The following is a 111997-nucleotide window of genomic DNA, read 5'->3' as shown; positions in this document are numbered from 1 at the left end:
GAAAAGGGCGCGGGAGTTACCTCCCACGCCCTTTTCATGTCCCGAGCGGCGATCAGAATTCGTACGACACGCCGATCTTCAGGCGCCACACCGACGACGACACGTTGATCTGGTTATCGTCGTTATAAGCATCGACGCCGTTGAAGCCGCTGATGATATACTGACCCGTCGCCGTATCGACACCGCCGGTTGCGATATCCTGCAGCCCCGCGAAGTTGCGGCGCTTCTGGACGTTCCAGTCGCTGTCGAGGAAGTTCAGGAAATTGTCCATCGTAGCATAGAGCTTGACCTTGTCGTTGCGACCGAACAGGCGGCCCGGCCCCGGCAGCTCCTGCGAGAAGCTGAGGTCGACGTCGAAATACCAGTCGTTCGAGCAGGTATTGCGCGGAATCGTGCGGCCAAGATATTTCTTGGCGCAGCCAAGGCCGCTGGTGAAGGCGACCAGGTCACGCACTGCGTCCATGTTCGACGAAGCCGAAAGATTGGGATCGTCGATGCCCGTGGGCAGATAGAGCAGCGCATTCTCGAAGCCCGAGGCGCTGTCGTTAAACACGCCGCCCCCGGTGAAGGTCAGGCTGTACGGACGGCCCGACCGCGCGACGAAGGTAACCGCAAGGCGCGTCGACAGCTCGTTGAAAAACTCCTCGCGGAACGCGAGGCGCGTCGAGATATTGTGTTTGCTGCTGTAGAAACCGCGCGCGGCGCCCGGATTCTGGCGGTCGAACGCCGCGACGAGGTCGTAGTTCGAACCCGCCGTCGAGTTGTACATGCTCCGGCGGTCCTGCGCGTCGGTATAGGCATAGCCGATATTGAAATCGACATTGCCATTTTCGGTGAACAGCCCGCCGTCGAAGGTCTTCGACAGGATGATCGACGCGTTGTGGCTGCGATAGCCCGCGCTGTTGGTCAGCTGCAGTTCGTCGTCGCGGCTGGTGTTGAAGCAGACGGCGTTGACATTCTGCCAGACCGGCGCGGGGTTAAGCCCGACCAGTTCGGCCGTGCAGCCGGCGTTATTGGCATCGATCGCACGATAGATCGGACGACCATCGACGGTATATCCGTTGATCCCGAGCGCCGGGTTCACGGTCTGCGACAGGTCGACCAGCGTGAACGGGTTGCGATATTTGCTGTAGATATAGTCGAGGTTGAGGTTCCAGCCGCTGAAGAAGCCCGACGGGGCGAAATTCAGTTCCGACGTGAAGCCGATGTTGGCGCGCAGCACCGACGGCATCTTGATGTTCGGGCTGATCGACTGCGTATCGCCGCGGCCCGCAGCCGCGTTGTTCGACGCCGACTGCTGGAAGCATCCCGGAACGCCATTAAACTGGCCCCCGGTGACGACGTCGATCTGCCCATTGGCATCCTTCAGCGGCGTGCACAGCGCGTCGTTGGTCGTTCCCGTCGCGAAGCCGCGGCCGTCGTTCTGGAAGGCGTTGCCGAACCAGACGAGCGGATCGCCGCCCGAGAAGATGCCGACGCCGGCGGTCAGTTTCGGCCGGCCGAACACGGCGAAATCGTCCATGTCATAGGTCAGCGCGAGGCGCGGCATGACGATCGGGTCGAGGTTGCTAAAGGCGGTGGTGTTCGAGAAGCCGTAACGCTGGAGGAACAACGGATTGGCGTTGGGCTGACCGCCCGAATACCAGTCCGCGCGTACGCCGACCACCGCCTTCAGGCGATCGGTGACTTCCCAGTCGTCCTGCGCGAAGATCGAATAGGTCGTGCGCTTGAACGCCGCCGCCGCGTCGCGGACATTGCCCGTCGCGGTGAAATTGCCCTCGGCGCCCACCGCGTCGCCGGCCGCGATCTGCGATGCGGTCGGGTTGGTCGTGCTACCGCCCGAGAGCAGCCCCTCGCGCAGATCGTCGATGTTCTCGAAATAGAGCGTGCCGGTGGCGTTCTGGACGAACAGGTTGAACAGGTCGGCCTGATTCATTTCGAAGCCGACCTTCAGCGAATGCGCACCCTGCTCGAGCTTGGCAACGGCGCGATAAGCATTGACCGTCGTCCGCAAGTCGTTTGCGGCACGCGAGAAGCCCGGTCCGGCAAGGATCTGGCCGAAGCTGCTGCCGTCGGCGCTTTCGACCCCGACGATGATGCGCGGGATCGGGTTGTCCGACTGCGCTTCGCCGCCGCCGATCGGATCCTGACGGTCGGTGATCTTCGAACGCGAATAGCGCAGTTCGGTCGAGAAATTATCGGTCCACTGCGAATAGAGACGTCCCGAATAATAATCCGACTTGGTGCCGCTGAGATAGAAGGTGTTGAGGCCCGTGACGCGCGGGTTGCTCGACGAGGTGCTGAAATCGTCGGGGCGGGTCGTCGCTTCTTCGAGCCGCTGATAGGTCAGCTCGAGACGGTGATCGTCGTTGATCTGCCAGTCGAGGCGGCCGAAATAACGGTCATTCTCGAACGGGCGGCTGCGGACCAGCGGACCGGTGTCGATGCCGTAGACGCTGCTCAGGATATCCGAGACTTCGTTGAAGGCCTCGACCGGCACGCCTTCCAGTTCGTTGGCATAGCCCGCGCCGGCCGGACCGTCGTCCTGCGACTGGCCGGCTTCCTGATGTTCATAGGCGCCGAAGAAGAAGAGACGGTCCTTGATGATCGGGCCGCTCAGCCACGCGCCCCAGCGCTTTTCGGTTTCGATCGGCGCGACCGGCTGGCCCTTGACCTTGTCGCCGCGCATGCCGTTGTCGCCATATTCGAAGAAGCCACCGAAATGATAGTCATTGGTGCCCGACTTGGTCACGACGTTGATCGCGCAGCCGGTGAACGAACCATAGTCGACGTCGAAGGGCGCGAACTGCACCTGCGTTTCGCGGACCGCGTCATAGGGAATCGGGGTCGAGCTGCGCGACGAGAAACCCGTGTCGTTCAGACCGTAAATATCGCCTTGGCTGATGCCGTCGACGGTGAAGGCGTTGCCGCGGTCGTTGCCCCCGAGGCACGAGATGCGGTCCTGGCCCGAACCGCCATCATCGCGGTCGAGGCTGACGCGCGGGTCGAGGCGGATGATGTCGCGGACGTCGCGGTTGAACGAGGGCGCGCTGGCGAGGACTTCGCTGGTGAAGCTGGTGCCGGGGCCGACTTCGAGCTGCGTCACGCGGACGCGGCTGCCGGTGACGACGATTTCGCCGCCGCCCGAAGTGAGCGCGAAGGTCAGGTCGGTGCTGCCCTGCAGCGTGGTGTAGATATCCTGGAGCGACTGGCCTTCATAGCTGTCGGCGTTGACGCTGACCGTGTAAGGGCCGCCGGTCGTAAGGCCGGTGGTCGAGAAGCGGCCATCGGCGCCCGTGGTGATCGTGCGCGCGGCGCCGGTGCGGGTGTCGGTGATGACGACCGTCGCGCCGCCGATCGCGGCGCCGCTGTCGTCGTTGACCTGGCCCTGGATGCCGGTCGTGATTTGCTGCGCTTGGGCGGGCGCCGCGACAACGGTCGCGACGCTGATAGCCATCAGGCTAGCCGCGATCGAATAACGAAGTTTCATGTCAGGATGTCCCCTATTGGTGCGTTCGGCAGGCACGCGAGCGGGGCGCGCCAAGACCTGCGAGCGCCCCTGAAGCCCGCATGTGGCACGATTGTGACAGCAATTGTGACAGTGCAAGCGGCGAGCCGTGCGCCGTTCAAAGAGGACTCGAAAAAGCCTGAATTTGCGTGACGCGCCCGATTTTATCCACAGGCGCGGTTTCGTTTTTCCGAGCTACTGTTGCTGCAATGCAACATAAAAGTCGCGCGCCGAACGCGCGCGACTCGGGTCAGGCGGCGTCGCCGGCCGCTTCCTTCGTTTTGTCGGCGTAGACGCGCACGGGATCCTTGCGGCCTTCGACGACATCCTTGTCGACGACGATCTCGACCACATCGGTGAGGTCGGGCAGGTCGAACATCGTGTCGAGCAGGATCGCCTCGACGATCGAGCGCAGTCCGCGCGCTCCGGTCTTGCGTTCGATCGCCTTCTTGGCGACCGCGACCAGCGCGTCGTCGGTGAAGGTCAGCGCGACCTCCTCCAGATCGAACAGCTTCTTATACTGCTTGACCAGCGCATTCTTGGGTTCGCCCAGAATCTTGACCAGCGCCTCGACGTCGAGGTCCTCGAGCGTCGCAATCACGGGCAGGCGGCCGACGAATTCGGGAATCAGGCCGAACTTCAGAAGATCCTCGGGTTCGATCTGCTTCAGCACTTCGCCGCTGCGCCGCTCGTCGGGGCCCGCTACATGCGCGCCGAAACCGATCGACTTGCCCTGCAGGCGGTCACCGATGATCTTTTCGAGCCCGCTGAACGCGCCACCCGCGATGAACAGGATGTTCGTCGTGTCGACCTGCAGGAATTCCTGCTGCGGATGCTTGCGCCCGCCCTGCGGCGGAACGCTCGCGGTCGTGCCTTCCATCAGCTTCAGGAGCGCCTGCTGCACGCCCTCGCCCGACACGTCGCGCGTGATCGACGGATTTTCGGCCTTGCGCGAAATTTTATCGATCTCGTCGATATAGACGATACCGCGCTGTGCCTTTTCGACATTATAGTCGCTGGCCTGGAGCAGCTTCAGGATGATGTTCTCGACATCCTCGCCGACGTAGCCCGCCTCGGTCAGCGTCGTCGCGTCGGCCATGGTGAAGGGAACGTCGAGGAAGCGCGCGAGCGTCTGTGCGAGCAACGTCTTGCCGCTGCCGGTCGGACCGACGAGCAGGATGTTCGACTTCGCCAGTTCGACGTCGTCGCCGCGGCCGCTGTTCGCAAGGCGCTTGTAATGATTGTGCACCGCGACCGACAGCACGCGCTTGGCGGTGTTCTGGCCGATGACATAGGCGTCGAGATGCTGGCAGATTTCGAGCGGCGTGGGCACCGCGCCATCCTTGCGCGCGGCGATGCCGCCCTTGATCTCTTCGCGGATGATGTCGTTGCACAGCTCGACGCATTCGTCGCAGATGAACACGGTCGGCCCGGCAATCAGCTTGCGGACTTCGTGCTGCGACTTTCCGCAGAAGGAGCAATAGAGGGTGCTCTTGCTGTCCGAGCCACTCAATTTCGTCATAAATCTTCCTATGGCGGGCCCAAAGGGGCGGCGCCGTCCTTATCCTAGCCCCCGGTCACCCAATTACAATATGGCAATTGGGTGACATGGGTTCAATGTTCCGCCTAGCGCCAAGGCGCCAAGCGGACGTCAACAAATGCGGTTACCGGCGAGCATGCGTCCGTTAACGGCGCCGGCCCGCTCCCCCTCCCAGCCCCCCATAGGATAGCATGTCGGGAGGTTGGGAGGGGGAGCGGGCCGGTGCCGGTCGAATCAAGCCATCAGGGCGTCGGACCCTCGCTCACATCCTTCGGTGTGTCATCGCCGGGCAGACCCGGGCGGCGGTCGTAGACATGATCGACGATGCCGAATTCCTTCGCTTCGTCGGCCTCGAGGAAGGTGTCGCGGTCCATCGCCTTTTCGATCTCTTTCAGCGACTTGCCGGTATATTTGACGTACAGGTCGTTCATCCGCTTGCGGATGCGCAGGATTTCCTTGGCCTGGATCTCGATGTCCGACGCCATGCCGCGCGCGCCGCCTGACGGCTGGTGAACCATCACGCGCGCATTGTTCAGCGCAACACGCATCCCGGGCTCGCCTGCCGCCAGCAGGAAGCTGCCCATCGACGCGGCCTGGCCGATGCAGACGGTGCCGACGCGCGGGCGGATATATTGCATCGTGTCGTGGATCGCCATGCCCGCCGTGACGACGCCGCCCGGCGAGTTGATGTACATATAGATGTCCTTCTTCGGATTTTCCGATTCGAGGAACAGCAGCTGGGCGACGATCAGCGAGGCCATATTGTCCTCGACCTCGCCGGTGACGAAGACGATCCGTTCGCGCAGCAGGCGCGAGAAAATGTCGAAGCTGCGTTCGCCGCGGCTCGTCTGCTCGACGACGACGGGAACAAGGGCGGCGAGCGGGTCGATCATTGGGAATTCGTCCTTCACTATCGGGAGCGCCCTGCCGAGAACCGGCGGGCTGGTCCCTCCGGCTTTTACATCGTCGCCAAACGGGCCTGTTTCAAGAGGGCAAAAAGAAGGGGCGGGAAAGTCCCGCCCCGCTGTCTCGTATCGAAGCGATCAGTCGCCCTCGCCCGGTTCGGGCGAGAAATATTTGTCGAACTTGTCCTCGACGCCCTTGAACTCGTCGGCGTCGGGCGGCGTTTCCTTCTTGACCGTGATGTTCGGCCATTCGGCGCTGAACTTGCTGTTCACTTCGAGCCATTTTTCGAGGCCGCTCTCGGTGTCGGGCAGGATCGCCTCCGCGGGGCATTCGGGTTCGCACACGCCGCAGTCGATGCACTCGTTCGGGTTGATGACGAGCATATTCTCGCCCTCATAGAAACAGTCGACGGGGCACACCTCGACGCAGTCCATATATTTGCACCGGACGCAGGCATCGGTGACGACATAGGTCATGGGTATTTGCTCCCTTGGTCGGCGGCACCCTTGCCGTCCGGACAATGAATGCCCCCGCCTCTAAGCCGCGCGAATGTTACGCGTCAACGCAAAGCGACAGTTGCGAATCACTCTCACTTGATAGGCAAAATCACGCGGTTCCGGGCGACAGCTTTTCCTCGCCCGCCGATAGCTCAGCTGGAGGGGGCGGGGTCCGGCGAATCCAGCCGGACATAGCAGGATTGCGCCTCGGGCGCCGGGCCGCGGCGCAAGGGCAGGGTCAGGAGGCGGATCACCTCGATGCGCTCGCCGACCGGCAGCACCAATGTCGCCCCGGCGTGCACCGCGCAGGACGAGCGCGTGACGCGGCGCCCATCGAGCCGGATATGCCCCGTCTCGACCATCGCCTGCGCGATGCTGCGCGAGCGCGCGAAACGCAGGAACCACAGCAGCTTGTCGAGCCGGATGCTTCCTGCCGCGCCGGGACTCGCCATTCGCGCGTCAATCCTTGCGTGCGTCGGCGAGCAGCGCGGCAAGGCCCGCGAACGGACTGTTCGGCGAGGGGCCGCGGCGCGGTGATCGGTCGGGGCGATCCGGGCGCGGCGGTCGTCCGGAATCGGCGCGGGGTTTGCCCGGCTTGCCGCGCTTGCCCTTTGCCTGATCGGCGGGCGGGCGGCGCGCGGCGCCATTGGCGCGCGCGCGCGGCGCGTTGTCGCTCCCCTTGCGATCCTTCTTGCGGCGCGGGCGCTTGTCGGCCGCCTTGCGCAGCCCCGACCAGCGCCAGCGGTGCAGCGCCGCTTCGCCGACGCTGCGGAAGCCGAAGCTGCCGAGCAGCGCGCGGCGCGTTTCCTCGTCGAGCCCGAGCGAGGTCGCGAGCGCGGGGTCGATCACGAAGCCCGGCGGCGCGGCGCTGTGCACTTCCTCGCCCTGATCGTCGTGGTGATCCTCGGCGCCGCCCGCGACTGGCGAGGTTGGCGGCGCGGCCGCCTGCATGCGCGCGGCATGGGCTTGCCGCGCCAGCTTTTCGGCCATGTCGATGCGCAGCCAACCCGATGCGCAGCGGCGGAAGCCCGCGATCGCGAGGCCCGCCTGACTGCCCGTCTTTTGCAGCACCGCTCCGTGCGGGGGCAGCGCGGGCACGGGCGACCCTTGCTGCGCGGCGGTCAGCGCGGCGCGCCAGCGCACCGCCTCGGGCTTGAGCAGAAGCGGATGGAAGATGTCGAGCGAGCCGATGGTGAAACCCAGCTTGCGCAACTGCGGGCGCTCGTCGGGCGTCAGCGCGCCCAGCTGTTCCTCGACCGCGGCGCGCGCGATCGTCCCGCTATTGTCGGTGAGCGCAGCGAGCAAGGCGCGGACGCGCGGCGGGGTGAAGAGGTCGCCCGCGGCCTCGCCCATCGCGGCGAGCGGGCCCGCGTGGCGCGCGAGCTGCGCGGCGATGAAGCGCTGGAGCCGCTCGATGATCGCTTGCACCTGCGCGGGCTCGATGCGGCGGAGCGACGGATCGATCTGGATCGCCGGCTGCACCAGCGTCGGGCCGCGCGCCAATGTCGCGACGATATGCCCGTGCCAGGCGAGGCGCGGCGCGGTGCCGGGTTCGGCGATCAGCGAAAGCGCGGCGTCGTCGCCCTCGGCGAGCGCGGTCGCGCGGCGCGCCAGTTCGGCGCGCAGATGCTTTTCGGCGGCCGCGAGCAGCAACCGGTGGTCGCTCGCCTTGGCGACCGGGTCGACCTTGAACTGAAAACCTTTGAGCGTGCCGATCGCCTCGCCATCGACCGCGACGGTGCCGTCGGCGCCGACCGCCACTGGTAGCGCGGTGCCGCGCTGCCCCGCGTCGCGTAGGAGCAGCGCGAGCCGCCGGTCGACGAAGCGCTGCGCGAGCGCCGCGTGGAGCGCGTCGGACAATCGCGATTCGAGCGCCTGCGCCTGCTCGGTCCAGCCTGCCGCGCCGGCGATCCAGTCGCCGCGCTGCGCGATGAAACAGAGCGTGCGGACGGCGGCGATGCGGCTCGCGAGCTGGTCGATGTCGCCCTCGACGTCGTTCAGCCGCGCGAGGCGCCGAGCGAACCAGTCGGGATCGATCATCCCGTCGCCGCTCGTGCGCCACTGCCACAGCTTGAACACGGTGCGGCTGTGATGCTCGGCGCCCAATTGCTCGAAATCGGGCAGGCCGCACACGTCCCAAAGCCGTTCGACGGCATCGAAATCGCCGCCGCGCGCGCGAACTTCCATGTCGCCCGCCAGATGCTTGAGCACCGCGATGTCGACCGCCTCGGGCGCGGCGCGCAGCATCGGCTGGCTCGGCGGCTGCGCCAGATCGGCCAGAAGCTGGTCGAGCGACCCGAAACGCGGCGTCGGATTGCGCCAGAACAGGCTGGCGAGCGGCGGGAAATGATGGCCCTCGATCGCGTGGATTTCCTCGGGCGTGAAGCCGCCTTGCGGCAGGCCGACGGTGCCGAAGCTGCCATCCTGCTGGTGGCGCCCGGCGCGCCCGGCGATCTGCGCCATTTCCGCGATCGTCAGGCGGCGAAGGCGCCGTCCGTCGAACTTCTGCAGACTCGCGAAGGCGACATGCTGGACGTCGAGGTTGAGCCCCATGCCGATCGCGTCGGTGGCGACCAGATAATCGACCTCGCCCGCTTCGAACATCGCGACCTGTGCGTTGCGCGTCTTGGGGCTCAATGCGCCCATCACCACCGCGGCGCCCCCCGAAAAGCGGCGCAGCATTTCGGCGATCGCGTAGACCTCATCAGCGGAGAAGGCGACGACCGCCGAGCGTTTGGGCAGGCGTGACAGCTTCGACGATCCGGCATAGCTCAGCGTCGAGAAGCGCGGACGCGTGATGATCTCGGCGTCGGGGACGAGGCCGCGGACGAGGCCCTTGATGCTCGCCGAGCCGAGGATCATCGTTTCCTCGCGTCCGCGCGCGCGCAGCAGCCGGTCGGTGAAGACATGGCCGCGTTCGGGATCGGCGCCGAGCTGCGCTTCGTCGATCCCGACGAAGGCGACGTCGCGGGTCACCGGAAGCGCCTCCATCGTGCCGAGCAGATAGCGCGCGTCGGGCGGCAATATGCGCTCCTCGCCGGTGATCAGCCCGACCTGCGCCGCACCCTTGATCGCCACGACGCGGTCGTAAACCTCGCGCGCGAGCAGGCGCAGCGGAAAGCCGATCATGCCGCTCGAATGGGCGGTCAGGCGCTCGACCGCCAAATGGGTTTTGCCGGTGTTGGTGGGGCCAAGGACAGCCTTGACCGGCTGGGAAGAGGAAGAGGTCATTTTCTTGGAAGCCAAGCTGGCATGGGCGCGGGTCGCGCGCAACAGCCGATCGTCGAAGCGGCATCTTTTCCCTCCCCCTCGATGGGGGAGGCAGCGAGACTTGCGAACTTGTTGGCTCGTCGCAGCGGTGGGGGTGCCGTCGATAGTGGTGCACGGTCGCGACCTTACCCCATCCAGCTTCGCCCAGCCGCGTCGCGACAAGGCTGCCTATCCTTCGCCCATCAAGGGGGAAGGGTGGGGCCGCGCATCTTGCAAAATATCCCGACCCCGCCACACCTCGCCGCAATGCGCCGGCGCAAATCCGCCATTAAATTGACTTTAACGGTCTTTCTTTACAGACAGGTCCTCGAAAACATCATTCGGCGGCCGGCTATGGGGAGGTCCGCCGAGCGGGGGTTGCATTTTGTTTCAGCGTCACGAACCCATCGCGGGGATGTCCGGCAACGCAGCCGCGCTCACGATGTCGCAAGCGATCCCGCTGCGGCGCGGCGATTCCGGCGTCGAACAGCCGCTCGGCTGGCGCGACCGGCTGGCGCAGCTCGACCTGGTCCCCGATCTTGGCAGCAATATCGGCTCGACCGAATGGTGGCGCGGCCTCGCGACATTAACCCTGCTTTGCGGCTCCGCGATCGCGACCTTCCCGGGTGTCCAGCCGCTCGCGGTCGGCGCCCCCGCGCTCGACGCCGCCGATTTCAACGAAGCGCGCGGCCAGATGATCGTGCCGCTGGCTTTCGGCGGCGACACCGGCCGCCACATGGCGGCGACCGACGCCGTCCGCCCGCTCACCCAGACCCCCGAACGGCCGCAGATCGAACTCACCGCCACATTGGGGCGCGGCGACAGCTTCGCGCGCCTGCTCGAACGCTCGGGCGTCGGCAGCAGCGAGGCGCAGGCGCTGGCAAGCCGCGTATCGGACGCGGTTCCGCTCGCCGATATCGCGCCGGGCACGCGCATTGATCTGATTCTCGGCCGCCGCGCCGCGCGCACCATGCCGCGCCCGGTCGAGGCGCTCGCGATGCGCGCGCGCTTCGACCTGCGCATCGAAATGGAGCGCGTGGGCGGCCAACTCGTGATGCGGCGCATCCCGATCGCGGTCGACGCGACCCCGCTGCGCATTCGCGGGCGAGTCGGCGACAGCCTTTATCGCTCGGCGCGCGCCGCGGGCGCGCCGCCCGAGGCGATTCAGTCCTATCTGCGCGTCATCGGCCGCCAGATTTCGGTCAGCCGCGATATTCGCAGCAGCGACGAATTCGACATCATCGTCGACTATCGCCGCGCCGAAACGGGCGAGAGCGAGACGGGCAAGCTGCTCTACGCCGGGCTGATCCGTGGCGGAAAACCCAAGCTTTCGATGCTCGAATGGAATGCTGACGGCCGCGCCCAATGGTTCGAGGCGTCGGGTGTCGGCGAACAGCGCGGCGGCATGACGCGGCCGACGCGCGGGCGCGTCACCTCGACCTTCGGCATGCGCCGCCACCCGATCCTCGGGTACAAACGCATGCACCGCGGCATCGATTTCGGCGGCGGCTATGGCGCGCCGATCTATGCGGTGAGCGACGGGGTGGTGACGATCGCCGGGCGCCACGGCGGTTTCGGCAATTATGTGAAGCTCAATCACGGCAAGGGCCTCGGCACCGGCTACGGGCATATGAGCCGGATCGCGGTGCGGTCGGGCCAGCGCGTCAATCGCGGGCAGGTGATCGGCTATATCGGCTCGACCGGCCTCTCGAAGGGCCCGCACCTCCATTACGAACTCTATCGCAACGGCCGCGCCGTCAATCCGTCGTCGGTGAGCTTCGTCACCCGCGCGCTGCTCGAGGGCAAGGCGCTCGCCGCGTTCCGCGCGCGCATCCGCGAACTGACCTCGGTCGCCCCGGGCGCCGCGCTGACCCCGATCGCGCCGAAGCAGGTCGAAGGGCCGAAACTCGGCAGTCTCGCCGATGTGGCGTCGAAGCGGGCCGGGGGTGGGGTTTAGGCCGCTTACGCCCTCCCCTGAAGGGGAGGGGCTATAGAAGAACCATTTGCCCCGCAGCGCGGCGCCGCTATGCACGCCGCATGACCCAAGCCGCTTTCCCCGACCTGCGCCTGCGCCGCACCCGCCGCACCGGCTGGAGCCGCGCGATGGTGCGCGAAACGCATCTTTCGCCCGCGAACCTCATCTGGCCGCTCTTCGTCTGCGACGGCGCGGGCAGCGAGGAACCGGTTGCGAGCCTGCCCGGCGTGTCGCGCTGGTCGGTCGACCTGCTCGTCGAACGCGCGAAAGACGCGGTCGCCGCGGGCATCCCGTGCCTCGCGCTCTTTCCCTATACGCAGGCGGAGCGGCGCCGCGCGGATGGCGGCGAGGCGCTCAATCCCGATAACCTCATGTGCTGCGCCACCGCCGCGATCAAGCAGGCGCTCGGCGACGAGATCGGCATACTCACCGACGTCGCGCTCGACCCCTACACCAGCCACGGGCAGGACGGGCTGATCGACGATAAGGGCTATGTCCTCAACGACGAGACGGTCGAAGTGCTGGTCGGGCAGGCGCTCAACCAGGCGCGCGCGGGCGCCGACATCATCGCGCCCAGCGACATGATGGACGGCCGCATCGGCAGGGTCCGGCAGGCGCTCGAGGCCGAAGGCTTCGGCCATGTCCAGATCATGAGCTATGCCGCCAAATATGCCTCGGCCTTCTATGGCCCGTTCCGCGATGCGGTCGGCTCGCGCGGGCTCTTGAAGGGCGACAAGAAGACGTACCAGATGGACCCCGCGAACAGCGAGGAAGCCTTGCGCGAAGTCGCGCAGGACCTCGCCGAAGGCGCCGACAGCGTGATGGTGAAACCGGGGCTGCCCTATCTCGACATCGTCCGCGCGGTGAAGGACAATTTCGCGGTGCCGGTCTACGCCTATCAGGTGTCGGGCGAATATGCGATGATCGAGGCTTCGGCGGCTGCCGGCGCGGGCGACCGCGACGCGCTCGTCCTCGAAACCCTGCTCGCCTTCCGCCGTGCCGGCGCCTCGGGCGTGCTCAGCTATCACGCGCTCCATGCCGCGAGACTGCTCGGCGCATGATCGAGACCGAACGGCTCGTGCTGCGTGCTCCGGGCGCGGAGGACCTGCCGTGGATACGCGCCGAGATGAATAGCGAAGCGGTGATGCGCCACCTCGGCGTAACGCGTAGCGACGAACAGGCGGGGGGGCAGGGCTATGCGACCGAGGCGGCGCGCGCGGCGCTGGGCTATGGCTTCGCGGCGTCTCATTGTGCGGCCATCTTCGGTCAAACCAGCGATTCGAATATCGGATCGACCCGTATGATGCCGCGGCTTGGCTTCGAGCGCCTCCCCGCGCTCGATTATTTCGATCCCGATTATCCGGTCGAGGACAATCCGACCACCGTGTGGCGCATTGCGCGCAAGGCGTGGGGTGGGCGTGCATGACGGGGCTCGCGATCGATACCGACCGGCTGCGGATGCGCGGTTGGCGCGATGAAGACATCGTGCCTTTCCAGCGGATATGCAGCGATCCCGAGGTCATGGCGACGCTCGGCCCGCCGCTCGATATCGATGCCACCGCGGCGCGGATCGCATGGATGCGCGAGCATGAAGCCGTATATGGTCATTGCTTCTGGGCGCTCGAACGCCGCGAGGATGCGCGGCTGATCGGCTGGTGCGGCGTGATCCGCGGCAACATGGGTCCGGTGGCGGACAAGGTCGAGATCGGCTGGCGGCTCGCGCGCGATTGCTGGGGCGCGGGTTTCGCGAGCGAGGCGGCCTGCGGCGCGGCGGCGTGGAGCTTCGCCAATCTGCCCGACGATGAAATCCGGGCGATCACATGGCAGGGCAATGTCCGCAGCCGCGCGGTGATGGAACGGCTCGGCATGCGATATCGCGCCGACCTCGACTTCGATCATCCCAAACTGGCCGAAGGCGACCGCTTGCGCCCGCATGTCACCTATTCGCTGCCGCGTTCGAACTGGAAAACCGCATGACCGTCGCCCCATCGCCGCGCCGCTGGCTGTTCGTGCTGACGATCCTTGTCGGCAGCTTCCTCCTCTTCCTCGTCCAGCCGATGGTCGCGCGGATGGTGCTGCCCAAGCTCGGCGGCGCCCCGGCGGTGTGGAACAGCGCGATGCTCGTCTATCAGGCGCTGCTGCTGGGCGGCTACGCTTATGCGCACTGGCTCGGCCGCTTTACCGTGCGGCGACAGGCGATCATCCATCTCGCGCTTTTCCTCGTCGCCGCGCTGTGGCTTCCGATCGGTATCGCGCAAATCGCACCGCCCGGACCGGGGCAAGAGGCGCTTTGGGTGCCCTTGCTCCTGCTTGCGTCGATCGGACCCGTCTTCTTCGTCGTCTCGGCGCAGGCGCCGCTGATGCAGCGCTGGTTCGCTGCCGATTCCCAGGCGGGCGACCCCTATTATCTTTACGCCGCATCGAACCTCGGCAGCTTTGCGGGCCTGATCAGCTACCCCGCGCTGGTCGAGCCGGCGATGCCGCTCGCGGTGCAAAGCTGGGGCTGGACCGCGGGATATGCGCTGCTTGTCCTGCTCGTCTTGGGCGCGGCGGCGGCGCGCTGGCACGGCGGCGCCGAAGCGCAGGTCGATGGCGCAGACGAGCCCGTACCGACCTGGCGCCGCCAGCTCCACTGGTTGCTGATCGCCGCGGTGCCGTCGGGGCTGATGCTGTCGACGACGACGCATCTCACCACCGACATCGTCGCGATGCCCTTGCTCTGGGTGCTACCGCTCGGCCTCTATCTCTTGAGCTTCGTCATCGCCTTTTCGAGCCTGCAGCGCGTAACGCAGATCATCACTTTGCTCGCCCCGGTCGTGCTGCTCGCGGTCGGCGGGCTCGGGCTCTTGAGCTCGGGCGGCGGGTCGATGATGGTCGCGCTCGCCAGCCTCGCGATGCTCTTCGCCGTCGCGGTCGCGCTCCACGGCTATCTCTATCATCTCCGGCCGGACGCGCGGCATCTGACGCTGTTCTATCTGATCATGTCGGCGGGCGGGGTGCTCGGCGGGCTGTTCGCGGCGCTGTTCGCGCCGCTGATCTTCGACTGGGTTTATGAACATCCGCTCCTGATCCTCGCCGCCGCGATGCTGCTGCCGCTGCCCGCGCTTCTCCCGTGGGACAAATGGCTGGGACTCGAGGACAAGACCGCGCGCGCCCTCGCAGTGCTGCTCGTCGCGATCGCCGCCTTTGCGGCGTGGCACATGGTCGAGGACTGGACCGGGCGGCTCGACGAGGCGGTGACCGTCTGGGGCATCGCGATCTTCGTCATCGGCATGCTCGTGATCGGCTGGCGCTGGGCCTACGTCTCCGTGCTCGCGCTGTTGATGATCGGCGTCGGGGGCTGGGACACGATCCAGGAAAGCTTCACCGGCGCGCGCGTGCGCAGCTATTTCGGCGTCTATACCGTCACCGACTATCCCCAATCGAACCAGCGGCGCCTCGCACACGGGACGACGCTCCACGGGCTCCAGCGCACCGACGCCGCGCACCGGCGCGACCCGACGACCTATTATGGGCCGCAATCGGGGGTCGGCCTGACTTTGGGCAAGGCAGAGGCGCTCGCGGGCCCCGGCGCGTCGGTCGGCATCGTCGGACTGGGGGCGGGGACGCTCGCTTGCTACCGGAAGCCCGGGCAGGACTGGACGATCTTCGAGATCGACCCGGTGATGGTCGACATCGCGCGCGATCCCGCCAAATTCACCTTCCTTTCGGACTGCGCGCCCGACACACCGATCGTCATCGGCGACGCGCGGCTCCGGATCGCCGAGCAGCCCGCGGGCCACTTCGACATCATCGTCATCGACGCCTTTTCGTCGGATGCGATCCCGCTCCATCTGCTGACGAAGGAAGCGATCGGCATCTATGCGCGCGCGCTGAAACCCGACGGCATCCTGCTCATCCATATCTCGAACCGCTTCTTCGGGCTCGAACCGGTGCTCGCGGCGGAGGCGAAGGCGCGCGGCTGGATCGCGGCGATCCGTATGGATCCCGGGCCGATCGGTGACGAATATGGCGACCTCACCGGATCGAACTGGGTCGCGCTGACCGCGACACCGGATCGGATGCGGCAATTGACCGGCGGCATCCGCCCGCGCAAGGATAGCTACGACGACGGGGCTTGGGTTACGCTCGAGGCGCGCAACGGTTTCACCCGCTGGACCGACGATTATGCCTCGACGCTGCCGGTCCTGATCTGGAAGAATCTTATCGGAGGCCGCGACGAATGACATATCGGGACGTCAGCATCATCACGGTGAACGGCAAGACGCCGAAGATCGACCCCAGCGCCTTCATCGCGCCCGGCTGCCGGATCATCGGCGACGTGACGATCGGCGCGGACGTCAGCATCTGGTATAATTGCGTGCTGCGCGCCGACGTCAGCCGCATCGTCGTCGGCGCGCGATCGAATATCCAGGACGGCAGCGTCGTCCATTGCGACGGCCCGATGCCGCATCACCCCGAAGGCTTTCCGACGATCATCGGCGAGGATGTGCTGATCGGCCATCTCGCGATGGTGCACGGCTGCACGCTGGCGGATCGGGCTTTCGTCGGCCTGAAAGCGACGGTGATGAACGGGTGCCGGATCGGCAGCGACGCGATGCTCGCCGCGGGCGCGCTGCTCACCGAGAACAAGGAAATTCCGGATCGCGAACTCTGGGCCGGATCGCCCGCGCGCCGCGTGCGCGAAATCGGCGATGCCCAGGCCGCGGGCATGCAGCTCGGCGTCGCGCATTATGTGATGAACGGCCGCATGCACAAGGCGGCGGTGGAGGGGTAAGCTGATATCCCCTCCCGCAGGCGGGAGGGGAGAAAACTCAGCTGAAATTCACCATTGCATAGAGCATCGGGATCGACAGCAAGGTGTTGGTCCGCGAAAAGATCATCGCGGTCCGCGCCGCCTTCGCCTTGGCCGCGTCGTCGGCCTCGACGATCCCCAGCGCCTTTTTCTGGTTCGGCCAGATCAGGAACCAGACGTTGAACGCCATGATCAGCCCCAGCCACATGCCGACCCCGATCAGCCGGTAAGGTTCCTGCAGCCCCAGCGCGGGCGCCAGATATTTGGCGTGTCCCGCGATGCCGACCCCCAGCAAGACGGTCAGCAGCGCTGCCCAGCGGAACCAGAAGAGCGCGGCGGGCGCGATATGCTTGCCGACGGCGGGTTTCAATTCGGCCGGAATCTTGGGCATCGTCGGCATCTGGACGAAGTTGAAATAGTAAAGCAGGCCGATCCACAGCACGCCGAAGAAAGTGTGCAGCCAGCGCATGATCGCGTTGCCTGCGGCGACCCCATCCTCGAAATTCTGGCCGTTGAGGCACAGCATCAGGATGATCGCAAGCACCAGCCCGGTGCCCAGTACAGCGTGCAGATTTCCGAAAAATTTGTCCATGGCAGTTCCCCCTCCTCATATCGGCGCCGTGCGACCCGGTGCCTGTGCGCCGATATGCCAGCGACGGGGGACGCGCTCAAGCTTGTTGGAAGCGGGGCCTAGATCAACCCCGCCAGCGGGCTCGACGGATCGGCATATTTGCGAAGCCCCATGCGCCCCGCCAGATAAGCGTCGCGTCCTGCCTCGACCGCGCGCTTCATCGCGCGCGCCATCAGAATCGGGTCTTTCGCCTCGGCGATCGCGGTGTTCATCAGCACCCCGTCGCAGCCGAGCTCCATCGCGACCGCGGCATCGCTCGCGGTGCCGACGCCGGCATCGACGAGCACGGGCACCGACGCGCCCTCGACGATCAGGCGGATCGTCACGCGGTTCTGGATGCCGAGCCCCGACCCGATCGGCGCGCCAAGCGGCATGATCGCGACCGCGCCCGCATCTTCGAGCTGTTTCGCGGCGATCGGATCGTCGACGCAGTAAACCATGGGCAGGAAGCCCTCCTTCGCGAGCACCTCGGTCGCCTCGAGCGTTTCGCGCATGTTGGGATAGAGCGTCTTCGCTTCGCCGAGCACCTCGAGCTTGACGAGATTCCATCCCCCCGCCTCGCGTGCAAGGCGCAGCGTGCGGATCGCATCGTCGGCGTTGAAGCACCCCGCGGTGTTGGGGAGATAAGTGACCTTCTTGGGATCGATATAGTCGGTGAGCATCGGCGCGGCCGGATCGGACACATTGACGCGGCGCACCGCGACGGTGACAATCTCGGCCCCCGACGCTTCGACCGCCGCGGCATTTTGCTCGAAATCCTTGTATTTGCCGGTGCCGACGATCAGCCGCGACGTGAAGGTTCGGCCGGCAACGGTCCACTTGTCGGTTTTGGTCACGCTCAATCCTTGTTTTGTACGATGTTCGCGATGTCGCCGAGCGGATCGCGTACGAAAAATCGACGGACACCCCATGGTTCGTCGCGCAGGGCGTAGACGATCTCATGGCCCGCCGCGACCGCACGCGCATACACGGCGTCGACATCGTCGACGCCGACCGAATAGGCGGGGCGCAGTCCCGACGGGTCTTCCGCAATGACGCTGATCTGCGCCATCGGCTGTATGGCCGAGCGATAGGTGGTGATGAAGTCCATCGTCATCGCCGTTTCCAGCCCGAGCACATCGTTAAAGAAGCCGTGCCCTGTCTGCGGATCGTCCGCGTAGCGATTGGCGACTATCCGCGCGACCGGCATCAACCGCCTCCCACGAAATGAACGATTTCGAGCGCATCGCCCTCGGCCAGCGCGACGTCGGCGAGCGTCGAGCGCGGCACGATGTCGCGATTGCGCTCCACCGCCACTTTCTTCACATCGAGTCCCAGCGACGCGACGAGGTCGGCGATGCTGCCTTCGCGCACCTGCCGGGGTTCGCCGTTGAGGATGACCGAAATCACGTCAATTCGCCTCGCTTTGCCTTTTGCCGAGCAGCCCATATAGGGGGAGCCCGCAACGCCGCAACCGAAAGGCCGTGCCTTGGCTGAACTTCCGACCGTCTTTGTCCTCTCCGGCCCCAATCTCAACCTGCTCGGCACGCGCGAGCCCGAAATCTATGGCCACGATACGCTCAACGACATTCACGCGCGGCTGGAGGCGCAGGCGGAGGGGTTGGGGATCAGGCTGGAATGCCGGCAGACGAACCATGAGGGCGTGCTGATCGACTGGCTGCACGAAGCCTATGTGGCGGGTGCCAAGGCCATTTTGCTCAACGCGGGGGGCTATACGCATACCTCGATCGCGATCCACGACGCGATAAAGTCGATCAAGGTGCCCGTGATCGAGGTCCATTTGTCGGACCCGATGCAGCGCGAGGCCTTTCGTCACATCAGCTATGTCGGCATGGCGGCGGCCCAGCATTTTGCGGGGCATGGCGCGAACAGCTATACGCTGGCGCTGGACGCCGCCGCGCGTCTCTGACAATAGGGCGCATCAAAAATCGGGGTCCGGGCGTTGCGATAGCGACGCTGCAACAACAGGAAAATTCTCATGGGTGACCATAAAGACAATGGCATCAACATCGATCCGGCGTTCGTTCGCGCGCTCGCCGAGCTGCTCGACGACACGCAGCTCAGCGAAATCGAGGTCGAGGACGGCGACCGCAAGGTGCGCGTTGCGCGCACGCTGACCGCCGCCGCGGCACCTGTGGCCTTCGCCCCCGCCCCGGTGGCCGCGCCCGCCGCAGCCCCCGCCGCTCCGGCGGCCGCCGCTGCGGCAGCGGCGCCCGCCGCCGACAATTTCGCCGACGCGGTGAAATCGCCGATGGTCGGCACCGTCTATCTCGCGCCCGAACCCGGCGCCCCCAATTTCGCGGCCGTCGGTTCGGCGGTGAAGCCCGGCGACACGATCCTGATCATCGAAGCGATGAAGGTCATGAACCCGATCACCGCGACCGCGTCGGGCACGCTCAAGGCCGTGCATGTCGAGAACAGCCAGCCGGTCGAGTTCGACCAGCCGCTGTTCACCATCGGATAAAATCAGCCCATGGCTATCGAGAAACTGCTGATCGCCAACCGCGGCGAGATCGCGCTGCGCATCCACCGCGCGTGCCACGAAATGGGCATCAAGACGGTCGCGGTCCATTCGACCGCCGACACCGATGCGATGCACGTCCGCCTCGCCGACGAAGCCGTCTGCATCGGCCCGCCCGCCGCGAAGGACAGCTATCTCAACATTCCCGCGATCATCGCGGCCGCCGAAATCACCGGCGCCGACGCGATCCATCCGGGTTATGGCTTCCTGTCGGAAAACGAGCGTTTCGCCGAGATTATCGAAGCGCATAATATGGTCTTCGTCGGGCCGAAGCCCGAGCATATCCGCACGATGGGCGACAAGGTCGAGGCCAAGCGCACCGCGGTCGCACTGGGGCTTCCTGTGGTTCCGGGTTCGCCGGGTGCGGTGACCTTTGGCGAGGAGACCAAGAAGCTCGCCAAGGAGATCGGTTATCCGGTGCTGATCAAGGCCGCCTCGGGCGGCGGCGGGCGCGGCATGAAGGTCGTCCCCGATGAGGACAGCCTCGAAAGCCTGATGGGTCAGGCTTCGTCCGAAGCGGCCGCTGCCTTCGGCGATCCGACCGTTTACATGGAAAAATATCTCGGCAACCCGCGCCACATCGAATTTCAGGTGTTCGGCGACGGCAAGGGCAATGCGATCCATTTGGGCGAACGCGACTGCTCGCTCCAGCGGCGGCACCAGAAGGTGCTCGAAGAAGCGCCTTCGCCGATCATCTCGGCCGACGAGCGCGCGCGCATGGGCAAGGTCTGCGCCGACGCGATGGCGGCGATGGGCTATCGCGGCGCCGGCACGATCGAGTTCCTGTGGGAAAATGGCGAATTCTTCTTCATCGAGATGAACACGCGCATCCAGGTCGAACATCCGGTGACCGAGATGATCACCGGCTTCGACCTCGTGCGCGAACAGATCCGCATCGCGGGCGGCGCGGGACTGTCGGTCAAACAGGAAGATCTCGAATTTCGCGGCCATTCGATCGAATGCCGCATCAATGCCGAAGATCCGCGCACCTTCCTGCCCTCGCCGGGCAAGGTGACGAGCTATCACGCCGCGGGCGGCATGCATGTGCGCGTCGATAGCGGGCTTTACGCCGGCTATTCGATCCCCCCCTATTACGACAGCATGATCGGCAAGCTGATCGTCTATGGCCGCAGCCGCGAAAGCTGCATGATGCGGATGCGCCGCGCGCTCGAGGAAATGGTGATCGGCGGGGTCAAGACGAACATCCCGCTCCATCAGGCCTTGCTCGCCGACCCCGACGTCATCCACGGCGACTATACGATCAAGTGGCTCGAGGAATGGCTGGCGCGGCAGGATGAGGAGGCCGGGACCTGAACGCCCTCGCTGCTCATCTTTCGTCATGCCGGACTTGATCCGGCATCCATTCTGCACTGTGGCCATGGGCCCCGGATGAAGACCGGGGTGACGAAGCGGGCGATGCGCCAAGCTGTGCTGCGGCTCACTTTCGCTGGCTGCGCTTTTTGGCTATGGGCTTTGACTATGGCCAAAAACGCTCCCTTTTCCGCGCATCCCGCTGCGCTTCTCCTCCTCCCGCTGACCCTGTTTGCGGCTCCTGCCTTCGCGCAAACGGAGGTGAAGGAGGATTCGGTGATCCTCCAGCCCGACAAGGTGAAGGACGACGCGCCCGTCGTCGCGGTGCGGATCGACATGCCGAACTGGACCGAGGAAAACGCCACCGCGCTGCTGAGCTTCATCGAAAAGGTCGGCGACGAGGGCCTGTTCGCCAAGGATTATTATCCCGACGGCCTCGCCGCCGCGATCCTCGCCGATGATCAGGCGGCGCTCGACAAGGCCGCGACCGATCGCTTCCTGCTGCTCGCCACGCACCTTCGCGACGGCCGGACGCCCAATGCCGCGCGCAAGCAGTGGTTCATGACCGACAGCGACGGCGACAGCGAGCCCCTGCTGTCGCTGCTGACCGCCGCGCTCGGCGCCGGAACGGTGCACGAAACGCTCGCCAGCCTCGACCCTGTCCATCCCGATTTCGCGGTGCTCAAGGCGTCACTCAAGACGGCGAAGACGCCCGCCGAAGCCAATGCGATCCGCGTCAATATGGAACGCTGGCGCTGGATGCCGCGCAGCCTCGGCGAGCGCTATGTCGTCAGCAACGTCCCCGAATATGTGACGCGCGTCGTCCACGGCGGCACGACCATCGCGACGCACAAGGCCGTCGTCGGCAAGAGTTCGACCCCGACGCCGCAGCTAAATCCGATGGCGACCGGCATCATCGTCAACCCGACCTGGACGCTGCCGCGCAGCATCATCAACGAAGGTATCGGCGCCACGATTGCGCGCAACCCGGCTTCGGCACGCGCGCAGGGCTATACCTGGACGGGCAGCGGCAAGACGCTGTCGGTGGTGCAGCAGCCGGGCGCGAACAATGCGCTGGGCGTGATGAAGATGGAAATGCTCAACGAGCATGCGATCTACCTCCACGACACCCCCTCGAAGGGCGCGTTCAACGCCGCCGCGCGCGCGTTCAGCCACGGGTGCATCCGCACCGAGCGCGCGCTGCACTTCTCGGGCCTGATGGCCGTGATGTTTGCGGGCAAGAGCCCCGAGGAATTCGGCGAGGCGATCGCGAGCGGCAAGACGACGCGCTTCGGCTTCGACCAGCCCTTTCCCGTCTATGTCGCTTATTGGACGATGGTTCCCGACGGCAAGGGCGGCGTGAAGAAGCTCGCCGATATCTATGGCCGCGACGCGCCCGTGGTGGCGAGCTTCGCCAAGCCCGGCCGCCCGACCGCGACGATCATCGAGCCCGAACCGCCGCCGGTCGTCCCGACGATCCCCACCGCCGCGCGCGTCACGACGCCGGCGACGAGCGGGATTTATTGAGCGGGGTCAGCTAGCGACCGGGAGCAGCCCCTCTTACATCGTCACCCCGGACTTGATCCGGGGTCCAAGACGTCAGCGCTGCGATGGATCCCGGATCAAGTCCGGGATGACGAAGGAGAGGAAGCGGAGGTCCCCTTCCACCCCTAAGCCGGCATTCGCCGCTTAATCCGCCGTCGTCGGCAGCGTCCCGCTGAACGTGCTCGCACGCCGCAAATTCTCGGTTCCCGGTAACGGGTCGGTGGGCGGCAACTGGAACGGCGTCGGCATCGGCGGATGCGCGCTCAGCCGGTCGGCGAAGAGTAGCCGCCCGGGGCCGAGCTTGTAGAGGATCATCGGCAGCAGCTCCTCGCCGAAGACGAAGCAGCCTTCGCTGCGCCCGAGCTTGCCCTGCGTCGCGATCAGCGCCGGTTCGGCGTACCAGGCGCCGTGCACGACGATCGCGCGCTGGTCGGCGGTATAATTGTCGGGCTCCAGCCCCGCGAGGCGCATCGACGATCCGTTCGCGCCCCAATAATAGTCGCTGGTGCGATAGGCGCCGCGCGACGTCGCAAGGCTGCCGACGCGGCTCGAAAAGCTCTTGAGCCAGCCGTCGTGCTGCGGATCCGATCCGCGCCCGTGCGTCACCGGGAACATGTCGATCTTGCCCGCGACCATGTCGACGAGCGCGAAACGCGGGCGCGAGGAGGGCAGGCCGAAATCGACGACCCCGACGCGGTCGGTCTGCGGGATATTGCGCGCCTGCATCGCAAGCTGCTTCTTTGCGACAGCGAGATAGTCGACTGGCGGCGGCAGGGGCGCCACCGGCTGCTGGACCCAGTTCGGAAGCTGCGCGCGCGTCGGAACGGCGGCCAGCGCCCCCGCTCCCGCGAGCCCGGCGAGCAGCCTTCTGCGATCGATCAATTCATTCACTTGCAACCCAACCCCGCATTGGCCGCCTTTGGCGGTCCCTCGACTTCGCATAAGTCGTGTGTCGGCCGCGAAAGGCAAGCTGGTGGTTCCCCTTCATGCGGGAAGATGTGCCATATATGCCATGAATAGCGCGTTTACGCCGCGGTAAGGCTGCGTTAGGACGCCATCGCATGAAAGCAACCATCTGGCACAACCCCGCATGCGGCACCTCGCGCAAGACGCTGGCGATTCTCGAAGAGACGCCGGGCGTCGAAGTCACCGTCGTCGAATATCTCAAAAATCCCTATAGCGCCGACAAGCTGCGCCAGCTCTTCGCCGACGCCGGCCTCGCCGCGCGCGACGCGCTGCGTCTGCGCGGCACCGACGCCGAGGAGCGCGGGCTGAAGGATGCGGGCGAGGACGACCTCATCGCCGCGATGGCCGCGAACCCCGCCTATGTCGAACGCCCGATCGTCGAGACCGGCAAGGGCGTCCGCCTGTGCCGCCCGCAGGATGTGGTGCACGACATTCTATAAAGAAAGCGCCGGCAAGCTCAGGGGCATTGTATGCCGGTGCTGCCGGCGGGCACGCAGACAAGATACACCCCGTCGTCGCCGCGCCGTAAGGTCAGGCGCGTTTTTCTATCCTGAAGAAAAGCGTGTCCAAAATACCGCACGGTGATGACGCGCGGAAGCCGTGGGCCGCGCAGGACTCGCGTAACATGGAACCTCGCGGTCATCCAGCCGTGGCCGAGCAGGTCGTCCGGGTCGTTCGTCGACTCATAATCGAACAGATTCTCGAGCCGCCCCGACACTTCGATATAGGGCGAATCGGCCGCCGGCTCCTTGGCGGCGGCGGCGCCGAAAAACAGTGTTCCCATCAATATTACCGAATGGCTCGCCCGCATTTCGCCTCCCGCGCTTTGCGACTGGCCGCATCCTATTGCACGGCCACGCGTCTGCCTAGCCCGCCGCGATCCGCCCGCCCGCGACGCGAAAGCGTGTAGCGGGGCCGGGCATATCGTCGAACAACGCCGCCTCGGTCCCGGTGAGCCACGCCTGGCCACCTTGCCCCGCGAGCCGATCGTAAAGCGCGGCGCGGCGCAGGGGGTCGAGATGTGCGGCCACCTCGTCGAGCAACAGGATCGGACGCCTCTCTCTGGCGCGCGCGACGCAGTCGCTGTGCGCGAGGACGAGCGAGAGCAGCATCGCCTTTTGCTCGCCGGTCGAGCAGCGCGCCGCCGCGCGGCCGGTCGCGGCATGGACGGCGTCGAGATCGTCGCGGTGCGGCCCGGCGGTCGCGCGCCCCGCCGCGGCGTCGATCCGCCTGCGCGACGCGAACAGCGCCTTCAGCGCATCGGGCTCGTACGGCGCGGCGCGCGCCTTGCCGTCGCTGTCGACGAGCGTCAGCAGCGGGCGGGCGAAGGGCGCGTCGGGCTGGCCCGCGAGTTCGGCCGAAAGCCCCGCGAGCATCGCCTGCCGCGCGGCATCGATCGCCGCGCCATGCTCGGCGAGCTGCGCCTCGAGGCTGGCGAGCCATTGCCCGTCGGCGCCGGCAGGGTCGGCGAGCAGCTTGCCGCGCGCGCGCAGCGCGGCTTCATAGCGATTGCCGTGCTGCGCGTGGCGCGGGTCGAGCGCGAGTACGAGCCGGTCGAGGAAGCGCCGCCGGTTCCCCGCGGTCTCGACGAACAGCCGGTCCATCGCGGGGGTCAGCCACAGCACCGCCAGCCATTCGCCGAGCGCGGTCGCCGCGGCGGGCGCGCTGTTGATGCGCACGATCCGCCGCCCCGGCTGCGCAGGCTCCATTCCCGTCCCCAGCGCGACGGGGGGCAGGTCGGCGCCCGCCTGGACCTCGGCAAAGACGGCAAAGCCGCCGCCCGCTCCGTCACGCACCATGTCCGCCAGCGGCGCGCGGCGCAGCCCGCGTCCCGGCGCGAGCAGCGAGACCGCTTCCAATATATTGGTCTTGCCCGCGCCATTGTCGCCGTGCAGGGCGACGAGCCCCGGCCAAGCCGCCATGTCCGCGGCGGCATGATTGCGAAAATCGGTCAGCGATAGGCGGGTCAGCGTCATCCTTTTCCGCGCCTACCGCAGCGCTTCGGGCGACGCCAGCCCGTCGCGCCTCGGGCGTCCTCTAAAATTTTTCCGACGAACGGGAATTTTTGCCACCTTGGCGCATTTTTCGCGCTGAAATAAAATTTCTGGAACCGAAAAACCGCGCTTAACCGCCAATGAATGAAATTGGCACGGTCCCTGCAACACTTCCGGCATCCACCGGACGGTCCGGATGGAAGGTTCAAGGAAGGAAAATGTCATGGCCCATTTCAACGTCGAATCGTTCAAGAGCTACGCGATCGCTGGTGTTGCCTCGCTCTACTGCTCGCTGATGTTCCTCGCCGCTGTCGGCCCGAACGCTGCGCAATTCGGCGGGCTGGTCGCCTGACCAGTCGCCCCACCCCCAAAACGCCGGCCCAAAGGCCGGGATCGAAAGGAAAGAAATGAACCAGGGTTTTCGCAAGAATCGCCGTAACGGGATGATCTTCGGCGTCTGCGCCGGGATGGCGGACCAGTTCGGCTTCGATGTCTTGTGGACGCGCATCGCCTTTGTCGCCCTGACGCTCTTGGGCTTCGGCCTGCCTCTGCTGCTGTACCTCGCCGTCGCGATCCTCGCGCCATAGGGCAGCCCGGGCCGGACGCTTTCGAAGCGCACAGTCGCACCGGCCCGCACATTCCCAAAAAGACCAAGGGCTCACCGGCCGGACCGGTGGGCCCTTTTCATTTGGAGCCTGTCCCTTCAGGACTGACTCTAGGCCGCCCAATCCTCGAGCAGATAGCGCGCGATCGCCAGCGACGGCGGCGCCATGAAGGGCGCGCCCATGTCTCCGCCAAGCGCCGCGCGCACCTCGGCGCGGTCGACCCACATCGCCGCCTCGATCTCGGTCGTGTCGAGCGTCAGCGCCGGATCCTTCGCCACCGCGCGGCATCCGATCATCAGCGACGAGGGGAAGGGCCAGGGCTGGCTCGCCACATAAGAGACGTCCGAAACATGGATGCCCGCCTCCTCGAACAATTCGCGCGCGACCGCCTCTTCCAGCGATTCGCCGGGTTCTACGAAGCCCGCGAGCGCCGAGAAAAAGCCCGGCGGAAAGCCGCCCTGCCGCCCGATGAGGACGCGGTCCTCAAATTCGGCGAGCATGATCACCACCGGGTCGACGCGCGGGAAATGCTCGGCGTTGCAGCCGCCGCAGCGCCGCCCCCAGCCGCCGCGGAACAGGTCGGTCGGCGATCCGCACACCGCGCAGAAACGGTGCCGCGCGTGCCAGTCGACAAGGCTGCGCGCGCCGCCATAGAGCGCGGCCTCTTCGGTCGACAGCAATGGCAGCAAACGCATCACCGTGCGCGAACGCGCATCGATACGTCCGCCCGCCGCTTCGCGCACGAAGCGCGGCGCGCCGGTATCGTCGATCCCGAGCAGCATCAGCGCGCGGTCATCTGCGGGGTCGAGCGGCTCCCACAACAGTCCGCCGCTCGCCCCCGGGACGAAATCGATCCCGTCGAGCGTCAGGCAGGTCGCGCGCGGATCTGCCGTCGCGGCGGCGAAGGCCTCGGCGTTGGTACGGAGCTGGTCGGCGCGGTCGAGCCGCGCGCCGGTAAAACCGAGCGGCAAGGGCATCAGGCCGCCACATCCTTGAAGAAGGTTTCGCCGAACTTCCCCTGGAACGACACCGCGTCGGGCGGCATGATCTGCGTATAGCCCGCGGCGCGATAGCCGAGCCCGCGGTGGACGAAACCGATCGTTCCCGCGGCGCCCGCCCAGCCGAAAATGCCTTCGCCGCCGGGCGAGGTCGGCAGCGACACGCGCCCGCCGGCGCCGAACCCCTCGCCGTCGATGAAGGTCCCTTTGCGGTCGACGCTGTCGTCGATCAGGTTCGACATCGCCAGCCGCGCGGTTTCCGCCTTCATTACGCGCACCCCGCCCGTCGCGCCTTCGCCCAGCAGCATCGCGAGGAAGCGGTCGTAGTCGCGCGCGCTCGACACGAGCCCGCCGCCGCCGAACGGATAGGGCGGGGGATCGAGATAGATCGAACTCGCGGCGGGGTCGAAGGGGATGAGCGCACCGCCGAACGGCGCATAATTGCTCGTGAAACGCCCGACGTCCTCGGCCTTCACCATGAACCCCGTGCTCGACATGCCGAGCGGGCCGAACAGCCGCGCTTTCAGAAAAGCGTCGAACGCCTGTCCCGACACGACCTCGATCAGCCGCCCCATCAGGTCGAGGCCGATCGAATAGCTCCATTTCGTCCCCGGTTCATAGACCAGCGGCAGCTCGGCGAGCCGGTCGGCCATGACGGCGAGGCTCGGCGCCGGCGTCACCTCGGCGAAACCGGGGATCGGCAGGCGGCTCGCCTGGCCGCCGACGATGCCCGCGCGGTCATAGGCCGCCTTGATCGGCCCCTTCTGGATGATGTTGTAGCCGAGCCCCGCGGTATGGGTGAGCAATTGCCGCACCGTGATCGGGCCCCTCGCCGGGCGCACGTCGGTGATCGAACCGTCGGGGGTGTTCTGGACCTTCATATTGGCGAAGGCGGGCAGGAAATCGGCGATCGGCTGGTCGAGCGTCATCTTGCCGTCCTCGATCAGCAGCATCGCCGCGATCCCGGTGACCGGCTTGGTCATCGAATAGAGCCGCCACAACGTGTCGGGACCGACCGGCGTCGGCAACCCGTTCGACTGCACCCCCGCGCCGATGAACACCGGCGCCTCCTGTCCCTTGCCGATCGCGGCGAGCGTGCCGGCGAGTTCGCGGCGGTCGACGAAGCCGTGGATGAACGCGCTGGTCCCGGGATAAAGCGCCGCGCCGTCGGCGCGCCACGCGAGCGCGACGCGCGGCAGCAGCGCGCCCGCGCCCGCCAGCGCCATTCCGCCCATCAACGCGCGGCGCGAAACCATCATGTTCATACATCCCTCTCCAGCATCTTGTCGGTCAGCTTGCGATAGAGCGTCGGCAGTCCGGCGGCGTCAAGCTCCGCGATCGGCCACCATATGCCTTCCGCTGCGGCATCCGGCGCTTCGGCGGAGGCTTTGGGCGGCGCGTCGCGGCGCACCAGCGCCAGCGTCAGGTCGAAATGGGTGAAACCATGGTCGACGCGGACGATTCCCGACTCGGGTGGCGGTTCGTCCGACCAGTCGCCGCCGGGCAGCGCGCGCATTCCGCCCAGCATTCCCTTGTCGGGCCGCCGAACGAGCCAGATCGCGCCGTCGCGCTCGATCCACCAGGCCAGCCCGTGGCGATGCGGCTTCGCCTTCTTCGGCGGCTTGACCGGCAGGAGCTCGATGTCGAGCCGACCGCGCGCGCGGCAATCGGCCATCACCGGGCAGATCGCGCAGGCAGGCGAGCGCGGTGTACAGACGGTCGCGCCAAGATCCATCAGCGCCTGCGCAAAATCGCCCGGGCGGCTTGGGGGAACCAGCGGCGTCAGCGCGACGCGAATCTCGCGCTTCGCCGTCGGCAGCGGGGTTGTGATCAGCCGGTGGCGCGCGATCACGCGCTCGATATTGGCATCGACGACGACCGCCGGTCGCCCAAAGGCGATCGCCGCGACCGCCGCGGCGGTATAGTCGCCGACCCCCGGCAGCGCGCGCAACCCCGCCTCGCTATCGGGAAAAATCCCGCCATGATCGGCGACGACGGCGCGCGCGCAAGCGAGCAAATTGCGCGCGCGGGCATAATAACCGAGCCCCGCCCACGCCGCCATGACGTCGGCGTCGTCGGCGGCGGCGAGGTCGGCGACCGTCGGCCAGCGCGCCGTGAAGCGCGCGAAATAGCCCGCGACCGCGGCGACGGTCGTCTGCTGCAGCATCACCTCGGCGAGCCAGACGCGATAAGGATCGGGGCTCTCCGCACTTCCCGGTGCGATCCGCCACGGCAGGATGCGCGCCGACCGGTCGTACCAGCCGAGCAGGCGGCTCGAAAAGTTCATCGGCTCTATTGCGGCGGTCATACTGAGCCCCTCCCCTTCAGGAGTGTCGGGCCGGTCGGTCCCCCGGACCGACCTGAAACGTCCGGGGGACGTTTCACCCGGCACTGGGTTGGGGTGGGGGCCATCGGCCTTGCGTGGGGCCCACGGCCCCCACCCGCTACAACTAGGCAGCAAGCTGCCAAGTCTCGCTGCCCTCCCCTGAAGGGGAGGGGTGATTCCGTGTTGGAAGTCTGGACGCTCACCCCCCGCCTATGGCATGGCCTCCGGCATGACGAAAGAGACGGGAGACGGCACGCCCGCCAAAAAGGCGAAGGGGAAGGGCGGAGCGAAAGGCGGTGTGAAAACCGCCAAGGCCTCTGCGCGTCCCTACGAACGCCCGCGCGGCGGCGAGGCACGCGCGATTTCCGACCTCGTCCCCGAAATCGGCCGCACCGCCTTTCGCAAATTCGGCTTCGTCCAGTCGTCGGTGGTCAGCCGCTGGCGCGAGATCGTCGGCGACCGGCTCGCCGACGTCACCCAGCCCGCGATGATCCGCTTTTCCGCCGGGCAGAAAGCGGGCGGCACGCTCCACCTGACGATCAGCGGCGCGCACGCGCCGATGCTCCAGCATGTCGCGCCCGACATCATCGCAGCGGTCAACCGCTTCTTCGGCTATGCCGCGATCGCCGCCGTCCGCATGACGCACGGCCAGGTCACCCCCGCCGCGTCCGTTCAGCCGCCGGCAATGCTCAAACCCGTACCCGCCGAACTGGGGGACAGCCTCCGCGACATCGGCGATCCGGAACTCAGGACCGTGCTCGAACGCATGGCCGCCGGTCTCGCGGCGCCGCCCAGGCTTCCGAAAATCAGTTAGGGCCACGATCATGTCCGTTTTTGACGACCCGCTTCTCGATCGCCGCACGGCGGTACTCGCGCTCTCGGGTGCGGCGCTCGGCCTGATTGCGGCGGCGCCCGCCAAATCCGCTACATGGGCGCAGAGCGTCACGACCAGCCCGATCGGCGCCTTCGTCGTCGGCAACCCTGCGGCCAAGGTCCGGCTCGTCGAATATTTCAGCTACACCTGCCACATCTGCGCCGATTTCGCGAAGGCGGGCTCGCTGCCGCTCAAGACGGGCTATATCGACAGCGGGCTCGTGCTGTTCGAATATCGCAATCTCGTCCGCGACCCGGTCGACATGACCGCGGCGCTGCTGGCGCGCGTCGGCGGCGCGAACGCTTTCGCCGGCAATCATCAGGCGATCTTCGCCGCCTTCCCGGCGACGATCGCCAAGGTCCAGAACGCCACCGAAGCGCAGAAAAAGAGCTGGTTCGAAGGCACCACGGCCGAACGCGCGCGGAAGATCGCGGCCGGCACCGGCCTTTTCGCCTTGATGCGCGCGCGCGGCTATACGCAGGCGCAGCTCGAAGCCGCACTCGATAGCGGGGTTGCGCAGGCAGAGCTCACCGGCATGACCAACATCGGGCTCAATGCCGACCGGGTCGAGGGCACGCCCAGCTTCTTCGTCAACGGCCGCAACGCCGAAGTCACCGCTTGGCCCGCGCTCAAATCGAAACTCGACCTCGCGCTCAAGGCCTCTTAAAAGCCCTGAATTCGCCCCTTTGTGGAGAAAGAAAGATCATGACCCTGCTGCGTACCGTCCTCCTGACCTCGATGGGCGCGCTCGCCCTTGCCGCGTGCGGCGAAAGCAAGACCGATCCCGCCAAGGAGCAGGAGGTGGTCGCAAAGGTCGCGCCGCCCGCCGGCAAAACTTGGTCGCAGGTCGTGCGCGTCGATGGCGACGGCGTCGTGATGGGCAACCCCGACGCGCCGATCAAGCTGGAGGAATTCGGCGCCTTTACCTGCGGCCACTGCGCGAAATTCACGCAGGATGCACATGAAGAGCTGAAGCGCGACTTCGTCGACACCGGCCGGGTATCGTACAAGCTGACGCCGTTCATGCTCCACCCGGTCGACGCGATCGCCGGTGCGATCGTCAAATGCACCGGACCCGAGCGTTTCTTCCCGCTCGCCGATGCGACTTTCATCGAGCATGAAGCCTTCATCGCGGGCGCGTCGAAGCCGCAACCGGGGATCGAGGAAGCGATGAAGCTGCCGCCGGCGCAGCGCTTCACCGCGCTGGCGAAGGGCTGGGGAATCGACCAATTCTACCAGCAGCGCGGCGTCCCCGCCGCGACGATCCAGCAGTGCCTCGGCAAGGTCGAAAATGTCGAGGCGATCGAAAAGGGCACCAACGCCGGGGTCGAAAAATATCAGATCACCGGCACGCCGACCTTCGTCATCAACGGCCAGGTCGCCGAAGGCATCGCATCATGGGGGCCGCTCCGCGACCGCTTGCGCACGATGGGCGCGCGCTGACGCTGAAATGAGCGAGGGGCAGGCAAATCCTGCCCCTTGCGACTCCCCCCGCCACGCGGCATGACGGCTTCATGGGGGATCTGTGACACCAAGGTTGCAACAGCTCCGATTCGATGAGCTGCCCGGGGACATCCCGTGCAGATAAAACGGCTGCGCCTTACCGGTTTCAAATCTTTCGTCGAACCCACCGAACTCCGCATCGAACCCGGGCTGACCGGCGTCGTTGGCCCCAACGGCTGTGGCAAATCGAACCTGCTCGAGGCGATTCGCTGGGTGATGGGCGAATCTTCGCCCAAATCGATGCGCGGCGGGGGAATGGAGGATGTCATCTTCGCCGGCACCTCGTCGCGGCCGGCGCGCGACTTTGCCGAGGTCGCGCTCCATTGCGATACCGAGGGGGCGCTCGTCGCGGGCCTGTCGGATGGCGCCGATGGCGACGATCTCGAGGTCATCCGCCGTATCGAGCGCGGCGCGGGGTCGGCCTATCGCGCCAACGGCCGCGACGTGCGCGCAAAGGACGTCGCGCTGATCTTCGCCGACGCCGCGACCGGCGCGCACAGCCCCGCGCTCGTCAGTCAGGGCAAGATTGCCAACGTCATCGCCGCAAAGCCGACCGACCGCCGCGCGATGCTCGAGGAAGCGGCCGGCATCGCGGGGCTCCACGTGCGCCGCAAGGACGCCGAGCAGAAATTGCGCGCGACCGAGACCAATCTCACGCGCCTCTCCGAAATCGTCGCCGATATGGAAGTGCGCGCGAACGCGCTTCGGCGGCAAGCGCGCGCGGCGGAGAAATACAAGAAGCTCTCCGACGACATTCGCATCGCCGAGGGACGGCTGATTTACGCGCGCTGGCGCGACGCCGCCGAAGCCGCCGATCAGGCGCGCCGCGACGCCGACGCCGCCGAGGCGGCGGTGAAGGCGGCGCAGGACGAACTCGAAACCATATCGAAAGCACAGACCGAGGTCGCGACCCGCGTCGCCGCGGCGCGCGGCGATGCGCAGACGCAGCGCGACGCGCTCGCCGAGGCGACCGCGACGCAAGTGCGGCTTCAGGGCGAGGAGCGCGCCGCGCTCCAGCGGCTCGAGGATCTCGCGGCGCAGCAGCGGCGCATCGCCGACGACCGCGCGCACGAAGGCGAACTCGCGCGCGAAGCGCATGCTGCGCTGACCGCGCTCGACGCCGAAACCAAAAAGCTTGCACAGGAGATCGCCGGACACGACGCGGGCAAGGCCGCGCTCGCCGACGCCAGCCTCGCGGCGCAGGCGCGCCTCCGCGATGCCGAGGTCGCGCTCGCGCAGGCGCGCGCAAAGGCCGCGAGCGAGGCCGCCGACCGGCGCATTGCCCTGTCCGCGCGCGATAGCGCCGAAGCTGCCGTGCGCCGCGTCGCGCAGGACAAGGCGCGTGTCGACGCCGAGGTCGCGGCGCTCGGCGACAGCGCTGCGCTCGCCGCGACGCATGCCGACAGCGTCAAGGCCGCCGAAGCCGCCGAAGCCGCGATCACTGCTGCCGAAACCTCCTTGCAAAACGCCGAAGCCGACCGCGAAGCGACCGCCGCCGATCTCGCGGGCGTCGAGGCAGGGCTCGCCGAGGCGCGCGCCGCGCTCGCCGCACTCGAAGGCGAGGCGACGACGCTCGAACGCGCGCTCGCCGCCGCGCGCAGCGACGAAGATCGCATCCTCGACAAATTGCGCGTCGCGCCGGGGTATGAAGCCGCGCTCGCCGCCGCGCTCGGCGACGATCTCGACGCCGGAACCGACCGCGGCGCCGCGCGCAGCTGGGGCGACGCCGATGCGGCGAAGGACGATCCCGCGCTGCCCGCCGGCACCACGCCGCTCGCCCAATATGTAAAAGCGCCCGCCGCGCTCGCGCGCCGCCTCGCACAAGTCGCGGTGGCCGATGCCGACGGCGGCCAACCGCTCGCGGTCGGCCAGCGGCTCGTCACCCTCGATGGCATGATGCGCCGCTGGGACGGCTTCGTCACGCGCGGCGACGGCGCGACCGCGACCGAGCGGTTGCAACGCCAGAACCGCCTCGACGCGCTCGCGGCGCAGCGGCCGCAGGTCGAGCTCGGGGTGCAGGAATTGCGCGACCGCCGCGACGCCGCCGCCGCCAAGGCCGCCACCCTCGCCGAAGCCGCCGCCACCGCGCGCAAGAGCCTCGCGCAGGCTGACGAGGCGCGCCGCACCGCGCTGCGCGCCGCCGACCAGGCGCAGGCCGCGCTCGATCGTCATCGCGACGCCGCCGCGCTGTTCGATCGCCGGCTTGCCGAGATCGCGGAAGCGGGACAGGAAGCCGCCGAGACGCTCGCCACGCAAGAGGCCGCGCTTGCCGCGCTCCCCGACGAGCGGCTGGCCCGCGCCGCGCTCGACGCCGAGGAGGCGGCGACCGAGCGCGCGCGCGCCGACGCGGGCACGGCGCGCGATGCGCTCGCGGCGCACGAACGCACGCTCGCGAGCCTCAGCGAACGCCAGGCGGTCGTCAGCGCCGAGATCAAGAGCTGGAAGGCGCGCGCGGGCGAGGCCGCGCGCCGCGTCACCGAAATGGACAAGCGCGCCGAGGCCCTCGCCGCCGAAGCCGCCAAGCTAGCCGACGCGCCTGCGAAGCTCGCCGAACAGCGCGCCGAAGCCGAAGCCCGGCAAACCGCGCTGCGCGACAAGGTCGCCGCCGCCGAGGCCCAGGAACGCGCCGCCGAAGCCGCGCTGCGCGAAGCCGAAACCGCGCTGAACGCGATCCGCGAGCGCGTCGCCGCCGCGCGCGAAACGCGCGCGGGCGCCGTCGCGCGCTCCGAAAATGCCGAACTCCGCCGGATCGAGATGGGCCGTCTCTCGGGCGAGCGTTTCGAATGCCCGCCGCCGCTCCTCCCGCAAAAGGCGGGGTTCGAGAGCGCGAGCGTCGGCGACGCCAATGCCGAATCGGCGCAGCACGACCGGCTCGTTGCCGATCGCGAGCGATTGGGGCCGGTCAACCTCGTCGCCGCCGACGAACTGGTCGAACTCGACACCGAACGCGAAAAGAGCGCCGCCGAGATCGAGGAGCTGACGCAGGCGGTGAACCGGCTACGCGGCTCGATCGGCAGCCTCAACCGCGAGGGCCGCGCGCGGCTGCTCGCGGCGTTCGAGGCGGTGAACAGCCATTTCCAGCGCCTTTTCACCACTCTGTTCAACGGCGGGCAGGCGCATCTCGAACTCGTCGATTCGGACGATCCCTTGGAGGCCGGGCTCGAAATCATGGCGCAGCCGCCGGGCAAGCGGCTCGGCACGCTGACCCTGCTCTCGGGCGGCGAACAGGCGCTCACCGCCGTCGCGCTGATCTTCGGCCTCTTCCTCACCAACCCAGCGCCGATCTGCGTCCTCGACGAAGTCGACGCGCCGCTCGACGACGCGAATATCGAACGCTTCTGCGATCTCCTCGACCGCATGGCGCGCGAAACCAACACGCGCTACCTGATCGTCACCCATAACGCGGTGACGATGGCGCGCATGCACCGCCTGTTCGGGGTGACGATGGTCGAGCGCGGCGTCTCGCGCCTCGTCTCGGTCGACCTCGGCGGCGCCGAGGAACTGCTCGCGGCGGAGTAGCTAAGGGATCATCCTTGATTGAATCGTCATCCCGGCGAAAGCCGGGATCTCACCGGTGCGTCAGGCCGAGAGGACGAGATCCCGCCCTTCGCCGGGATGACGAGGTAAAGGAAGGCGAAGCTTTACTCTAGGCGCTCTGCCTCACGGCGCCATCCCCACCACCAGCATCGCGGCGAACACCAGCAGCCCGGCAAAGCGATTGCTCCGGAATTTCGCCAGCGCGTCCTCGCCGTTCGCGGGGTCGAGCGTCACCACCTGTCCGGTCAGATGCAGCCCTGCGGGCAGCAGCGCGGCGAGCGCCAGCGGATCGGGGCGCACCGCCCAAAGCGCGCCGCCCCAGCACGCGAGCGCCGCAGCATAGCACATCGCGACCCCGCCCTTCACATGATCGCCCATCGCGCGCGCGCTCGACTTCACGCCCACCAGCATATCGTCCTCGATATCCTGCAGCGCATAAATGGTATCATAGCCGATCACCCACGCGATGCAGCCGGCATAGAGGAGGGGGAGCGCGAGCCCCTGCTGCCCGCCGACCGCGACCCACGCGACGAGCGCGCCCCAGCTGAACACCAGTCCGAGCCACGCCTGCGGCCACCAGGTAATGCGTTTCATGAAGGGATAGCCCGCGACGAGGATCAGGCTCGCGAGCGCGACGATCTGCGCCGGGCGCGGCAGCTGGAGCAGCACGAGCAGGCCGACCAGCGACAGGGCGATCGTCCACAGCGACGCGCCCCGCACTGAAACCGCGCCGCTCGCGACCGGCCGCGACGCGGTGCGCGCGACTCTGGCGTCGAGATCGCGGTCGACGATGTCATTATAGACGCAGCCCGCACCGCGCATCGCGATCGCGCCGAGCAACAACCAGAGGAAAAGCGGCCAGTGGCTGACCGCACCGCCGCCGAGTGCGATGGCCCAGGCGCATGGCCAGTAAAGCAGCCACCAGCCGATCGGCCGGTCAAAGCGCGCGAGAAGCGCATAGGGCCGCGCCGCGGCGGGGAGCAGCGCAATGAAACCGCGAAGCTGGCTGTCGGGAGGATGGGTGGCCGTCATCGATGCCCGGGCGATAGCAGGCCCGATGCAGGGAATAAATGCCCGATCGATGTCGTCTGCGGCCGCGCTCTCAGGTGCAGGTGGCCGGAGTGCCGGGTGCCTTGACCCCCGACAGGTCGCGCGCTTCGCGGATATTATAGGCCGCGGTCGACCGGATGGTCTGTGGCCCCAGCCAGGCACCGAACAGCAGCGGCCTATATTCGTATGTGACTTCGACGAACATGATCGCGGTGCCCGCCGCCGCGGTCACCTCGCGGCCCACCGGACCCATGCCCGGGAAATCGGTCCCCGTCGCGCCGGTGCCTTCGACGCCATAGGCCGATGCGACCTCCATATTGCCGAAACAGCGCTGCCATTTGATCGTCTGCCCGCCGTCGTTGTTGCGCTGCAGGCTCGACAGGATGATGCGGCCGTTATTCTCGAAATTCAGCCCCGCGACCTGCCGTTCGGCGCCTTCGAACACCTCGTTGATGTCGACCTCGCGCACCTGCGGCTGGGTCAGATTGCTGCCCGCCGCGATTCGCGCGGCATTGTCGGCGGTGTTAAGCCCGAGCTGGCTGACGCGCGTATGCGCAAGCGTCAGATTGGCGATCTCGAGGCCGCCGAAGCCGACGAGCACGAGGAAAGGTATGGCAAAGGCCATTTCGAGCATCACGGCGCCGCGAACATTTCCCGCGAAACGGCGCGCGGCGATCCGCGTCTGGCGGCAAAGGCGCGAAAGCCGGGTCATCCGCATGTCTCCGCCAGTACCTCGCCATCGGCGGCGAAGGGCTGGTTGCGCAGCAGCGTCGTCGAGGTGAGCGTCTTGGATTGCGGCTGCCCCAGCATCTGCCACACCGGCAGCACGCGGTCGAAACGCATCGACACCGTATATTGGACGACATCGTCGGCGCCGCCATTGCCCTGCCGGCCGCCATCCTCCCAGCAATCGTCGGGCGAGGGGTCCTGGACGCCGTTGCCGTTGGTGTCGACCCAGCGTAGCGGCCTGATATCGCTGTAATCGTCGAAAACGCGGCGGTTGAAATTGACCGTGGCGTTCTTGAACACCTTCTTCACTTCCGCTTCGACCTTGTCGTCGAGTGCTTGCTGGTCGGCGGCAAAGCCTTCGAGCGTCGCGTCGCGGCCCGCCTTGGCGACCACGCCCTGCAACACCTGCTGCGCATACATCTGCCAGCAATAATCGAAGATGCCGAGCAGGATCAGCAGGAAGACCGGCGCGGTCAGCGCGAATTCGACGAACGCGGTGCCGCGCTCGCTTCGCCGCAGCCGGCGGAGCAGGGTGCGGGCGCCGGTCATTGCGACAGCCTCAGCTTGGAAATCTGTCGCGCGATCGCCTGGAACTGCTCGTTGAGCTCGGCAGCGTTGTCGGCCTCGAACGCCTCGCCGGACGAAGCGCAGCTGTTGAGGTTGGCGTTGCTGCCCACACCGAAGGACACGACCCAGATCGTGATGCCGCGCTGGCGAGCGGCGCGGCACAATTGCACGAAGCGGTTATTGTGACGGCTGGTGAGCAGCGCATTATCGGTTGTGGCTGATCCGCTGATGCGCTGCATCAAATATTCATAACCCTGGGAGGTTAGATTCTGCCAGTTCGGCGCCATGTCACCGTCGGTCATGAAGATGATGTGGCGGCTGATCGGGCGCTCGTTCGGCGCGGTCGCATTTTCGTCGGCGAACAGGCCAGTCGGTGAAATCAGGCGGGCTCCCCATACCATGCCGGCGTCGTGATAGGTGCCGCCGACCGGCTCGAGATCGTCGATCATGCTCTTGAAGGTGGCGCGATCATCCTTGTCCATCTCGGTCAGCTTCATCGCCTCGACCGGGCAGGCGCCCCAGCCGCTCGACACGTGATAATCATAGTTCTGCCAGTTGCCGCCCGATACGTTCGAGCTGGCGACGGTTCGGACGCCCGTGCCCGAAGGCACGGTATTCAGGTTGGTGGCGCGATGATAGGAAAGTTCCGGAAGTAGAATCCGCCAGCGGCTGTTTTCATCATCTGGAACGAGATCGATGTCCATGTCGAGCGCAGAGCTGGGCACCGAGGACGACGCCCCGAAAGGCGATGTGCGGCGTTCGATGATGCACCCGCTCCAGCTTACGGTCCTGTTGCCGCCCGAATTGCCGGTATTGACAGTGATCGTCCCGCCGGTCTTCAGGTTCGATACGTCAAAGACCCGGTCCTCGTACCTGTACTGGCTAAAGAAGGACGGCGAACCCGAAGTCGGCGACGGCGAAGCTGCGTGGTCGAAAGTCACCACGCGGCGCTGCAGCCAGCAGGTGCTGTTCGACGAATTATACTGGTAGCGATAATTATAATAACGATGCTTGGTGCCGGCGACGGTGACGTAGATGCGGTTACCGTTGCTTCTGACGGCCCAGCCCGTCCTGTTCATGTCCTGATCTGTGCTCAGCGCCGGCATGGTGTCGCCAGGCGCGACCACGGCCGAACAGGCTGCGCTGCTGGTGAAGCCGCTGATCGGCAGGAAATCTTCCCATGCGCCGTTGGTCGTCGTCCCGCTCGTGACCGACGACGGTGGGTTGGTCCCGCTCCAGTCATAGCGCATGACGGGCGAACGCGACGGCAGGATTGTATAGTCCGAAATCCAGTCCGGATTCTTCTCGCTCAGGATCGCGCCTACATTCGCGGTCGAACTATAGGGCACCACGCCAAAGCGCAGCCGCCCGTCGCCGATGTCAGCGGTCGTCAGCGTGTCGAAAAAGTCCATCGTCGCGTCTTTGAGCGCGGTGATCCGGTTAACCGAGTCGCCCGAATTCGTGTTCGCCATGGACCCCGTGACGTCGAGCACGAGCATCACGTCGACGTTCGAGATTTCGAGCTTCGCCGTGCAATTGGCCGACAGGCGGAACTGGTCCTTGCCGAACAGGAACATCAGCTCGGTCGGAATGATCGCCGACGCCTGCCCGACAACGTCCGACGCCCCGTCGGCTTCGGAAGAAAAGAGGATGCCCGACGCGCCATATTTGCCTTCGGGAAAGTTGAAGTTGAACATCTTGTCCGCTTCGGCCTCGGCGTCGTCGGTATAGGTGCCGCCGGCCATCGCGCGCCGTCCGGCGAGCACGCCCGAGTCGCACGCCTGCTGCAGGCGCAACTGCGTCATATAGGCGCGGCCGATGTCGACCGCCGACCCGACGATGCCGATCACCGGTATGATCGCCGCCGCGGTCAGCATGAATGCGTTGCCGCGCTGGTCGCGGAGAAGCGCTTTGGCACCGGCGCGCAGCCGGCTGATCCAGGTCCCTCGCATGGTCAAACCCCTCTTCGGCCCGCGGCGCCCCCACCAGATGGGCCGCTGGTATTCTCGCACCTAGGGGGGAACTGCTTACCAAAAGGCTAATCGGGGTGGCGCGGCCGGGCCCGGATCGTCGCTTTTGACCCGGATCGGGACAGGCTGTCCCATCGTGCGGCAAAAGATGCACGACAGACAGCCATCTGCTATCGCGCGCGCCATGCCCGCGACTCCCGCCTGGCCGCCCGCCAGCACGCCCCGCCTCTTCGTCGACCAGCCGCTCGCCCTCGATGTCGCGCCCGCGATCGACGGGGCCGCCGCGCACTATCTGCTCGGCGTCATGCGTCTGAAGGCCGGCGATCCGGTGCTGCTGTTCGACAACCGGAGCGGCGAGTGGCTGGCGGTCGTCGCCGACGCCGCGAAACGTTCGCTGATGCTGCGTATCGAGCGCCAGACGCGCCCGATCGAGCGCGTGCCCGACCTCTGGCTCTGTTTCGCGCCGGTGAAGAAGGCGCGGCTCGACTGGATCATCGAAAAGGCGACCGAGCTCGGCGTCGCGCGCTTGCAGCCGGTGATCACCGAGCGCACGATCGTCGAGCGCGTCAAAAGCGAGCGGATCGAAGCGCAGATTATCGAGGCGTGCGAACAATGCGGCCGCACCGCGCTCCCCGAGCTCGCGCCGCCGGTCAAGCTCCCGCAGCTATTGAAGGCTTGGCCTTCGGAGCGCGCGTTGCTCTTCGCCGACGAAGCCGGGGGCGTCCCGCTTGCCGACGTCGCCGCGCCGGCCCCCGCCGCGATCCTCACCGGCCCCGAGGGCGGCTTCACCGACCGCGAGCGCGAGCTGCTGACCGCTCATGCCGCGGTGCGCCGCATCGCACTCGGCCCGCGCATCCTGCGCGCCGAAACCGCCGCGATGGCCGCCGTCAGCCTGTGGATGGCGCAGCACGGCGACTGGGCGGGCGGATAGGCGGCCCCTATCCCTCGACCGGCCCCTCGAACTGCTCGATGACCCAATCCTCGGCTTGCGCGCCGCCGATCCACTCCTGCATGCACGGATGACTGATCACCGCCTGCGCATAAGCCGCCGCGAAGCGCGGCAGCGGGATCGAATAGGTGACGAAGCGCGTCACCACCGGCGCGAACATGATGTCCGCCGCCGACCAGTCGCCGAAGAGAAAATCGCCTTCGCCGCCGAACCGCGCGCGCGCCTCGGCCCAGATCTGGAAGATGCGCACGACATCGGCCTGCACTTCGGGCAGCAGCTCGGCGGCCGGATAGATGCGCCGGATATTCATGCTGTGGTTGCGGCGGAGCGCGGCAAAGCTCGAGTGCATTTCGGCGGCCATCGACCGCGCCATCGCGCGCGCCGCCATATCCTCGGGCCAGAAATGCTTGGTGCCGCCGGTCTTTTCGTTGAGATAATCGACGATCGCGAGGCTGTCCCACACGACGATGTCGTCGCCGTCCCACAATATCGGCACCTTGCCGCCCGACGGTGCGAACTCGTCGCCCTCGCGCCGGTTCGACCAATCCTCGTCATAGAGCGGGACGGTCACTTCCTCGAACGGCAGCCCGCTATGCTTGACCGCGAGCCAGCCGCGCAGGCTCCAGCTTGAATAGGCCTTGTTGCCGATGAACAGTTTCATGCCATTTCTCCTCCCTCCCCCTTGACGGGGGAGGGTTGTGTAGACTTGCCAGCTTGCTGGCTAGTCGAAGCTGGGAGAGGGTGACGCGAGCCGCGGGCTCTCGCGCGGCCCCGTCGGGCCGCAACCCCTCACCAGGTTACGGTAGCGGACAGGTCCGCAACCTGCACCATCCTCTCCCGCAAGGGGAGAGGAGCGTTTATGACTCCACCGCCTCCAGCACCGCGGTGCGCAGCTCGGCGATGCCCATGCCCTTTTCGCTGCTCGTCGCGATCACCTCGGGGTGCGCGGCGGGATGCTTGCGCGCTTCGGCCTCGGTCGCGGCGTGGACTTCGGCGAGCGCGCTCGCCTTCACCTTGTCGGCCTTGGTGAGCACCAGCCGGTAACTCACCGCCGCGACGTCGAGCATCTCGAGCACCTCGCGGTCGACGTCCTTGATCCCGTGGCGGCTGTCGATCAGCACCAGTGTCCGTTTCAAGACCTGCCGTCCGCGAAGGTAATCATTGACGAGGAAGCGCCATTTCTTGACGACATCCTTCGGCGCCTTGGCAAAGCCATAGCCCGGCATGTCGACCAGCCGGAACACCAGCGGGGCGCCGATGTCGAAATAGTTGAGCTCCTGCGTCCGCCCCGGCGTCACCGACGTGCGCGCCAGCCCGTTGCGGTTCGTCAGCGCATTGAGCAGCGACGATTTGCCGACGTTCGACCGCCCCGCGAACGCGATCTCGGGCACGCTCGGGCTCGGCAGATGCTGGAGGGCGGGCGCCGATTTCAGGAAGGCGATCGGGCCCGCGAACAGCTTGCGCGCCCGTTCGGCCCTGTCCTCCGCGCCCGGATCGATCTCGCTCACTTCGCCGGCGCCGCCCGCAGCGCCGGGAACTTGCGGTACATCCACTGCTGCTGCCCGATCGACAGGATATTGTTGGTGATCCAGTAAAGCAGCAGGCCCGCCGCGAACGGCGCCATGATGAACATGAACAGCCACGGCATGATCTTGAACACCTGCTGCTGCACGGGGTCGGTCGCCTGCGGGTTGAGGCGGAACTGCAGCCACATGGTGATGCCCAGGATCACCGCGAGCACGCCGATCGACAGGATCGACGGCGGGGTAAAGGGCAAGAGGCCGAACAGGTTCAGGATATGCAGCGGATCGGGCGCCGACAGATCCTTGATCCACAGGATGAACGGCTGGTGCCGCATTTCGATCGTCAGCATCAGCACCTTGTACAATGCATAGAAGATCGGGATCTGGATGACGATCGGCAAACAGCCCGCGAGCGGATTGATCTTCTCGTCCTTATAGAGCTTCATCAGCTCCTGCTGCATCTTCGGCTTGTCGTCCTTATACCGCTCCTGCAGCGCCTTCATCTTCGGCTGGACGAGGCGCATCTGCGCCATCGACGAAAATTGCCGGTTGGCGATCGGGAACATCAGCAGGCGGATGATCAAGGTCAGCGCCATGATCGCGACGCCGAAATTGCCGACCATGCGGAACAGCCAGTCGAGCAGCTTGAAGATCGGTTTTTCGAAGAACTCAAACCAGCCCCAGTCGATCGCGTTCGACAGGCGCGTGATGCCTTGGTCATCCTCGTAGCGCTGGAGCGTGTAGACTTCCTTGGCGCCAGCAAAGATGCGGCTGGTGGTCGTCACCTGCTTGCCGGGCGCAACCTGCGTAAAGTCGCGCGCGAACAAAGTCTGGTAATTGTTCGCGGCGGGCGAGCTGATCGCGGCGGTGATGCGCTCGCCCTTGGCGGGGACGATCGCCGCGAGCCAATATTTGTCGCTGAAACCGAGCCATGCGCCCGAACTGTAACGCACACTACGGTTCGGCGCTTCCTCCACATCTTCATAGTCCTCGTCGAACACCGACTTACCATCGAGGTATCCCGTCGGGCCGACGTGTATCGTGACGCTGTCCTGCTCGTGCGGATCGGTCGGCTTGCCGAGCCGGTCGATCAACGCAAAGCTGCTCGCATTGACCGGCGCGGTGCCCGTGTTGGCGATCGTCTGCTTCGCGGTGATCAGATAATCGGCGTCGATGCTATATTCGATGCGGAACGTCTGGCCGGTGGCGTTCGCCCAGCTCAAGGTCACCGGCGTCGCCGGGGTCAGCTTCGCACCGCTCGCGGTCCACACGGTGTTCGCGTTCGGCACCTCGATGCCCTGGGCCGCCCAGCCGAGGCTCGCGAAATAGGCGGCCTCGGTCCCGCCCGGCGCGAACAGGCGCACCGCGGGCGAATCCTTCTTGATCGTCTGGCGATATTTGCTGAGCGTGATGTCGTCTACACGCGCGCCGACAAGATTGATCGACCCCTTGATCGCGGGGGTCTCGATCGGAATGCGCTGGCCTTCGGCAAGCACCGCGTCGACCGGACGGATCGCTTTCGCGGCGGGCGCGGCAGGGGCGCCCGGCGTCGGCAGCGCGCTCGGCTGGCCCTGCGTCGCGGGCGCCGCGCCGTTCGCGCCCGCGACCGTCTCGGTCACGTCGGGCGTGTCGGGGGTCGGAAAATATTTCTCCGAAACGAAATTCCAGCCGATCAGGATGGCCACCGACAGCAAAATTGCCGCGATCATGTTCCGCTTGTCGTCCACGCTCTTCGGTCTCTCTTCGTTTCAAAAATGTCGGGATGGGCCGTCTAGGCTGTGTCGTCATTTCGCTCGTGGTGAACCGAAAATGGTGGATTCTCGGGACCCGGAGCGCAGCGTACGATCAGTACGTGAGCACCGGAAGCCCGGGAATCCGCCATTTGCAGGCCGCCATGGGCGGAATGGCGATACAGCCTAAGGGACGGGGTCGTAGCCGTGCCCCCCCCAAGGATGGCAGCGCAATAGCCGCTTTGTCGCCAGCCAGCCACCCTTGATCGCACCATATTTCTGAAGCGCGGTGATCGCGTAGGCGCTGCACGACGGCGCATAGCGGCAGGTCGGGGGCAGGATGCGCGACGGGCCGAGCTGCCAGCCGCGCGCGATCAGGATCAACAGGCGGGCGATCATGCGGGAAGCCCGGAAAACGGCGGAAGTTTATTCGCTATTGGCCCCACTTCGTCACCCCGGACTTGATCCGGGGTCCATGCGGCGCCGGTGGTAATGAACCCCGGATCAAGTCCGGGGTGACGATAAGAGGCAGTGAGCGTAATCACGACGCTTTCGCCGCGAGCTTCTTCGCCGCGCGCTTCAGCGCCGAATCGAGATGCTCGCCCAATTCGGCAAATTCCATGTCATTGGCGCCCGGGCGGCCGATCAGCACATGGTCGGCGCCGGCGATTCCCGCCTCCGGCAGTGCGGCGCGCGCGAGTTCGCGAAAGCGCCGCTTCATCCGGTTGCGCGTGACCGCGTTGCCGACCTTCTTGCTGACCGTATAGCCGATGCCCAGCGCATCCTCATCGTCGCCGCGCGGACGGACGAGCAGGACGAAGCCGGGCATGGGAAAGCGAAGGCCGCGGTTCGCGGCCAGAAATTCGCTACGTTTTGAAAGCGTTCGCACCAGACGCGCTGGCGGCGAAGCGTGGGCGATCAGGCCGACAGCTTCGCGCGGCCACGGGCGCGGCGGGCGGCCAGGACCTTGCGGCCACCGACGGTGGCCTTGCGGGCGCGGAAGCCGTGACGGCGCTTGCGCACGAGGCGGCTCGGTTGATAAGTGCGCTTCATCGCGGTTTTCCCTAGATCTCGTCAAATGCTGCAACAGAAAAGGGCCGCCAAGCGTGGGCGGCCACTGTTGGAGGCGCGGATAAGCAAGAGTCGGTGGAAAGTCAATCGCCATCTAGCTTGTCCAGCGCGGCGCGCGCCCGACGCCGCGCGGCGCTGACGCGGCGCATGATCCGGTCGGCCCAGTCGCCATAGCGGGGGTGTCGCCACTTGAAGCGCACATAGGCGCGCTTGGCCCACGCACTGTTCTGCAGGCATAGCATGAGGCCGAGCGGAAAGACGATCAGGAATCCGGGCCCCGGCAACGGCCCGATCGCGATGCCCGTGATCATCAGCAATATGCCGAGCGCGAACAAGGCGGTGCGCATCTGCGCATTCGACCGCATTCGCTGATAAAGGCTGCGTTTCGCCATAGGGGCGATGTGGGGGATACGGCGGCGTGTTACAAGGCTAAAGCAGCTCGGCGCGAGGCCGCGACGACAGCGAACGGCGGTCTCGGGGCGGAGAGCTGCCGTTTCCCGATATTCGTCAACCGGGACTTGATCCGAAATCCATTCGTTCAACGCTGCGAGAATGAATCCCGGATCAAGTCCCGGATGACGATGCAAGGGGCCGCAGTTTTCGGCCGATAACGGCGATCCGCGAACGCCGGTTCACGCCGGTTTGTTAACGCAACCTAGCAGTTACCCTTGACTCCATCGGCGCAGTCTCCAACGGACTCAACGTCTTTTCCGGCGCCTTCGACTGTGTTGCAGGCCGACAGAAGCAGCATCGAGCTGCCAATTGCGAAAATTGTCAGAAGCTTTTTCATTGTCTCTCTCCGACGACGAGGGCGAACCACCCTCCATCGAGCCGAAACGGATGTTCGCAGCCGATCGTTCCGCTGCACCGGCGTCACGCTGGCCGAAGCGTTCCAAATGATCGTCAGGCTGGGAAAAGGGGATGCGACGCTATTCAGTCGAGCGCGACGAACCGCGCCATATCGGCGCGCGTCAGGTAACGGACGTCGTCGAACGGCGTCGCGTTGGTCAGCGCGTAAAAGGCACGCGCCTTCGCGGCGTCCATCCCCATTTCGCGGTAATAGCCCAGATATTCGGCGTGAACCGGGTCGTTCGCGGGATAGTGGTTCGCCTCGCGGCCATATTCGTCGGCCCAGCTATGCACGCCGAATTCGGCGTCGGGCGCGGCGCGGCGCGTGACGCCCGCCAGCCACAGCTCGACCGCGCCCGATCGGATCGATCCGCCTGCGGGCACGACCGTCTCCATCCCTTGGCGCCGGATCGCGCGCGCGAGGATCAGATTGGCCTCCTCGTCTAGGCTGCCGGGGCAGTCGATCATTTCGAGCCGCCTGAGCCCCGGAAAGGCCGCGAGCATCGCCGCGAACTGGCGCGGGCTGGCCGAGGTGACGTCGCCCGCCATGCGAACCGTCGATGCGTCGATGACCGAAAACGGCCCGAACCGCGCCTTCGCATGGCCCAGCGTCGTAAGCGTGGCGGCGGGGGCATAGCGCCGCGTCGCCGCGAACTCGGCATCGTCGGCCAGCGCCTCGTCACCCAGCAACGCGGCGTCCTCGTCGATATAGTCCGCGCCCGCGTCGTCGCCCTCGTCATAGGTCCACGTGGTCACCGTCGTCGTGATCGTCATGACCTGCTGCGCGTGCGCCGGCGCGAACGCCAGCACCGCCGCCAAGGCGGCGACGATCAACGTGCGAAGGAAGGCGGACGGCGAACCCATGGCCCCGCTTTCGCGCGGGCGCGATGATCAATTGGCAAACGGGCAGCGTCAGCGCGCCGTTAACCCCGTTTCGGGACGTTCAATCGCGGTCGGGCGCCCCAAGCGGGAAATAGGCGCGATAGGGCCGCGCCTCCTCGACGCAGCGCGACACCGTCGGATGCGCGAGCAGCCGCGCGCGATAGCCGCGGAGATTTTCGTATTTCTCCGGGATCGGGTGCACCCAGTCGGCATAGAAGAGCGACGGTGCCGCCGCGCAATCGGCCAGCGTGAAGCCGTGGGGCGTCGCCCAGCCACCCCCCGCCAGCTCCTTGTCGAGCCAGCCATAGACGGTCTCGAGCGCCGCCTTCGACTGCTCGACGATCAGCGGCACGTGGTTTTCGGGCCCGCGGATCGCGTCGGCGACCACCGCCTGCGCCCGGCCCATGACATGATTGTCGAAGACGCGGTCGAAGAAGCGCACCTTCAGCGCCGCTTCGAAGTCCTGCGGGATCATCCGCGGTTCGGGCGCCAGATGGTCAAGATATTCGATGATGATCGACGATTCGAAATATGGGGTCCCGTCATGGACCAGCAACGGGAACTGCCCGACCGGCCAATGCGCCCTCAGCTCGGGCATATGGTCGGGGAAGGCGGGATCGACCGAACGATAGTCGAAATCGACCCCCTTCTCGTAAAGCGCGATCAGCGCCTTCCAGGTGTAGGACGAGAAGGGGTGGCCATAAAAAATCAGCATCGATTGCCTTTCTTGTGCGTAGCCGCGCGTTACGCCGCCCCGACGGTTTCGCCCTTCAGCGCCGCCTCGATCGCCGCGATGTCGATCTTCTTCATCGTCATCATCGCGTCCATCGCGCGCTTCGCCGCCGTGCGGTCGGGGTGGGTCATCGCGCGCGTCAGCGCGCGCGGGGTGATCTGCCAATTGACCCCCCATTTGTCCTTGCACCATCCGCACATGCTTTCGGCGCCGCCGTTGCCGACGATCGCGTTCCAGTAACGGTCGGTCTCCTCCTGCGTGTCGGTGTTGATCACGATCGAAAAGGCCTCGTCCTGTTTGAACGCCGGCCCGCCGTTGATCGCGATGAAAGGCACGCCCATCACGGTGAATTCGACCGTCAGCACATCGCCTTCCTTACCGTCGGGAAAGTCGCTCGGCGAGCGGTTCGCCGCGACGAACTCGCTGTCCGGAAAGGTCGCGGCATAGAATTTCGCCGCCGCTTCGGCATCCTTGTCATACCACAGGCACATCGTGACAGGTTCGGTTCCGTTGCTCATGATCCTTCTCCCTTGTCCGCGGCGTCAGGCGACCGCTTCGCCGCGCACCGCGGCCTCGATCTTCGCGATGTCGATCTTCTTCATCGTCATCATCGCCTCGAACGCGCGCTTCGCCGCCGCGCGGTCGCTGCCGGTCGTCGCGTCGGTGAGGGCGCGCGGGCAAATCTGCCACGAGACGCCCCATTTGTCCTTGCACCAGCCGCACACGCTTTCCTGACCGCCATTATCGACGATCGCGTTCCACAACCGGTCGGTCTCTTCCTGCGTGTCGGTGTGGACCTGGAACGAGAAGGCCTCATTATGCTTGAAGATCGGCGGGCCGTTCAAACCGACGCACGGCGTACCGAGCAGCGTGAACTCCACCGTCTGCACATCGCCTTCCTTGCCGCCCGGCGAATCCGCCGGCGCGCGGTTCACCGCGCCGACTTTGCTGTCGGCAAAGGTCTTCGCATAAAAGGCCGCGGCCTCTTCGGCATCGCCTTCGTACCAGAGACAGAGCGTCATCGGGGTCTTCGTCATTTTCCTTCTCCTGTCTTTCGTGGGGGGGTATTATTTGCGCGGGCCGATGAGGCCGAAGGGCGCGCCCTGCGGGTCGATGCCGTTCATCGCATATTCGCCGCCGGGGATTTCCATCGGTTCGCTGGTGACGGTGCCGTCGTTCGCGGTCACCGCAGCGTGCGCGCGGTCGATGTCGTCGACCCCGATGTAGAAATTCCACACCGGCATCGGATAGCCTTCCATCAGCGGCATCACCGCGCCGATCATCACCTCGCCGCGCTGGAGGAAGCGATAGGAACCGAGCGGCCCCATATCTATCGCGCCCTCCTGCCCCCAGCCGAAATGCTTGCGGTAAAAGGCGATCGCCGCGTCGGAGTCGCTCGTCGCCAGCTCGTTCCAGCGCATATGCTGCGCCTCGGTCACCGAAAACACGTCGCTCTCTTGTGTCTCCATCCCTTCGGGGGGGATCGGATCCATGACATAGAAATGCGCGCCCTGCGGGTCCGACACCATCGCAATGCGCCCGACGGGCAGGTCGGTTGCGGGCATGTGGATCGCGCCGCCGTCGGCCTTGATCGCCGCGAGCGTGGCGTCGACGTCGTCGACCTCGAGATAGCCCATCCAGCCGGGCCGCGCGCCGCCCGCGAGCATCTCGGCATTCAGCGCGAGCGCCCCGCCGGCGTTGCCGCCGTCGCCGCGCACGATCATGCGATAGTCGACGTCGCCCGCCGCGGGATCGCGTGTCGCGGCGATCGTCCAGCCGACCACCGCGCCGTAAAAGCGCGCCGCGCCGGCGGGGTCGGAGGTCATCAATTCGTACCAGATGAAGTTCGAAGCCTTGCTCATCGTCTCTCTCCTCGATGTCGGGGCCATGGGTCAGCGGGAAACCAGTCGCCGCGCCTGTCCTGCACCTCCTGCTTTCCTATGGCCGGTACAGCCGCAGCGGCTTCGTATTTTCGCGCGCGAGCGCCCCGCGCGCCTCGAGGTCGAGCTGGACGCCCTTCAGCCACCAGCCCGCCTTAGCGCCGCAGGGGAACAGCGCATCGGGCAGCAGCGGCAGCACGCGTTCCTTGACCTCGGCGACAGTCAGCCCGGGCTGGCCCTTCGGCATCGCCGCGAGCAGCGTCTCCTTCATCGCGTCATATTTCGCCTTGTCGACATTCAGCGCGAAGCCGGGGCTCGTTATGCTGCGCATCTCGACGCGTTCGACGGTTTTGGCGATAGTCCTGCTCATTGCGCAAATCCCTTCGTCGCTTCGATCGGCGGAGCGCGAAAGCCCATCGCCGCCCAGGCTTTCAGCAGCCGCCACATGAACTTGCCCGACGGCGTCCGGTAATTGGGGATGTTGTCGGGCAGGTCGACGCCCTCGGGCCGGTCGCCCACGATCGTCCGCATTTCGGCCGCGGGCCGCTCTTCTGCGGCGATGCGGTCCGAATAGACGCTGAGCCAGTGTCCCTTGGTGAATTCGAGCGCGATCGGCGTATTGCAACAACGCGCGACGAAACGCCGCGTCGGCGACTCGGGCTTCAGCCGGTGCTCGTCGAGCCGGTCCGACCCGGACAGCCATATGAGCCGGTCCTTGCGCATCAGCACATAGGGGGTGCCGCCATCGGCGCCGACGACGGCGGGGGCGCCCGGTACCGCCGCGAAACGCCGCCCCGCCTGCTGGCAGCTATGGCAATAGCATGTCGCCGCGACGATCGGCTTGCCGGTCATCTCCAGCGTCACCGCGCCGCATGTACAGGCGGCGATGCGCTTCATATCGCTCGCATCGCGGATCATGCGTCGAGCTCGGCCATCGCCGCGGCGATCGTTGCCGGTGCCTTTGCGCGCGCGTACATCGCGTCCAAATAGGCGCGGAGCGCGGGAGCTTTGTCGAGCAGCCCTTCTTCGTTCGCCCAATCGAGCGTGAAGGCGGCGTTGAAATCGGCCACGGTGACCGCGTCGCCGACGATGAAGTCGCGCCCTTGCATATGCTGCTCGAGCACCGCGATCATCCGTCGGCCGTCGCGCTTCGCCAGCGCGATTTCGTCTTCCGATTTCTCGTCCTCGGCATAGAGGAAACTGTGCAAGGCGACCCGCCACAGCGGCGCCTCGATCTCGGTCATCAGAAAGAACAGCCAGTGGTGCATCCTGGCGCGATCTTCGGGTGTGTCGGGGATCAGCCCCCCGCCGGGAAAGCGGTCGCCATATTTGTCGGCGAGATAGAGCTGGATCGCCGCCGATTCGCTGATCACCAGATCGCCGTCGACCAGCACCGGCAGCTTCGCGGCGGGATTGAGCGCGAGGAATTCGGGGGTCCGGTTTTCACCGGCGCCGATGTCGACGGGGACGATCTCGTGCGCGAGGTCGAGTTCATTGAGCAGCCACATCGCGCGCAGCGCACGGGTGGGGGGAGTGCCATAGAGTGTGATCATCTTTTGGCCTTTCAAATCCTTGATCAGGGATTCTTGTGCTGGCCGGGCGCCGCATCATGGGGGATCGACCAGCCGAAATAGACTTCGACCGCATGGATACGCCCATCCCGGATCGTGAAGATTTCGGTGTTTCGGCTGGCGCGCCCGTCCTTCATCCGGCCGACATAGGTCAGCAGGGCTTCGTTCCCGGACTCGATCGCGCGGACGATATCGACTCCGGCCATTCTTTCGTGATTGGGCCAGCAAAGCGTGAAATATGTCTCGCGGCCGATCCCATTGTCATAGGGGCTGGTAAAGACCAGATCGTCGGCGATCAGCGCCTCGATGGCGGCGCGATCGTCGTCGACATAGGCCTGAAATGCAGCCTTGGCGACCTCGGTGGGGGATTTGGCCATGGTTCGTTCCTTCGGGGGGCGGGCGCGACGGGCCTGCCGCCGCGCCCTCGTTTCACGCCTCGATGATCGGCGCGAAGCCGCCATAGATCATGCGCGCGCCGTCGAACGGATTGGTCGCGGGATCATTCTTCATCCGCTCGTCGGTCATCATCTTTTCCCAGCCGGCGACCCGCGTTTCCTTGTCGGGCCATTCGACCCAGCTGTAGACGACGCTCTCGCCGTCCTTCTTGTGCGCGGCGCGGGCATAGTCGGTGACCTTGCCGTCGGGAACGTCGTCGCTCCACGCCTCGACGACGCGCGTCGCGCCATAATCGCGGAACACTTCGGACGCCTTTTGCGCCATCGTGCGATAGGCTTCCTTGTTGCCGTCGGGGACGGGCACCAGATAACCGTCGACATAACCCATTGTGCCGTCGGCGGCGTCGTCGACGATCGACGCGAAGCCGCCGATGATCATGCGTTTCGCGTCGAACGGCATCGCTTCGCCCATGCTCTGCATCCGGGGGTCGCTCATCATCTTTTCGTTCGCCGCGTCGCGCGTCGCGCGGTCGGGATATTCGAACCAGCTGAACACGACGGTCTCGTCGGGCTTGGCCTGCACCGCGCCCTTGAAGTCGTTGACCTTGCCGTCGGGCACGTCGTCGCCCCAGCATTCGACCATGCGGCTGACGCCGAATTCCTTGAACAAGGGCGCCGCTTCGGCGGCATGTTTGCGATAGGCTTCCTTGTTGGCGGTCGGCACCGCGACCACAAATCCTTCTACATAGGTCATCTTGTCTCTCCTTGGGGGGGCGGGAGGGGGTTTCAGGCGGCGGGCGGTCCCGCTTCTTCGCTGAAGGCAGCCAGCTGCGCGTCCATCGCGCGCTGGAAGGCGGGGCGGGCGAGGCAGCGGTCCAAATAGGCCTGCAACCGCGGCTGCTCGGCGATCAGCCCGGCTTCGACGGCTTCGCGCAGCACGGTCGCCATCGCGATGTCGGCGACGGTGAATTCGCCCGTCAGATAGTCTTTGTCGCCGATCGCATCGTTCAGGCGGCCGAGTCGGCCCTGGATGAATTCGATCAGGCTCGGCCGGCGCAGCTTTGCCCATTCCTCTTCGGTCGAGAAAATATCGACATTGCCCAGTTCGAACAGCATCGGCTCGACGCTGTTATAGGCGGCGAACAGCCAGGCGAGCGTGTTGGCGCGCGCCTGCGCGTCGCGGGGCATCAGCCGTTCGTCCTTCTCGGCGAGGTGGAGCAGGATCGCGCCGCTTTCGAACAGGCGGATGCCGCCGTCGTTGAGCACGGGGACCTGTCCCCACGGCTGAAACAGGAAATGGTCGGCGGGGCGGTTGACGGCGCTGATCAGATGTTCGGCGTAGTCGAGACCGATTTCCTCGCACGCCCAGCGCGGGCGCAGGTCGCGGACATAGCCGCGCGCGAAATCGGGAACCCAGTCGAAGGCGGTGACTTCAAGGCTGCTGTCGGGATTGACGGGCATGGGGAACTCCTCTCATTTTTCTTGTTGGGGGGATTCAGAAGGAGGGCGGCGGCGGCGCCTTGTCGTCTAGGAAGGGCACGACCATCGCCGTGATCGCCGGGATTTCGCCCATGATCCCGATGTGCGAGGTCGCGGGCAGGATCGCGAGCCGCGCCTTGGGTGCCGTGGTCAGGAAACCCTGCGTCGCGGCCGCCACGTCGCCGCCGCCGCGCAGTTTGAACAGGTGGATCGCATGGTCGAGCGTGACGCCGTCGGCGTCGCCGATGATCACCATCGTCTTGCCGGGGATCGCCTGCACCGCGGCGTCGGACCAGCCAAAGGGCGTCGCGTCGAGCGCCTTGATATTGGCGACCAGCTTCGGGAACTTGTCGGGCGCGGGCGACAGGCGCTTATATTCGGTGTCGATCGGGCTGCCCGCGAAGATGTCGGGGGTCAGCTTGGAAATGCCCGCCAGCACTTCGGGATACCAGCCATCGAGCTGCGAAGTCGCCGACAATATCACCTGCTTGCCGACCTTGTCGGGATGTCCGACTGCCAGCGCGACCGCGGTCGAACCGCCCATCGAGTAACCGAGGACATCGGCCTTTTCGACGCCGAGCTTGTCGAGCACCGCCGCCGTATCGTCGGCCATGCGGTCATAGCTCAGCGGTCCGTCAACACCGCCCGAACGGCCATGGCCGCGCGCATCGACCGCGATCACCGGCCGCGACGCGGCGAGCGGATCGATCAGCGGCTTCATCGCGTCGGCCGACATGAAGGCGCCGTGGAGGACGAGCAGCGGGGTGCGGCCCGATGCGAGGTCGCCGTGCACCTGATAATGGATCGCGGCGCCGGCGACATCGACATGGCCGTTCTGGACGGCGCCGGCGGACGGGGCGGCGGGCCGCTCGCCGGCGCCGGGCGCTTCTGCTGCCGCCGGCTGCGGCAGCGCGGCGAGCGTGGCCATGGCCGCGATCATCGCAAAGGCCGAGGCAAGTGTGGGGAGGGGAGAGCGTCGTATCATCGAACCATCCTCTTTGCGTGTAAGACGGAGACCAGGCATGTTTGCCTTTATGGCGATCAGGACCGTCGGGGGGTGATCAGCAAGCGCAATGCGGGCGAACGTAGCCACAGGCCTGCCCAGAGCATCACGCCCAGATAGACGCCGAACAATGTGTGGCTGAACAGCGGGCTGTCGATGCGCAGGTGCGTCGCGATCGCGCCACCGAGATAGCCGGTGATCAGGATCGCGCCGAGCACGGCGGTGCGCGGCCAGATATAAAGCAAGGTCGGGATCAGCAGCAGGATGCCGAGCATATACATCGTGCCGACCTCGAGCGGCCATCCGAGGCCGGGCGGGCTGTATTTGATCGCCGTTTCGGGCGACACCAGCTTGAGCCCGGCGTCGAAGAGGAGGAAGATGATCACGACGCCGCTCAGAACGCGGCCGGCGATCAATTGACCCTTTCCGGGCCCATTTCCGGGCGGTGTATCGGTCATTCTCTTCCTCCTCCCTGTGCCTTGCTTATGCGGCGGCTTCGGCGGGTTCGCCGGTCGGGATCGCGGTGGGGTCCATCCACATCACTTCCCAGATATGGCCGTCGGGGTCCTCGAAGCTGCGGCCGTACATGAAGTCGCCATATTCCTGTGTCGGGGTCGGGTCGGCCTTGCCGCCCGCCTTCACCGCCTTGTCGACCTGGCCGTCTACCTCTTCGCGGCTGTCGGCCGAAACGCAGAGCAGGACCTGCGCGGTCGTGCGCGCGTCGGGGATCGTCTTCGAAGTGAAGGTCGCCCATTTTTCATGCGTCAGCAGCATGACGTGGATCGACCCTTCGGTGACGACCATGCAGGCGGCGGTCTCGTCGGTGAAGGCGGGGTTGTTCACCGCGCCGACTGCTTCGTAAAAGGCCTTCGACTTGTCGAGGTCGGTGACCGGCAGGTTCACGAAAATCATCTGTGGCATTTACTCTCTCCTTCGGGGGGTGTTGGAAATCAGCGTGCGCGGTGCGCGGGGGCAATTACCTGTCGCATCATGCCGCGCCTCCGCTGCCGAACAGCATCCGCACATAACGCTTCAGATGGGTGACGCTCTCGCGCGCAATCGCCGGGTCGTTCGTCGTTTTCGCCAGGACGAAGCTGCCCTGCAGTACCGACTGGATATGCTGCGCGAGGCCGATCGCGGTGACGTCCCCGGGCGCGCCATAAAGATCGATCGTCGCCTGGATGTCGGGGGCGAGCGCTTCGCAATAGGCATTGATGCTTGCCTCGCACGCGGCGCGGATCCGGTCGCTCGTCGCATAGGCTTCCTGCACCATCGTGCCGACGAAGCAGGTGTAATCCTCGGTCGGGCCGTCGAGCATCGCGAGGCGGAAATCGATATGGCCGAGCAGCCGGGCCAGCGGATCGTCGAGGTGGACGTGCGGCGGCATCTCGAACATCGGGCGCGCGCGGTCGGTCCAGCCCTCCGCCGCGGCGACCGCCAGATCCTCCTTCGACGCGAAATGATGGAAAAAGGCGCCCTTGGTCACCCCCGCTTCGGCGCAGATCTGGTCGACCGTCGTCGCCGAGTAGCCTTGCTTGCGCACCATAGCATGCGCCGCCGCGATCAGCTTCGCGCGGGCGCTGCCGCGCGGCGCGCGCTTGCCCGGGGTGCCGCCGCCCGCCGAGGGGACGCGGGCGGCGGCTGCGGGGCTCGCTGCGGAGGGGGAGGAAGGGCGATTCGTCGTCGTCATGCGAATCAACATACCGACTAGTTGGTATGTTGTCAAACCCCGATCGGCACCAAGCTCCGCGGCACCTTCGGCACCTTCCGAAAAAGACTCGACCTTCCCGCCACTTCGCATAAAAAGGCCTTTGGAACAAAGGGGGCACATTGTGCTGTTCCGGGGGAAATATGGTCGCGATCGTCTCAACCACCGCCTATCTCGGCATCGAAGCCCGCGGGGTCGAGGTGCAGTGCCAGATCACACCGGGCGTCCCGCGCTTCGTTGTCGTCGGCCTGCCCGACAAGGCGGTCGGCGAAAGCCGCGAGCGCGTCCGCGCCGCGATCGCCGCGATCGGCCTGTCGCTCCCGCCCAAGGTCATCACCGTCAACCTCTCGCCCGCCGACCTGCCGAAGGAAGGCTCGCACTACGACCTTCCCATCGCGCTCGCGCTGCTCGGCGCGATGGGGGTAATCGATCCCGAGACGCTCGCTTCCTATGTGGTCGTCGGCGAACTCGGCCTCGACGGCCGTGTCGCGCCGTCGCCCGGCGTGCTGCTCGCCGCGATCCACGCGGGCAGCGTCGAGCGCGGGCTGATCTGCCCCGCGGCGCAAGGTCCCGAAGCGGCGTGGGCGGGCAATGTCGAGGTGATCGGCGCGCCCGACCTCCTGTCGCTGCTCAATCATTTCAAGGGCAATGCGCCGCTGTCACCGCCGGTCCCGGGCGAAGTCGAAGTGCCCGTTCGCGTCGCTGACCTGTCGCAGGTCAAGGGGCAGGAGACGGCCAAGCGCGCTCTCGAGATCGCCGCCGCGGGCGCGCACAATCTGATCCTGTTGCGAACGTAAAGACCCCGAGATTTTGATGAGGAAAAAATCCTCATGATTTCCTTGTGACTTGAGGCGACTTGCCATAGAATAGGGATTGCGCGCCCCGCTGACGGGAGCGCAATCGCGAAACTCGTGCCGCGTTTGGATGCACGAGAGCGGGCTCTGCATATGCTCACTGCAGAGTGCTCCCGCTTATTCCTGTGAGCGAAAGGAGAAGCTTATGGCCAGCAAACAGATATTCGCCTCTGACCGAGGCACCGGCTGCTAGGAATGTTTGATTTCCTAGTGGCCGTATACTGATCCTGATGGGTCAGTAATGGCTGCTCCAAGACGGCGCTTACTCACCAAGTCAAGTGCGTTGTTTGATCATTTGGATCACGTCTTGGGTGAATATTGGGGCAGCTAATGAGTAAGCGTTGGCTCACTTGAGCCGTGATCCGCGTCCTGAAGGGGCTGCGGTGATGGCGAAGTTTAAGGTGACCCTCGGCGAGGATTTCCGCGTCGATGGTGTCGATATTGAAGATGTCGGGGAGGTCGCGCAGCTTGCTGATCTTTCCGAGCGGGTGCGTGGCGCGCGTCATCGCGAGCGGCTCGTCTATGCTGTGATCGCTGCGGGGCTTGTTGCTCTGGCAGTGTCGTCGGTCGTCGGGTTGCTCGACAATAGCTTCGACGAGCTGGGCACGGTGTGGAACATTGTTGCTGGCCCGATGGGGCTTGCTTTGTACCCCGTTCTTCAGCGGAAGGGACTGCTGCCGTCAAATGGCTCGAACTCGTAATACCACTGTTGTCGTCAAACGCGTCCAAATGGATTTGCCGCCGCGCTCTCTTGAGAGGCTGCAGCGACTGCAGGATGTTACCGAGGCCGCTTCGTACGCTGAGGTCATGAGGAATGCGCTGCGCCTGTACGAGGCCATGATCGCCGAAACTGAGGCGGGTCGAGAAATCATGATCAAGAGTAAGGACGGACTGACCCCGCTTCACCTGTTCTCAGCTTAGGCTCTCGGACTGAGGTCCGCCCGTCCTCACCCCTGCTATCTGACTGTCCTCTGATCCATGAGCTTTGCTAGCAGAGCGGGCAGCGCAATATCGCCGCTTGTATCGTCCGAACCACTTGGTTGATCCGGCGAAGGCCGAAAGAGAGCATTGAGGATAACCAGTCGATCCTCTTCTTCCGCCGCGCCCTCGCTTATCAGTGCGAGGTATGTCTGCGTCATGACGCGGCGCTCATCCGCATCGCCTTCCAGTCTGCGTTCAGTGAGGTAGTGGCGCAACAGCACTCGCGCGGTCCAGAATATCACCGTCAGAACCGTGCCTAGGGCACCTGTAACGACCACATAGGTCGACAGGGCGATTGAGCGGCCCTTTGGTGGATCGATCACCATCCAATCTAGAACATTCACGCCGGACGCTTCGAGCATGAAGGTGATTGCGAACCAGAATACCACCAAGCCTATGAGGCCCCCTGCGATGCCAAAGTTTCGGAGGTTGATGAACGCATCTTGGCGATTGTTGGCGTGGCTGCCCTTCTTCTCGTTCCAGTACTGCACCGAGGCCTTAAGCTTCATATCCTCGACGTAGGCCTTTTTCACGTTGTTGATGTCGGCGATTGTGTCATCGCCTTCTCGACGAAGGGATTTCCTGAGCTGAACGCTCCGGCGCGCAGTGCGCCAATATGTACGGACTGCAAGTTCGTCTGCTTCCCTAGACAGTTCTGCGACCATCTGTTCTTTGTCCGCGAGGAGAGTGTCATGCTTAGTCAGAAGGGCGGTAGCCTCGTTCTGCCATCGTGCGTAGTCGGCGCGTGATGCGGACCGTACAGCGGTGCGATCGATCATGCTTGGATTCGACATGAGGAATACCGCGCGCGCGTGTGTGGGATTCCACCACTGTATGCCTATTTGGTTCACGCTGATCCCGTACGCTAGGGCGGCGAAGTCCAAGCCAAAAGCCTCGCGGATTGACATGATCGCCCTCCCGACTTCGCTTGTGGAGTGAATCAGGGACGGGGGTTTGCCCGCGTAATGTCCGTCTACCGCACCTTGCGGGTCGTAGGCTTCGTGCCCCTGATCTGCGACCATCTTGGCATACTCAACCAACGAGTCGTATTGCGGGAGCACAGAGTCACGGACATTCTCCGGGAAGTATTCGAGTGAAGCTTGCGCGAGCCATTGCCACTTGTCTCGTTCGCGGACCGTCCAGTCTACGAATTGAGAAAGCTTGGTTGCCCGGAATACCTGATCACCGATGTGAATCTCGAATAGCGCACTGTTCTTATTCTCCGACATAAGCCCTCCCCCTTTGCGCCGCTTATCATATGCTACGTTCGGGCTTGAACTGAAAAAAGCAGGGCCAAGAGAGGAAAGACGAGAACCTACAGGCGCGCGAGCAGGTTGCGGACACTGGAGGGGTGCCAATGCCCACCCCGGCGAGTCTGAATATGTCGGGCATTCAGCTCCGCTGCGATGGCCGGGAGCGACGTCTTGCCGCACGCTCTTATTTCCTCAACGGTCCCCGCAAGGTCCGCTGCGAACTGCTCAGCATTTTCCTTTACAGCCTCAACCGCTGCGCCGTTCCCTTTGCTTGCCCTGCGGAGCGCTGCGGCGCCGTTCGGGTTGCCTAGCTTCACCCCACGGGCCTTTGCCGCCTGAAGGGCAGCGCGGGTGCGATCCGCGATCCTTTCCCGCTCGTCCTCATTGATGACGGCGAGGAGTCCGATGGTCAGCCGGTTGACGTCGGGGTTGTCGGCACAGACGAAGTCCACGCCGCTGTTGCGAAGGCTCAGGGTGAACTCAGCATTGCGGCTCAGGCGGTCGAGCTTCGCCACGACGAGCTTAGCGCCAGTGCGGCGGGCATCGTCGAGCGCGGCCTGAAGCTGGGGGCGGTTGTTTCGCTTGGCGCTCTCAACCTCCGTGTATTCCGTGACCACTTGCCACCCCCTACCGTCGCATAGAGCGTGAACGGCATGGCGCTGCGCCTCCAGTCCAAGGCCGGAGCGGCCCTGCTGGTCGGTCGAAACACGGTAGTAGGCCACGACGCGGCACATTCGATCACTCCTTACAACTCCACGTAACGCTCGTTAGGCGGTTTTGTATGGTTATGGAATAGGCTGCTTCTCTCAACTCGTCGCCGAAAGGACTCGTCTGGACTCAAATCGCCGAGATGCTCCGGTTAACGGAAACACCTCGCCGCGCTTGTGTGTAGATGGTCGGGCCTCAACAACAGGAGGCTACATGACAGACGACAAGATGGCTGCCGAATATGAGAACGTGCTGACGATCCGCACGCGAATATCGGCACTGCTGGGGGACTATGCGGCACCCGAAAGGGCCGAGCGGGACACAAAGCTGCCCGCAAAGGCACGGGCGATCCGCCGCCGCGTGAAGAAGCTACTCCGCCGCCCACGCGGGGCGCGCAAGGTAGCGTAGGGAATGAGGAAGCCCCCGGCACCCCTCAGGGACACCTAGGGGCTTCCTTCATTCTCGCTGGCTAGCGCCGAGCATTGGCGCCCGACACCCTTGCAGCATCCAGCGCAATCCCCTGCACTGCCCAGCTACGGGCCGCAGCCATTGCCGCTGCGGAGTCTTTGCCGTTGGTCACGTCGCGCTGATACCGCATTATCGCCTGATCGACACGATTGCCCGCCAGCTTCTCGACTAGGTCGCGCTTGGCTGCAGGGATGCCGGGAATACGCAGCGCGTTCCGGATAATCGTATGGCGGTCGGTCCTGTCGAGCATCTCGACACCGTCACGGAAAGGCGCCGTCCCCTGCTGGACGTTCTCCAGCCCGTTCAGCGTCCCGCCAACACCTGAGATGACCCTAGCGGCCACTGAGGGGCCGATGCCCTTCAGCGTCCTGAGCATGTCCGTGCGGACTTCCTCCGGCGACTTCTTGCCGGTGATGGCGTCCCGCAGCAGGTGTGCGGTGATCGCGTCAACCTCGTCGTCTTCGGCTTCCTGCGCCGCGCGGTCGCGCTTGGCTTCCGCTCGGTCTGCATAAGAGGCCGCGCGGTCGGTCTTCGATTGAAGCATACCATAGAGGCGCACTGCGTCATCCTCGCCTATGTCACCGTCCTCCGCCATGCTGGTGATGCGCTCAGCTGTGACGATTGGCCCCTGATCGAATATGCCCATCATGAGCGACGTTGCATTGCGGTCGGTGCGCGCTTTCTCGTCGCGGTGCCACTGGGCCGTCGCCTTGGCGATATAGGCTTCGCGCACCTGAAGGAGCTGGCGCCGTTCCGATGGTGTCAGGGCAAGACCGCCGGTCATGACCGGGGCGCCGAAGGCGGGCTTAGGGCCGCGTATGTAGAGTTCGATGGGCGACAGCTTCTCCGAAGGGGAGGCGTAGGTCGGATCGGGTGCGATGACCGAACCGCCGACATCCTCGCCGCTGCCAGCGCCGATGGCCGATGCAATGCGCGTCGACGATTGCGCTACGGTCTTGCCGCCACCGAAGTAGGTCGGATTCTGCCGTACGATGGTCGCGCTGAGAAGCTGGTCAACGGGGGTGTTAGGGTCGGCCTGAAGGAACCGGGGGCCGTCTCCGGCGCCCAATACGTGCATGATGTACATGTTCGCAGTGCTGATCGGCTTGCCGATAGCGGTAAGCGCCTTCTGGTTGTCGGCGATGAGCGCGTCCATGAGCTTTTCCTGCACGGCGACGTCAAACCGCTTGCTTGCCCACGCTTCGCGGGCCTGCCCACTCGTCGCGCCATAGACGCGCTTATAGAGCCGCTTGAACGTGCCTTCCACGAACTGATAACGTCCGCTCGCGCTCGACCCCATGCTGTTGGTCGCGCTGTCGTCGCCGCCACTTTCGGGGCCACGAACGGCGGCCTTGAAGGCTGCGGGAGAGAATGCGGGGGCGGGTGTGGTGTCAGGTGCGCCGCGCGTTGTCGAAGGCGGCACGTCGACCGCCGCAGGACCACGAACGGCCGCTAGCGTCGTTGCGTCGAGTGTCTCGCCCGCCGTCCCGTCGACATCAATGCCGCCAGCCAACAGGCTATCGAACAGCTGCACACCGTCCAGCGCCCTGCCGGTCTCCTCAAGCTGCGCTGCAATCTCCGGCACGGTGTCCAGAAGGGCGGCGCGGACTTTATCTAGGCGGACAGTGGGAGGCAGGACGGACAGCGCCACGGACAAGTCCACATGCCCCCGGTCGGCCTGATCGCGAACGCTTTTCGTGAAGTGACCTATGGCCTCCTCGTTGAAACGCTCTTCGATCCTCTGAAGCGCCAGCGATTCAAACTGTGGTCGGGTCTGCCCCATTTGCTCCGCGAGGTAGCGCATACTTTCAGGGGTCGCGAGGAAGTCGCGAAGCTGGCCCGTTTCCGAATCGACGGCGAAGCCTTCAAAGAAGGTTTCGACGCGGTCGCGGACGTCGGCCTGCCGCTCCTCCAGCGTCAATTGATCCTGCTGTTCGACAACGGCGCGAAGCTCCTCGTCGAACTCGCGGAGATTGTCATTCCAAGCGGACATGGTCCGCCCACGGGCGACGGCATTGCGGTAAGCGTAAGAGCGCCCCGCCTTTTCTTCGTCCACGGCCCCAGCCGCTTGGTCGAGCGCGCCGCGTGCTGCGTTGTCGCTCACATCCTTGGCGAACTTGGTATTGGCGTATTGCTGGAAGTCCCGCGCTGCGTCGGTCACCATGCCCAAAGACCGCATAAGGGCCTCTGCGCCCCCGTCGCCCCGCCGTGCTGTCGCCATCGTTGCGGCGGCTTGCAGGCGGTCGGTGCGCGTGTCGCGGCGTTCGGGTAGGATGGAAGTGCGGCGGTCGACCAGCCGCTCGCGCGATTGACCGGAGGTGCGGGCGGTGACCCGCGATAGGTCTGCCATGTTGGTATCTTTCATAGCCCCGGCGGGGCGGTTGGCGGGGTGCCGTGTCGAACGGCATACCCTCGCGGCCAGCTACGGGGCTGGCAGGGAACTTGGAGGGATTGAAGGGGATGCGCGGCAATAGTCGTCCGGACATGCCCGCCTACGGGGGAACGCCGCCAATCGCCGTATGCGTATCCCGCTTCGGATTTTTGTGCAGAATCTATCGGCGGCGGCTCCGTCGCTCGTGGGCCACGATCCGCAAGACCCCATCGGGCCTTTCGAAGCGATTGCTCTGAGCGATGTGGGCGAATCTTTCGCGGGCGTGTTCGCTGGCCAGCGCCATTGCGGCGGCGGCAAAGGGATATTGGGTCATCAGAAATCCAATCAGAAAAGCCATCAAGTCGGTGTCTTTTTCGCGCGCTCAAAGGCGATGCGAGGTGCAGGGGCACAAGCCCCTAGGCGTGATCGTCGAGCGCAATGTCGGACGCCAAAAGAGCCGATAGCGGGGCCGTCATCGGTGAAGGCCCGTCGGCCCGCTCGCGCCAATAGGCCGCATCCTGCATCCGCTGGACGTAGGACGCCGCTTCGCGGTCGGCGACAAGGCACGGACGGCATGTCGCCTTGATTCCGGCAGGGCGATAGTCGCACGGCTCGAAGGCCGAGACCGGCTTCATGGCAAGGCACTGGTGGCACTGCTGGTGACCCTCAGGGGTCGGAACGGGTCTGCGCTTGCCCATGACGGGTGCCTTTCGGTTTCTTGAGGGGGAGCTGTAGAGCCGCTTTGGGGCTAGGGAGGGTCGGCCAAAGTGGCCTTTTTCACCCCCGCATTTCTGCGGGTCTCAGCTATGCTTAGCGGCTCATGTTCGCGGCTGCGGTAGGGCAGGATGGGTCACGCCCAAAATGAGCCGCTAAGGGGGTGCTTAGGGGCGAGCCGCTGCGGTCCGTTGACGGGCCTGCCAGCGTTTGCGGTCAGCGGTGTCGGGGGCGTCGGTCGAATAGGCACGGAGACCATCGGCACGTAGGGCGCCGTTGAACTCCTCGCGGGTCAACATGCCGAAGCCCTTGCGGTCGAATAGCGCCCGCATCTCTTCGTATGCGTAGTCTGCAGGGACCGTGAGGGCGTAGACGGCTGGACCGGGGTCGCGACTGCTCGCCAGGGCGATCTGCCCAGCGAGGCTGCGGCGCATGAGCATCTTGCTCACGACCGAGAAGCCAGCGAGGCCAGTATGGGGTCCGCCGGTCGGAGCCTTGCCCCTGCCCGCCTTCAGACGGCAGGCATTGGAGCAATAGCGGGATGAGGCGCGCTGTGAGCGGTAGACGGAGGCGCACTGGGCGCACGTCCGCTCGCGGCCAACGCGGGCCGGAATATCGGTGTCGGGGGTCATGGTTCCTTGGGGTTGTCATGGTTCGAAAGAAGTCCCCCCGCCGGGAACCATGACGAACGCGGCGGGGGGCGCCCGCACGGGGCGGACAAGTAGGTTAGACGGCGGCGCCGTAATCGACCCGCACGAGACCACCGGGAAGTTCGATTACCTGCTCGCGGGTGCGGGTGGCATAATCGTCGCTATCGGGGCCGTAGGGGTCGTGAAGGGGTTCTGCGGGAGGATGCACGGCGAACATGTCATCGACGATGTCGCGCCAAGCCTTTTCGCCAGCCGACGTGTCGGGCGCGGTGTGACGGTCCGTCATGGCTTAGGCCACATTCCCGGTCAGGCCCTTACCAAAGCCAGCGGCCAGCTTGTCGATACGGGCTTCGCGCGCATTGTGCACGGCGCGGGCCTTGGCTTCCTCCATGATGGCGTACTGGTCGCGCGACTTCTTCACGTCGTCCACGGCCTTCTTGAGGGCCGCCTTCATGCGGCGGTCACCCGCAGGGCCTTCAAGGTCCGCTGCTTCCCGTGCGATTTCGCCCAGGCGGTTTTCGAGCGCGCGGCGGCGGTCACCCTGATAGCGGTAAACCTTCTCCGCCGTCGGCTCGCCCGTGGTCGGATCGACCGCGCCGGTCTTGTAACCGTCGAACTCGGCGAGCTGCGCCACGATGCGGCTCTGCTCTTGGTCCAGCTGGCGAAGCTGGTTGGCCTGCGCGAACATCTCGACCTGATAGGCATTGGCGCCAACGCCGGGGCCTTGGCGGACGCGAGCGCCGAGCGCGAGGTTGGCAATAGCGGTATTGACCAGCTCCGCTTCCCGAGCCTCACGGGCCGCACCGGTGAGACCGGCAAGCTGCGCGATGATCGGCTGACGCATCTCAGGCGCGAGGGCCGAGACCGTCGGCTTGAACTCAGTCCGGCTCAGGACTTGGCGGGATGCCGCAGCGGAGCCGTTGGTGTCGTTAAGGTGATCGAAGGAGAGGATTTCGGCAGCAAGGGCGTTGTCGTCGCCGAAGCCGTGATCGGGGCCGGTGTATGGGGTATCGGCAGGATTGCCGGTGTTGTCGTCGCTCATTGTCGTAGGCTTTCGTTGGTGGTGGTGGTGTGGCGTGTGCCACGGACGGGCGCCCCCCGATGGGAAGCTATCCGGCTCAGGCCGGAATGAGACGCCCCCGCCGCGCTCCAGCGCCCACGACAAAAAGGCGTGAGGCACGGGCGGGGGCTACGGAACCGTCACCCGCCGCTGATCTGGCGGCGAGGAGGTCGACCGATAGGAATAGGGAACGGCGCTGCAGGTCTGCAGGGGCCGTTTAGGGGTGCCGCTTACGCCGCGACCAGCCCGTGCCGACCGTCGGCATGTGCGGCGACCCACAACGATCTGGTCGTTGAGGGGTGCCTGAGGGCGGAGGCTTACGCCGCGACCGCCTCTCGGGCAGCTTGATCGACGTTAAAGACGAACAGCTCAGGGGCGTCGGGGTGCTTCGCCCAAAAGGCGAGGTCGGCTGTACCTTCGTGATTGACGATCCCGACGCAGCGAGGCCCGCACGAAGTCTCGACAGGGTGAAGAGCCTTGGTGCCGGGGCGGAGGCGTCGCATCGCTTCCTCAGTACGCGGCTTGTCCCCGCGCATGTAGACAGAGAGGATGCGGCAAAGGTCGGAAACGACAAACCACTGCTCCCCGTCCTTCATAATGACGCGAAGCGGCTTGCCGTGATAATCCATGGTGAAGGTGTCGGTGGTTGTCATGGTGATGATGTCCTAGGTCAATGATCCGACAGGGGACCGGGGGCGTATGCCACCCCGCCCACACCTGAAGGATGTAAGAGGTAATGTTGGAGGAGGTTGACCCATGGGTGACTTAAGGTGGTCCTGAGGGGTCTCTTCAGGGAGACCAAACGGACCCTTTAGGTAACCTTAAATATCCTGAACCGGGGGCGGATGGCTTCTCTGTCCGATAGTCCGGATTAATTGCAGGTACCCCGCGAAGCGGTGAATTTCCGAGCTTTTCGGCCAGCGCCGCGTCCTTCTCCTCGACCAGCGCCTTCATTGCCTCAATGGTGGACATGACGGACCCCAAGAGGTCCACCTCGGCCCGCGCTGGGTTGGAGGGCTGCTGGTCCAACACCGCTTCGACGTCCGCGTCCTGCATCACGTAATCGCCGGTGCGGCGGATTGCGGGCAGCACCTCGCGGGTCACCCAGTTCTGGAACTCGACCGCCTCGGCTTTGTCCGAGCGCATGATGAGCTTGTAGAGGCCGCTTTCGGTGATGAGCGTGACGTGAGGCTCGCTTTTGCGCCATGCGAACCCATCTCCATGATTCAGGATCATGGGGTTGTTGTGGGAGTGACGCGGGGTAGGCGCATGCCGAGACAGCCGCCGCCGGTCTTGCGGATCGCCGGAGGACTTCGTGACGGACCCAGCGGTCGAAGGCCGTGGCACCGCTGAGTATGCGAACATCACCGTGCGGATCATCCACAGCATCTCCGTGGAAGGCTATTTCAGCAACTTCAAGCGCGGCTAAACAAGTCGCGAAGGCAAAACCGAAACCGAAAGCGGACGGCAACTAAATCGGCGATGCTTCTCCAAGCGCATAGCCGCTGGCTTCGTCGCCGATAATTTTGGCCCGAAAGCGGATCATATCCCCGACGTTCTTGCTCAGAAGGTATTCCTTCCATTCGGGAGCAAACGTCGCAAATACGCCGGGATTACCACCCGCATAAAACTGCCCCCGGAGTCCACTGCCCTCCTGCCGGATAGTGACGAGCTTCAAGGTAAGTTCTAAATGCTTGCCGGAATAGGTTTTAAGGAATCGCTGTTCTTGTAGTTCTGTATGAGGGCCGGACATCAACTGCTCATACTCCGCTGAGATATTTGCGGGCAGAACATTGGGGTTTGGGCTTCCTTCAACCGACGGCAGCACGGGAGCGCTATGCGCCACGCCTCCGCTGCGCGTTTGCTCAAAATCAACAAGAACCATCACAACAGCGACAGCAAAAAATGCCGCACCCAGCGCCTGAAGTTGCCACGCCTTGAATCTCGTAACGATGGCTTGCGCCTGCTCCGCTATGCCTAAGCCATAGGTAATCACACCGAACGCCCCGACAATGGAAGCAAGGATGTGGTTCCCCAAGAAGTCAAATATCCCCATGCCGATTTCATATCAGCGGCACTTGTGTTGGCAAGACATGCAATCGCCATCTTGGCTGCGGCCTTCTCGGCAGCGATGAAGTAGCGGCGGGTCGCCTTGCCCTTCGGCGTGTTGCCGATCATGGCAATCTCTTTGGCGACGTCGAGGGTCAGGAGGTACTCTTTCGTAGGCCTTCCGCCCTTCGCGGAGGTTTTGCCCGAAACGGGGCAAAAGTCTGCGCCCTCCTCGAAACCATAGTCGCTGACGATCTGTCCGAACCAAGTCGGGAAGTTCCGACCGACCCCAAGCCACCCGTGCAGGGACCGTGCGTCGACCTTGTTGTCGGCGGTGAGGGGCAGGAGGGCGGCGGCTTCGTGGGTGTGGTCGCCGCCACATTGGCGCATTTAGTCGTGTAAAGGCGAGCCACTTGCTGGCACCATGACCGCTTCACATTGAGCAATAATAGCGGGGGATGGATGTCAAAAAAGGTAATCATGGCAATCGCGACGGCTGGACTGATCGTGACCGGCGCGAACGCTGCCTCTTTCCTACGAGCGAAGGGGTCGTTCAGCACATTCCTATACGACCTGAAATACGACCCGAGCCGCGCGTGCTCCAAACCTTATCGGCCCTACCAAATGGATAAATGGGCACGCGAACAATATGTGCGGGACGGAGAGACGTATCTTTCCTGCCTGCGCGAAACAGCGAACTCCGATGCTGAATACGCGCAGCAAGTCATCCGAGACGGCAACCGCAAAGCCGCCGACGAGTTTCTGGAGGAAGTCCGCCGGGGGTATTGAGGCGGGCTAGCAGCTAATCGCGGCATACCGCCGGATAGCGTTCCCGCTCCGCACCTGTTGGCACGATAGGTCAACGCCGCCGACCTCGCATATGGCGACGACCCGCCCGTATCGGTCGGTGTCGGTCTGGCGACATTCCATCGCCCCGCCGGAAACAAGCCGTTGCAGGCTGTCCGTGCTGGCGTAGGGGTCGCCGGGGGCGCACTCGCCAGCGCACACCATCTGAAGCTGCAGGCCCGTGTAAAACATCTCTCCCACCCCAAAGTCCGAGATAAGCCGGGGTGCGATTGCGGGGATAAGCACATTCATTCTCCTTGTTGAAATCTAATGGGATTCTCTCACGTGGCACGATGAAAAAGCAACGTGTGCCAACAGAAATTCATTCGCATCTTGTCAGTAGGTTATGGCCGTTCGAATCGCGCATTTGGTGCCATTCGAATGGCGTGAAAATGGTTCACTGGCCGGTAGCCCGGACTAATTCGGCGGCTCAGGTGCCATCGCGTAAATCAGTTCCGTGACCCCGCCCTGTCGCCATTCGAACCGAAGCCATCCCGTCCGGTAATCGACGGTGACGCCGGAGAAGAGCAGCCGGAGCGCGGCGTTGATCTTGCCGAAGTCCAGCGGCTCCCCTTCGGGGACGTCAAGGGCGCCCACAAGGCCCTCTAGGCGCGAGTGGGCAAGCCCCCCGTCGGCGACCGCGCGGGATTGTTCGATGACTTCCAGAGATGCCCGCAGTGCAGACAGACTTGCCTCCGCTGCTTGGACGCGGGCCGACAGCGCGCGGGACGGGGTGCGGTCCAGCAGTTCAAGAAGGTCGGCAAGGTGATCCTCCGTGCCACTTATCTCTCCCCGCAGGTTGTGTGCATCCCGGTCAAGGTCTTCCCCCCGGTCTCCCGCTGGAATGTCGTCAACGAACTTGGCCCAGCCAGTGGCGATGGCGCCGTGCACGGCCTCTAGGGAGACCGAAACGTAACCATGAGGTGCCGCGCCAAGTTTCGCTTTGGTGCAAACCAGCTTCGGCGTACCCGCCTTGCCGCGCTCGCCCTTATAGACGCGCGTCATCGCGGCGCCGCATTCAGGACAGCGCGCGAGGCCCGCAAGCATATTCTGGATCGGCGCGCCGGATGATTTGCCCCGCGCACGCGCCACGCTCCCGTCTTTGAGGGCGCGGACGGCCACCCAGTCCGCCAACGAAACGGCAGCAGGGTAGAAACCGGCCACGGGTTCCTCCGTCGTCCGCCGCTTCTTCCCGGTGCTGAAGTCCATACGACCTGTGACCAGCGTTCCCATGACAGCGGGATTGCGGAGTATCTTTGACACGGTCGAGCGGTGCCACATCTTGCCGCGACCCATGACGGGGACACCTCCGGCGTTTAGGGTCACGGCAATTATATGCTCCCCCGCTCCGGCAATGGCATCCCGGTAGATACGGCGGACGACTTCAGCGCGTTCGGGATGAAGTTGCCAGCCTTCAGCGGACCGCACGAGCCACGCGGGGGCACGGCGCGTGTAATGCTCCGCTTCGCCCGCAGCGACCCGACGGCGCTTTTCCTGCCATGCCGCCGCAACGCGCCGCCCCTTCGTTTTGCTTTCCTCATGGGCGCGCCAAGAGACCATTAGGGAGACGATGAGGGCCATGGGGTCGCTGTCCAGTCGGACGGCATCGTATTCCTGCCCGTCGTTCAGGGTGACGATGGTGACACCCGCGTCCACAATGTCATCGACCAGCCGCGAAGCGCGCCGGGGCGTCATGCGGGATATGCGGTCGAGGCTTTCGACAAGCAGATAGGAACCGTCGCCAATCAAACCGGCGCGGCACGCGTGGAGGAAGCCGCCAAGCCCGCTGTCTACATCGACGTTCGCGCCACGGTAGGCCGATACACCAAGGTCGCTCAGGGACAGCTTGTCGTCCAGTGCCAGCCCCTTTCGATCCGCCCACTTGCGCGCCGCATCCGTTTGGCGCCGATGGCTGTCACCTTGGGCCTGTTCGGGCGTGCTGAAGCGGGTGTAGCTGTAGACTTTCGGGGGCGCCGTGAGGGCGCTAGGGGCAGGTGAATGCACGAGTTGTCTTCCTTTCAACGAGCGGCGGGTTTCCCTCGCCGGAAGTCCGGAGTAATTCCGGGTCTCGTCGTGCCGTATTCGATGATGTCGGGGCCGCCCGGCGCGGGCAAATCGCTGATGGCGGCGTGCATGCCGGGCATCCTTCCCGACCTCACGCCCGCTGAAGCGCTCGAAGTATCGATGATCGCGTCGGTCGCGGGGACCCTTGAAGGCGGGCGCCTCGTCCGCGCCCGGCCCTTCCGCAGCCCGCATCATTCGGCATCGATGCCCGCGCTCGTCGGCGGGGGCTTGCGGGTGCGGCCGGGCGAGGTCAGCCTCGCGCATCTCGGCGTGCTCTTCCTCGACGAACTTCCCGAATTCCAGCGCGGCGTGCTCGATTCGCTCCGCCAACCGCTCGAAACGGGCGAGGTCAGCGTTGCGCGCGCCAATGCGCATGTCACCTTCCCGGCGCGTGTCCAGCTCGTCGCCGCGATGAACCCGTGCCGCTGCGGCCACCTCGGCGATCCGGCGCTTGCGTGCAGCCGCGCGCCGCGCTGCGCCGCCGACTATCAGGCGAAGCTCTCGGGGCCCTTGCTCGACCGGATCGACCTGCACGTCGAAGTACAGGCGGTGAGCGCCGCCGACCTCGTCCTGCCGCCGCCGGCCGAAGGCAGCGCGGAGGTCGCGGCGCGCGTCGCGGCGGCGCGCGATGTGCAGACCGCGCGCTATGCCCAGCACAAGGCGCGCACCAATGCCGAGATCGATGGCGAACTGCTCGAAGCGGTCGCGACGCCCGATGATGCCGGACGCAAGCTGCTCGCGCAGGCGGCCGAGGCGATGCGGCTTTCGGCGCGCGGTTATACGCGCATCCTGCGCGTCGCGCGAACGATCGCCGACCTTGCCGCCGCCGAATCCGTGGGGCGCATCCATATCGCCGAGGCATTGAGCTATCGCCGGCAGGCGCCGAGGAACTGATGGAACCCTTCACTTTCGAGGCCGACATCATCGAATGGCGCGGGCCGGCGCCCTTCCTCTTCGCCACCGTTCCCGACGATCATATCGGCGCGATCCGCTATGCCGCGATGACGGCAAGCTATGGCTGGGGCGTGGTGCCAGTGGTGGCGATCATCGGCGGTACCGAGTTCGCGACGTCGCTGTTTCCACGCGGCGGAGGCTATCTGTTGCCGGTCAAACGCGCGGTGCAAAAAGCCGAAAGCGTCGGGATCGGCGACCGGATCGCCGTCGCTCTGCGGGTCGGCCGACCCGAAGTGTGCTGAAGCGAATTTGCCCGATGGCAAAGATTTCACAACATATCGATGTCATATGGCGAAGATGACTGCGACTGGCGATCTGGTGAAAGCGTGGCGCGGCCGGCTGTGGCTCGGCCTGTCGGCGCTGCTTCTCGTCCTGATCGCGGCCCCCGCGCATGCGCGCGCGCTCGATGTCGAACGCGACTTCTGCCACGCGGTGAGCGACACCGCGCTGGGCGACGACGCCTTGTCCGGGCTTCGCTTTTCGTGCCGCGGCGCGCCGGCGGGCTATCAGCGGGGGAGCCTGTGGTTACGCGCTCCGCTCGACGGCGCAGTACCACGCCGCGATCTGGCACTGATGGTCCATAATTCCCGCTTCGACAGGCTTGCGGTCGGCTTCTCCTATACCGACGGCGCGACGCGCTGGCAGCGGGTGCGCAGCGGCGATTTCGCCTCGCACTGGCGCGCCGGCGGACAGATATTGTTCGAGGCACCGGGTCGCGGGGTGCCGCTCGCCGCGGTGACGATGCGTTTCGACGGGCTTTCGGGGCACCAGTTCGTGCGGGCGCGAATCCTTACGAAGGACGAGGCGGGAATGCAGTCGGCGGGCATGGCGGCGGCAGTCGGCGCCGCGCTGACCCTGCTGCTCGTCAGCGGCATCTACAGCCTTTCGCTCGCGGTCGCGGTGCGCCGCCAATATCTCGCTTGGCAGGCGGCGTGGGCGGCAACGATGCTACTCTGGGGTACGCTCTGGTCGCAGGCACATCTGGGGCTCGTGCCGTGGGCTGCGGGAACGATCACGGCGCAGGCCGGCACCTTCCTCGCTTGCCTCGCCATCGCCGTCGCGACCGCCAGCGCGGTAACCGCCGTCGAACGCGGCACCGTGCCCAGCGGGCTCCGGACCACGACGCTCCTCCTCGGCGCCGGTGTCGGCCTCGCGGGCATACCGCTGGCGCTCATCCGCGGCACTAGCCTCGCTGCGCTCGCCGACCTCCTCGGGCTCCTTGTCATCGCCGATTTGATGATGGTCGTCCTCTATCTCGGCTGGGCGTGGCGGCGCGGGTCGATCGAGGCACGCGACTTCCTTGGCGCCTGGGGGCTGCCCATGGCGGTGCTGGCATTCATTCACATCGTCGATATCGAGGACGGCTTCTGGGGCGGCGGGTCGAAGCTCGTCGTGCTCGTCGCCGCGACGTGGCAGGCGCTGTGGCTCGCGGCGGCGGCGACACGCCGCCTTGCCTATCTGAGGATCGAGCGCGACCATGCGCGCGATGCCGAGGCCCAGGCGCAGCAGCTGGCGCGCCGCGACCCGCTGACCGGTCTGCCGAACCGCCGCGGCTTCATCGACAGCGTGACGCCGCTGCTCGACCGCGCGCGCGCCGACAATTTGCCGGCGGCGCTGCTCCTCGTCGACATCGACCGGTTCAAGTCGATCAACGATATTTTCGGTCACGAGGCGGGCGACGCGGTGCTGTGTGGTATCGGCCGCCGGATCGAACGCTGGGAAGGGCCGATGTGTACCGTCGCGCGGCTGGGCGGCGAAGAGTTCGGATTGCTGACGATCGGGATGGAGGGAATCATCCTCAGCCGCTTCGCCGAAAGCATCCGGCGCGGGATCGCCGCGTGCGATCATAGCGAGGCAGTGGGTGAGCGGCTGGTGACCGCGAGCGTCGGGGTCGCCGAGGTGCGGCCGGCGTGCGATTTCAAACAGCTCTACCGGCTCGCCGATGAAGCCCTTTACGACGCCAAGCGCAGCGGCCGGAACAGGGTCGCCGTCCAGCGCCACCAGAATGACGCGGGGCGTGCATCCGGACGCGAGGTCGCCGTGTCGAAATGACGGAAATTTATTGGGGCCGCGCCGATGCGCGGCTCCAGTCAGAGTGCGGCCGACTTGTTCTCGACGACCTCCAGCGGCGGCGGCGCTTTTGCCGCCACTGCACCATGGCGGCGATGCGAGAGCTTGCCGTCGACTTTGCCGCCATTCTCGATGGTGATGCTTTCATAGACCACATCGCCGGTGATCCGCGCGGTCGCGTGAACGATCAGCGTCTTGGCTTCGATCGACCCGTCGAGCAGACCCGCGATCTTCGCGGTCTCGGCGGTCACTGCGCCCTTGATCTCGCTCGCTTCGCCCTGGACGAGATTGGCGCATTTGAGGTCGCCCTCGATCTTGCCATCGACGTGCAGGTCGACGCTGGCGGCGACATTGCCGGTGACGACGACGTCCGATCCAAGGATTGAAAAGGTCGTATGACGCGCGCCGGTCGCCATCTTAGCGGGCACCGCGGGCGGCAGCGAGGGAGCCGACTCGCTGTCGGGCATCGGCTTTGACTTCGAGAACATCGGCTTTTGCCTCCAGGAATCTACGTGGATTGACCGCTTCGCCGTTCAGGCGGACTTCGAAATGCAGGTGACTACCGGTCGAACGGCCCGTCGAGCCCATCTTGGCGATCTGCTGGCCGGCGGTAACCTGCGTGCCGACCTTGGCGGTGAACCCCGACAAGTGCGCATAGCGCGTCAGGATACCCTGACCATGATCGACCTCGACGACATTGCCATAGCCCGACTTCTGGCCGACGAAGCTGACGCGGCCGGGCGCCGCGGCAAGGATTGGGGTGCCGATCGGGCCGCGAAAGTCGAGACCCGCGTGCATCGCGCCCGCGCCTGTGAAGGGGTCGCTGCGATAGCCGAAGCCCGATGACATCATCATCACGTTGGCAGGATTGCCCGACGGCACCGCGACCAGCGTGCGTTCGAGCACCTCCATGCGGAACAGCGCGCTGTCGAGCGCCGCGAAGCTGGCGCCCAGCGTCTTGGCTTTGCCCATGCGGTCGCGATAGGGGATAAAGGGGCCACCGCGGCCGGCGGCGGCGTTACGGACGAGCCGGTCGGGGTTGAGGCCGAGTGCTGCGACTGCGATTTCGGCCTTCGCCGCACGGCCCTTGACCGCCGCGAGCAGGCGGCCCGCGAAGGCTTCCTGCCGCGTGGCGAGCCGCGCGAGGATCTGCGCTTCGGGAGGCAGGTTCGGATCGATCGCGCTGGTCTTGACGGGCTCGGCTGGAACGGCTGACTGCTGCGCCGCCGCTTCGGCGGGCACCGCCGCCGGATCGATCCCGAAATGGGTTTCGGCGACGCTTTCGAGCAGCGCTTGGCGCTCCTCGAGATCGGCCGCGGTTTCCGCGACGCGATCACGATATTTGGCGATACGCGCTTCCGACGCGGCTGCCGCTGCTTGCTGATGCGCCACCGCGGCGCGTTCGTCGGCGGTGAGCAGCTGGTTGATCAGCACGGCAAGCGTTGCGCCGGCCCAGGCGAGCAGCACGATGCCGGCGATCAGCGCGACGCGTTTCTGCCAGACGGCGCTGACACGCAGGAATCGGACATGGCCGTGCGTGCGAACGAAGATTTCATGGTCCTGAAACAGCGCAGAGACGCGCTGGCGCAAATCGCGCAGGCCCGTTGTTTTCGACGACAAGTGGCGACCCCATCTTGTTTGTTTTGTGGAGCCCTCCGCCCCGATTGATGCGCGCCTTATCAGGCCAATTGGCCCCGTGCGAATCTTTGCGCGCCGAGTCGGGTTGAATCGAAACCATCGCGCGGTGAACGGTGTCAACTTGCGCGAATGCTACCAATTTGGCCGGATTCTACAGGCGAATCGGTCTTTTATATTGACGGCTTGCTTACCCTTTTGGGCTAGGGCTAAGCGGGTGAATATCATGGCCGAATCCGCTATCTCCGCCCCGAACGAATCGCCGCGCGACGTATCCGCGCCGACGGGCGCACGTCCGCGTTCGGCGGTCAGCACGGGGGTCGGCATTGTCGGACTCGCCGGTTTGGTAAGCTATTTGCTCATCGCGCGCTTCGCACCGGAAATCGCGGCTTTCCTCGGCATCGATTGGGGATCGCGCGGGCCGATGAGCGGGCCGAATTCGGCGATCGCGAGCGTATTCGCCTGCGGTTTGCCGATGGTGCTTTGGTCGGTCTTCGTCGACAAAGTGCATCGCAATCCGTCGACCGGGATCGATTGGGCGCAGCGCCGCCCGTGGCGCGAAACGCTCGATATCAGCCTGACCAAACTCGCCGGCCTGTGGGCGACATGGGGTCTGATCGCGCTGATCTATGCGACGATGCGTTATTATTGGGAGGGCAATTACGCTTTTTCGATGAACCTGCTCGAGACCGTTGCGCCGTGGCTGCTCCTCGTCTCGGTTCCTTATATGCTGTGGCTCGACCGGCGGATGGTCGAGCCGCGCGACGGTTGCTGGCAATTCGGGCGCTGGCTCATAGCGCCGGGCCAACCCGTCGACGGCAAGGCGATCGGGCATCATCTGCGCGCCTGGGCGGTGAAGGGCTTTTTCACCGCCTTCATGTTGTCGATCGTCCCGGGCAATTTTTCGGGGCTCGTCACCGTGCCGATGAGCGAGGTTACCGCCAATCCCTATCTGACCGGGCTGTGGGCGATCAATTTTCTCTATCTGGTCGACGTCCATATCGCGACGGTTGGCTATATATTGACGCTGAAGCCGCTCGACGCGCATATCCGCACCGCCAATCCCTATGGCATGGCGTGGGTCGCGGCGCTCGTCTGCTACCCCCCCTTCATCCTGATGAACGGCGGTCCGCTCGATTATCAGGTCCATGGTTCCGACTGGGGCTATTGGCTCGCGGGGCATGAGGGACTGCTCATCGTCTGGGGGACCCTGCTGGTGCTGCTCACCGCAGTCTATAGCTGGGCCACGATGGCGTTCGGCATCCGCTTTTCGAATCTGACGCACCGCGGCATCATCACGCACGGGCCGTATAAATACACCAGGCACCCGGCCTATATTTCGAAGAATATCACATGGTGGATCGGCTCGCTGCCCTTTCTCGTGACCGCGGGCGGCTGGATCGAGGGCGCGCGCAATGTCGCGCTGCTCGGGCTGGTCAGCGGCATCTATTACTGGCGCGCCAAGACCGAAGAGAAGCATCTTCTCGCCGATCCCGCCTATACCCAATATTGGAATTGGGCGCAGACCCATGCGCTGGTGCCGCGCCTGTTCGCCCGGATGACCGGTCGCACGCGCCCGCTCATCCGGCTCGAACCCGACGAGCGAGTGGGCCCGGTCGCCTAGCTTCCGTTCTTCCTAATTCGTGACGCTGTGGCTTGCGGCGGCGGCCTCGGCCGCGCGGCGGGCCTGCAGATCGGCATGGGCCCGATTGATCATGCGCCACGCCTTTTCGCAGCGCTGCTGGTCGGAAGGCCGATCGCTGGCGCAAAGCTGATTGAGCCGCGCGAGGACGGCCTTGGGGCTGTTATCGGCGCCCGCAGGAAAGGCCCGGACATATTCGCCGAAGCTGTTCGAGCCGATCGCGGCGGCCGAGTTGATGTCTATGCCCTGCGCCGCGGCGGCCGTGGAAAACAGGGCAAGCGCGGTCAGGCTGGCGGTCAAACGGATCATCATCGACTCCCGCATCATTGGTTTGCATGTCGATGATAACATGGAAAGATCGCGATACGAAGCCCGGCCCGCGCGGTGCTGGAACCGCGCGGGCCGGGGCAATCATCAGAACTTCACGCCCGCCTCGACACCCCAGATGCGGGGTTCGTTGACGTAGCTGGTCAGATTGTTGAAATCGATGCCGCCGGTCGGCGATTCATCATTGGTGATGTTGCGCACGAAGCCCGCGATGTCGAAGCGGTCGGTCCTATATCCGACGCGCAGCCCGCCCTCGATCATCTTGTCGTCCGAAAATTCGACCGAGCGATAGAGGAAGAACTGCACCTTCGAACGATAATACCAGTCAGTGAAGGCATAGATCGCGCCGTCGCCGACCGGGATCTCGTAACCCGCGGTCGCATTGAGCGTCCATTTCGGCGACTGCGGCAACTGGTTGCCGTCAATCGAGAAGATGCCGGGGCTGCCCGGGCGCTGCGGATCGAGTATGGTGCACGGCGTCGCCGAGCCGCAGCCCGCGACGAAGGCGTTGGCATCGTCGATCTCTGCGACGTTCCAGGCGCCGCCGACCGAGAAGGTCAGCCCGCGCGCCGGCGCCGCCTGCAACTCGGCCTCGATGCCATGGCCCTTGGCGTCGACGTTGAGCAGGCTCGCGACGTTCGCGGTGCCGCCGACCGCGGTGAGCTGAAGATCCTTGGTGTCGAAATAATAGCCGGTCAGGTTGAAGCGGACCCGGTCGTTCAGGAACGCGGTCTTGATCCCCGCTTCGTACGACATCGTTTCTTCCTGATCGGCGGTCGAGATCGTCCGCGCAAAAGTCAGGCGACCCTGCACCGACGGCGCGCGATAGCCGCGCGCGACGCGGGCGTAGAGCGTCAGCGCGTCCGACGCTTCATAGCTCGCGCTGGCGTCCCAGGTCAGCAGCTTGCCCTTGACTCGCGCGGCCTGCGGCGGGACCGGCGTGTTCGGGTTTACGACGAAGTCGGGGCGCGTCTCGACCGGACGCGACGCGACGAAATCGCGCGTGTCGTGATTGTAGCGCGCGCCAGCCTGCAGCTTGAAGCCACCCTCGAACTCATAATTGACCGAACCGAAGATGCCATAGGCTTCGCTGTCCTGCCGCTGGATCGCGATCGCCGACGGGGTCGCGTCGGTCGGGCCGCCGAATTCGAAGCTCGAAATGTCCAGCTTTTCATCGAAATAGAAGGCGCCGAACTGGTAACCGAGACCGCCGCTGTTGTTCGACGCGATCCGGATTTCCTGCGTGAACTGGTCGAGGCTCGGCACATTATCCTGGCTCTGCGCCTGGAAGGGGATGAGGCCCGGACCCGATTCGGGCAGGAAGACCGCACCAAAGCCGCCGTCGATGTCGCCGCGACTGCGGAAATTGCCGTTCCAGTAAGAGGTGATCGAGTAGGCGGTCACCGGCCCGAAATCATATTCGAGGTTCAACGCGGCATTATAGGTGTTGAGCTTCTGGAAGTTGACCCCGTCCTGCCAGACCTTGTCGCGCTCGAATTCGGTACCGGCCCCGCCGAGCCCGACAAGGCTGTTGCTGCCCGGCACTTGCGTGTTCGCGCGGAAGATGATCGCCGAGCCGTCATAGACGCGGACCTGGCCGGTGACGCGGCCGGTGAAGGGGCCGCTTTCATATTGGAGCTGGAGGCGCGCGGCGATGTCGTCATAGCCGCCGAGATCGTCCTTCTTCGTGGTCGCGATATTGTCGACCCAGTCGTCGCGGTGCTGATAGAGGCCCGAAAGGCGGACCGAAAAGCCGCTGTCGTCGGCGGCGCCCGCCGCGACCTCGACCTGGCTCGTGCCGTAACGGCCATAGCTGACGCGGGCATGGCCGCCGGTCTTGCCGGGCTTGACGGTGTCGAACTTGACGATGCCCGCCGGCGTGTTGCGGCCGAACAGCGTGCCCTGCGGCCCGCGCAGCACTTCGACGCGGTCGAGATCGAAGATCGGAAAGCCCTTGAGGATCGGGTTTTCGAGCACGACGTCGTCATAGACCAGGCTGACCGGCTGCGACGCGTTGAGGTCGAAGTCGGTGTTGCCGAGCCCGCGGATATAAAAGCGCGGGAAGGTGCGGCCGAACGAGCTTTCGATGTTCAGACTGGGGACGCGGCCCGCGAGCACGCGGACGTCGGCGCCGGTCGAGGTGATCGCGCCGAGCGTGTCGCCCGACAGCACCGAGACCGCGACGGGCACGTCTTGCAGGCTTTCTTCGCGGCGCTGTGCGGTGACGACGATGTCGCCAAGGCCGCTGTCTTCGGCCACGGGATCGACGGGCGCATCCTGCGCGGCGGCGGGAGCGGCCCAAGTCGCGGCGGCGAGGGCAAGGCTTATAGCGGTAGCGGAAGGAAAGTGGCGCATGGGCGGCTTCCTGAAACAGAGTTGACGATGGGAGAGCGGAAAACCAAGGCTCTTTGGCGACGCGCGCGCGCGCGATCAATCGCGGAAATGCGCGGCGCTGACGTTCGTGTCAGCAGTGTTGCGAAATTGCTGCACTTTGGCGATCGCCCCGCCGCCGTTGACACCTCGTGGTCCCAATCCTATATTGCGCCCATACCCCTTCGTCCGAGATAGGGCCTGACTTTGCGCAACAGGCTGTACGGATAGGGCGGCGGGGATTTCGAGATGCGTTGGAAAGCTGCGGTAAACCGGCAACGGTTCGTCGCGGCCTTTTTGCGTCTCTCCCGCGCTCGCGAGCTATTTTCTTAAGGCGAGACAATCACTTATGGCGACCAAGGCGAAGTCGGTGGGCAAGGCCCTCGAAGCAACCGCAAGCAAGCGAATCCGCAAGCTGTTCGGTAACATCCACGAAGCGGTGGAGATGCCCAACCTCATCGAGGTACAGCGCGAATCCTATGAGCAGTTTCTGCGCTCGGATCCTTCGATCGGTTATGTTTCGGGTCTCGAAAAGACGCTGCGCAGCGTTTTCCCGATCCGCGATTTCGCCGGCACCGCCGAGCTCGACTTCGTCCATTACGAACTCGAAGAGCCCAAGTACGACGTCGAGGAATGCCGTCAGCGCGGCATCACCTATGCGGCGCCGATGAAGGTCACGCTGCGCCTGATCGTCTTCGAGGTCGACAGCGAAACCGACACCCGTTCGGTGCTCGATATCAAGGAGCAGGACGTTTACATGGGCGATATGCCGCTCATGACCGAGAACGGCACCTTCTTCGTCAACGGCACCGAGCGCGTCATCGTGTCGCAGATGCACCGTTCGCCGGGTGTGCTCTTCGACCACGACCGCGGCAAAACCCACTCGTCGGGCAAGTTCCTGTTCGCCGCGCGCGTCATTCCCTACCGTGGTTCGTGGCTCGACTTCGAATTCGACGCCAAGGATATCGTCAACGTTCGTATCGACCGCAAGCGCAAGCTGCCGGTCACCAGCCTGCTCTATGCGCTGGGCATGACGGGCGAGGAAATCCTCAACCATTTCTATGACCGCCTCGTCTTCGAGCGCGCCGAAAACGGCTGGAAGGTCCCCTTCGTCGTCGAAAACTGGCGCGGCTCCAAGCCCGCCTTCGACGTGGTCGACGCCAAGACCGGCGAAGTCGTCTTCGCCGCCGGCCACAAGATCAGCCCGCGCCTCGCCAACAAGGCGGCGAAGGACGGGCTCGACACGCTGCTGATCCCAACCGAGGAAATCTTCGGCCGCTACTCGGCCTATGACCTGATCAACGAAGCGACCGGCGAGATCTATATCGAAGCCGGCGACGAAGTGTCGGCCGACAATCTCGAGAAGCTCGATGCCGCGGGCATCGACAAGCTCGTCCTGCTCGACATCGATCATAACAATACCGGCCCGTGGATCCGCAACACGCTCAAGGCCGACAAGGCCGAGGATCGCGACCAGGCGCTGAGCGACATCTACCGCGTCATGCGCCCCGGCGAACCGCCGACGCGCGAAACCGCCGAAGCTCTTTTCGGCGGCCTGTTCTTCGACGCCGAGCGTTACGACCTGTCGGCGGTCGGCCGCGTCAAGCTCAACATGCGCCTGGGCCTCGATGCCGAGGACACGGTCACCACGCTGCGCAGCGAGGACATCCTCGCCGTGGTCAAGGAACTGGTGAACCTGAAGGACGGCAAGGGCGAGATCGACGACATCGACAATCTCGGCAACCGCCGCGTGCGTTCGGTCGGCGAGCTGCTCGAAAACCAGTATCGCGTCGGCCTGCTCCGCATGGAACGCGCGGTCAAGGAGCGCATGAGCTCGGTCGACGTGTCGACGGTGATGCCGAACGACCTGATCAACGCGAAGCCCGCGGTCGCCGCGGTGCGCGAATTCTTCGGCTCGTCGCAGCTCTCGCAGTTCATGGACCAGACCAACCCGCTGTCCGAAGTCACCCACAAGCGCCGCGTGTCGGCGCTCGGGCCGGGCGGTCTGACGCGTGAACGCGCGGGCTTCGAAGTCCGCGACGTTCACCCGACCCACTATGGCCGCATCTGCCCGATCGAAACGCCTGAAGGCCCGAACATCGGTCTGATCAACAGCCTCGCGACCTTTGCGCGCGTCAACAAATATGGCTTCATCGAGACGCCGTACCGCCGCATCGTCGACGGCAAGGTCACCAACGAAGTCGTATACCTGTCGGCGATGGAAGAGTCGAAGCACACCGTTGCGCAGGCGAACGCCGACCTCAACCCCGACGGCAGCTTCATCGACGAGCTGATCTCGGCACGCGAAGCGGGCGAATTCCTGATGGCCCCGCGTGACCAGATCACGCTGATGGACGTGTCGCCGAAGCAGCTCGTTTCGGTTGCAGCGTCGCTCATTCCGTTCCTCGAGAACGACGACGCCAACCGCGCGCTCATGGGATCGAACATGCAGCGTCAGGCGGTGCCGCTGCTCCGCGCCGAGGCTCCGGTCGTCGGCACGGGCATGGAAGGCACCGTGGCACGCGACTCGGGTGCCGCCATTGCGGCGCGCCGCGGCGGCGTGATCGACCAGGTCGATGCGACGCGTATCGTTATCCGCGCGACCGACATGGTCGAACCCGGCAAGTCGGGCGTCGACATCTATCGCCTGCAGAAGTTCCAGCGTTCGAACCAGTCGACCTGTATCAACCAGCGTCCGCTGGTGAAGGTTGGCGACGTCGTCCGCTCGGGTGACATCATCGCCGACGGTCCGTCGACCGAGCTCGGCGAACTGGCGCTCGGCAAGAATGTGCTCGTCGCGTTCATGCCGTGGAACGGCTACAACTATGAGGACTCGATCCTCATCAGCGAACGCATCGTGAAAGACGACGTCTTCACCTCGATCCATATCGAGGAATTCGAAGTCACCGCACGCGATACGCGCCTTGGCCCCGAAGACATCACGCGCGACATCCCGAACGTCGGCGAGGAAGCGCTCCGCAACCTCGACGAAGCGGGCATCGTCTACATCGGCGCCGAAGTCGGCCCGGGCGACATTCTGGCCGGCAAGATCACCCCCAAGGGTGAATCGCCGATGACGCCGGAAGAAAAGCTGCTCCGCGCGATCTTCGGCGAAAAGGCCAGCGACGTGCGCGACACGTCGCTTCGCCTGCCGCCGGGCGTGTCGGGCACGGTCGTCGAAGTCCGCGTCTTCAACCGTCACGGCATCGACAAGGACGAACGCGCGATCGCGATCGAACGCGAGGAAATCGAACGGCTGAAGCAGGACGCCGACGACGAGCGCGCGATCCTCAACCGCGCGACCTTCTCGAGCCTGAAGGACCTGCTGATCGGTCAAACGACCAGCGCGGTGCCGAAGGGGCTGAAGAAGGGCGATGTCGTCACCGAAGAGATGCTGGTCGAGCTGGACCGCGCCGACTGGTGGAAGCTGGCGGTGGTCGAAGACAATGCCCAGACCGCATTGGAAGCGATCAAGGCGCAGTATGACGACGCGATCAAGCGGATCAACGCGAAGTATGAAGATCGCGTCGAGAAGCTGCAGCGCGGCGACGAACTCGCCCCGGGCGTGCTCAAGATGGTCAAGGTCTTTGTCGCCATCAAGCGCAAGCTGCAGCCGGGCGACAAGATGGCCGGCCGTCACGGCAACAAGGGCGTCATCAGCCGCATCCTGCCGAACGAGGACATGCCGTTCCTCGAAGACGGGACGCATGTCGACATCGTGCTCAACCCGCTGGGCGTGCCGTCGCGCATGAACGTCGGGCAGATCCTCGAAACCCACCTCGGTTGGGCTTCGCGCGGTCTGGGCCGGCAGGTCACCCAGGCGCTCGACGAATGGCGCGACGCCAATCCCGACGCCGTCGGCGGGCAGATGCCCGCGGCCGTGCGCGACGCGCTCGAAAACGTCTATGGCGGCGAATATGTCGAGGACATCAAGTCGCGCGATGCCGAAAGCATCGTCGAACTGGCCGACAACCTCCGCGTTGGCGTGCCGTTCGCGACCCCGGTGTTCGACGGCGCGAAGGAAGCCGACGTGTCGAACATGCTGACCCTAGCGGGGCTGCACGAATCGGGGCAGTCGGATCTTTACGACGGGCGCACCGGCGACAAGTTCGATCGCAAGGTGACCGTGGGCTACATCTATATGCTGAAGCTCCACCACCTCGTCGACGACAAGATCCACGCGCGTTCGATCGGCCCCTACAGCCTCGTCACCCAGCAGCCGCTGGGCGGTAAGGCGCAGTTCGGTGGCCAGCGCTTCGGTGAAATGGAGGTCTGGGCGCTCCAGGCCTATGGCGCGGCATACACGCTGCAGGAAATGCTGACGGTGAAGTCCGACGACGTGATCGGCCGCACCAAGGTTTACGAAGCGATCGTCAAGGGCGACGACACCTTCGAGGCCGGCATTCCCGAAAGCTTCAACGTGCTCGTCAAGGAAATGCGCTCGCTGGGCCTCAACGTCGAGCTTTCGTCCTATGCGGACGAAGATGATGACGAAGGTCCGGAAGCTCTTCCCGAAGCCGCCGAATAAGATTTTTCCTCACCCCTCTCGCCCGCGGCGAGGGGGAAGAGTGGAGCCAGAATATGAACCAGCTTACCAACTTCATGAACCCGGTCGCGAAGCCCGAAACCTTCGACATGATCAAGATCGGCATCGCGAGCCCCGAGCGCATCCGCTCGTGGTCGTTCGGCGAGATCAAGAAGCCCGAAACGATCAACTACCGCACGTTCAAGCCCGAGCGTGACGGCCTGTTCTGCGCGCGCATCTTTGGCCCGATCAAGGATTATGAATGCCTGTGCGGCAAGTATAAGCGCATGAAATACAAGGGCATCGTCTGCGAGAAGTGCGGTGTCGAAGTCACGGTGACCAAGGTCCGCCGCGAGCGCATGGGCCATATCGAGCTCGCCGCGCCCGTCGCGCACATCTGGTTCCTGAAGTCGCTGCCGTCGCGCATCGGCCTGCTGCTCGACATGCAGCTGAAGCAGCTCGAGCGCGTGCTGTATTTCGAAGCCTATATCGTCCTTGAGCCCGGCCTGACCCCGCTCGAAAAGTTCCAGCTTCTGACCGAAGACGAACTGCTCGACGCGCAGGACGAATATGGCGAAGACGCTTTCTCGGCCGGCATCGGCGCCGAGGCGATCCGCGTGCTCCTCGAAAATCTCGATCTCGAGCAGGAACGCGTCGACCTGATGGAAGAACTTGCGACCACCAAGTCGGAGCTCAAGCCCAAGAAGATCATCAAGCGCCTCAAGGTCGTCGAAAGCTTCATCGATTCGGGCAACCGTCCCGAGTGGATGATCCTCGAAGTCGTCCCCGTGATCCCGCCCGAACTGCGCCCGCTGGTGCCGCTCGATGGCGGCCGCTTCGCGACGTCGGATCTCAATGACCTGTATCGCCGCGTGATCAACCGCAACAACCGTCTGAAGCGCCTGATGGAACTGCGCGCGCCGGACATCATCGTCCGCAACGAAAAGCGCATGCTGCAGGAAGCCGTCGACGCATTGTTCGACAACGGCCGCCGCGGCCGCACGATCACGGGTGCGAACAAGCGTCCGCTCAAGTCGCTCTCGGACATGCTCAAGGGCAAACAGGGCCGCTTCCGTCAGAACCTGCTCGGCAAGCGCGTCGACTATTCGGGCCGCTCGGTCATCGTGACCGGCCCCGAACTCAAGCTGCACCAGTGCGGCCTGCCGAAGAAGATGGCGCTCGAACTGTTCAAGCCGTTCATCTACGCGCGCCTCGACGCCAAGGGTCTGTCGATGACCCTGAAGCAGGCGAAGAAGTGGGTCGAAAAGGAACGCAAGGAAGTCTGGGACATCCTCGACGAAGTCATTCGCGAGCACCCGGTCCTGCTGAACCGCGCCCCGACGCTTCACCGCCTCGGCATCCAGGCGTTCGAGCCCGTGCTGATCGAGGGCAAGGCGATCCAGCTTCACCCGCTGGTCTGCGCTGCGTTCAACGCGGACTTTGACGGGGATCAGATGGCGGTCCACGTGCCGCTCTCGCTGGAAGCGCAGCTCGAAGCGCGTGTGCTGATGATGTCGACCAACAACATCCTCAGCCCCGCGAACGGCAAGCCGATCATCGTTCCGTCGCAGGATATGGTCCTCGGTCTCTATTATCTCTCGCTGGAGCGCGAAGGCGAACCGGGCGAGGGCATGCTGCTCGCCGACATGGCCGAAGTGCACCAGGCGCTGTTCACCGGCGCGGTGACGCTGCACACCAAGGTGGTCAGCCGCGTTCCGCAGACCGACGAGCAGGGCAACGAGTATCTCAAGCGCTTCGAGACCACTCCGGGCCGCATGCTGATCGGCGAATGCCTGCCGAAGTCGCACACCGTGCCCTTCGACGTCGTCAACCGCCTTCTGACCAAGAAGGAAATCGGCGACGTGATCGACCAGGTCTATCGCCACACCGGCCAGAAAGAGACCGTGCTGTTCGCCGACGCCATCATGGCGCTGGGCTTCCGCAACGCGTTCAAGGCCGGCATCTCCTTCGGCAAGGATGATATGATCATCCCGGCGTCGAAGGAAGGCATGGTCGACGAAACCCGCGCGCTGGTGAAGGATTTCGAGCAGCAGTATCAGGACGGCCTGATCACGCAGCAGGAAAAGTACAACAAGGCGATCGATGCGTGGTCGCAGTGCGGCGACAAGGTCGCGAACGCAATGATGGACGAAATCCGTGCGACGCCGAAGCTCGACGACGGCCGTCTGGCCCCGATCAACTCCATCTACATGATGGCGCACTCGGGTGCCCGTGGTTCGCAGGCACAGATGAAGCAGCTTGCCGGCATGCGCGGCCTGATGGCCAAGCCGTCGGGCGAGATCATCGAAACGCCGATCATCTCGAACTTCAAGGAAGGCCTGACCGTTCTCGAGTATTTCAACTCGACGCACGGTGCGCGTAAGGGTCTCGCCGATACGGCGCTCAAGACGGCGAACTCGGGCTACCTGACCCGCCGTCTGGTCGACGTGTCGCAGGACTGCGTCGTGATCGAGGAAGATTGCGGCACCGAACGCGGCATGGAAATGCGCGCGATCATCCAGGGCGGTTCGACGATCGCCTCGCTGGGCGAACGCATCCTCGGCCGCACCACGCTCGAAGACGTCGCCGACAAGGACGGCAACATCATCGCTCCGGTGGGCACGTTGCTCGACGAAGCGACGACGCAGCGGATCGAGGACGCCGAAGTCCAGTCGGTCAAGATCCGCTCGCCGCTGGTCTGCGAAGCGACGCTCGGCGTTTGCGGCAAATGCTATGGCCGCGACCTCGCGCGCGGTACGCCGGTGAACATCGGTGAAGCTGTCGGCGTCATCGCCGCGCAGTCGATCGGTGAACCCGGCACGCAGCTGACGATGCGTACCTTCCACATCGGTGGTGCGGCGCAGGTCAACGAGCAGTCGAACGCCGAAGCGATTTCGGACGGCACGATCGAATATCGCGACATGGCGACGATCGTCGACCAGCGCGGCCGCCGTCTGGCGCTGTCGCGTTCGGGCGAAATCGCGATCATCGACAGCGAAGGCCGCGAGCGCGCGACGCACAAGCTGCCCTATGGTGCGCAGATCATGCACAAGGACGGCGAGAAGGTGAAGAAGGGCGACCGGATTGCCGAATGGGATCCGTTCACCATGCCGCTGATCACCGAAAAGCAGGGCGTCGTGAAGTATCAGGATCTGGCCGACGGCAAGACGCTGGTCGAACAGGTCGACGAAGCGACGGGCATCGCCCAGCGCGTCGTGATCGAATATCGCTCGGCGGGCCGCGCCAAGAAGGAAGACCTGCAGCCGCGCCTGACCCTGCTCGACGACGAGTCGGGCGAAGCGGCCCGCTACCTGCTCGCGGTCGGCACGATGCTGTCGGTCGAAGACGGTCAGGAAGTGCAGGCCGGCGACGTTCTGGCGCGTGTCAGCCGCGAAGCGTCGAAGACGCGCGACATCACCGGCGGTCTGCCGCGCGTTGCCGAGCTGTTCGAAGCACGCATTCCGAAGGACAACAGCGTTATCGCGAAGATCAGCGGCCGCATTGAATTCGTCAAGGATTACAAGGCGAAGCGCAAGATCGCGATCGTTCCGGAAGAAGGTGATCCGATCGAATACCTCATTCCCAAGTCGAAGGTGCTGGAAGTGCAGGAAGGCGACCAGGTCAAGCGCGGCGATGCGCTGATTTCGGGCTCGCCGAACCCGCACGACATCCTTGATGTGATGGGCGTCGAGGCGCTGGCAGAATATCTGGTAGCAGAAATCCAGGAAGTCTATCGACTGCAGGGTGTGAAGATCAACGACAAGCACATCGAGGTGATCGTTCGCCAGATGCTGCAGAAGGTCGAGATCACGTCGGGCGGCGACACCACGCTGCTGCCGGGCGAACAGCTCGATTATCTGGAGATGATGGAATATAACGCCAAGCTGCCGAAGAATGGCGTTCCCGCGGAAGGCCGTCCGGTCCTCCTCGGCATCACCAAGGCGTCGCTGCAAACCCGCAGCTTCGTTTCGGCCGCATCCTTCCAGGAGACGACCCGCGTCCTCACCGAAGCATCGGTGCAGGGCAAGATCGACTCGCTGCAGGGCCTCAAGGAAAATGTCATCGTCGGTCGCCTCATCCCGGCGGGCACTGGCGCGGCCATGAACCGCGTCCGCGTCACCGCCTCGTCGAAGGATGCCGCGCTGCGCGCCGCCATGCGCGCCGCGAACCAGGAGCATCTGATCGCGCCGGCGACCGCCGCCGAAGAGCATGAAGCCGAACTGGCGCAGGGCCCCGAAGCCGCGATGGGTGACGATCCGCTCGGCAAGGTGCAGGGCGAGGACTTCACGTCGGACGACGTGATGGTCGAAGAACGTCCCGAAGGCGAAGGCGAGGAATAAGCTTCCTCGCGGCTTGAGCCGACAGAAATGAGCCCCGCCGGAGCGATCCGGCGGGGCTTTTTCTTTGGCGGCTTTGGGGTGGTGAGCTGCCATAGCTCTCCTCCACTTCCGTCATCCGGGGCTTGACCCGGGACCCGCCTTTTCTTCCTGACGAAGGCGAAAAGGCAAGGCAGGCCCCGGGTCAAGCCCGGGATGACGGTAATGGGAATGCCCGCTTCCGGTCGATTCCGGCCACCAGCATTGCCGATTGCCTGTCCCCGCCCCCCGCTCTAGACCTCGGTAAAGATTTTCGAACGGAGGATAGCGGGTGAGCGACGGCAGCACGGCGAGCGAAATCTATATCGGGCTTGGCGGCGGCGGGGCGGCTGACGGGCCGCGGCAGTCGCTGGTGCTCAAACGCGCAAACCGCCACGGGCTGATCGCCGGCGCAACCGGCACCGGCAAGACGGTGACCTTGCAGGGGCTGGCCGAGGGCTTTTCGGCGGTCGGCGTCCCGGTGTTCGTCGCCGATGTGAAGGGCGACCTCGCCGGCATGGCGATGGCGGGCAGCCCGACGGCCAAGGTGCATGAGCCTTTTTCGAAGCGCGCCGCCGAAATCGGCGATACGACATGGGCCTATCGCGACAATCCGGTTATCTTCTGGGACCTGTTCGGCGAGCAGGGGCACCCGATCCGCACGACCATCTCCGAAATGGGGCCGCTGTTGCTCGCGCGGCTGATGGGCCTCAACGAAGTGCAGGAAGGCGTTCTCGCAATCGCGTTCCGGGTCGCCGACGAACAGAATCTGTTGCTACTCGACCTCGGTGACCTGCAGGCGATGCTTGCCTGGTGTGCCGAGAATGCCGACGAACTTACGACCAGATATGGCAATGTGTCGAAGGCAACCGTCGGCACGATCCAGCGGCAATTGCTCACGCTCGAAAGCCAGGGCGGCGACCATTTCTTCGGCGAGCCTGCGCTCGATATTCAGGACATGATCCGCTCGGACGAAAACGGCCGCGGCTATGTCAACATCCTCGCCGCCGACAAATTGATGGCGAGCCCCAAGCTCTACGCGACCTTCCTGCTCTGGCTCTTGTCAGAGATGTTCGAGACGCTTCCTGAAGTCGGCGATCCCGACAAGCCGAAGCTCGTCTTCTTCTTCGACGAGGCGCATCTGCTGTTCGACGACGCGCCGCCCGCGCTGACCGAAAAGATCGAGCAGGTCGTGCGCCTCATCCGCTCGAAGGGCGTCGGCGTCTATTTCGTGACGCAAAATCCGATCGACGTGCCCGAAGAGGTCGCGGGCCAGCTCGGCAACCGCGTCCAGCACGCGCTCCGCGCCTTCACCCCGCGCGACCAGAAGGCGGTGAAGGCCGCCGCCGAAACCTTCCGCCCCAACCCCAAGGTCGATGTCGCGCGCGAGATCACCGAACTCAAGGTGGGCGAGGCGCTCGTCTCGCTGCTGATGGCCGACGGCGCCCCATCGCCGGTCGAGCGCACGCTGATCAAACCGCCTTGCTCGCGCGCCGGCCCCTTGGAGCCCAAGGAGCGCGCGATCATCCAGTCGATCTCGCCGGTCGAGGGCAAATATGACACCGCCGTCGACCGCGAAAGCGCCGAGGAACTGCTTGCCGCCAAGGCCGAGCAGGCGCAGGCGGCAGCGATCGAGGCAAAGGCGCAGGCCGAAGCCGACAAGCAGGCTGCGATCGCCGCGAAGGAAGAGGCGAAACGCAAGGCGGCCGAGGAGCGCGAGCGTGTCCGGCTCGAAAAGGCGGCCGCGCGCGAGGCGGCGAAACCCTCGATGGCCGAAAAGATGATGCAGTCGGCGGCACGATCGGCGGCGACGAGCCTTGGCCGACAGGTTGCGGGCAAGTTCGGCGGCCAGTTGATGCGCGGCATTTTGGGCAGTCTGTTCAAGTGACCGACGCCGCGGCGATGGAGGCGAGCCTCGTCGCCGTCGCCGACGCTGGGGTCGCCATCCGCCACGCGCTGTTCGACCGTTTCTTCGCCGCCTTTCCCGATCGCCGCGCGAGCTTCATGATCGTCGACGCCTCGTCGCGGCGGATGACCGACGAGACATTGGCGATGATGCTCGGGTTGGCGAAGGGCGAGGGCTGGGTCTGGCCGCTCGTCGCCGAACTCGTCTTCACCCATCGCGCCTATGGGCCGCTGCCAATCGCCGAATATGATGCCTTCATCGACCTGACGGTCGACGTGCTGGCCGTTGCGGCGGGCACGGCGTGGACCCCCGAAACGGCTACGGCGTGGCAGTGTCACGCCGATGCGTTGAAGGTGATGATCCGCAAGGCGCGCGCCGAATGGGAAAGCGCGATGCCGGCCGGGGTGCCGCAACGCGCCGAATAAGAATCTTCGTCACCCCGCGAGGGCGGGGATGACGGGAGAAGGATGGCCCTATTTTTCCTTCAGCCAGCTTTCGACTTCGCGCTTGATGCGCGGGCGGCTGGCGCTGCGTTCCTTCAGGCTCGCCAGCGTCTTGTCATAGGGTTTGCGCACATCGGCGGCCAGCGGTGCCGCGATTCGCTCGAGCTTCGCGATCATCGCGGGATCGTTCGACGAAGCCGCGAGCCCTGCGAGGAAGCGGGCGCGTGCCGAGGCGTCGATGAGCCGGTCGACCGCGGCCTGATTGGCCTGCGCGAAATCGACCGCCAGTTCGGCATGGTTGGCGGCGACCGCGCCGATGATCGCGGCGCTGACGGTCTTGCCGGGTTCGTCGGTTAGCGCGAGCGCGAGTGCGCGCTTGGCAAGCGCTTCGTCTTTCGCCGACCCGAGCAATGTATAGAAAGTGCTGCGCTCGACCGCCGATTTCGATGCCTTGGCCATGGCACGCAGCTTGTCCCATTCGGCCTTGCCCGCATTCGCCGCGACGATGCCAAGCCAACGCGATTTCAACGGACCGTCGAGCGCGGCGGGATCGCTGTCCAGCAGCGCGAAGCGGCGCCGTGCTTCGGCGAGCACCTCCGCATCGCCCAACGTCCCGAGCGCCCCGAGCGTTTCCGAACGCAGGATGCTGTCGAGCGCGGGCTCGTCGGCGCGGGCGTCGAAGCCGAGCCGCCCCATCGCCGGGGCGAGCGCCGCGGTGCCGCGCGCTGCGATCTGCTCCTGCACCGCCGGCTGGTCGTCGAACAGCTTGTAGAGCGCCGCATAACGCCCGGCGGCGTCGCCGAGCAGCTTCTGGTTGGCATCCTTGGGCACCGCCGCCAACAGGTTGAGCGCCGCGCCCATCGGCTGGTATCCGGCATAGGCGAGCGCGAAATTGTCGCCGAGCAGCCCCAATTGGTCGATTGGGGCCAGCTTTGCATAATCGGTGCGAAGCGCAGTCAGCGCAGCGGACGAATAGAGAGTGCGGTAATAGCCAGCCTGGCCCGCGTTGATCAGCACCGGGCCGCAGCCGGGCAGGGTCAACGTCCCCGTCCCGCCCGCGACCACCTGCCGCGCGACCGCACCATCGCCGGCGCGCGCGAGGACGGGCACCTGCCAGCGGCGGTTTTCGGCGTCGATGCCCTGCTTGCGATCGCGGGAAAATTCACTCTGTGTCAGCGCGACGGTCGTGTTGCCGCCCGCGCAGGTCACGCCGCCGACGCGGAGCAGCGGAATGCCCGGCTGGTTCGTGAAATCATGCGCGATCGCCGTCAGCCCCTTGGCGCCCGCCGCTTCGACCGCGCCCCACAGATCGTCGGTGCGCGTATTCGCATATTTATGCTTTTCCATGTAGTTGCGCAGCCCCTCGCGCCACACATCCTCGCCAGCGTAGGATTCGAGCATCGTGATGACCGCTTCGCCCTTCTGGTAGGTGATCGCATCGAACGCCTGGTTGGTATCCTCGACCGTGCGGATCGTCTGGACGATCGGGTGCGTCGTCGCGAAAGCGTCGAGCCCCATCGCGCGCTCGCGACCATCGACGCGGTCGAGCAAAGGCTGCCAGTCGGGGTGGAAATGGTCACTCGCCTTGGTTTCCATCCAGCTCGCGAAGCCTTCGTTGAGCCAGAGGTCGTCCCACCACGCCATGGTGACGAGATCGCCGAACCATTGGTGTGCGACCTCGTGCGCCTGCGTCGAATAGATCTGCTGGCGCGTCGCATCGCTCGTGATCTTCGGATCGTCGAGCAGGATGCGCTCGAAGGTGAAGATCGCGCCCCAATTTTCCATCGCGCCGAAAAATTGCGACTGGCCCGGCCCCGCGACATTGTCGAGCTTGGGCAGCGGATAGGGCTGGCCGAAATAATCGCTGTAATAGCCGAGCAGGGGGCCGAGGCTGTCTAGCGCGAAGCGCGCCTGCTCGCCCGATCCCTTGGGCGACACGATGCCGACATCGGCGCCGCTGTCGCTCTTCGCCGCGAGCCGCTCGAAATTGCCGGTCGCGAAGAAGAGCAGGTAGGACGACATTTTGGGCGAGATATGGAAGGTCACCTTCTTCTTGCCGCCGTCGACAGGCGTTTCGCTCGTCACGGGCATGTTGCTGACCGCAAGGTCGCCCGCGGGAACGGTCGCCGAGAGGGTGAAGGTCGCCTTGTAGCTCGGCTCGTCGAAGCTGGGCACGAAGCGTCGGGCGTCGGGCGCCTCGAACTGGGTGAACAGCCCGCGCACCTCCTTGCCGCTGAGCTTGTCGGGATAGTCGAGCGCGAAAAGCCCGTTCGCCTGCGTATTGATCGTGCCGGTGTAGCGGATAGCAAGGCGATATTTGCCCGGCGCGAGAGGCGCGGGGGCGGTGAAGATTACCGTCTGCGCGGCGGCATCGGTCGCTGCGGTCAGCGCGATAGCCTTGCCGTCCGCACCTATGAGACTGGCGCTCGCGAAGTCGAGGTCGAGCGCGTTCAACGTCAGCGTCGCTGAGGGCTCGTATAGTTCGATGTCGATGCCCGCCTCGCCGGTGAAGGTCAGCGCTTGGGCGTCCGGGGTGACGCTGATGTCATAATGCAGCGGTCGCGCGATCCGTGGCAGCTGGCTCGGGATGCTTGCATCGAGCGGGGCGCCGGCCAGCGCAGGCGCCGCTGCGACGGGTGACGCCGGCGCAACTCCGGGCTGCGTGGCGCAGGCGGCGAGGCTCAGCGACGAAACGGCGCTGAAAAGGAAATGACGTGCAGTTGTTTTCATGATGCGATCCCCGGTAATTTTCTGCCATGCTACGCCTGCAGGGCCATCTTGCGGGCGCCGCTTCGACCGGCGGTCATAGCCTATCGACAGACGACGCGATTCACGGCAGCTTGGTTGCATGACAAAACCTATATTGCCTGGAGAGGTAGCCGCCGCCGTCGTCGATCCCGTCGCCTATGGCAATTGGGACCCGCTGCACGAACAGCTCGCCTGGGCGCGGGCGAACGCGCCGCTTGCGGTTGCCGAGAATCCCGAGCTCGATCCCTTCTGGCTGGTGACGCGCCACGCCGACATCATGGCGATCAGCCGCGATCCGCAGCGCTTCGCCAACGGTATCCGCCCCACGGTGCTTACCAACCGCGACGGCGAGGCGATCGCGCGCGCCGCTACGCCGAACAATGATGGGCACCTTATCCGCTCGCTGGTGCAGATGGATGCCCCCGATCATATGAAATACCGGCTGCTTACCCAGAGCTGGTTCATGCCCAAGAATCTGAAGATCGTCGAAGACCGCATACGTCACCACGCGCGGAGCGCGGTCGAACACATGCTCGCGATGGACGGTGAATGCGATTTCGCGCGCGACGTCGCGGCGCATTATCCGCTCCGTGTGATCATGGACATATTGGGGGTGCCGCCCGAGGACGAGCCGCGGATGCTGATGCTGACGCAGCAATTGTTCGGGTCGACCGATCCCGAGCTGAACCGCAGCCGCGAGGCGATCACGAGCGCCGAGCAGGCGATCGCGATGCTCAATTATGTGATCGCCGATTTCGAGCAATATTTCGGCGCGCTCACCGCCGACCGCCGCGCCAGCCCGCGCGAGGACATCGCGACGGTGATCGCCAATGCCATGGTCGGCGGCGAGCCGATCCCCGACCGTGAGCTTGCCGGCTATTATATGATCATCGCGACCGCGGGCCACGACACGACGAGCGCCTCGACTGCGGGCGCGATCATGGAACTGGCGAAGAACCCCGCGCTGTTCGGCCGTTTCCGCGATGCCGAAAGCGACAAGGCGGGGCTGATCGAGGAAGCGATTCGCTGGACGACGCCGGTCCAGCATTTCATGCGCAGCGCGCGCGAAGACGTCGAAATCGGTGGCCAGACGATCCGCGCGGGCGACTGGTTGATGCTGAACTATGTATCGGCCAACCGCGACGAGGATGTGTTCGGCGATCCCTTCGCCTTCGACCCCGATCGGGAAAAGAATCAGCAGATCGCTTTCGGCTTCGGCGCGCACGTCTGCCTCGGCCAGCACCTCGCGCGCATGGAAATGCGGATATTGATGGAGGAACTGCTGCCGCGGCTCGCGAGCATCGAACTCGCGGGCGAGCCGGCGCGCGTCGAATCGGTGTTCGTCGGCGGGCTGAAGCGCCTGCCCATCCGCTTCACGCTCGCTTAGCGCAGCCGATCGCAAACCCCTCTTTTCGCCAATGGAACAATCGCTTCCCCGCTGCGTTTCAACGCAGCTAGAGGAGTGTAAAGATGAAAAGATTGAAAAAGGGCGTGATCGCTATTGCGGCGGCTTCGATGGTGGTTTCACCGGTGTTTGCTTCGGCCGCGCCCGCGATTGATGGCGCTCGCGCAAGTTCTGCCGTTAGCGGTGAAAATAATCTCGAAGGCGCAAGCTGGATCGCGATTGTGCTGGGCCTCGCCATCGTTGCCGGCGGTATCTGGCTGGTCGTCGATGACGACAACGACGACCCGGTCAGCCCGTAAAATTCGTCGCCGGGCAGCGCCCGTCCCCGAGCAGCGGGGCGGGTGCTAGTTTTTTTCGCCGGCGAAAAAACGAGCCACGACTTCGCTCGCGAGGCGCGCGGGGCGGAGCGTTTCGGCGTCGATGCAGCACCAGCTAGACTTGACTTCGGCCAGTACATCCTCGCCGCGCTTGATGATCGTCTCGTAAAAGGCGCGCGCGCCCTGAACCTTCTCAAGGATCACGGTAGCGATGACCTGATCGTCGAGGAAGGCGGGACGGCGATAGGTGATTTCGTGCTTCAGCGCGACCCACAGATGCGCCGCGACCGCTTCGGGCGGGGCGATATGGCGCCAGTGCGCGAGCACCGCTTCCTGTACCCAGCTCAGATAATGGGCATTGTTCACATGCCCCATGAAGTCGATCGCATCGGGGCCGACCTTGATGTCATGATCGTGGGGGAGGGCGGTTGCGCTCATATCGTTGACACTAGTGTCAATATATTGTGACGGAAAGATGAATCTTCATCCCCGCCCGCGATAGGGCGCAACGCCCTGGTCGGGCAGCCACAGCCCTTCGGGCGGGGGATCCGACTGCCAGAAGACGTCGATCGGAATACCGCCGCGCGGATACCAGTAACCGCCGATGCGTAGCCATTGGGGTTGCATCTCGTCGAACAGGCGGCGGCCGATGCCGACGGTGCAATCCTCGTGAAAGCCCGCATGGTTGCGGAAACTGCCGAGGAAAAGCTTGAGGCTCTTCGATTCGACGATCGTTTCGCCTGGGGCGTAATCGATGACGAGGTGCGCGAAATCTGGCTGGCCGGTCACCGGGCAGAGCGACGTGAACTCGGGCGCGGCGAAGCGGACGAGATAAAGCTCTCCGGCGCGCGGATTGGGTACATAGTCGAGCACCGCGGTCTCGGGCGAGGCAGGAAGTTCGCTGGACTGGCCGAGATGTTTCGGTGCGAGCGGGGTAGGGGTGGAATCGGTCATGGAAAGGCTCTAGTGCGCAGCGCGGCCGATGTCATCCGGGCCCGTACCCGGGAATCGACCGCTGCAAGGTTCAGCGCCAATTCAGCGGCGCGGGCGACATATGGGTAGCGTGGGATCGCGGACAAGATGACGGTGCGTAACTTCGGGCGACAACAGGCGGCGGCGTTTGCGCTGGCGGCGGCAACGCTGGCTGCGGGCGGTCCTGTGGCCGCGCAGGATACGACGACGTCGTCCCCCCCGATCGATTTCCGCCTGCCGCCGCCTACCGACGACGGCCGTACGCCCGGCGTACAGGGGCCGTCGGACAATGGCTTGCCGCCGGTGGCGCCGGGCGAGCGGCGGGGTCAGCCGACACCCACTCCCGCCCCGACGTCGCCGCAGCCCGTTGCACCGCCGCGCGTGACGCCGACGCAGCCTGCCACCGTGACCCCTGCTCCCGTTCCCGCGCGGCGCGATACCCCCGAAACCGCGCGGCCGCGTCCGGCTCAGCCCGAAGCGGTGGAGCCTACGACGACCGATAACTTGCCATCGCCTCCCCTCGATACGGCCACGCCGCCGCCCGCAACCGTGAACGCGGCACCGGCAACCGCTGACGAAACGCCGGTCGCTGCGCTCCCCCCGGCCGACACGCCCTCCGGCACGCCGATTTGGGCCTGGGCGCTCGCCGTGCTGGCGGCGGCGGGGGCCGCGTTCTGGTATTGGCGCCGCCGCACTGCGCTAGCCGGTCCGGCGGTCGACGAGGTCGACGAGGCCCCGCGTCCGGCAGCCCGCGCCGCCGCGCCGCTGCCCAGGCCTGGGGTTCCGCCGGTTCCGCGTCCGGCGCCGGCGCCGCCACCCGCACCCGCATCGCGACCCGAGGCGGCGTCGGCCCATCCGCTCGTTACGCGCGCCGCGGGTGAGAGGCGTGCCGTCGTGGGCATGGCGCTCGAGATCCGCAGCATCCGTTTCGCACCCGATCATGTAGCGGTCGGCTTCGCGCTCAACCTGATGAACCAGGGGACGGTGCCGGCCACCGGCCTGATGGTCCGCATCGCGCTCAATCAGGGCTCGGCGATGACCGAGCCGGTTCTCAGCCGCTTCTTCGACGGCGCGGGGGGCAGCGTGCTGCGCGACGACATCGCGCTGGCGGTCGGCGCGGGCGAGGAATTGTCGACCGAAGTGATGCTGCCGCGCGCCGCGATCGAGCCGCTGATGATCGGCGGCAAGCCGATGGTCGTTCCCGTCATAGCGTTCGACGTCACCTATCATTGGGACGGCGAAGGCGAGGCGTTCGGTCAGAATGCGGGCAGCTTTGTCATCGGCCGTGAACAGGGCGCGAGCGGCAGCGAGAAGCTGGCGCCGCTGCCGCTCGACCGGGCGTCTTATGCCGTCGACCGACCCGGCGCGCGCGCGACCGCGATCCGGCGCAGCCAATAGTCCGCTTCAGGACGGCATTGCTTTTCTGTTGCGGTGCACCATCGACTGCGGCAGGACGGACCAGCTTGAAAAAGCAGGGGTGGGGGCATAGGCTGACTATCCCCGGAAAGAAGCCACAGCAGGATGGCCGGGCGAGGGACAGGCAAACAAGGTTCCCGACCGGTCGTAACAGGAGCATGACATGGACGCCTTGGTCTCAACCGACTGGCTGGAACGCGAACTGGGGGCATCGGACCTGCGGGTCGTCGATGCGACGAAATTTCTGGGGGCCGATCGCGATGCCCGTGCCGAATACGAAGCGGGCCACATTCCGGGCGCGGTATTCATGGACCTGGCGGAGCTGACCGACGCGTCGAACGCGGTCGAAAACATGGCCCCGTCGGCCGAAAAATTCGCCAGCCGCATGCAGTCGCTCGGGCTGGGCGACGGCAGCCGCATCGTACTTTACGACGACAGTCCGCTGAAGAGCGCGGCGCGCGCTTGGTGGCTCCTGAAGCTGTTCGGTGCGCACGACGTCGCGCTCCTCGACGGCGGTCTCGCCAAGTGGAAGGCCGAAGGTCGCGCGCTCGAAATGGGCAAGCAGACGCTGCGCCACCGCCACTTCACCGTATGGCGCGACGCGAAGGCGGTGCGCACCAAGGACCAGATGATCGCGAACGTCGACAGCGGTGCCGAGCAGGTCGTCGACGCGCGCCCGGCGGCGCGCTTTACCGGCGAGGAACGCGACCCGCGCCCTGGCCTCGCGCCGGGCCACATCCCGAACTCGCGCAGCCTTCCGCACGGCGAACTGTTCAATGCCGATGGCACGTGGAAGCGCGGCGACGATCTGAAAGCGGCGTTCGACGCCGCCGGAGTCGATCTCGACAAGCCGCTTGTCACCACCTGCGGCAGCGGCATGACCGCCACCGTCGTCGCCTTCGGCGCGCACCTGCTCGGCAAGGATGATGTTGCAGTCTATGACGGCAGCTGGCTCGAATGGGGCGCCGACCCCGCGACGCCGAAGGCGACGGGCGGCGCCTGAAGGCAAGCAGGTTGAATATCCTCCTCGCGTCAGGGTGGATTTTGGCCGGTGCTCCGCTAACAAGGCGGCGATGAGCAACAGCGACGATGACAGCCTTCGCCCTGCGACCAAACTTGTGCAGGGCGGACGGCGACCCGAGTGGATCGGCGATCCGCGGCTCGGCGGCGGGATCGTCAATCCGCCGGTCTGGCGCGCCTCGACGATCCTTTACGACAATATCGCCGACCTAAAGGCGCGCGGCCACGCGACGCACGACAAGCTTTATTACGGCCGGCGCGGGACGCCGACCGTGTGGGCGCTCGCCGATGCGTTGACCGGGATGGAAGCGGGCGCCGAAGGCACTTTGCTCTATCCCTCGGGGGTCGCCGCCAATTCGGCGGGGCTGCTCGCGCTGCTCTCGCCGGGCGATCATCTGCTGATGGTCGACAGCGCCTATGAACCGACGCGCGCCTTCTGCAACAGCATGCTCGCACGGCTCGGCGTCGAGACGAGCTATTACGACCCGCTTGTCGGGGCGGGAATCGCCGACCTCATCCGGCCCGAAACCCGGCTGATCTTCCTCGAATCGCCGGGCAGCCTCACCTTCGAGGTGCAGGATATTCCGGCGATCACGCGAATCGCGCGCGCCCGCGGCGTGCTGACGATGCTCGACAACACCTGGGCGACGCCCTTGCTTTTCCCTGCGCTCGCACACGGCGTCGATGTCGCGATGATGAGCCTCACCAAATATGTCGGCGGGCACAGCGATGTGATGATGGGCTCGCTGACGGCGACTCGCACCGTGTGGCCGAAGCTGCGCAGCGCCGCCTACCAGCTTGGCCAGTCGGTTTCGCCCGACGATTGCGCGGCTGTCCTGCGCGGCCTCCGGACGCTCGAGGTGCGGATGCAGCGGCAGGGCGAAAATGGCCTTGCCGTCGCAAACTGGCTGGCGGGCCGCGCCGAGGTCGGCCGCGTGCTGCACCCCGCGCTGACGGACGATCCCGGCCATGCGATCTGGTCGCGCGACTTTTCAGGCGCCAGCGGTCTGTTCGGCTTCACGCTGAAGGGCGCCGACGAGGCGGCGCGGACGCGCTTCATCGATTCGCTCGCCCATTTCGGCATCGGTTTCAGTTGGGGCGGCTACGAAAGCCTCGTCGTGCCGAGCGATCCGCAGATGATTCGTACGGCCACCCGCTGGACGGACCCCGACCCGCTCGTCCGTCTGTCGATCGGGCTCGAGGATCCGGCCGACCTGATCGCGGACCTCGAACGCGGCTTTGCCGCGATGGCCGGATGATGGACGAACTGCTCGTAAGACTGGGCCTGCCGCATCTGGCGGACGCCGAACTTGCCGAGCTTGCCATCGCCGCCGCCTTGGTCGCTGTTGCCGCCGTGACCGGCTGGATAGCGCGCCGGCGGCTCGGCGCGCGTGCCGCCGACTGGCTGCACGGTCACGAGGTCAGCGTGCGCGGCCCGTTGACCGAGCGCATCCCGTCACTGACCTTCTGGATCGGGGCGCTGCTCGTCATTATCATCGGTTGGGCAGCCTGGCCTTGGGATCCTTATGCGCGGCTGCTTCTCGGGGCGGCGGCGGCGATCGCAGCGGCCGCCTCGGTCCGGCATCTCGTCATCGGCGCTGGCCTTGGCGCGATTCCGGCGCTCCTCTTCGCCTCGATCGCTTTGGGCGCGATCCTCTCGCACGCGGTGGGCGGGCTGGCGATGATGCGCGGGCGCCTCGCGGCCACGGGTTTCGAGGTCGGCGCTCGAAGTTTCTCGCTCCTCACCATTGTCAATGTAGCGCTGACTGGGCTCGCCCTGTTCCTGCTCGTCCGACTCGGCAACCGCATCGTGCGCCGGGTCGTGCGCGGGGGCGGCGACCTCGACCCCACGCAACAGTTGCTCGTCGAAAAGCTTGCCGGCGTTGCGATCGTCGTCGCGGCCTTTTTCATCGGCATCGACCTGCTTGGCATCGACCTTACGGCCTTTGCCGTCTTCTCGGGGGCGCTCGGGCTCGCGGTCGGCTTCGGTCTGCAGAAAACCTTCGGCAATCTGATCGCCGGGATCATCCTGTTGATGGACCGGTCGATCAAGCCCGGCGACGTGATCGTCGTCGCCGATGCGGTCGGCCGGGTGAACAAGATCGGCGTGCGCGCAGTTTCGGTGATCACGCGTGACGGCAAGGAACATCTCGTCCCGAACGAATTGCTGATGACCGAGCGGGTCGAAAACTGGAGCTATTCGAGCCGCGAGGTTCGGGTGCGGATGAAGGTGGGGGTCAGCTATGACAGCGACCTGCGGCTTGCTCAGCGTTTGATGATCGAAGCGGCGGAAGAAGCGCCCCGCGTGCTGGACAGCCCTGCGCCGGTCTGCTGGATTACCGCTTTCGGCGACAGCAGCGTCGATCATGAACTGCGCATCTGGATATCCGACCCCGAAGGCGGACTCGGCAATATCCAGGGCGACGTCTATCTGCGCATCTGGGACAAGTTCAAAGAGGCGGGGATCGAGATTCCCTTTCCGCAACGCGACCTGCGTCTTCGGTCATTTCCCGAAGGCGCGTCGCTGCCGTCGCCGCCCAAACGCGCGCCGCGAAAGCGCGACTGAACGGCGACCTCGTTCAGAAGCCCACCTTCTTCGCGCGTTCGATACATTCGACGATGATGCGCTTCGCCTCGTCGACATCGCCCCAGCCGTTGAGCTTCGCCCATTTGCCGGGTTCGAGGTCCTTATAGTGGGTGAAGAAATGCTCGATCTGCTGGAGTACGATCTCGGGCATGTCCTTGTAGGTTGCGACCTTGTCGTAATAGGGAAAGGTCTTGTTGACGGGAACGCACAGCAGCTTCTCGTCGCCGCCGGCATCGTCGACCATGTTAAGCACGCCGATGGGGCGGCATTTGACCACCGCGCCTGCGACGATCGGCGAACGCGCGACGACCAATGCGTCCAAAGGATCGCCATCCTCGCCCAGCGTGTGCGGGACAAAGCCGTAATTGGCGGGATAGCGCATCGGGGTGTGGAGAAAACGATCGACGAACAGCGCCCCCGACGCCTTGTCGAATTCATATTTCACCGGCTCGCCGCCGATCGGCACTTCGATCAGGACGTTCAGGCTGTCGGGCGGGTTGTCGCCGGCGGGAATCAGATCGATGCGCATGGGAGAAGTCAGTCCTTTGTTTTTTGATTCGGGCGCCCCTTAGCCCTTCAGATCGCGCGAAGTCGAGATGCCCGATGCCGCGCGGCGACGACCGGTGTCTTCCCTGCGCTCGAAAAGAACGGCTGTGGCGGGTCTAGAGCGCCCGCCGCGGCGCCAATAGCCGATCGAACCAGTCGGGGCCACTGCCGGTTTTTTCGAGGTGCGGCCAGCGGAGCCCGCCGTGATAGGCGATCTCGACATTCCGATAGCGCCCGCCGCGCTCGACGAGCAGCCGCACCGGCGTCTTGCCGTCGGTCGCCGCCTGCACCGCGGCTTCGATCCGCTCGCGGCTATAGGCGAGCCCGTCGACCGCGACGATCTTGGTGCCATTGACGATGTCGGCCTTGAAGGCGGGGCCGTTCCACAGGATGCCGGTCGCGACGCCGTCCTTGTCGACCGTCATCCCCAGCGAATGGGTCAGGTCGGCGTTCTTCGCCTGCGCCATGCGGTCGCGGTCGAAGACGTTCGGCGTGTTGCGCCAGACGAGGCGATAGCCCGCGCGCTCGATCCCGCCGGTGGGTGCCGGGCGCCCGCTCGTCTGCATCCGTTGGCGCAGGAAACCTGCCCAGTCATAGGGATGAACCGCATTCAGCGCGGCGACGACATCGTCGAAATCATAGACCTGCTGCCCCCAGTCGCCTTCGCGTCCCCCGAAAAAGGCGCGCGCGAAATCATCGAGGCTCTTGGCGTTGTTCGTCGCGCCGCGGATCAGCATGTCGGCCTCGAGCCACATCAGCGACCCCTCGTTGTAATAATCCTCGCTCCGCGACCAGCTCGAAAAGGGCTTGGGTTTGCGCGCCGCGATCACCGGGTCGAGCGTTGTATCCTCGACCGCGCGCCACTCGCGCCCTGGCTGCACGCTGTAATAGCCGGCGTTGGTCGCCCATTCGGCGAGCACCGTCTCCTTCGACTGCATCCCCGACCGCGCGGCGAGGACGAGATCCCAGAAGCTCGTCTGACCTTCGTAGACCCACAGCAGATTGCCTTGCATCGGGGTGCGGTAATCGGGGGTCCAGAGCTTGTCGGGCCGGCGATATTTGCCGTTCCAGCTGTGCGTCAGCTCGTGCGGGAGCAGCCCGCGCTCGCTGTCGTTATCGTTCCATTTGGTGAAATAGTCGGGGTTGCGGCTGTTCTCGCTCGAACGATGATGTTCGAGACCGATCCCGCCGAGTTCGTCGCTGAGCGCCAGCAGAAATTCATAGCGGTCGAAATGGCGGACGCCGAACAGCGCGACGGCTTCGGAGACCAGCGCCGCGTGGCGCGCGATATGGTCGGGGCTCGCCTCCAGATATTTTGCCTCGTCGGCGACGACGTTCAGCGTCACCTTGTTGCCGAGATCCCATTTGCGGAAATGACGCCCCGCGAACATCGGGCTATCGACGAGGGTCTCGTAATTGGTGGCGGCAAAGCTGTAGCGGTTGCCGGAGACCTTGAGCCCGTCGAGCGCCGATGCGCCGGTCCACCCTTCGGGCAGCGTCACCTCGAGCTGCACCGGAATATTCCGCGTGAAATAGCCGGCGGGATATAGGCTGACCTCTTCCCATTGCAGGTTCATCATCGCCGGGGTGACGACGACGCGGCCTTCGCTCGTGCGCGTCGGCGACAGGAAGTCGAAGGCGACCTCTATGCTCTTGGTGCCCGCGGGCACATCGACATCAAAGGCATAGACGTCGGTCGGTTGGCGCGTCCAGGCGAGCGGCTTGCCGCCCGCGCTCGCCTTGAAACCCGCCATCTCGGCGATCGCGCCGCGCGGCGCATGCTTGCCGGGCAGCCATTCGGGATAGAGCAGGGTGAATTTGCCAGCCTTCGCCACCGGGATCGTCTGCCGGACGTGAAAGATGCCGCGCGCCACGTCGGTCGCATCGACACGGAGCTGCATCGTCCCTGGATAGGCTTTGTCGGCGGGCAGCGGAATGGTCAGCGGCTGGACGACCGGCTGGGGGCGGCTGACCGCTTCCTGCGCGTGGATGGGGGCGGCCAAAACGAGAGGAGCGGCGATGAGGGTGGTTGCGACCAAGCGTGTTTTTTTCATGACGGCTCTCTGCCGCGATTCGCACTTTTCTACAACCTTCTCCCCTTGCGGGAGAAGGATACGAAGCCTTGGCGCGGAGCGTCTAGGCGGAGTTGGATGAGGGGTGGCGGTCGCTCGGCGACCGCGCGAGCCAATGGCTCGCACCCCTCACCCAGCTTCGATTAGGCAGCAAGCTGCCAAGTCTGCGCATCCCTCTCCCGCAAGGGGAGAGGGGACTTTGCGCAGTATGTAAAATCGATTAGACGCCGCCGCCATGAGCAAGGACAAATCCGCCAAGATCCCGACCCCGCAGGCCGTGCGCGGCACGCAGGACATGCTCGGCGATTTCGCCGACCGTTTCGCTTATGTCGTCGAGACGTTCGAACGGGTGCGCCGCCTCTATGGCTTCAAGCGGATCGAGGTTCCGGTGATCGAGCCGACCGCGGTGTTTGCGCGTTCGCTTGGAGAGACGACCGACGTCGTGTCGAAGGAAATGTACTCGTTCGAGGATCGCGGCGGCGAATCGATCACTTTGCGTCCCGAATTCACCGCGGGGATCGCGCGCGCCTATATCACCAACGGCTGGCAGCAGTTCGCGCCGCTGAAGGTCGCGACGCACGGCCCGCTGTTCCGTTACGAGCGGCCGCAGAAGGGGCGCTATCGCCAGTTTCACCAGCTCGACGCCGAAGTGCTCGGTAGCGACAGCCCGCTCGCCGATGCTGAATTGCTGGTATTCGCGGATCAGCTCTTGAAAGAGCTGGGGATCGCCGAGGGTGTGACGCTCACGCTCAACACGCTGGGCGATGCGGAAAGCCGCGACGCGTGGCGCGCGGCGCTGGTCGAGCATTTCGAGGCGCATCGCGGCGATCTGTCCGAAGACAGCCTCGCGCGGCTCGACAAGAACCCGCTCCGCATCCTCGACAGCAAGGATCCCAAGGACCGCCCGATCGCCGACAGCGCGCCCGATATCGACGCGTTCCTCACGAGCGAGGCGCAGGATTTCTTCGGCGCCGTGACGTCGGGTCTCGATGCCGCGGGGGTCGCGTGGGAGCGCAACGCGCGGCTGGTGCGCGGGCTCGACTATTATCGCCACACCGCGTTCGAATTCGTCACCGACCGTCTCGGCGCTCAGGGCACGGTGCTCGGCGGCGGGCGCTATGACGGGCTGATCGAGAATCTCGGCGGGCCGCCGACCCCGGCGGTCGGCTGGGCGGCGGGGATCGAGCGGCTGGCGATGCTGCTCGCCGGCGATGTCATCGATACGCGCCTTGATGCCGTAATCGCTGTTGAGGACGACGCGGAACTTGCATTTGCAACTAAGGCGCTCTCGGCTCTTCGGGCCGGGGGCTTTTCTTCGGAGATCGTGGCGACCGGGTCGCCCCGTAAGCGGTTCGACAAGGCGGCGAGGATACCCGCGCGCGCGCTGATTTCGGTTGGTGTGCGAGATGGCCAACGCTTTACTCGAAGCAAGACCGACGGCAGCGAAGTTGCTGCCCGCGTGGATGCCTTCTTCCTTTCGATCGCCTGATGACCTCCGTTTCCTCCAAACAGATCGACGCCATCATCGAACGCCACGCCGCGTTGCAGGCGCGCATGGCGACGGGCGATATGGCGCCCGCCGACTTCGTCGCGGCGTCGAAGGAGTTTGCCGAGCTCGAACCCGTCGCCAAGGCGGCAAGCGAAGTGACGCGGCTGCGCGGCGAACTCGTCTCGCTGGGCGAGATGCTCGCCGATCCCGAAATGAAGGCGATGGCGGCCGAGGAAATCGCCGCGATCGAGGAAGCGCTGCCTGCTGCTGAGCATGATCTCGCGATCAAGCTGCTCCCCAAGGACGTCGCCGACGAACGCGCCGCGATGCTCGAAATCCGCGCTGGCACCGGCGGCGACGAGGCGGCGCTGTTCGCGGGCGATCTGCTGCGGATGTACAGCCGCTTCGCCGATACGCAGGGCTGGAAGGTCGAGGTCATTTCGGCGAACGAGGCCGAGGTCGGCGGCTATAAGGAAGTCGTCGCGTCGGTGAGCGGGCAGGGCGTCTTCGCGAAGCTCAAGTTCGAAAGCGGCGTCCACCGCGTCCAGCGCGTCCCTGCGACCGAAAGCCAGGGGCGCATCCACACGAGCGCCGCGACCGTGGCGGTGCTGCCCGAGGCCAAGGAAGTCGATGTCGCGATCAACGACAGCGACCTCAAGATCGACATCTACCGCGCGAGCGGCGCCGGCGGGCAGCATGTCAACACGACCGATTCGGCGATCCGCATCACGCATATTCCGACTGGCCTCGTCGTGATCCAGCAGGACCAGCGCAGCCAGCACAAGAATCGCGCCAAGGCGATGCAGGTACTGCGCGCGCGGCTTTACGACCTCGAGCGCGAGAAGATCCACAGCGCCGAGGCCTCGGCGCGCAAATCGATGGTCGGATCGGGCGACCGGTCCGAGCGTATCCGCACCTATAATTTCCCGCAGGGCCGCGTGACCGACCACCGCATCAACCTGACGCTCCACCGCCTGCCCGAAATCATCGAGGGCGCGATGGACGAATTGATCGACGCGCTGATCGCCGAAGATCAGGCGCAGCGGCTGGCGGGGCTGGGTGACTGACGTCGCCGCCGCGCTGCGCGATGCGGCGGCGCGGCTCGCGGCGGCTTCGGATACGCCGCGGCTCGACGCCGAATTGCTGATGGCGCATGCACTGGGCGTCGAGCGGCAGGCGCTGCTGCTCGATCCGTCGCGCTTCACCCTGTCGGCGGATTTCGACGCAATGCTCGCCCGCCGCATGAACCATGAGCCGGTCGCCTATATCATCGGCTATCGCGATTTCTGGACGATCCGGCTGAAAGTCGGGCCCGGCGTGCTGATCCCCCGCCCTGACAGCGAGACGCTGATCGAGGCGTGTCTCGACTTCGCTCGACACGAGCGGAAGGAGGGATGGCCGAAACATATTCTCGACCTTGGCACGGGGCCCGGCACGCTGCTTTTAGCGGCGCTCAGCGAATGGCCCGACGCGCAGGGCCTCGGCGTCGACGCCAGCGAAACGGCGGTCGGCTATGCGCGGGCCAATGCGATCGCGCTCGGGCTGGCCGACCGTGCCGAACTGAAACAGGGAAATTGGGCGGAGGAGGTCACGGGCCGCTTCGACCTCATCCTCTGCAACCCGCCCTATATCGCCGATAACGAGAAGCTAATGCCAGATGTCGCCGATCACGAGCCCGCGGGCGCGCTGTTCGCCGGCGCCGACGGCCTCGACGATTATCGCCGGATCATCCCCGATCTGCCGCGAATATTGGCGCCCGGCGGGGTCGCGATCCTTGAAATCGGGCACACACAACATATCTCGGTGGGTGAGCTCGCCAAAGCCGCGGGATTCAAGGTCGCCTGCAGACAGGATCTGGGCGGCCGCGACAGGGCGCTTTTGCTGACCCGCCCCTGACACCCGCACAGAATTCGCTTGGTTTCCGCCGCAAAGCGCGGTAGGGGCGGCTTACAGACCCGGCACGGGTACCTTGATCGGTCCGGCTGGTCTGTTTCCCACTTACGATGCTGGTGCGGGGCCTTGGGTCCGGCGCAAGCGGTAAAGGGCAAGAACCGCGCATGGCGCGGGCGCGACGCGCAATTGGCGCGATCGGCCAAAAGGGGTTGGCGTAGCTTATTAGCTTATTCGACAGGATGTCTCAGTTGAACATGAACAACCGGCAGAGCGGTCGCCGTCGCGGCCGCAACAACAACAGCAACAATAACAACCGTTCGCAATCGGGCGGTCGCGGCGGGGTCGACCAGGCCAACCGCATCGACAGCCGGGCTCGCGGCAACGGCGCCCAGATGATCGAGAAATATCGCAACCTCGCGCGCGACGCGCAGCTTGCGGGCGACCGGGTCCAGACCGAATATTATCTGCAGTTCGCCGACCATTATTTCCGTGTGGTGAGCGACTTCCGCGCCCGGCAGGAAGAAAAAGCCGCGGCGAACGGGCAGGAGCGCAGCAGCGATCGCGGCCGCGAGATTCGCGGCGTCGAGGATTTCGACGGCCATGATGATACCGACGGCGACACCGACACCGACACCGGCCGCGAAGACGGCGAAACCGGCGACGAGCGGAGTGACCGCAACGATCGGGGCGACCGCGGCCAGCGCGACAATCGCGGCAATCGCGAAGCGCGGGGTGATCGCGACGACGACAATCGCGGCAACCGCCAGCGCGGACGCGCGGCGCGCAATCGCGACGAGGACGAAAGTCGCGGCGATCGCGACGACGCCGCACCGCGCGACGAAGCCGCCGAGCAGGAGCCCGCGCCGCGCCCGTCGCGTCGTCCCGCCCGCCGCGCGCGTCAGGACGACAGCGCCGACAAGGGGGCCGGAAAGGACAATGCCGGGATCGACACGGCGGTTCTGCCGCCGGCGATCGGCCGGACCGAGCGCAGCGCCGAAGGCAGCGAAACCGCCGAAGCCGCGCCTGCGCCCAAGCCGCGCCGGACGCGCAAGACGCTGGCTGCGGCTCCGCGCGATACCGGGGTCGAAGCGGCCGAATAAGCCGACGATTTCGCACTGGTTTTTCCGATTCGCATGACATAGCCTCCCCGCGGGATATTCGCGGGGAGGCTTTTTTATGCGCGCGTTGGCAATGCTTTGGGTTGCGTTCGTCCTGACGGCAGCCCCCGCGGCGGCGCAGGAGCCCACAAGGGGCAATGCGCAGGGTGACCTTGCCGTCACCATCTATAACGGCGGCCAGTCGCTGGTGCAGGATATCCGCCAGATCGCTTTCCCTGCCGGCCGGACGCGACAGGAATTTCCCGATGTCTCGGCGCAGATCCGCCCGCAAACGGTGTCCTTCGCCGCGGCGAACACCGCGATCGTCGAGCAGAATTTCGACTATGATTTGCTCTCGCCCAATGCCTTGATGCAAAAGGCGGTGGGCGAGACGGTGACGCTGCTGCGCACCAACCCCGCCACCGGTGCCGAAACGCGCGAGCGTGCCAAGGTGCTTGCCGTGAACGGCGGCGTCGTGCTGCAGATCGGCCCGCGGATCGAGATATTGCGCGACGACGGCCTGCCGGTGCGCGTGATCTTCGACAAGATTCCGCCGAATCTGCGTGCCAAGCCGACTTTGTCGATCACCGTCGACAGCGACCGGGCGGGGACGCGGCCCGCCACGCTCTCCTACCTCACGAACGGGCTCGGCTGGGCGGCCGATTATGTCTCGCTCTATGACGAAAAGGCCGGGACGATCGACGTCCAGGGCTGGGTGACGCTCTCCAACAACACCGGCACGACTTTCGACAATGCGAAGACGCTGCTCGTCGCGGGGACGCCCTCGACCCGCGGCGCGGTCTCGCCAGCCTATCGCCCGCGCCCGCAGCCGCCAGGCAACCTCCGCCGCGCGGGCACCGAAACCGCGCCGCGCGAGCAGCTGGGCGATTATTATCTCTATCCGCTGGCCGAGCGGACGACGATCGCCAATGCGCAGACCAAGCAGGTGAGCTTCCTCGACGTCAGCGGGGTGCCGGCGCAGAAAATCTATGAATTCACCGTCGGCGGGTTCGACACGATGACCGAACCCGCCAGCGCGGCGAGCGTGATCAAGTTCAACACGAGCGCGAAGGGGGGCGGCCTCGGCGACGCGCTGCCCGCGGGGACGGTGCGCTTTTATCAGCGCGACATGCGCGGCGATCCGCAGTTCATCGGCGAAAATAACATCGGCCATACGCCGATGGGAAGCGAACTCGGCCTCGCGACCGGACAGGCGTTCGACGTCAAGGTGCAGGCGACTGTGGATAAGCGCGAGCGCATTTCTCCGCGCATCACCCGTTCGTTCATGTCGTACAAGCTGACCAACGCGCGCGCACAACCGGTGACGCTTGACCTCATCCAGCGCGGACTCGACTGGTATTGGGACGAAACACGCATCCTCGCCGAAAGTCGGAAAAGCGAACGGCTCGACAGCGACGGCACGCGCTGGCGGATCGAAGTGCCCGCCAATGGCGAGGCGACGATTACCGCCACCTTTGAAACGCGCACCTGATTCGCGGGGCATGATGCGCCGCTGGCCGTTCCTGCTGTCGATGCTCGCCGCATCCCCGGCGGCGGCGCAGCTGGCGGTTACCTCGCTAGCGCCCGAGAAAGTGTCGGTCAGCGTCTTCCGCGATCCCGGCCGCGACGAGGGCGGAGAGATTTCGCCGGGCTGGCTCGAGGGTTTCGCGCTGATTTCCGAAACGCGGACGATCGACTTCCCCGCGGGCGAAGCGACGGTGCGTTTCGAAGGCGTCGCTGAGGGAATGATCGCGGTGTCGGCGATCGTCACCGGCCTGCCCGGCGGCGTGGTGCAGAAGAATCGCGACGCGGCGCTGCTGTCGCCCGCCAGCCTGCTCGACGGCTCGCTCGGCAACCGCGTCCATATCCGCCGCACCAACGGCGCGACGGGCAAGGTCACCGAGGAAGAAGCGATCATCCGCTCGGGTCCGGCGGGGGCGGTCGTGCTGCAAACGTCCGCGGGCTACGAAGCGCTGCGCTGCACCGGCATTCCCGAATCGATTCTCTACGACGGCGTGCCGGCGGGGCTGACCGCGAAGCCGACGCTGTCGGTGACGACGCGCAGCCCGGCGGCGCAGCGCGCCACGGTGACGCTCACCTATTTGTCGACGGGCTTCGACTGGGCGAGCAATTATGTCGCGCGCGTGCGCGAGGATGGGAAGACGCTCGACCTCTTCGCCTGGCTGACCGTCGCCAACAGCAATGGCGAGAGTTTCGCCGACGCCGGGCTTGCGGCGATCGCGGGCACGCTGAACAAGGTCAGCGATTTCGAGGAACTCGCCGAGCGGCCGCGCACGCCGCCGCTCCGCCTTAACTGCTTCCCGACCGGCAGCGGACGCTATGGCGCTCCGCCGCCACCGCCGCCGCCACCCGCGCCGCCGCCACCGGCGATGGAAGCGAGCATGGACAGCATCGTCGTCACCGGATCGCGCCTGCAGCGCGCGGCGATGACGACGCCCGTCGCGATCGTCGCGAGCCAGGAAGATCTGGGCGACCTCAAGCTCTATCGCGTGCCCATCCCGGTCACCGTCGCCGCGAACGGACAGAAACAGGTCGCGCTCCTCGTCAAGGACGGCGTGCCCTTCCGCACCATCTATCGCCTGCGCGTCTATCCGGGCGACGAGGGAAAGGCGATGGAGCCCGAAATCCTGCTGCGGATGCAGAACAAGAAGGCCGAAGGGTTGGGCGTTCCGCTGCCGAGCGGACAGGCGGCGGTGTTCGAACCCGTCGGCGGCCGCGAGATGCTGGTCGGCGAGGGACGGATGCGCGACCATGCGGTCGGCGAGAAAGTCGACCTCGTCATCGGCGAGAGCAGCCAGGTGCGAATCGACGTCGAAAATTATGTGCCGCCGAAGAATGGCCGGCACGACTATCGTATCACCGCAACCAACGCGAATCCGCATCCCGCAGACGTCGAACTCGGCTTTGAGGTCGATGACAGCGACAGCCTCGATTCGCGCATCCGCAAGCTTCCGCGCCGCGACGGCTTGCTCACATGGGTCGTCCGGGTGCCCGCGAACGGCAGCAAGACGTTCCACTACCGGGTAAAGGCGGAGGATTAGGGCCCGGCCTCTAGGCCGGGGGCAACGCGCGCGGGCGGTGATTTTCGTCGAGCGCGACGAAGGTGAAGAGACCCTCGGTCACGCGCTCCTCGGTCCGCCCGCCGTCGCGCGTCGCGATCACTTCGATTCTGATGCCCATCGAGGTGCGCCCGCGCCGCTCGAGATGCGCATAGACCGAGATGATGTCGCGCAGCAGGATCGGCGCGATGAACTCCATCGTCTCGATCGCCACCGTCGCGACCGCGCCCTGTGCGACGCGTCCGGCGACGATGCCGCCCGCGATGTCCATCTGGCTCAGCACCCAGCCGCCGAAGATATGCCCGTTGGCATTGATGTCCGCGGGGCGGGGGACGACGCGCAAGATCGGGTCGCGCGGGCAATCGGCGGGCGTCGTTTCGGTCATGGCTTCAAATCCGGGTCATTTTCAAAAGGGTCTTCGATCGATTCGTCGTGGCCGCTACCGCTCGACAGAAAGACGAGCCCCATCAGCGCCGCGCCGAGCATCACCGACAGGCCGACGCCGGCCGCGGTCGCGATGATCATATGGATCGTCAGCGCTTCGCCCATCGTGAAGCGCAGCCAGCTGAGCGCGCCGAGGACGGCGAGCAGCGACACGAGCGTCATGCCCTTCATCAGCCGGCGATAGCGTGTCCAGGCGACGTTCGACGTGTCGCGATTGTCGAGCGGGGAGCGTTTGACCATGCGCGCCTCCATGGACCAAGCCGCCGCCGCGGCCAAGCGTCATCGCGGGAGGTGGGACGTTTCGTCCCACATGCGAATCATGATAGGCTCGCCCGGCAACAGAATAGAATATGGGAGCGGCAGCTATGACGATCGGAGCGATTGTTCGTGAACGGACCGGGGCGGTGATTTCGGCGCGGCCGGGCGACGCGGTCCGCGCCGTGATCGACCTGCTGGCGCAGAATCGAATCGGCGCGGTTCCGGTGCTCGAGGGCGATATGGTGGTCGGCATCTTTTCCGAACGCGACATCGTTCGCCTCTTGTCCTCCTACGGTCCCGACGCGCTCGACCGTAGCCTCGACGAAGTGATGACCAAATCGCCGGTGACCTGCGATTCGGACATGGCGGTGATCGGCGCGCTGTCGCAGATGACGCAAAAGCGCATCCGTCACCTGCCCGTCGTTCATGGCGGCAAGATGGTCGGCTTCGTGTCGATCGGTGATCTCGTCAAATATCGCATCGACAAGATCGAGGCCGAAGCCGCGGCGATGCGCGACTATATCGCGTCCTGAGTCGGCGCCTCGGCGACCGGCGGCTGGCGGCGAAGCACCAGGCGAATCACTTCGGCGAGCGCCTCGCGCTCGAGCAGCCACAGGAGCGCGCCGTATAGCGCCATGCCGAGACCGACGAGCAGTGCGAGCTGCACCGGCGCGGCGAGGCCAAGCGATTCGAGCGCCTGACCCGCGAAGCCGACCCCGATCGCCATCACCAGCGCGGGCGCGAGCCCCGGCAGCATAGCGCGCGCGACATCCCACAGCGATATGCCGATCAGCGGCGCCGACAGGCGCGCGGTGACGATAAGGAGCAGGGGGGCTGCGATCAGCCACGCCCACGCCATGCCGATCAGCCCCCATTCGGCGCCGACGAGAAACGACACCGGAAAGAGGATTGCGCCGCTCATCGCGGTGAACATCGAAATCGACGGTTTGCCGAGCGCATTGGTGACCGGGGCAAAGAGTATCTGCACCGTCATCAGGATCAGCGCGAGCGAGATAAGCTGGATATAGGGCGCCATTC

Annotated in this window: 108 protein-coding genes and 3 pseudogenes (1 of these 111 only partly in view); 43 read left to right on the top strand and 68 right to left on the bottom strand. The window is 65.4% G+C overall.

The genetic code is table 11. The features are described from left to right. Positions 1-52: 52 nt before the first annotated feature. From E5675_RS19355 to E5675_RS19330, 6 genes are all read right to left on the bottom strand, one after another. Positions 53-3490, bottom strand: a complete 3438-nt coding sequence (locus E5675_RS19355; RefSeq protein ID WP_136175938.1) for a TonB-dependent receptor — start codon at positions 3488-3490, stop codon at positions 53-55. A gap of 268 nt (positions 3491-3758) precedes the next feature. Next, positions 3759-5030: an ATP-dependent Clp protease ATP-binding subunit ClpX gene (clpX, locus tag E5675_RS19350; RefSeq protein WP_136175937.1), complete on the bottom strand. Its 1272-nt coding sequence runs from the start codon at positions 5028-5030 to the stop codon at positions 3759-3761. Between the two features lie 260 nt (positions 5031-5290). Continuing rightward, a complete protein-coding gene (locus E5675_RS19345) occupies positions 5291-5941 on the bottom strand; it encodes an ATP-dependent Clp protease proteolytic subunit (RefSeq protein ID WP_136175936.1) in 651 nt (216 codons plus the stop codon). Between the two features lie 150 nt (positions 5942-6091). Further along, positions 6092-6430 (bottom strand): ferredoxin FdxA, encoded by a 339-nt coding sequence (fdxA, locus tag E5675_RS19340; protein ID WP_136175935.1) that lies wholly within the window; start codon positions 6428-6430, stop codon positions 6092-6094. A gap of 173 nt (positions 6431-6603) precedes the next feature. Beyond that, the gene (locus tag E5675_RS19335; protein ID WP_136175934.1) at positions 6604-6903 is read right to left on the bottom strand and encodes an RNA-binding S4 domain-containing protein; all 300 of its coding nucleotides are present in this window, start codon (positions 6901-6903) and stop codon (positions 6604-6606) included. Positions 6904-6910: 7 nt separating this feature from the next. After that, positions 6911-9682 (bottom strand): helicase-related protein, encoded by a 2772-nt coding sequence (locus E5675_RS19330; protein WP_136175933.1) that lies wholly within the window; start codon positions 9680-9682, stop codon positions 6911-6913. Positions 9683-10115: 433 nt separating this feature from the next. Between E5675_RS19330 and E5675_RS19325 the strand changes: the two genes are divergently transcribed. The 6 genes from E5675_RS19325 to E5675_RS19300 all read left to right on the top strand — a co-directional run bounded on the left by E5675_RS19325 (position 10116) and on the right by E5675_RS19300 (position 16452). Beyond that, entirely contained in the window at positions 10116-11657 is a 1542-nt protein-coding gene (locus E5675_RS19325; RefSeq protein WP_136175932.1) for a M23 family metallopeptidase, read from the top strand. An 80-nt stretch (positions 11658-11737) separates the two neighbouring features. Next, positions 11738-12736 carry a porphobilinogen synthase gene (hemB, locus tag E5675_RS19320; RefSeq protein ID WP_136175931.1) on the top strand — a complete coding sequence of 333 codons (999 nt, stop codon included), beginning with the start codon at positions 11738-11740 and terminating at the stop codon, positions 12734-12736. Continuing rightward, entirely contained in the window at positions 12733-13101 is a 369-nt protein-coding gene (locus E5675_RS19315; protein ID WP_136175930.1) for a GNAT family N-acetyltransferase, read from the top strand. The genes hemB and E5675_RS19315 overlap by 4 nt, the downstream gene beginning before the upstream one ends. After that, on the top strand, positions 13098-13652 hold the full coding sequence (locus E5675_RS19310; RefSeq protein ID WP_136175929.1) for a GNAT family N-acetyltransferase: 555 nt from the start codon (positions 13098-13100) through the stop codon (positions 13650-13652). The genes E5675_RS19315 and E5675_RS19310 overlap by 4 nt, the downstream gene beginning before the upstream one ends. Beyond that, on the top strand, positions 13649-15901 hold the full coding sequence (locus tag E5675_RS19305) for a fused MFS/spermidine synthase (protein ID WP_136175928.1): 2253 nt from the start codon (positions 13649-13651) through the stop codon (positions 15899-15901). Before E5675_RS19310 ends, E5675_RS19305 begins: the two co-directional genes overlap by 4 nt. Further along, positions 15898-16452, top strand: coding sequence for a gamma carbonic anhydrase family protein (locus tag E5675_RS19300; protein WP_136175927.1), 555 nt, complete (start codon positions 15898-15900; stop codon positions 16450-16452). The genes E5675_RS19305 and E5675_RS19300 overlap by 4 nt, the downstream gene beginning before the upstream one ends. Positions 16453-16489: 37 nt before the next feature. On the opposite strand, the gene E5675_RS19295 is transcribed toward E5675_RS19300, so the two are convergent. From E5675_RS19295 to thiS, 4 genes are all read right to left on the bottom strand, one after another. Continuing rightward, the gene (locus E5675_RS19295; protein WP_136175926.1) at positions 16490-17062 is read right to left on the bottom strand and encodes a urate hydroxylase PuuD; all 573 of its coding nucleotides are present in this window, start codon (positions 17060-17062) and stop codon (positions 16490-16492) included. Between the two features lie 98 nt (positions 17063-17160). Beyond that, on the bottom strand, positions 17161-17943 hold the full coding sequence (locus E5675_RS19290; RefSeq protein ID WP_136175925.1) for a bifunctional sulfur carrier protein/thiazole synthase protein: 783 nt from the start codon (positions 17941-17943) through the stop codon (positions 17161-17163). Continuing rightward, a complete protein-coding gene (locus E5675_RS19285; protein ID WP_136175924.1) occupies positions 17940-18290 on the bottom strand; it encodes a VOC family protein in 351 nt (116 codons plus the stop codon). Before E5675_RS19285 ends, E5675_RS19290 begins: the two co-directional genes overlap by 4 nt. Continuing rightward, positions 18290-18490, bottom strand: a complete 201-nt coding sequence (thiS, locus tag E5675_RS19280) for a sulfur carrier protein ThiS (RefSeq protein ID WP_037554934.1) — start codon at positions 18488-18490, stop codon at positions 18290-18292. The genes E5675_RS19285 and thiS overlap by 1 nt, the downstream gene beginning before the upstream one ends. 79 nt (positions 18491-18569) lie before the next feature. Between thiS and E5675_RS19275 the strand changes: the two genes are divergently transcribed. The 4 genes from E5675_RS19275 to E5675_RS19260 all read left to right on the top strand — a co-directional run bounded on the left by E5675_RS19275 (position 18570) and on the right by E5675_RS19260 (position 22460). Then, positions 18570-19010 (top strand): type II 3-dehydroquinate dehydratase, encoded by a 441-nt coding sequence (locus tag E5675_RS19275; RefSeq protein ID WP_136175923.1) that lies wholly within the window; start codon positions 18570-18572, stop codon positions 19008-19010. Between the two features lie 69 nt (positions 19011-19079). Continuing rightward, a complete protein-coding gene (gene accB, locus E5675_RS19270) occupies positions 19080-19565 on the top strand; it encodes an acetyl-CoA carboxylase biotin carboxyl carrier protein (RefSeq protein ID WP_136175922.1) in 486 nt (161 codons plus the stop codon). A 9-nt stretch (positions 19566-19574) separates the two neighbouring features. Beyond that, positions 19575-20936 carry an acetyl-CoA carboxylase biotin carboxylase subunit gene (accC, locus tag E5675_RS19265; RefSeq protein ID WP_136175921.1) on the top strand — a complete coding sequence of 454 codons (1362 nt, stop codon included), beginning with the start codon at positions 19575-19577 and terminating at the stop codon, positions 20934-20936. Between the two features lie 165 nt (positions 20937-21101). Beyond that, positions 21102-22460, top strand: a complete 1359-nt coding sequence (locus E5675_RS19260; protein WP_168707936.1) for a L,D-transpeptidase family protein — start codon at positions 21102-21104, stop codon at positions 22458-22460. A 162-nt stretch (positions 22461-22622) separates the two neighbouring features. On the opposite strand, the gene E5675_RS19255 is transcribed toward E5675_RS19260, so the two are convergent. Then, positions 22623-23369, bottom strand: coding sequence for a murein L,D-transpeptidase catalytic domain-containing protein (locus E5675_RS19255; protein ID WP_136175920.1), 747 nt, complete (start codon positions 23367-23369; stop codon positions 22623-22625). Between the two features lie 170 nt (positions 23370-23539). On the opposite strand from E5675_RS19255, the gene arsC reads away from it, so the two are divergent. Beyond that, positions 23540-23884, top strand: a complete 345-nt coding sequence (gene arsC / locus E5675_RS19250) for an arsenate reductase (glutaredoxin) (protein WP_136175919.1) — start codon at positions 23540-23542, stop codon at positions 23882-23884. A gap of 17 nt (positions 23885-23901) precedes the next feature. On the opposite strand, the gene E5675_RS19245 is transcribed toward arsC, so the two are convergent. Both E5675_RS19245 and recF read right to left on the bottom strand, forming a co-directional pair. Beyond that, positions 23902-24255, bottom strand: a complete 354-nt coding sequence (locus E5675_RS19245) for a hypothetical protein (RefSeq protein ID WP_136175918.1) — start codon at positions 24253-24255, stop codon at positions 23902-23904. A gap of 55 nt (positions 24256-24310) precedes the next feature. Further along, positions 24311-25420: a DNA replication/repair protein RecF gene (gene recF / locus E5675_RS19240; protein WP_136175917.1), complete on the bottom strand. Its 1110-nt coding sequence runs from the start codon at positions 25418-25420 to the stop codon at positions 24311-24313. Between the two features lie 241 nt (positions 25421-25661). Here recF and E5675_RS21945 point away from each other — a divergent pair, with 241 nt between their 5' ends. Further along, on the top strand, positions 25662-25790 hold the full coding sequence (locus E5675_RS21945) for a hypothetical protein (protein WP_281727860.1): 129 nt from the start codon (positions 25662-25664) through the stop codon (positions 25788-25790). Between the two features lie 55 nt (positions 25791-25845). Beyond that, positions 25846-26025, top strand: a complete 180-nt coding sequence (locus tag E5675_RS19235; RefSeq protein WP_136175916.1) for a PspC domain-containing protein — start codon at positions 25846-25848, stop codon at positions 26023-26025. Between the two features lie 128 nt (positions 26026-26153). Here the strand turns inward: E5675_RS19235 and nudC are convergent, their stop codons facing one another. The 3 genes from nudC to E5675_RS19220 are packed head-to-tail and all read right to left on the bottom strand — an operon-like array spanning position 26154 to position 29349. Next, positions 26154-27020: an NAD(+) diphosphatase gene (gene nudC, locus E5675_RS19230; protein WP_136175915.1), complete on the bottom strand. Its 867-nt coding sequence runs from the start codon at positions 27018-27020 to the stop codon at positions 26154-26156. Next, positions 27020-28300: a serine hydrolase domain-containing protein gene (locus tag E5675_RS19225; protein ID WP_348769812.1), complete on the bottom strand. Its 1281-nt coding sequence runs from the start codon at positions 28298-28300 to the stop codon at positions 27020-27022. Before E5675_RS19225 ends, nudC begins: the two co-directional genes overlap by 1 nt. 2 nt (positions 28301-28302) lie before the next feature. Further along, a complete protein-coding gene (locus tag E5675_RS19220) occupies positions 28303-29349 on the bottom strand; it encodes an A/G-specific adenine glycosylase (RefSeq protein ID WP_247594691.1) in 1047 nt (348 codons plus the stop codon). Between the two features lie 247 nt (positions 29350-29596). Here E5675_RS19220 and E5675_RS19210 point away from each other — a divergent pair, with 247 nt between their 5' ends. The 4 genes from E5675_RS19210 to smc all read left to right on the top strand — a co-directional run bounded on the left by E5675_RS19210 (position 29597) and on the right by smc (position 35263). After that, positions 29597-30181, top strand: a complete 585-nt coding sequence (locus E5675_RS19210) for a DciA family protein (protein WP_247594690.1) — start codon at positions 29597-29599, stop codon at positions 30179-30181. A gap of 10 nt (positions 30182-30191) precedes the next feature. Continuing rightward, complete coding sequence (locus E5675_RS19205) at positions 30192-30908, top strand: thioredoxin domain-containing protein (protein ID WP_136175911.1); 717 nt, start codon at positions 30192-30194, stop codon at positions 30906-30908. A gap of 38 nt (positions 30909-30946) precedes the next feature. Continuing rightward, positions 30947-31684 (top strand): thioredoxin domain-containing protein, encoded by a 738-nt coding sequence (locus tag E5675_RS19200; RefSeq protein WP_247594689.1) that lies wholly within the window; start codon positions 30947-30949, stop codon positions 31682-31684. Between the two features lie 135 nt (positions 31685-31819). Continuing rightward, positions 31820-35263 carry a chromosome segregation protein SMC gene (gene smc / locus E5675_RS19195; RefSeq protein ID WP_136175910.1) on the top strand — a complete coding sequence of 1148 codons (3444 nt, stop codon included), beginning with the start codon at positions 31820-31822 and terminating at the stop codon, positions 35261-35263. A gap of 141 nt (positions 35264-35404) precedes the next feature. Here smc and ubiA read toward each other — a convergent pair whose 3' ends face one another. The 4 genes from ubiA to E5675_RS19175 all read right to left on the bottom strand — a co-directional run bounded on the left by ubiA (position 35405) and on the right by E5675_RS19175 (position 39579). Continuing rightward, positions 35405-36313 (bottom strand): 4-hydroxybenzoate octaprenyltransferase, encoded by a 909-nt coding sequence (gene ubiA / locus E5675_RS19190; protein ID WP_136175909.1) that lies wholly within the window; start codon positions 36311-36313, stop codon positions 35405-35407. 70 nt (positions 36314-36383) lie between these two features. Further along, positions 36384-37043 (bottom strand): hypothetical protein, encoded by a 660-nt coding sequence (locus tag E5675_RS19185; protein ID WP_210727566.1) that lies wholly within the window; start codon positions 37041-37043, stop codon positions 36384-36386. Continuing rightward, complete coding sequence (locus E5675_RS19180; protein WP_136175908.1) at positions 37040-37609, bottom strand: TadE/TadG family type IV pilus assembly protein; 570 nt, start codon at positions 37607-37609, stop codon at positions 37040-37042. Before E5675_RS19180 ends, E5675_RS19185 begins: the two co-directional genes overlap by 4 nt. Then, the gene (locus E5675_RS19175; protein ID WP_136175907.1) at positions 37606-39579 is read right to left on the bottom strand and encodes a TadE/TadG family type IV pilus assembly protein; all 1974 of its coding nucleotides are present in this window, start codon (positions 39577-39579) and stop codon (positions 37606-37608) included. Before E5675_RS19175 ends, E5675_RS19180 begins: the two co-directional genes overlap by 4 nt. 202 nt (positions 39580-39781) lie before the next feature. On the opposite strand from E5675_RS19175, the gene E5675_RS19170 reads away from it, so the two are divergent. Continuing rightward, a complete protein-coding gene (locus E5675_RS19170) occupies positions 39782-40528 on the top strand; it encodes a 16S rRNA (uracil(1498)-N(3))-methyltransferase (protein WP_136175906.1) in 747 nt (248 codons plus the stop codon). A gap of 7 nt (positions 40529-40535) precedes the next feature. Here E5675_RS19170 and E5675_RS19165 read toward each other — a convergent pair whose 3' ends face one another. The 23 genes and pseudogenes from E5675_RS19165 to E5675_RS19055 all read right to left on the bottom strand — a co-directional run bounded on the left by E5675_RS19165 (position 40536) and on the right by E5675_RS19055 (position 55352). Beyond that, positions 40536-41207, bottom strand: coding sequence for a glutathione S-transferase family protein (locus tag E5675_RS19165; protein ID WP_136175905.1), 672 nt, complete (start codon positions 41205-41207; stop codon positions 40536-40538). Between the two features lie 196 nt (positions 41208-41403). Next, entirely contained in the window at positions 41404-42054 is a 651-nt protein-coding gene (gene yihA, locus E5675_RS19160; protein ID WP_136176584.1) for a ribosome biogenesis GTP-binding protein YihA/YsxC, read from the bottom strand. Then, positions 42051-43796 (bottom strand): membrane protein insertase YidC, encoded by a 1746-nt coding sequence (gene yidC / locus E5675_RS19155; protein WP_136175904.1) that lies wholly within the window; start codon positions 43794-43796, stop codon positions 42051-42053. The genes yihA and yidC overlap by 4 nt, the downstream gene beginning before the upstream one ends. Before the next feature lie 189 nt (positions 43797-43985). Then, the gene (gene yidD / locus E5675_RS19150; protein ID WP_136175903.1) at positions 43986-44198 is read right to left on the bottom strand and encodes a membrane protein insertion efficiency factor YidD; all 213 of its coding nucleotides are present in this window, start codon (positions 44196-44198) and stop codon (positions 43986-43988) included. A 142-nt stretch (positions 44199-44340) separates the two neighbouring features. Next, the gene (gene rnpA, locus E5675_RS19145; protein WP_247594688.1) at positions 44341-44628 is read right to left on the bottom strand and encodes a ribonuclease P protein component; all 288 of its coding nucleotides are present in this window, start codon (positions 44626-44628) and stop codon (positions 44341-44343) included. Positions 44629-44717: 89 nt separating this feature from the next. Next, entirely contained in the window at positions 44718-44852 is a 135-nt protein-coding gene (gene rpmH / locus E5675_RS19140; protein WP_037554958.1) for a 50S ribosomal protein L34, read from the bottom strand. Between the two features lie 101 nt (positions 44853-44953). Continuing rightward, the gene (locus E5675_RS19135; RefSeq protein WP_037554959.1) at positions 44954-45217 is read right to left on the bottom strand and encodes a PGPGW domain-containing protein; all 264 of its coding nucleotides are present in this window, start codon (positions 45215-45217) and stop codon (positions 44954-44956) included. 586 nt (positions 45218-45803) lie between these two features. Beyond that, positions 45804-46583: an alpha/beta hydrolase gene (locus E5675_RS19125; RefSeq protein WP_136175900.1), complete on the bottom strand. Its 780-nt coding sequence runs from the start codon at positions 46581-46583 to the stop codon at positions 45804-45806. 79 nt (positions 46584-46662) lie between these two features. Beyond that, positions 46663-47316, bottom strand: coding sequence for a glutathione S-transferase family protein (locus E5675_RS19120; protein ID WP_136175899.1), 654 nt, complete (start codon positions 47314-47316; stop codon positions 46663-46665). Between the two features lie 29 nt (positions 47317-47345). Then, positions 47346-47852, bottom strand: a complete 507-nt coding sequence (locus tag E5675_RS19115; RefSeq protein WP_136175898.1) for a VOC family protein — start codon at positions 47850-47852, stop codon at positions 47346-47348. A gap of 24 nt (positions 47853-47876) precedes the next feature. Beyond that, complete coding sequence (locus E5675_RS19110; RefSeq protein WP_037554963.1) at positions 47877-48371, bottom strand: VOC family protein; 495 nt, start codon at positions 48369-48371, stop codon at positions 47877-47879. A gap of 30 nt (positions 48372-48401) precedes the next feature. Further along, on the bottom strand, positions 48402-49196 hold the full coding sequence (locus E5675_RS19105) for a VOC family protein (protein ID WP_136175897.1): 795 nt from the start codon (positions 49194-49196) through the stop codon (positions 48402-48404). 76 nt (positions 49197-49272) lie between these two features. Next, a complete protein-coding gene (locus E5675_RS19100) occupies positions 49273-49584 on the bottom strand; it encodes a hypothetical protein (RefSeq protein WP_136175896.1) in 312 nt (103 codons plus the stop codon). Beyond that, positions 49581-50132 carry a hypothetical protein gene (locus E5675_RS19095; protein ID WP_210727565.1) on the bottom strand — a complete coding sequence of 184 codons (552 nt, stop codon included), beginning with the start codon at positions 50130-50132 and terminating at the stop codon, positions 49581-49583. The genes E5675_RS19100 and E5675_RS19095 overlap by 4 nt, the downstream gene beginning before the upstream one ends. Continuing rightward, positions 50129-50767, bottom strand: a complete 639-nt coding sequence (locus E5675_RS19090; RefSeq protein ID WP_136175895.1) for a glutathione S-transferase family protein — start codon at positions 50765-50767, stop codon at positions 50129-50131. Before E5675_RS19090 ends, E5675_RS19095 begins: the two co-directional genes overlap by 4 nt. 23 nt (positions 50768-50790) lie before the next feature. Further along, complete coding sequence (locus E5675_RS19085) at positions 50791-51162, bottom strand: nuclear transport factor 2 family protein (RefSeq protein WP_168707934.1); 372 nt, start codon at positions 51160-51162, stop codon at positions 50791-50793. A gap of 52 nt (positions 51163-51214) precedes the next feature. After that, positions 51215-51568, bottom strand: a complete 354-nt coding sequence (locus E5675_RS21855) for a DUF1428 domain-containing protein (protein ID WP_247594902.1) — start codon at positions 51566-51568, stop codon at positions 51215-51217. A gap of 33 nt (positions 51569-51601) precedes the next feature. Beyond that, positions 51602-51934, bottom strand: a pseudogene (locus tag E5675_RS21850) (DUF1428 domain-containing protein); the annotation flags it as partial. A gap of 32 nt (positions 51935-51966) precedes the next feature. Next, positions 51967-52641 (bottom strand): glutathione S-transferase family protein, encoded by a 675-nt coding sequence (locus E5675_RS19075; RefSeq protein ID WP_136175892.1) that lies wholly within the window; start codon positions 52639-52641, stop codon positions 51967-51969. A gap of 34 nt (positions 52642-52675) precedes the next feature. Beyond that, positions 52676-53644, bottom strand: a complete 969-nt coding sequence (locus tag E5675_RS19070) for an alpha/beta hydrolase (RefSeq protein WP_168707933.1) — start codon at positions 53642-53644, stop codon at positions 52676-52678. 56 nt (positions 53645-53700) lie between these two features. Then, entirely contained in the window at positions 53701-54120 is a 420-nt protein-coding gene (locus E5675_RS19065) for a DoxX family protein (protein WP_136175890.1), read from the bottom strand. A 25-nt stretch (positions 54121-54145) separates the two neighbouring features. Further along, complete coding sequence (locus E5675_RS19060; RefSeq protein ID WP_136175889.1) at positions 54146-54583, bottom strand: VOC family protein; 438 nt, start codon at positions 54581-54583, stop codon at positions 54146-54148. 67 nt (positions 54584-54650) lie between these two features. Then, the gene (locus tag E5675_RS19055; protein WP_136175888.1) at positions 54651-55352 is read right to left on the bottom strand and encodes a TetR/AcrR family transcriptional regulator; all 702 of its coding nucleotides are present in this window, start codon (positions 55350-55352) and stop codon (positions 54651-54653) included. 161 nt (positions 55353-55513) lie between these two features. Between E5675_RS19055 and E5675_RS19050 the strand changes: the two are divergent. Both E5675_RS19050 and E5675_RS19045 read left to right on the top strand, forming a co-directional pair. Next, positions 55514-56152 (top strand): annotated as a pseudogene (locus E5675_RS19050) (magnesium chelatase domain-containing protein); the annotation flags it as partial. 458 nt (positions 56153-56610) lie between these two features. Continuing rightward, on the top strand, positions 56611-56925 hold the full coding sequence (locus E5675_RS19045) for a hypothetical protein (RefSeq protein WP_136175887.1): 315 nt from the start codon (positions 56611-56613) through the stop codon (positions 56923-56925). 255 nt (positions 56926-57180) lie between these two features. On the opposite strand, the gene E5675_RS19035 is transcribed toward E5675_RS19045, so the two are convergent. After that, positions 57181-58434 carry a DUF6161 domain-containing protein gene (locus E5675_RS19035; RefSeq protein ID WP_136175885.1) on the bottom strand — a complete coding sequence of 418 codons (1254 nt, stop codon included), beginning with the start codon at positions 58432-58434 and terminating at the stop codon, positions 57181-57183. An 86-nt stretch (positions 58435-58520) separates the two neighbouring features. After that, a complete protein-coding gene (locus tag E5675_RS19030; RefSeq protein ID WP_136175884.1) occupies positions 58521-59192 on the bottom strand; it encodes a recombinase family protein in 672 nt (223 codons plus the stop codon). Positions 59193-59379: 187 nt separating this feature from the next. On the opposite strand from E5675_RS19030, the gene E5675_RS19025 reads away from it, so the two are divergent. Further along, positions 59380-59574 carry a hypothetical protein gene (locus E5675_RS19025; RefSeq protein ID WP_136175883.1) on the top strand — a complete coding sequence of 65 codons (195 nt, stop codon included), beginning with the start codon at positions 59380-59382 and terminating at the stop codon, positions 59572-59574. A 61-nt stretch (positions 59575-59635) separates the two neighbouring features. Here the strand turns inward: E5675_RS19025 and E5675_RS19020 are convergent, their stop codons facing one another. From E5675_RS19020 to E5675_RS18980, 10 genes are all read right to left on the bottom strand, one after another. Beyond that, positions 59636-61984 (bottom strand): hypothetical protein, encoded by a 2349-nt coding sequence (locus E5675_RS19020; protein WP_168707932.1) that lies wholly within the window; start codon positions 61982-61984, stop codon positions 59636-59638. Positions 61985-62186: 202 nt separating this feature from the next. Next, a complete protein-coding gene (locus E5675_RS21585) occupies positions 62187-62363 on the bottom strand; it encodes a hypothetical protein (protein ID WP_168707931.1) in 177 nt (58 codons plus the stop codon). A 58-nt stretch (positions 62364-62421) separates the two neighbouring features. Next, positions 62422-62703, bottom strand: a complete 282-nt coding sequence (locus E5675_RS19015) for a hypothetical protein (RefSeq protein ID WP_136175881.1) — start codon at positions 62701-62703, stop codon at positions 62422-62424. Between the two features lie 183 nt (positions 62704-62886). Next, complete coding sequence (locus tag E5675_RS19010; protein ID WP_136175880.1) at positions 62887-63351, bottom strand: hypothetical protein; 465 nt, start codon at positions 63349-63351, stop codon at positions 62887-62889. A 94-nt stretch (positions 63352-63445) separates the two neighbouring features. Beyond that, positions 63446-63655 (bottom strand): hypothetical protein, encoded by a 210-nt coding sequence (locus E5675_RS19005; RefSeq protein WP_136175879.1) that lies wholly within the window; start codon positions 63653-63655, stop codon positions 63446-63448. Positions 63656-63658: 3 nt separating this feature from the next. Continuing rightward, the gene (locus E5675_RS19000; RefSeq protein WP_136175878.1) at positions 63659-64411 is read right to left on the bottom strand and encodes a hypothetical protein; all 753 of its coding nucleotides are present in this window, start codon (positions 64409-64411) and stop codon (positions 63659-63661) included. 335 nt (positions 64412-64746) lie between these two features. Beyond that, positions 64747-65082 carry a hypothetical protein gene (locus E5675_RS18995; RefSeq protein ID WP_136175877.1) on the bottom strand — a complete coding sequence of 112 codons (336 nt, stop codon included), beginning with the start codon at positions 65080-65082 and terminating at the stop codon, positions 64747-64749. A 136-nt stretch (positions 65083-65218) separates the two neighbouring features. Continuing rightward, positions 65219-65665 carry a BRO family protein gene (locus tag E5675_RS18990; RefSeq protein WP_247594687.1) on the bottom strand — a complete coding sequence of 149 codons (447 nt, stop codon included), beginning with the start codon at positions 65663-65665 and terminating at the stop codon, positions 65219-65221. 235 nt (positions 65666-65900) lie between these two features. Then, positions 65901-66485, bottom strand: coding sequence for a hypothetical protein (locus E5675_RS18985; RefSeq protein WP_136175875.1), 585 nt, complete (start codon positions 66483-66485; stop codon positions 65901-65903). Then, on the bottom strand, positions 66422-66868 hold the full coding sequence (locus E5675_RS18980) for an antA/AntB antirepressor family protein (protein ID WP_136175874.1): 447 nt from the start codon (positions 66866-66868) through the stop codon (positions 66422-66424). The genes E5675_RS18985 and E5675_RS18980 overlap by 64 nt, the downstream gene beginning before the upstream one ends. 90 nt (positions 66869-66958) lie before the next feature. Between E5675_RS18980 and E5675_RS18975 the strand changes: the two genes are divergently transcribed. Then, the gene (locus E5675_RS18975) at positions 66959-67267 is read left to right on the top strand and encodes a hypothetical protein (RefSeq protein ID WP_136175873.1); all 309 of its coding nucleotides are present in this window, start codon (positions 66959-66961) and stop codon (positions 67265-67267) included. A gap of 474 nt (positions 67268-67741) precedes the next feature. Here E5675_RS18975 and E5675_RS18970 read toward each other — a convergent pair whose 3' ends face one another. After that, the gene (locus E5675_RS18970) at positions 67742-69328 is read right to left on the bottom strand and encodes a recombinase family protein (protein WP_168707930.1); all 1587 of its coding nucleotides are present in this window, start codon (positions 69326-69328) and stop codon (positions 67742-67744) included. A gap of 81 nt (positions 69329-69409) precedes the next feature. Between E5675_RS18970 and E5675_RS18965 the strand changes: the two are divergent. The 3 genes and pseudogenes from E5675_RS18965 to E5675_RS18955 form a co-directional block, all read left to right on the top strand. Beyond that, positions 69410-70282: pseudogene (locus E5675_RS18965) on the top strand (ATP-binding protein); the annotation flags it as partial. Next, on the top strand, positions 70282-70584 hold the full coding sequence (locus E5675_RS18960) for a DUF1905 domain-containing protein (RefSeq protein WP_136175871.1): 303 nt from the start codon (positions 70282-70284) through the stop codon (positions 70582-70584). The pseudogene E5675_RS18965 and the gene E5675_RS18960, both read left to right, overlap by 1 nt. A 46-nt stretch (positions 70585-70630) precedes the next feature. After that, positions 70631-72394 carry a GGDEF domain-containing protein gene (locus tag E5675_RS18955; protein ID WP_247594686.1) on the top strand — a complete coding sequence of 588 codons (1764 nt, stop codon included), beginning with the start codon at positions 70631-70633 and terminating at the stop codon, positions 72392-72394. Positions 72395-72432: 38 nt separating this feature from the next. Here E5675_RS18955 and E5675_RS18950 read toward each other — a convergent pair whose 3' ends face one another. Continuing rightward, positions 72433-72879 carry a polymer-forming cytoskeletal protein gene (locus tag E5675_RS18950; protein ID WP_247594685.1) on the bottom strand — a complete coding sequence of 149 codons (447 nt, stop codon included), beginning with the start codon at positions 72877-72879 and terminating at the stop codon, positions 72433-72435. After that, positions 72830-74032, bottom strand: coding sequence for a M23 family metallopeptidase (locus E5675_RS18945; protein ID WP_136175870.1), 1203 nt, complete (start codon positions 74030-74032; stop codon positions 72830-72832). The genes E5675_RS18950 and E5675_RS18945 overlap by 50 nt, the downstream gene beginning before the upstream one ends. Before the next feature lie 241 nt (positions 74033-74273). Here E5675_RS18945 and E5675_RS18940 point away from each other — a divergent pair, with 241 nt between their 5' ends. Further along, positions 74274-75671, top strand: a complete 1398-nt coding sequence (locus E5675_RS18940; RefSeq protein ID WP_136175869.1) for an isoprenylcysteine carboxylmethyltransferase family protein — start codon at positions 74274-74276, stop codon at positions 75669-75671. Between the two features lie 12 nt (positions 75672-75683). Here the strand turns inward: E5675_RS18940 and E5675_RS18935 are convergent, their stop codons facing one another. Both E5675_RS18935 and E5675_RS18930 read right to left on the bottom strand, forming a co-directional pair. Next, entirely contained in the window at positions 75684-76001 is a 318-nt protein-coding gene (locus tag E5675_RS18935; protein ID WP_136175868.1) for a hypothetical protein, read from the bottom strand. Between the two features lie 102 nt (positions 76002-76103). After that, complete coding sequence (locus tag E5675_RS18930) at positions 76104-78371, bottom strand: TonB-dependent receptor (protein WP_136175867.1); 2268 nt, start codon at positions 78369-78371, stop codon at positions 76104-76106. A 364-nt stretch (positions 78372-78735) separates the two neighbouring features. Here E5675_RS18930 and rpoB point away from each other — a divergent pair, with 364 nt between their 5' ends. The 4 genes from rpoB to E5675_RS18910 all read left to right on the top strand — a co-directional run bounded on the left by rpoB (position 78736) and on the right by E5675_RS18910 (position 89597). Beyond that, the gene (rpoB, locus tag E5675_RS18925; protein WP_037556875.1) at positions 78736-82914 is read left to right on the top strand and encodes a DNA-directed RNA polymerase subunit beta; all 4179 of its coding nucleotides are present in this window, start codon (positions 78736-78738) and stop codon (positions 82912-82914) included. A gap of 53 nt (positions 82915-82967) precedes the next feature. Continuing rightward, positions 82968-87251 (top strand): DNA-directed RNA polymerase subunit beta', encoded by a 4284-nt coding sequence (gene rpoC, locus E5675_RS18920; protein WP_136175866.1) that lies wholly within the window; start codon positions 82968-82970, stop codon positions 87249-87251. A gap of 334 nt (positions 87252-87585) precedes the next feature. Continuing rightward, positions 87586-89154 (top strand): helicase HerA-like domain-containing protein, encoded by a 1569-nt coding sequence (locus tag E5675_RS18915; protein ID WP_136176580.1) that lies wholly within the window; start codon positions 87586-87588, stop codon positions 89152-89154. Beyond that, entirely contained in the window at positions 89151-89597 is a 447-nt protein-coding gene (locus E5675_RS18910) for a globin (protein WP_136175865.1), read from the top strand. Before E5675_RS18915 ends, E5675_RS18910 begins: the two co-directional genes overlap by 4 nt. A gap of 48 nt (positions 89598-89645) precedes the next feature. Here E5675_RS18910 and E5675_RS18905 read toward each other — a convergent pair whose 3' ends face one another. After that, entirely contained in the window at positions 89646-92345 is a 2700-nt protein-coding gene (locus tag E5675_RS18905) for a M1 family metallopeptidase (protein WP_136175864.1), read from the bottom strand. A 118-nt stretch (positions 92346-92463) separates the two neighbouring features. Between E5675_RS18905 and E5675_RS18900 the strand changes: the two genes are divergently transcribed. Together E5675_RS18900 and E5675_RS18895 are read left to right on the top strand one after the other, a co-directional pair. Beyond that, the gene (locus tag E5675_RS18900; protein ID WP_136175863.1) at positions 92464-93750 is read left to right on the top strand and encodes a cytochrome P450; all 1287 of its coding nucleotides are present in this window, start codon (positions 92464-92466) and stop codon (positions 93748-93750) included. Positions 93751-93833: 83 nt separating this feature from the next. Beyond that, on the top strand, positions 93834-94067 hold the full coding sequence (locus E5675_RS18895; RefSeq protein WP_136175862.1) for a hypothetical protein: 234 nt from the start codon (positions 93834-93836) through the stop codon (positions 94065-94067). Between the two features lie 45 nt (positions 94068-94112). Here the strand turns inward: E5675_RS18895 and E5675_RS18890 are convergent, their stop codons facing one another. Together E5675_RS18890 and queF are read right to left on the bottom strand one after the other, a co-directional pair. After that, entirely contained in the window at positions 94113-94523 is a 411-nt protein-coding gene (locus tag E5675_RS18890; RefSeq protein ID WP_136175861.1) for a thioesterase family protein, read from the bottom strand. Positions 94524-94568: 45 nt separating this feature from the next. Then, the gene (queF, locus tag E5675_RS18885; RefSeq protein ID WP_136175860.1) at positions 94569-95039 is read right to left on the bottom strand and encodes a preQ(1) synthase; all 471 of its coding nucleotides are present in this window, start codon (positions 95037-95039) and stop codon (positions 94569-94571) included. A 126-nt stretch (positions 95040-95165) separates the two neighbouring features. Between queF and E5675_RS18880 the strand changes: the two genes are divergently transcribed. From E5675_RS18880 to E5675_RS18865, 4 genes are all read left to right on the top strand, one after another. Further along, positions 95166-96455, top strand: coding sequence for a hypothetical protein (locus E5675_RS18880; protein ID WP_136175859.1), 1290 nt, complete (start codon positions 95166-95168; stop codon positions 96453-96455). A 181-nt stretch (positions 96456-96636) separates the two neighbouring features. Next, entirely contained in the window at positions 96637-97476 is an 840-nt protein-coding gene (gene sseA / locus E5675_RS18875) for a 3-mercaptopyruvate sulfurtransferase (protein WP_136175858.1), read from the top strand. Positions 97477-97546: 70 nt separating this feature from the next. Then, on the top strand, positions 97547-98752 hold the full coding sequence (metC, locus tag E5675_RS18870) for a cystathionine beta-lyase (RefSeq protein WP_136175857.1): 1206 nt from the start codon (positions 97547-97549) through the stop codon (positions 98750-98752). Then, the gene (locus E5675_RS18865) at positions 98752-100059 is read left to right on the top strand and encodes a mechanosensitive ion channel domain-containing protein (protein WP_136176579.1); all 1308 of its coding nucleotides are present in this window, start codon (positions 98752-98754) and stop codon (positions 100057-100059) included. Before metC ends, E5675_RS18865 begins: the two co-directional genes overlap by 1 nt. A gap of 13 nt (positions 100060-100072) precedes the next feature. Here the strand turns inward: E5675_RS18865 and ppa are convergent, their stop codons facing one another. Further along, positions 100073-100609: an inorganic diphosphatase gene (ppa, locus tag E5675_RS18860; protein WP_037556922.1), complete on the bottom strand. Its 537-nt coding sequence runs from the start codon at positions 100607-100609 to the stop codon at positions 100073-100075. A gap of 133 nt (positions 100610-100742) precedes the next feature. Next, entirely contained in the window at positions 100743-102680 is a 1938-nt protein-coding gene (locus E5675_RS18855; RefSeq protein WP_136175856.1) for a M61 family metallopeptidase, read from the bottom strand. Positions 102681-102933: 253 nt separating this feature from the next. Here E5675_RS18855 and hisS point away from each other — a divergent pair, with 253 nt between their 5' ends. The 6 genes from hisS (at position 102934) to E5675_RS18825 (ending at position 110239) form a co-directional block, all read left to right on the top strand. Further along, complete coding sequence (gene hisS, locus E5675_RS18850) at positions 102934-104187, top strand: histidine--tRNA ligase (RefSeq protein ID WP_136175855.1); 1254 nt, start codon at positions 102934-102936, stop codon at positions 104185-104187. Continuing rightward, positions 104187-105254: a peptide chain release factor 1 gene (prfA, locus tag E5675_RS18845; protein ID WP_136175854.1), complete on the top strand. Its 1068-nt coding sequence runs from the start codon at positions 104187-104189 to the stop codon at positions 105252-105254. The genes hisS and prfA overlap by 1 nt, the downstream gene beginning before the upstream one ends. Then, entirely contained in the window at positions 105247-106083 is an 837-nt protein-coding gene (prmC, locus tag E5675_RS18840) for a peptide chain release factor N(5)-glutamine methyltransferase (protein ID WP_136175853.1), read from the top strand. The genes prfA and prmC overlap by 8 nt, the downstream gene beginning before the upstream one ends. 251 nt (positions 106084-106334) lie before the next feature. After that, positions 106335-107180: a DUF4167 domain-containing protein gene (locus tag E5675_RS18835; protein WP_348769831.1), complete on the top strand. Its 846-nt coding sequence runs from the start codon at positions 106335-106337 to the stop codon at positions 107178-107180. Between the two features lie 76 nt (positions 107181-107256). Beyond that, complete coding sequence (locus E5675_RS18830; RefSeq protein ID WP_136175851.1) at positions 107257-108669, top strand: DUF4139 domain-containing protein; 1413 nt, start codon at positions 107257-107259, stop codon at positions 108667-108669. A gap of 10 nt (positions 108670-108679) precedes the next feature. Further along, positions 108680-110239, top strand: coding sequence for a hypothetical protein (locus E5675_RS18825; protein WP_136175850.1), 1560 nt, complete (start codon positions 108680-108682; stop codon positions 110237-110239). Between the two features lie 10 nt (positions 110240-110249). Here the strand turns inward: E5675_RS18825 and E5675_RS18820 are convergent, their stop codons facing one another. Continuing rightward, positions 110250-110642 carry an acyl-CoA thioesterase gene (locus tag E5675_RS18820; protein WP_136175849.1) on the bottom strand — a complete coding sequence of 131 codons (393 nt, stop codon included), beginning with the start codon at positions 110640-110642 and terminating at the stop codon, positions 110250-110252. After that, complete coding sequence (locus E5675_RS18815; RefSeq protein ID WP_136175848.1) at positions 110639-110941, bottom strand: hypothetical protein; 303 nt, start codon at positions 110939-110941, stop codon at positions 110639-110641. The genes E5675_RS18820 and E5675_RS18815 overlap by 4 nt, the downstream gene beginning before the upstream one ends. A 125-nt stretch (positions 110942-111066) precedes the next feature. Between E5675_RS18815 and E5675_RS18810 the strand changes: the two genes are divergently transcribed. After that, positions 111067-111492: a CBS domain-containing protein gene (locus tag E5675_RS18810; protein ID WP_136175847.1), complete on the top strand. Its 426-nt coding sequence runs from the start codon at positions 111067-111069 to the stop codon at positions 111490-111492. Here the strand turns inward: E5675_RS18810 and E5675_RS18805 are convergent. Further along, positions 111477-111997, bottom strand: the final stretch of a protein-coding gene (locus E5675_RS18805) for a lipopolysaccharide biosynthesis protein (RefSeq protein WP_136175846.1). Its footprint extends 1012 nt past the window's final position; the window shows 521 of its 1533 coding nt (coding positions 1013-1533); the start codon falls outside the window, past its right edge; its stop codon occupies positions 111477-111479. The two genes, E5675_RS18810 and E5675_RS18805, sit on opposite strands and share 16 nt — an antisense overlap.

It is taken from the genome of Sphingopyxis sp. PAMC25046 (assembly GCF_004795895.1).
Lineage (GTDB): Bacteria > Pseudomonadota > Alphaproteobacteria > Sphingomonadales > Sphingomonadaceae > Sphingopyxis.
The sequence above is the reverse complement of the archived record's forward strand: the minus strand, read 5'-3'. Positions and strand labels throughout refer to the sequence as shown.

Coding starts and splice junctions, on each gene's coding strand:
- E5675_RS19325 (WP_136175932.1), top strand. CDS start 10,116: ATGTCCGGCAACGCAGCCGCGCTCACGATGTCGCAAGCGATCCCGCTG.
- E5675_RS19170 (WP_136175906.1), top strand. CDS start 39,782: ATGCCCGCGACTCCCGCCTGGCCGCCCGCCAGCACGCCCCGCCTCTTC.
- E5675_RS18985 (WP_136175875.1), bottom strand. CDS start 66,485: ATGGGGATATTTGACTTCTTGGGGAACCACATCCTTGCTTCCATTGTC.
- E5675_RS18865 (WP_136176579.1), top strand. CDS start 98,752: ATGGACGAACTGCTCGTAAGACTGGGCCTGCCGCATCTGGCGGACGCC.
- E5675_RS18895 (WP_136175862.1), top strand. CDS start 93,834: ATGAAAAGATTGAAAAAGGGCGTGATCGCTATTGCGGCGGCTTCGATG.
- E5675_RS19015 (WP_136175881.1), bottom strand. CDS start 62,703: ATGGGCAAGCGCAGACCCGTTCCGACCCCTGAGGGTCACCAGCAGTGC.
- E5675_RS18980 (WP_136175874.1), bottom strand. CDS start 66,868: ATGCGCCAATGTGGCGGCGACCACACCCACGAAGCCGCCGCCCTCCTG.
- E5675_RS18820 (WP_136175849.1), bottom strand. CDS start 110,642: ATGACCGAAACGACGCCCGCCGATTGCCCGCGCGACCCGATCTTGCGC.
- rnpA (WP_247594688.1), bottom strand. CDS start 44,628: ATGCCCGGCTTCGTCCTGCTCGTCCGTCCGCGCGGCGACGATGAGGAT.
- E5675_RS19220 (WP_247594691.1), bottom strand. CDS start 29,349: ATGACCGCCGCAATAGAGCCGATGAACTTTTCGAGCCGCCTGCTCGGC.
- E5675_RS18830 (WP_136175851.1), top strand. CDS start 107,257: ATGCGCGCGTTGGCAATGCTTTGGGTTGCGTTCGTCCTGACGGCAGCC.
- E5675_RS19110 (WP_037554963.1), bottom strand. CDS start 48,371: ATGACGAAGACCCCGATGACGCTCTGTCTCTGGTACGAAGGCGATGCC.
- E5675_RS19070 (WP_168707933.1), bottom strand. CDS start 53,644: ATGATACGACGCTCTCCCCTCCCCACACTTGCCTCGGCCTTTGCGATG.
- E5675_RS19355 (WP_136175938.1), bottom strand. CDS start 3,490: ATGAAACTTCGTTATTCGATCGCGGCTAGCCTGATGGCTATCAGCGTC.
- E5675_RS19285 (WP_136175924.1), bottom strand. CDS start 18,290: ATGCCGGTCGCGCGGATAGTCGCCAATCGCTACGCGGACGATCCGCAG.
- accC (WP_136175921.1), top strand. CDS start 19,575: ATGGCTATCGAGAAACTGCTGATCGCCAACCGCGGCGAGATCGCGCTG.
- E5675_RS18955 (WP_247594686.1), top strand. CDS start 70,631: ATGGCGAAGATGACTGCGACTGGCGATCTGGTGAAAGCGTGGCGCGGC.
- prfA (WP_136175854.1), top strand. CDS start 104,187: ATGACCTCCGTTTCCTCCAAACAGATCGACGCCATCATCGAACGCCAC.
- E5675_RS19095 (WP_210727565.1), bottom strand. CDS start 50,132: ATGATCCGCGATGCGAGCGATATGAAGCGCATCGCCGCCTGTACATGC.
- E5675_RS18960 (WP_136175871.1), top strand. CDS start 70,282: ATGGAACCCTTCACTTTCGAGGCCGACATCATCGAATGGCGCGGGCCG.
- E5675_RS19025 (WP_136175883.1), top strand. CDS start 59,380: ATGACAGACGACAAGATGGCTGCCGAATATGAGAACGTGCTGACGATC.
- rpoC (WP_136175866.1), top strand. CDS start 82,968: ATGAACCAGCTTACCAACTTCATGAACCCGGTCGCGAAGCCCGAAACC.
- E5675_RS19115 (WP_136175898.1), bottom strand. CDS start 47,852: ATGAGCAACGGAACCGAACCTGTCACGATGTGCCTGTGGTATGACAAG.
- E5675_RS19075 (WP_136175892.1), bottom strand. CDS start 52,641: ATGCCCGTCAATCCCGACAGCAGCCTTGAAGTCACCGCCTTCGACTGG.
- E5675_RS18930 (WP_136175867.1), bottom strand. CDS start 78,371: ATGCGCCACTTTCCTTCCGCTACCGCTATAAGCCTTGCCCTCGCCGCC.
- E5675_RS19200 (WP_247594689.1), top strand. CDS start 30,947: ATGACCCTGCTGCGTACCGTCCTCCTGACCTCGATGGGCGCGCTCGCC.
- E5675_RS19065 (WP_136175890.1), bottom strand. CDS start 54,120: ATGACCGATACACCGCCCGGAAATGGGCCCGGAAAGGGTCAATTGATC.
- E5675_RS19330 (WP_136175933.1), bottom strand. CDS start 9,682: ATGACCTCTTCCTCTTCCCAGCCGGTCAAGGCTGTCCTTGGCCCCACC.
- E5675_RS19045 (WP_136175887.1), top strand. CDS start 56,611: ATGGCGAAGTTTAAGGTGACCCTCGGCGAGGATTTCCGCGTCGATGGT.
- E5675_RS19125 (WP_136175900.1), bottom strand. CDS start 46,583: ATGGGTTCGCCGTCCGCCTTCCTTCGCACGTTGATCGTCGCCGCCTTG.
- hisS (WP_136175855.1), top strand. CDS start 102,934: ATGAGCAAGGACAAATCCGCCAAGATCCCGACCCCGCAGGCCGTGCGC.
- E5675_RS19300 (WP_136175927.1), top strand. CDS start 15,898: ATGACATATCGGGACGTCAGCATCATCACGGTGAACGGCAAGACGCCG.
- E5675_RS18935 (WP_136175868.1), bottom strand. CDS start 76,001: ATGATGATCCGTTTGACCGCCAGCCTGACCGCGCTTGCCCTGTTTTCC.
- nudC (WP_136175915.1), bottom strand. CDS start 27,020: ATGCCCTTGCCGCTCGGTTTTACCGGCGCGCGGCTCGACCGCGCCGAC.
- E5675_RS19260 (WP_168707936.1), top strand. CDS start 21,102: ATGGCCAAAAACGCTCCCTTTTCCGCGCATCCCGCTGCGCTTCTCCTC.
- E5675_RS19120 (WP_136175899.1), bottom strand. CDS start 47,316: ATGCTGATTTTTTATGGCCACCCCTTCTCGTCCTACACCTGGAAGGCG.
- E5675_RS18995 (WP_136175877.1), bottom strand. CDS start 65,082: ATGACAACCACCGACACCTTCACCATGGATTATCACGGCAAGCCGCTT.
- metC (WP_136175857.1), top strand. CDS start 97,547: ATGAGCAACAGCGACGATGACAGCCTTCGCCCTGCGACCAAACTTGTG.
- yidD (WP_136175903.1), bottom strand. CDS start 44,198: ATGATCGCCCGCCTGTTGATCCTGATCGCGCGCGGCTGGCAGCTCGGC.
- ubiA (WP_136175909.1), bottom strand. CDS start 36,313: ATGACGGCCACCCATCCTCCCGACAGCCAGCTTCGCGGTTTCATTGCG.
- hemB (WP_136175931.1), top strand. CDS start 11,738: ATGACCCAAGCCGCTTTCCCCGACCTGCGCCTGCGCCGCACCCGCCGC.
- E5675_RS19100 (WP_136175896.1), bottom strand. CDS start 49,584: ATGAGCAGGACTATCGCCAAAACCGTCGAACGCGTCGAGATGCGCAGC.
- fdxA (WP_136175935.1), bottom strand. CDS start 6,430: ATGACCTATGTCGTCACCGATGCCTGCGTCCGGTGCAAATATATGGAC.
- rpoB (WP_037556875.1), top strand. CDS start 78,736: ATGGCGACCAAGGCGAAGTCGGTGGGCAAGGCCCTCGAAGCAACCGCA.
- E5675_RS18905 (WP_136175864.1), bottom strand. CDS start 92,345: ATGAAAACAACTGCACGTCATTTCCTTTTCAGCGCCGTTTCGTCGCTG.
- E5675_RS19335 (WP_136175934.1), bottom strand. CDS start 6,903: ATGGCGAGTCCCGGCGCGGCAGGAAGCATCCGGCTCGACAAGCTGCTG.
- E5675_RS19055 (WP_136175888.1), bottom strand. CDS start 55,352: ATGACGACGACGAATCGCCCTTCCTCCCCCTCCGCAGCGAGCCCCGCA.
- E5675_RS19245 (WP_136175918.1), bottom strand. CDS start 24,255: ATGCGGGCGAGCCATTCGGTAATATTGATGGGAACACTGTTTTTCGGC.
- recF (WP_136175917.1), bottom strand. CDS start 25,420: ATGACGCTGACCCGCCTATCGCTGACCGATTTTCGCAATCATGCCGCC.
- E5675_RS18900 (WP_136175863.1), top strand. CDS start 92,464: ATGACAAAACCTATATTGCCTGGAGAGGTAGCCGCCGCCGTCGTCGAT.
- E5675_RS18990 (WP_247594687.1), bottom strand. CDS start 65,665: ATGATCCTGAATCATGGAGATGGGTTCGCATGGCGCAAAAGCGAGCCT.
- E5675_RS19315 (WP_136175930.1), top strand. CDS start 12,733: ATGATCGAGACCGAACGGCTCGTGCTGCGTGCTCCGGGCGCGGAGGAC.
- E5675_RS21585 (WP_168707931.1), bottom strand. CDS start 62,363: ATGGCTTTTCTGATTGGATTTCTGATGACCCAATATCCCTTTGCCGCC.
- E5675_RS19035 (WP_136175885.1), bottom strand. CDS start 58,434: ATGTCGGAGAATAAGAACAGTGCGCTATTCGAGATTCACATCGGTGAT.
- E5675_RS19225 (WP_348769812.1), bottom strand. CDS start 28,300: ATGATGGTTTCGCGCCGCGCGTTGATGGGCGGAATGGCGCTGGCGGGC.
- E5675_RS18855 (WP_136175856.1), bottom strand. CDS start 102,680: ATGAAAAAAACACGCTTGGTCGCAACCACCCTCATCGCCGCTCCTCTC.
- E5675_RS18890 (WP_136175861.1), bottom strand. CDS start 94,523: ATGAGCGCAACCGCCCTCCCCCACGATCATGACATCAAGGTCGGCCCC.
- E5675_RS19105 (WP_136175897.1), bottom strand. CDS start 49,196: ATGAGCAAGGCTTCGAACTTCATCTGGTACGAATTGATGACCTCCGAC.
- E5675_RS21855 (WP_247594902.1), bottom strand. CDS start 51,568: ATGGGTTATGTCGACGGTTATCTGGTGCCCGTCCCCGACGGCAACAAG.
- sseA (WP_136175858.1), top strand. CDS start 96,637: ATGGACGCCTTGGTCTCAACCGACTGGCTGGAACGCGAACTGGGGGCA.
- E5675_RS18825 (WP_136175850.1), top strand. CDS start 108,680: ATGATGCGCCGCTGGCCGTTCCTGCTGTCGATGCTCGCCGCATCCCCG.
- ppa (WP_037556922.1), bottom strand. CDS start 100,609: ATGCGCATCGATCTGATTCCCGCCGGCGACAACCCGCCCGACAGCCTG.
- E5675_RS18940 (WP_136175869.1), top strand. CDS start 74,274: ATGGCCGAATCCGCTATCTCCGCCCCGAACGAATCGCCGCGCGACGTA.
- E5675_RS19060 (WP_136175889.1), bottom strand. CDS start 54,583: ATGCCACAGATGATTTTCGTGAACCTGCCGGTCACCGACCTCGACAAG.
- E5675_RS21945 (WP_281727860.1), top strand. CDS start 25,662: ATGGCCCATTTCAACGTCGAATCGTTCAAGAGCTACGCGATCGCTGGT.
- E5675_RS19305 (WP_136175928.1), top strand. CDS start 13,649: ATGACCGTCGCCCCATCGCCGCGCCGCTGGCTGTTCGTGCTGACGATC.
- E5675_RS18810 (WP_136175847.1), top strand. CDS start 111,067: ATGACGATCGGAGCGATTGTTCGTGAACGGACCGGGGCGGTGATTTCG.
- E5675_RS19085 (WP_168707934.1), bottom strand. CDS start 51,162: ATGGCCAAATCCCCCACCGAGGTCGCCAAGGCTGCATTTCAGGCCTAT.
- E5675_RS19235 (WP_136175916.1), top strand. CDS start 25,846: ATGAACCAGGGTTTTCGCAAGAATCGCCGTAACGGGATGATCTTCGGC.
- E5675_RS19000 (WP_136175878.1), bottom strand. CDS start 64,411: ATGAGCGACGACAACACCGGCAATCCTGCCGATACCCCATACACCGGC.
- E5675_RS18950 (WP_247594685.1), bottom strand. CDS start 72,879: ATGCCCGACAGCGAGTCGGCTCCCTCGCTGCCGCCCGCGGTGCCCGCT.
- arsC (WP_136175919.1), top strand. CDS start 23,540: ATGAAAGCAACCATCTGGCACAACCCCGCATGCGGCACCTCGCGCAAG.
- E5675_RS18815 (WP_136175848.1), bottom strand. CDS start 110,941: ATGGTCAAACGCTCCCCGCTCGACAATCGCGACACGTCGAACGTCGCC.
- E5675_RS19295 (WP_136175926.1), bottom strand. CDS start 17,062: ATGGACAAATTTTTCGGAAATCTGCACGCTGTACTGGGCACCGGGCTG.
- accB (WP_136175922.1), top strand. CDS start 19,080: ATGGGTGACCATAAAGACAATGGCATCAACATCGATCCGGCGTTCGTT.
- E5675_RS19135 (WP_037554959.1), bottom strand. CDS start 45,217: ATGCGCACCGCCTTGTTCGCGCTCGGCATATTGCTGATGATCACGGGC.
- E5675_RS18880 (WP_136175859.1), top strand. CDS start 95,166: ATGACGGTGCGTAACTTCGGGCGACAACAGGCGGCGGCGTTTGCGCTG.
- E5675_RS19345 (WP_136175936.1), bottom strand. CDS start 5,941: ATGATCGACCCGCTCGCCGCCCTTGTTCCCGTCGTCGTCGAGCAGACG.
- queF (WP_136175860.1), bottom strand. CDS start 95,039: ATGACCGATTCCACCCCTACCCCGCTCGCACCGAAACATCTCGGCCAG.
- E5675_RS18975 (WP_136175873.1), top strand. CDS start 66,959: ATGGCAATCGCGACGGCTGGACTGATCGTGACCGGCGCGAACGCTGCC.
- E5675_RS19210 (WP_247594690.1), top strand. CDS start 29,597: ATGACGAAAGAGACGGGAGACGGCACGCCCGCCAAAAAGGCGAAGGGG.
- E5675_RS18835 (WP_348769831.1), top strand. CDS start 106,335: ATGAACAACCGGCAGAGCGGTCGCCGTCGCGGCCGCAACAACAACAGC.
- E5675_RS19165 (WP_136175905.1), bottom strand. CDS start 41,207: ATGAAACTGTTCATCGGCAACAAGGCCTATTCAAGCTGGAGCCTGCGC.
- clpX (WP_136175937.1), bottom strand. CDS start 5,030: ATGACGAAATTGAGTGGCTCGGACAGCAAGAGCACCCTCTATTGCTCC.
- E5675_RS19090 (WP_136175895.1), bottom strand. CDS start 50,767: ATGATCACACTCTATGGCACTCCCCCCACCCGTGCGCTGCGCGCGATG.
- E5675_RS19205 (WP_136175911.1), top strand. CDS start 30,192: ATGTCCGTTTTTGACGACCCGCTTCTCGATCGCCGCACGGCGGTACTC.
- E5675_RS19185 (WP_210727566.1), bottom strand. CDS start 37,043: ATGACCCGGCTTTCGCGCCTTTGCCGCCAGACGCGGATCGCCGCGCGC.
- rpmH (WP_037554958.1), bottom strand. CDS start 44,852: ATGAAGCGCACTTATCAACCGAGCCGCCTCGTGCGCAAGCGCCGTCAC.
- E5675_RS19175 (WP_136175907.1), bottom strand. CDS start 39,579: ATGCGAGGGACCTGGATCAGCCGGCTGCGCGCCGGTGCCAAAGCGCTT.
- E5675_RS19180 (WP_136175908.1), bottom strand. CDS start 37,609: ATGACCGGCGCCCGCACCCTGCTCCGCCGGCTGCGGCGAAGCGAGCGC.
- E5675_RS19020 (WP_168707932.1), bottom strand. CDS start 61,984: ATGGCAGACCTATCGCGGGTCACCGCCCGCACCTCCGGTCAATCGCGC.
- E5675_RS19005 (WP_136175879.1), bottom strand. CDS start 63,655: ATGACGGACCGTCACACCGCGCCCGACACGTCGGCTGGCGAAAAGGCT.
- E5675_RS19010 (WP_136175880.1), bottom strand. CDS start 63,351: ATGACCCCCGACACCGATATTCCGGCCCGCGTTGGCCGCGAGCGGACG.
- E5675_RS19310 (WP_136175929.1), top strand. CDS start 13,098: ATGACGGGGCTCGCGATCGATACCGACCGGCTGCGGATGCGCGGTTGG.
- E5675_RS19030 (WP_136175884.1), bottom strand. CDS start 59,192: ATGTGCCGCGTCGTGGCCTACTACCGTGTTTCGACCGACCAGCAGGGC.